Source organism: Pseudomonas sp. GV047 (assembly GCF_003058245.1).
Lineage (GTDB): Bacteria > Pseudomonadota > Gammaproteobacteria > Pseudomonadales > Pseudomonadaceae > Aquipseudomonas > Aquipseudomonas marginalis.
Window position 1 is genome coordinate 1,022,549 of sequence record NZ_QCWA01000001.1, and the last position, 115,343, is coordinate 1,137,891.

The window sequence follows — 115,343 nt, forward strand, 5'->3', positions numbered from 1 at the left end:
AGGCTTGGGCTCGCGCTCAGGCTTGAAGTCTGGACTGTAGTCGTTTTCCTTGGCCTTGGGGTCGGCGGCGGGTTTCGGGTCTTTCGGTGCATCGGCCGCCGTGCCTGGGGCCGGTTCGCCGCCGTCGATTGCCGGGTCGTTACGGTTGCTGGTCTGGGGGTCTTTGTCTGTGCTCATGGCTCACCTCGTTTGAAAAACGCAAACTGCGTAAAGGTAAGGTCCCGTGCCGGCCGCTGAAGTTCCAACTGCTTAAGAGCCCGGGTTATCCACCTGGATATAAAACGCGTACGCCCCCAGCAACACCCAGAACACCATGAACAGCCACGGCGCACGCATGGAGAACAGCAGCGACTTGCGATAGCCCTTATGGGAGGACTCCATTTCGGAAAACAGCGGCGACTCATCGTAGGCCATGCCCATCACCGGCTCGCTGCGCAGCAGTTCGCTCTGCTTGTAGTGCCAGTGATCGATGATTTCGTACGCGGCGCGGATCCCCGGCCAGGCATTCAGGGAACTGAGTATGCCGAGCAGCGTCAGGAACACCGGCACCACCAGGGTGAACAACTTGCCCCACTCGGGGTTGAGGTTGCCCATGCCGGAGACAAAGGCAATCACCAGGAACGACTGCGCCGTCAGGTAGGCATCGGTGCGGTTGGCGAGGATGGTGGTTTCGTATTGGATTTCGCGACGGTAGAAGTCCAGGCGGTCCTTGGGCGAGCCGAAGATCTTGGCGTTGTGCTCGCTGTGGTCGGCCAGGTTCGCTTCCGGGGTGTCGGGTGAAATGATTCTGGGCACATCCGTGCTCCCTGCTGGGCTCAAACCCCTTAGAAGAATCGGGCCGTGGCGAAGTTCAAGTTTGTTGTTGCACCATCACGGTGCGAAAGCCGCTCCCTTATGGTGAGCAGCCTTGTCATGGCCGGCCTTTTTTTTGTGGCGAGCGAGCTTGTTGTGGTGAGCGGGCTCACCACAAAGGGAAATCAGCGCGGGATGCCCATTCCGGCACACGCATTGCTTTATCCATTCATCTGCCCGAATACAGGAACATTCGTTACCCCCCGACCCAGAGCCGACCCCATAAGAAAGTAAGGACCAGGCCCGGTGGCACCATCAGCCACGGGCTCATAAAAAATGCGTTTTTTAAAGCGGCAGTGCCAACCCCATGCGTCCCTCGGCACTGACAAGGTACTGGAATGGCTCGATCTTTCTTCGATGAAATGAATGACGCAAACGGCGTGTGCCGTGCGCACTATCAGGACTTCTCCCGCTGGCTGGCCAACACGCCGCCGGAATTGCTGGCCCAGCGTCGCCGCGAAGCCGATTTGCTGTTCCATCGCGCGGGAATCACCTTCACCCTCTATGGCGACGAGCAGGACACCGAGCGCCTGATTCCCTTCGACATCATCCCCCGCAGCATCCCCGCCAGTGAGTGGAGCGTGATCGAGCGCGGCTGTATCCAGCGGGTCAATGCGCTGAACATGTTCCTCGCCGACATCTACCACGACCAGCGCATCATCAAGGCCGGGATCATTCCGGCCGACCAGGTGCTGGGCAACGAGGGTTACCAGAAGGCCATGGTCGGCCTGGACCTGCACCGCGATATTTATTCCCACATCTCGGGGGTGGACCTGGTACGCGACGGCGACGGTACCTACTATGTGCTCGAAGACAACCTGCGCACCCCCAGCGGCGTGAGCTATATGCTCGAAGACCGCAAGATGATGATGCGCCTGTTCCCCGAAGTGTTCGCCAAGCAGCGCATCGCGCCGGTGGACCACTACCCCAACCTGCTGCTCAAGACCCTGAAAAGCGCCAGCCGCCTGGACAACCCCAACGTGGTGGTGCTGACGCCCGGGCGCTTCAACAGCGCGTTCTTCGAACATGCGTTCCTGGCCCGGGAAATGGGCGTGGAACTGGTGGAAGGCGCCGACCTGTTCGTGCACGACCTCAAGGTGTTCATGCGCACCACCGACGGGCCCAAGGCGGTGGACGTGATCTACCGGCGTATCGACGACGCGTTCCTCGACCCGCAGGCGTTCAATCCCGAATCGATGCTCGGCGTGCCAGGGCTGGTCGCGGCCTACTGCGCCGGCAATGTGGTGCTGGCCAATGCCATCGGCACCGGCGTGGCGGACGATAAATCGATCTATCCCTATGTGCCGGCGATGATCAAGTTTTACCTGGATGAGGAGCCGATCCTGCAAAACGTGCCGACCTTCCAGTGCCGCAAGCCCGATGAACTGTCCCACGTGCTGGCCAACCTGGCCGAACTGGTGGTCAAGGAAACCCAGGGCTCCGGCGGCTACGGCATGCTGGTCGGCCCAGCGGCCACGGCGGCCGAGATCGAAGATTTCCGCCAACGCATCAAGGCCCGCCCCCATGCGTATATCGCCCAACCGACCCTGAGCCTGTCCACCTGCCCGACCTTTGTCGAAAACGGCATCGCGCCCCGGCATATCGACCTGCGGCCCTTTGTGCTCTCGGGCAAGGAAACCCGCCTGGTGCCGGGAGGCCTGACGCGGGTGGCATTGCGTGAGGGCTCGTTGATCGTCAACTCGTCGCAAGGCGGTGGAACCAAGGACACCTGGGTGGTGGAGGGCTGAGTATGTTGAGTAGAACCGCCGCAGATCTGTATTGGATGTCCCGTTACCTGGAACGCGCCGAGAACCTGGCGCGCATGCTCGAAGTCAGTTATTCGCTGTCGCTGATGCCCCAGGCCGGGCGTAGCGATGGCCTGGACGAACTGGCGATGTCGTTGCTCAGCAGCGGCACCCTGGACAGTTACCTGGAGCGCCATCAAACCCTGGATGCCGAGCGCATGCTGCACTTCTTCGCCCTCGACGAAGAAAACCCCGCCAGCATCTACAATTGCCTGCGCGCCGCGCGGGGCAATGCCCATGCGGTACGCGGGCGCATCACCGCCGACATGTGGGAAAACCTCAACGCCACCTGGCTGGAAATGCGCAGCATCGCCGCCGGCGGCCTGGCACGCCATGGCATCAGCCACTTCTGTGACTGGGTCAAGCAGCGTTCGCACCTGTTCCGCGGCGCCACCTCGGGCACCATCATGCGCAACGACGCCTATCGGTTCATTCGCCTGGGCACTTTTGTCGAACGCGCGGACAATACCCTGCGCCTGCTGGACGCGCGCTACGAGATGTTCGGCGAAGAGTCGGAAGAAGTCAGCGACCTGTCGGCACGCGGCTATTACCAGTGGAGCGCCCTGCTCCGCGCGTTATCGTCGTTCGAGGCGTATACGGAGTTGTATCCGAATGCGCTGAATGCGCGGTCGGTGTCCGAGTTGCTGTTGCTACGCAGCGATGTGCCGCGTTCGTTGCATGCCTGTATCGAAGAGTTGAGTCATATCCTCGCCGACCTGCCCGGCAGTTACGGGCGCACGGCGCAGCGGTTGGCGGCGGAGTTCGAGGCGCGGCTGCGGTATACGGGGATTGATGAAATTCTGGAGGATGGGTTGCATAGCCGTCTCACGGAATTCATCGAAACGGTGCGGGGGGTGGCGCGGGCGATCCACAGTTCTTACCTGGAGGTTGTTTGAGTGCGCTTGCTGACTGTATGTCGTGCTTAGGATTCAGATAAGGTGAAGCAGATTGATTCAACGTAACCTGCTTCGCCTTTCAACTGTATTACCTCGTAGACGTTATACCTTTATTCCAACGGCAGACCCTCTGAAGCGACCGTCTACAGCGCTTTGGCTGCCATCGGAAAATTTCAAACAATAATAGCTGTTATCGCCAGGCGCTCTATCACTAGACCAGTGAGCATCACTGTCCAATGGCCATCTTGCCCCATAAGTATTATAAATTTCGCGTAACTGAGCCATGCTCGGCATACTTGCGCCTTCCCTTGCAAGCGCATTACGAACATCCTCAAGAAAATCTCGAGCAAGTGGAATAACCGCAATAGCGTTGGTCACGGTCAATGTATAGCTTGCAGTTTGTTGCTTTTGATCTCGGACCGTTATCGTCGTAACACCTCTTCCGCTCACCTGGACAACACCTGTGGTGGGATTCACAAACGCGGCGGCTGGATTGGAAGATGAATAATAGTAATCCGGCTGTCCTCCTGTTGCCTGCCGTTGCATGGTCGTTCCGGCAGGCCAGGATGGAAGCGCATGTGAGTACCCTCGAATCACATACACCTTACCAGCCAGCGTTGCTGGAGAAGTATCAAATACCAACGGGGGCGGAGCACTTTTGACGGTGTAGGTCACCTGCGGGAAGACAATGGCATTGGCCTCCGTCACGCCAGGAACTAAAGCTGCCTTGAAATGCAGTGTCAGTTGCGTGTTGTCCCCTAACTCTTTCAAGTAGGCCGCATAACTGATTGGACTTTCCCACCACCCTTGGTTGAACCAGGTCGTATTCACATAGGCCCCCCCACCGTTCCAATGTTTGAGGTTGTGCGCCGCCCCTCCGCTTTTGAAACCCTTGAACTCAATCCAGACCGGGGAATTGGTCGTAATGAACGGCCAGGTGCCGACCCGCAGTCTCCTGTTCCCCGTTCCGGTCGATAGATCCAGCACCTTCGTCGCTGGGTTGGCCTCATTGATTTGGATTACGGTTCCCGCCAGTTCGCTCGCAGGTATCGGGGTCACTGTTACCGTCAACACCGACGACGGCCGAACGACATTTCCACGGGTGAGCTCGTACTTGAGGGTAAACATCGTGTGGGTATTGCCGATATTCGCCGCAATCGCCGTCTTGGGAATATCAAACGTCACCACACCACTGGTCAAACCGTTCTTCGCCGCAATAACCGGTGACCCCGCACCGGCAGTCCCTTCCATCGTGACCTTGATGCTGTCAGTGGTGTACATCGGCAAAAAACTGACTTTCAGCGTTGCACCATTTTGCGCATTCATCGGCGCAAGGGTCACCGAAACACCTGAGCCTGTGGCTTGGATCAATTCGGGAACAGGCATCTCATTCGGCAGGTGCACCTGATATAGCTGGCGCAGGGATTCCTGAGGCTGTTCATTGCCCCGTGTCACGCTGTAGAACACGTCGATAAAACGCCCGTCAAAACGCTTGAGCTCAGTGCCCGGCACATCGAACGTCATATCATCGCCGGGGGCAACCTGGCCCACGAGCCGTCCTGCCGTGTAATCGACGGTGCCGCCGGCGTCGCTGGCCAGGATGGTCACTTGTACCCTGTCTGTGCTGACCCAACTCGCCTGCACAGGGAAGCGGATCGTAATCAACGGCAAGCCTGGGTCCAGATCCTCTCCCAGGGCTTGGTCTACGGTCGGTGCCGGCCATCTGACAATCTCGCCGATCACCGTGAGATAACGGTTATGCGAGCGTTTGTCAGGCAAGCCAGCGCCTTTCAACTCGTAGTACACCACCGCACTGCCTTGGGCGATCGCACTGACCAAAGCGTTGCCGATATTGAAAAAGTAACCCTTGGCGCCTGACAGTGGCCGATCCTCAAAGTAATGAACCGAACTGCCCTGGGCACTTACCCCGTTCCAGTACAGAAAAACATGACTGTAGACACGAGCATCAGCCCCGCCGACGGTCAGGCCGATTTGTGCGTCCCGAGTGCCGAGTATTTCCAGATCGATTTCTCGGTCGGTCTCGGGTACTTGCACCCAGGGTGCGTCCAGGCGGTCAGTTGCCAGGTACACCGAAACCAATACCGTGGTCGACCAGGGCGCCCAGGGATCGGGGTAGTTGCCGGTCGGTCCGCGAACCTGGAAGGCCACTGGCAGCAAGTCGCTGTCCCCGGCTTCCTTGATTGCATCCTCGTCGAGCATGCAGGTGATATCCCGCCCGACTTCGGCGGGCAGGATCAACCGCTCGATTCGCACCGAGCCCCAGACGAGGATAAGCAGGTCATAGGCGGCCATGTTCAGCCAATGCCTGACGATCACCTCCACACCCTGCCTGGCCCGATCGGCACTCACCCCACCAAGCCTTACATCATCCGGCAACTCAAATACCAGGCCTTGATTTCCGGGGGTGGGATTGGGGTCTTGTCCACCCGGATGTTGCAGGTTGACCCTCAAACGCAAAGGCTGGGTTCGGGATTCGTTTCCGCTGCTGCGAATAACCCGGACGTACACCGGATCTGCCCACGGCTCGCGAATACTGTCATAGGGCACGGTGAAGGGAATGCGCGTCAGGTTCTGGTCGCCCTCGCGGATCAGGTTGTACGCGACCGGATCACAGCCGCCCCAGAACAATTCGAAGAACGTTCCTTCAGGCGTACTGCTTGGTCTGTCGATATGCACGACCAGGGGTCTCAGGGTATGCGACACACCAATCCCCCCGTCGGCCTCCTCCAAATCTCCTGCAATCGGCGGTTGCATCAGCGGAATATCCACCGGGGGCAGCTCGGAGATCAGACTGGGAGGTTGAGCGCGATACTTGGCCATGCTGGTTTCCTCGGCATTCCCCTGCGCACTGGGCATGGGTTTGAGAGAAATCAGACATCCAGTAGCAGGGTGTTGGCAACTGTCAGAATTAACAGGTGGCGACCGATGGCGTGGCACCTTAGATACCCACGACCGTCTGTCAGCACCTGTGAATTCTGACAGTTGTCAGCGCGAAAACGTGGGTATTTGATATCGCCAGAGGCAGGTAAATCGTTAACAGCGTCAGCCCCCCCATTCAGGGACTTGTTCAGGAGAATAAAGAGCATGAGCACTGAAAGCGCCAAGACCTCCCCTGGGCAGCCCAAGCAGCTTCCTCGCCTGTCGATCCCGGGCATGACTCCCAATGTGGACGGTTACGACGGAGGGATTCCCGACTGGCTGATGGTCTCCGGGCTGACGGTCCGAGTGGATAACAGTTGGGTTGCCAGTCCCGGCGACATCATCAATATCGTCATGATGCCAAGTATGACGTCCTTGGCGATGAAGCCGGTCCGGGCGGGAGAGGAACAACACCACAGTTACTTTTTTTCCATTCCACGGGAAAAGCTGCCCGACGGAGAACTACGCCTGGGTTACGTGGTGAATTACAGAGGCAGCGACGACTACGAGGCATCCTATCCCCTGAGTATCTTGGTAAAAACCGACCTGCCGGCGGGCGAAGACCTGGATCAGCTTGAGCCGGGTCACTCGCAACTCAAATACACACTCTCGGCCCTGGAAGTCTATCCGCCCGAGGCAGCCAAAGGCGTCAGCGTAATCGTTCAGCCTTACCCGAATATGCATCCAAGCGATCGCATCCACTTCCAATGGGGCAGCCTGAACGTCGTGCAGAAAGTTGCAGGCGTCGGCCAGGCAACCCTTATCGTGATTAATCACGCCCAGATGATTAAAGCCGGTGACAGTGATGGCCTGCTGGTGGGGTTTTACATCGTCGACCTCGTCGGCAACGCCTCAACACCACGATCCAAGTACACCCGCGTAGTGGTGGCGCTCGACAATGCGCAACGGGAAGGCCCATTCATCCAGTCCGACGATCAGCCGGGCTATATCGATATCGAAAGACTCAATGGCGCCAACTTGAAGGTTGGCATGTACACCCCTGGGCACATCGGCAGGACGGGAGACTGGTATGTGATCACCTTCAAGGCCTACCCTCCGCTTGGAGGTGAGGTGGTGCACCGACGCATCGAAGTGATCACCAGGGCTGGCACCGCGACCTATCATGAAGTGCCCTACAGCAAAGTCCGTGCTGCGGCCGGAGGATGGGTGGCGATCAGTTATGAACTGATCCGGGCAGACGACTTGACCCCTTACGTTTCCAAGCAGACCTGCGCTGAAGTCGTGGGGTCGGTCATTCGATTGGAGGCGCCCTATTTCGAAAAATACCCTGAAGATACGGTGTTCATAGAAAACTCCCTCGTTGTGAATATCCCCTGGTACGCCTGGCGCAAACCGACAGATACCCTCACGTTGATCCTGCGTTACGTGAAATCACTCAACGAAATCATCCTCTTCAGCGTGACGAAGCCGGTGGGATCGTTCTGGTCGGATGGGCAGCCGGTTCAGTGGGCGCTCACCGGTACGGATCTTCAACCGTTCGTGGGCTACGCCCCTGATCTGTATTTCGTGTACGAATCCGAGTCCGCCTCTGTTGTCAGGGCCCGCTCCGTGGATTTGAACGAATCGCTGCGCCGTCAAGTGCAAATCCTGCAGGGTTCCTGACCGGGCGTGTTGCGCGCCGTCCGCCCGTCGCCACCTGTTAATTATGACAGTAGCCAAATCCTTCTTTAACGGCGTTTGATAGGTCCAAGCGCAGGAGCATTTCCTGTCACGCGTGACAACTTTCTATTGGAGAAAGCCATGCCTACCAAGAACAGCAAGCCCGCCACGACCAAACCCAAGAAGCCCTCGCCGGTCAAACCCAAGTTTCTTGACACGCTACGCGTCCCTGGGATGTCCCCTGCATTTGCGGGCTATGACGGTGGTATTCCGCTCTGGTTGCTGGCCAGAGGACTGACCGTGTCGGTGGACAAGAATTGGCCCGCGAAACCCGGAGACAAGATTGAGGTGCTTTCTATAGTGGGGATGAAGGTACTTGCAGAGAAAACCCTGGAACCTGGGGAAGAAGCCCGCAGCAGCTTCTCCTTTGCCATTTCGGACAGCGACCTCTCCAATGGGGATCTGATACTGGGGTACAGGGTGTGGTACACCGGCGGCCCGTCCAATGACCTCTCTTATCCGCTGACCCTGATGGTCAAGCGAACCCTCCCGGCCGGGGAGGATCAGGACCACATCACTCCCGGCCATTCCGAACTCAATTTCAAAATATCCGATACGGAGATCAGGGAAATTCAGGCCGGGCGAGGCGTGACCCTGACCTTCGAGCCTTATCCGAATATGCATGCACTGGATCGCATTGAATGCCAGGTTGGTAGTTTTCTAGCGCCCCCTCAGCAGGTAACCGGTGTCGGCCAACAGACCGAGATAAAACTCAACCGCGATCAAATCATCTCGATCGGTAATGGCACCAGTCGGTTGGTGAGTTTCCAGGTTGTCGACGCCGTCCGCAATGTATCCACGCCCCGCTCGCGCAACATTCCGGTGCTCGTGGACGTGGGCAGCGCCAACTATGCCGCGCCTATCTTCGCAACCCAGAACTATCCAGGCTTGATCGACCTTGAGTCACTTAACGGCGAGCCCTTGCATATGCAGTTGTTCACTTATCCGGATCAGGGCCCTGTTGGCTACACGTTTTTTGCGTCTTACCAGGGCTACCCAAAACTGGGGGGTAGGGTACTGCACGATCAATACATCCCTATCGTAGCGGCCGGTCGGCCTCATGATTTTTTCGTACCTCATGACAAAGTGCGTGCCGTGGCCGGTGGCAAAGTGGAGATCAGCTTTATCCTGTTCCAAGGGCTCAATATCGTGGGTTACTCAAAAATCGCCTCTGCCGCCGTGCAGGACGCGATCATCCGATTGCAGGCGCCTATTTTTTTGCGATACCCCTCCCATGTCGTCAACCCCATCCCCACCGGTGGCGCCGCCGTCGAAATTCCTTGGTACGCATGGCGCAGGCCCACTGACAAGATCATGTTGCTTATGCGTTACGTGATACCGGGCAGCCATGACCTGATCCTCTACGACGACCTATTTACCGTGGGGCAGGTGCCTGAAGGCGTGCCCATAAGACGCCTGATTCCCTATGAAGATCTCTTGAGGTTCGACGGCACCACCCCTGAACTCTATTACGTGTATGAGCCCGAAAATATTCTGGCGCGCAGCACATCGCTAAACGAATCGTTACGCCAGGAAGTACGGATTGGTGCGCCGGGCCGTGGGAGATGAAGCGGCTGCGGTTTCTATCAGCCACACCGCCCCTCTTGGAGGCCTGACCATGTCCCGTAAAACCAGAACCCCGGCCCGCCGTCCCCGCAATGACTATGACCTGGGCCCAGTGCTGATCAGCGGTATCGAGCCCCCTCCCGAAGGGGATACCCAGTCTGACGGCGCACTGGGCGCACGACATGTGGAACATAATCTGGAGGTGCTGCTCCTGGCGTTCCCGGGGGTAGTGCTGGACACGGAGATCTACCTGATTTGGAACAACCCTGAAGCCCCGGTGGATTACCTCATCATCCAACCGGACAACGTGAATAACGGGTTTTTCAGCCTGAGGGTGAATAAAGAACAAATCCTGCCGGAGTGGGCCGAAGTCTATTGCCTGATCAAACGCCCCAGCGGCAACCGGTCTAAAACCAAACCGTTGAAGCTCAGGGTGAAACGCAGTCGCCCGGGGTACCCTGATCCGAACCCGGACGCCGACGGTAACCAGGGCCTGGTGTTTTTTCTGCCTGCCGACCTGGAAGCCGGCAGCCACGTGGATATGGCCAGGGCAAATCGCGGTGTAGTGCTCGAGATCCACCCCTGGGAAAATATGGCCGAGTGGGACACCTGCCGTATCGCCTGGGGTTCCACTCTCATCGAACACGTGGTGACGGCCAGTGAGGTGCAACGGCCATTTGAAATGTTCATTTCCCCCGAGCAGATCAAAGAGAACCCTCATTACGTAAACATGCCGGTGGCCATGCAAATCAAGGATGTGGGCGGTAACTACCCCGCTGATCCCGACTCCAAATCAAACTGGTCGGAGACACAACGAGTAGACGTCAACCTCGGGCTCTTGCGGCCACGGCCACCATTCCTTATGCAAGCCGGAGAAACCGTTGAACTTGATGAGCTGGGTGAGGCCGCACAAGTCGTCCAGATATTCATCGATAACGACTTTTTCGAGCGCAACGACAAAATTGCATTTGAATGGGAGGGCCGAGACACTTATAACTTGCCTTTTTTCCACGGCGAGGAGAGAGACGTCAACCTTGTCAACTTCATCGAAGACTTCGACGTGCCCAACGAAATCGTCAGTGCAATCGCCGGCGGCACTGCAATTATGTACTACAACCTCTATAAGGCCAGAGATGATGTATGGTTGCCGTCAAGAAAAGTACGGGTAACGGTTAAGGGCGAGTTCATCGCCTGGCCCGCGCCGAGCATCGTAGAAGCGCCAGACGGAGAATTGAATCCAAACTCAAATGCCACGGTTAAATACCGTGCCCAACTTGGCTGGACCGCCACCACCCGCATCCGAATAGTATGGGCCGCGCACTCGGTTAATTTTACTGAAGAGTTTGTCCTGGGACCTATTCCGGACGACCGGGAACTTTCATTTACCGTTCCGAATGCACAAGTCAGGCGCTTTAATACATTGCCTGTCGAGGTGTATTACGAACGCATCGACCAGTCACCCCATCGGCAATCCCAACGTCTTCAACTGCAAGTGGGCGAGCCTACAAGGACACTGCCAGCGGTAAGGGTTGACAGCGCTTCGGGTAACTATCTGGACCCGGATAATTTTGGCACCCATTTGATGGTTACGCTCCCGCTTACCGACAGTCTGGGCGACGATGTGATTAAGTTGGATTTGGATGGAGATGTCATCAGCACCTCCGTTCAGATGACGTTAAATAATGACCAGGCAGGGGAAACACTGGAAATCCCTATCGAACGTAACTTCATCACTGGAAACCTCGATAGATCCATAAGGCTGAAATACAGTTTGGCCCGGGCCAATGTTCCCAGGCGATTTTCCCCGATTCTCGCGTTGCGCGTAATCGCAGGCTTCGACCACCTCACCACCTTCGACAACAGCAACTTAAACGGATGGGTGCCAGGCCCTGCGGTCAATGGAGGGCGTGATATTGAGTTTAGAAAATACGCCACCAACACCGTTTTCCATAACTTTACAAACACCCCCGGGGATAAAAGTGGGGTAATCCTCAGCCAAGGATTTGCCAACTTGCTACCAGGTCATCGATACGAATTCAGTATAAAAGCCAGAAGATTCCGCGGCCTATATGTAGTCCCTTCCCTCTCCCTGAGTACCACTCAAGGCGCTGTCACAGCCCCCACCCAGCTCACCGACTTAGTAAACTGGCGAACACTTTCGGGAAGTTTCCTCGCTAACAGTTCTTATGTCGTGCTTTACATCAATAGTCATGTAGTGACTACCAGTGGTAACGACTACGAAATTGACGATATTCGCTTCAGACGCCTCTAGCCCGAACTTTGCCTTTCGATGTCTTACCCGTTGATTTATAGAAAGGAGCCACTCCATGTCCAACGTCGTCCCCCCTCCCCCTGCGCCCACCGCCGAACTAGGCGATCTTTACATCCCAAGGCTCCACCCGGCCGCGGCCGGTGATGTGGGGGTCGACGGCAACCTGGGCCTCAGGAATATCGAAACCCCGCAGGTTGTCTACGTGAAAACCAGTTCGCGCACATCACCCGGTCAATTACTCGAACTGTTCAGCAACGACCCTATCCTTCCCGTCGCTCACACCTTTGTCATGCCCGGGGATACCCAGCGTGAATGGCTGCCAATTCTCCTGCCGACAGCCAGTATCCGGCCTCAATGGATAGACCCGTTGGTGTGCCGGATCAACGCCTCGGGCGCGTCTACCCTGCCCCTGCGCTTGCGGGTTGACCTTGCACGTCCGGGCGGCCACGACCCCGACCCTTCCAGGCCAGGACACCAGGGACTGGTCATGTATCTGCCTGACGATGTGCTGGTTAACGGCGTCAGTGAGGCCAGGGCTTTCGAGAATATTGAAATCACGCTGATGCCTTACGCCCACGCGGCTGCGGGAGACCAGGTCCTGCTGTGCTGGGGAGATCAACAGGTCACCTATTTACTCACCGAGTCAGATCTGAACCATGCGGTCAACCTGATAGTGCCTTACAGGACAGTCATGGCCGCCCGCGACGGCAGAGAACTGAACGTGAGGCTTCAGGTGTGCGGGCATACCGGTAACTTCACTGACCCGGCTGAACGCTGGTCTGCCGTCAGCAAGGTATGGGTATATGCACAACGCGATATTTTGAGAGAGCCTTACAGCGCCGAGGTTGACCCGCAAACCGGGGTCATTGACCTGGAGAAGCTGGCAGGCAAATCCGTCACGGCTTCGGTGTTTGCTTCAGCGGATTACTTCGAGACGAGAGATACCCTGGAATTTGTCTTCAGGGCTACCGATGCTCAAGGAAACACTGTCACACATCGCGAGGAACGCCCAGTGGAGCGGATCAACGCGATCTATGACTTTCCGATCCCTCCTGCGTTCATGGGCGGTCTGGCCCAGGGGCATGCCAAGCTGTATTACACCCTGCGCAAATATGTCGGTTCAACGACGATGTATTCGCAAGCTGCCTACGTGAGTGTCAAAGGTGCAACGGTTCTGTGGCCAGCGCCCTATGTGATCGACACCATGCCCTTCGCTGAAATACGTCCTGTACCGAAAGATGGGCAAGCCTACGTGCCTTACCAGGCCAGCTGGAAACCGTGGGACCTGATCACACTGGTCTGGCTCTTGCCTGACCGAGACGGCAGCGTGGAATACCGCTTCACCCGCAGTGCAGGTGAGCGCCCGGAGCACGACATCATTGAGTTCGTACTGCCCGTGGCCCAAATCAAGCGATTCGAGGGGCGCCCTTCCGAAATGCACTACGAGGTCAATGGTACTGATGGGCGGCTGCTGGGTGAGTCTGCGCGCAAAAGCCTGCTGGTGGGGAAACCGTTGGAGCCCATGGCCGCTCCGGTAGTCGACAAGGTTGCCGGCCATTACCTTGATCCGGACCTGGTACCGGAGGGCGTCTGGGTCACCATCCCTGACCCGCCTGTCGGCCAGCATGTTCGACTGCACTGGTTTGGCCCGGTGAACCGCATTGTCATGCTGATGCATATTTCCACACCCGGTGAAGCTCGAATCAAAGTCCCGGCGAAGTATGTATCGGACAACCTCAATCGCATCGTAAAAGTCTATTGGGAGGTCAACCGTCACGGTGTTCCACAGCGCTATTCCGGTGTGGTGACGCTGCGTATTGCTCGCCGAGGCATTTTCGGATTCGAAGACATACCGTAAGGATGATCATCACGCGGCTGCCTGATCGATTTTCAACCCCTTTCATGTGGAGGTTTCACGATGTCTCGTGCTCCTGAAAGAAAGCTTGGAAGTACAGTCGACGATAGACAATCCGAGCTGTACATCTCGAACCTGGGCATGCCTATCAAGGAGGACACCGAACCTGACAGGTGCATTGGACTGCGGCATGTCGAACATGATCTCAAGCCGTTACTTTTCCCCAAGCACAAGTTGGCGCTGCACACAGAGATATTCTTGTACTGGAACGGCCCGACGCCAGAGGACTACCTGATTATCGACGAGAGCAATGCGAATAACCCGATGCATACCTTGACCGTGTCCAAGGAAAACATTCTGCCGGAGTGGGCTACTGCCTACTGCACCATTGAGGAGCCCGGAAACGGCCTCGTCGACACCAACCGGCTCAGGCTTCGGATCAAGCTCAACCGTCCCGGCAAAGAAGACCCGGACGCTGACAAACCGGGCCATCAAGGACTGGTGTTCTTCCTCCCCGAAGATCTCGAGGCGGGCGCAGTGATAGACCCCGAACGGGCCAGGCTTGGGGTCGTTCTTGAAGTCCAGCCCTACGAATACATGGCCGAATTCGATACCTGCACAATTGCCTGGGGTTCGAAGCTTATCAGTCATGTGGTAACCCCCAGGGAGGTCGGCAGACGGTTCCAGGTAACGGTTAATGAGAGCGTCATCCGTGCCGCCGGCAGCAACCCTTTCCTGCCCATCGCCATGCAGGTCGTTGATGCCGTGGGCAACAATCCGGTCTTCGACCCCGAATCGGACGCAAATTGGTCACCACCAACCTGGGCAAATGTGGACCTCGGTACTCGGCCACTTGAAGCACCTTTTCTTGAGCAGCCAGGAGACGTTGTCGACTTGAAACGGCTCGGGGACGCGGCGCAGAAGATCAAACTGTTCCTTGATCCAACAGTGTTCAAAAAAGGCGATCGAGTACGCCTGGATTGGGAGGGTCGAGACGCAGAGAACTTTCCTGTGCCCTACAGCGAGGAAAAGACCGTCGAGCGCACCAATAGCTTTATGGAGTTCTATGTCCCGAATGAAAGAGTCAAGGCCCTGGGCGGCGGCGTCTCAATGCTGTCTTGCAGCCTTCATTCGCTGAACACCGACGATGTGCGTGTTTCGATGAAGACGCGTGTGAGCGTACGCGGGGCCGCCAGTCCCTGGCAGGCGCCCCGTGTCCAGGAATCCGCGGCTGGCTATCTCGATCCGAGTGTTCCTGAGGCGACGGTGGTCATAGTCGCTCCCGACGGATGGGCGGCGTCGACCCGGATTCGTCTGGTGTGGGTGGGTGGCTCGGTGATCTACACCCAGGAATACACGCTGGGGGCGATCCCCGCGGATCGCGTCCTGGTGTTCAAGGTCGACGGCGAGCATATCGAACGTTTCAATACCCTGCTCACCGAGCTGTATTACGAACGCGCGGACCGGCCATCAAGCCGTGAGTCGCTGCGCTTGCAATTACAGATAGGCAAGCCTGCCAGCGCGCTGCCCCAGGCACGGGTTGAAAGTACCCGTACCGAGCAGCAAGTGCTGGTGATACTGCCTTTTACCGAAACCGAACCCGGAGACGCCGTGACATTACAGTGGATTGGTGACCAATCGAGAACCACGGTACCGAACACACTGGATTCAGAAACGGCTGGCCGGGAACTGCACATTCCGATCCCAGTGAATGACCTTGAGGAGGGGGAAATCGTACGGGTGTATTACAGCCTTATACGACGAGGCCAACCCGTCCGTTATTCGAAGCTGCTTGTGTGGGTAATGACCAATAACGGCAGCGTCGATGCGGAGCGTGGTAACAAAAGTACGCCGCTGCCAGCTGCAACCCATCGCCGGTGAATGAAATGAGCGAATAATTCTTCGAAATACGGCTAATCATCTGACGCTTGCGTGCATCGATACCTATTAACTTCGAGTCTCGCTCCGGAGGTCTGACCATGTCCCGTAAAACCAACACCTCGGCCCGCCGTCCCCGCAATGACTATGACCTGGGCCCTGTCCTGATCAGCGGTATCGAGCCCCCTCCCGAAGGGGATACCCAGTCTGACGGCGCACTGGGCGCACGACATGTGGAACATAATCTGGAGGTGCTGCTCCTGGCGTTCCCGGGGGTAGTGCTGGACACGGAGATCTACCTGATTTGGAACAACCCTGAAGCCCCGGTGGATTACCTCATCATCCAACCGGACAACCTGGGGAACCGGTTTTTCAGCCTCATGGTGAATAAAGAACAAATCCTGCCGGAGTGGGCCGAAGTCTATTGCCTGATCAAACGCCCCAGCGGCAACCGCTCTAAAACCAAACCGTTGAAGCTCAGGGTGAAACGCAGTCGCCCGGGGTACCCTGATCCGAACCCGGACGCCGACGGTAACCAGGGCCTGGTGTTTTTTCTGCCTGCCGACCTGGAAGCCGGCAGCCACGTGGATATGGCCAGGGCAAATCGCGGTGTAGTGCTCGAGATCCACCCCTGGGAAAATATGGCCGAGTGGGACACCTGCCGTATCGCCTGGGGTTCCACTCTCATCGAACACGTGGTGACGGCCAGTGAGGTGCAACGGCCATTTGAAATGTTCATTTCCCCCGAGCAGATCAAAGAGAACCCTCATTACGTAAACATGCCGGTGGCCATGCAAATCAAGGATGTGGGCGGTAACTACCCCGCTGATCCCGACTCCAAATCAAACTGGTCGGAGACACAACGAGTAGACGTCAACCTCGGGCTCTTGCGGCCACGGCCACCATTCCTTATGCAAGCCGGAGAAACCGTTGAACTTGATGAGCTGGGTGAGGCCGCACAAGTCGTCCAGATATTCATCGATAACGACTTTTTCGAGCGCAACGACAAAATTGCATTTGAATGGGAGGGCCGAGACACTTATAACTTGCCTTTTTTCCACGGCGAGGAGAGAGACGTCAACCTTGTCAACTTCATCGAAGACTTCGACGTGCCCAACGAAATCGTCAGTGCAATCGCCGGCGGCACTGCAATTATGTACTACAACCTCTATAAGGCCAGAGATGATGTATGGTTGCCGTCAAGAAAAGTACGGGTAACGGTTAAGGGCGAGTTCATCGCCTGGCCCGCGCCGAGCATCGTAGAAGCGCCAGACGGAGAATTGAATCCAAACTCAAATGCCACGGTTAAATACCGTGCCCAACTTGGCTGGACCGCCACCACCCGCATCCGAATAGTATGGGCCGCGCACTCGGTTAATTTTACTGAAGAGTTTGTGCTGGGACCTATTCCGGACGACCGGGAACTTTCATTTACCGTTCCGAATGCACAAGTCAGGCGCTTTAATACATTGCCTGTCGAGGTGTATTACGAACGCATCGACCAGTCACCCCATCGGCAATCCCAACGTCTTCAACTGCAAGTAGGCGAGCCTACAAGGACACTGCCAGCGGTAAGGGTTGACAGCGCTTCGGGTAACTATCTGGACCCGGATAATTTTGGCACCCATTTGATGGTTACGCTACCGCTTACCGACAGTCTGGGCGACGATGTGATCAAGTTGGATTTGGATGGAGATGTCATCAGCACCTCCGTTCAGATGACGTTAAATAATGACCAGGCAGGGGAAACACTGGAAATCCCTATCGAACGTAACTTCATCACTGGAAACCTGGATAGACCCATAAGGCTGAAATACAGTTTGGCCCGGGCTAATGTTCCCAGACGATTTTCACCGATTCTCGCGTTGCGTATTCGTACGGGACTCGACCATATCACCGACTTCCACAACAGTAATTTAAACGGATGGTTGCCGGGAATAGCACTCAGTAACAAGCAGGATATCGAGTTCAGAACATACGCAGAAAATACGGTTTTTCATAACTACACCCATCCCCCCGGCGATAAAAGCGGTGTTATTTTCAGTCAGACTTTTAACAACTTAAGGCGGAATGACCTGTACGAATTCAGTATAAAAGCCAGGAGATTCGACGGGCGATTTGAACCCCCGTCACTCTCTCTAAGTACCTCTCAAGGATCACTTACAACTCCAGCAAAGCTTTTAGACCTGGTTAATTGGCTGACCTTATCAGGAACACTGACGGCCAACAGCGAAACACTGACGCTTTATATTAATAGCCATGTAATTACCAGCTATGGTAACGACTATGAAATTGACGATATTCGCTTCAGACGGGTCTAACAGACTTTATCTAATGTTGTTTGCTCTACTGGTGTGGAGACAAGACTAATGTCGTCGGCACCAGGGCTGAGAATGGCGAAAGCGATATGCGACAGCTGACCATCAGTCAAGTGACCGGACCCGCCCTAAAAACTCGAGCACCAGCGCATTGACCCGTTGCGCCTGCTCGTTCTGGATCCAGTGACCGCAGTTGGCCAGGCTATGCAGTTCAAGGTCAGGCACCCACTCAGGCATGCGCTTGAGCGTGTGGGCCTCAAACACCCCGACCGGATCGCGGTCGCCAATCAGGAACAGGGTCGGCTGCAACACCTGGCGGCCGGCGAGGAATTCGGTGCGCTGCCAGTTGCGCTCGAAATTACGGTACCAGTTCAACGGGCCGCGAAAGCCGTGTTCAGCGAAGGTTTGCACGTACACGTCGAGGTCTTCCTGAGTACACCAGGGCGGCAATGCATCGGGCGTTGAAGTGCCCTCAAGCAACGTGGCGGTGGCCGGTTTCTGCTGTAGAAACACATCCTGGTCCTGCATGAACAGGCGCAAGGTGCGTTCGATATCGGCATCCAATTCCTGCTCGGCTACACCCGGTTCCTGGAAATACAGGATGTAATTGAAGCGGTCGGCATACAGCTCGCGCATGATCTCGATCACCGGCCGCCGAGCACGCCCGGCGAAAGGCACGGACATCGTGATCAACCGAGTGACGCGCTCCGGCTCGAGCAACGCCAGGTGCCAGGCCACCACGGCGCCCCAGTCATGGCCGACCATCACGACCTGTTCGTGCCCGAAATGGTCCATGGCCTGCTGGATATCGCCGCACAAGGTCATCACGTCGTAGTCGGCTATCTCGGCGGGTGCGCTGGATTGGCCGTAGCCGCGCATTTCAGGGGCAAATACCCGGTAGCCTGCGGCGGCCAGCGCGGGTATCTGTTCACGCCAGGAGTGCCAGCACTCGGGAAACCCATGGAGCAGCCAGATGGGGCGGCCCTGTTCCGGCCCCGCGACATGCACCCATAGCTCAATACCGTTTACAGGGATCTTTTGCGCGGGCAGTTGGCTCATGGGCGGGGCCTTTCCTGGAGGTTTTTGCCTAGCCTGGGGGATCCGTCGTGCAAGAACCAGCATTATTGATGGCAGGAATAGCTCAATAAACCGTCCACCATCCCGGCAACAACTGGCGGACCCGCGCCTCCCCGAACCGATCATCCATCAACATCACCACACCCCGGTCGTGCTGGCTGCGGATCACCCTCCCCGCCGCCTGCACAACCTTTTGGATGCCGGGGTACAGGTAGGTGTAGTCGTACCCTGCGCCAAAAATCGCCGCCATGCGCAGTTTTATCTGCTCGTTGACCGGGTTGAGTTGCGGCAATCCCAGGGTGGCGATAAATGCGCCGATCAGGCGTGTGCCCGGCAAGTCGATGCCTTCACCGAACGCGCCGCCCAGCACGGCAAAGCCGACGCCTTGGCTGTGCTCGGTGAATTGATCGAGAAAGCCTTGGCGTTCGGCCTCGGCCATGCCCCGCGACTGTTGCCACAGCGGGATCTGCGGGTGTGTTTCGGCGAGCAGTTGCGCCACCTGTTGGAGGTAATCAAAGCTTGAAAAAAACGCCAGGTAGTTGCCCGGTTGCCGGGCGAACTGGCGGGCGATCAGCTCGACAATCGGCGCCAGGGAGGCTTGGCGATGCACGAAGCGGGTGGAGATGTCGTCGACGATGCGCACGTGCAGTTGTTCGGCCTTGAACGGCGATTCCACGTCGACCCAGGCGGTGTCCGCTGGCAATCCCAGCAGGTCGGCGTAATAGTGGCGAGGGCTCAAGGTGGCGGAAAACAACACGCTGCTGCGGGCCGCCGTCAAGCGCGGCCGGATGAATTCGGCAGGCACCACGTTGCGCAGGCACAGGGTCGAGCTGCTGCGTTTGCCGCCGAGCTGGCGCTTGCTGATGTCGAAGATAAAGTGCTCGTTGAACAGCTCGGCGACCTTGGTAAATTGCAGGGCTTCGAAGTAGAAGGCTTGCAGGTCACCGCTGAGGGCTTCGGGGTGGTCGTTGAAGTAATCGCCCAGGGCGCTGGTGCACAGGCTCAGGGCCTGAAGCAGTTTGTCCGGGCGCACGGTGTAGGCCTGGTACGGCGCGAGCTGGTCCTTGTGCAAGGCGTTCCATTCACGGTTGAGGCGCTGCAGGGGTTTCTTCAGCGGCTCGGGCGCGGTGTCGCGCAGGATCTTCAGGCTGTACTGGTCGAGGCTCGCGCTGTACATCGAACGGGCGCGTTCGACCAGATTGTGGGCTTCGTCCACCAGCACCGCAGCGCGCCATTGGTTGAGTTGGGCCAGGCCAAAGAGCATGGCGCCGAAGTCGAAATAGTAGTTGTAGTCGGCGACCACCAGGTCGGCCCAGCGCGCCATTTCCTGGCTCAGGTAATAAGGGCATACCCCGTGAGCGAGGGCGACATCGCGCAGGTTGCGCTGGTCGAGCAGGCGCACCTTGGACGCGGCGATGCGTGCGGCGGGCAGGCGGTCGTAGAAGCCTTTGGCCAACGAGCAGGAGTCGCCGTGGCAGGCTTTGTCCAGGTGTTCGCAGGCCTTGTCCCGCGCCACCAGTTCGAGAACGCGCAGGGGCAGGTCGCTGCTGGCATGCAGCACCGTGGCGGCATCGAGGGCGAGTTTGCGACCGGGGGTCTTGGCGGTAAGGAAAAACACCTTGTCCAGTTGCTGGGGCGCCAGGGCCTTGAGCAGCGGGAAGATCGTGCCGATGGTCTTGCCGATGCCCGTGGGCGCCTGGGCCATCAGGCAACGGCCGGTGCTGACAGCCTTGTACACCGACTCGGCCAGAGTGCGTTGGCCGGGGCGAAAATCGGCATGGGGAAAACGCAAGGTCTGCGCCGCAGCGTCGCGCGCTTCGCGGTGCTGCATTTCCTGGCGGGCCCAGCCGAGAAACAGTGCACATTGCTGATTGAAGAACGCTTGCAGCTCGTCCGCCTGGAAACGTTGATCGAGCAGGGTCTCGCCTTCGCCGGCGATATCGAAGTACACCAGCGCCAGGTTGATTTCCGTAAGGCCCAGCTTCTGGCACATCAACCAGCCGTACACCTTGGCCTGGGCCCAATGCAGTTGCCGGTGGTTGGCGGGCTGGGCAGCCAGGTCGCCGCGATAGGTCTTCACTTCTTCCAGGCGGTTGGCGTCCGGGTCATAGCCGTCTGCCCTGCCCCGCACCTTGAGCTGCTGGTAGTCACCTTCAAGGGCCACTTCGTTCTGGTAGTGCGCGCTGCGCCGCGACGCGACGGTGCGATGGCCCGCTATGCCTTCCTGGGCGCTGGGCGACGGGGTAAAGCGCAGGTCCAGGTCGCCCACCTTGGCGGTGAACTCGCACAGCGCCCGCACGGCTACGCTGTAGCTCAAGCGGGTTGCTCCGCCCAGCGTACGTAGCAGACGGTGACGGGCATCTGGTATTCGCCGCAGAACTCCAGCCAACGCAACTGGTTGTCCTGCAGGCGGTCGCCAGGGCCCTTGACCTCGATCATGCGGTAGGTCTTCTGCGCCGGCCAGAACTGGATCAGGTCCGGCATGCCGGCACGGTTGGCGCGGATGTCCAGCAGCAATCGTTCGAACCAGTAGCGCAGGTGTTCAGCCGGCAGGCAGGCCAAGGCTTGTTCCAGCAGGTCTTCACTGAGCAGGTTCCAGAACACAAAGGGCGACTGGATCCCCCATTTATCGAGGTAGCGTTGGCGGATGGTGGTCGTGTAGCGCCCGTCCTGCAGCTGCGCAAAACACGCGTCAAACAGGGGGACGCGGCGCGCGTGGAAGTCTTCGCTGTGCAGGTCCGCCGGCCCACGCTGGAACGGGTGGAAAAACGCCCCCGGCAGCGGCGCGAAGATCGCATCCCAGCACAGCAGGCCGAACAGCGAATTGATCAGGCCGTTCTCGACGTAGTGCACCGGTGCATCAGGTGCGCTCAGGTGGGCCTGGACACAGGACTCCACCGACATCAACGGTTCCGGTAGCGCAAGTTCCAGGTCCAGGCGCGTGACTTCGCGGGATTTGAGCGTCGGCAGCCGGGGTTCGCCCAGCTTGCGGCGCAGGCGGGGCATCACGCGCAACAGGTGTTGCTGTTCGGCGGCACTTTCCGGTGCCTGTTGCGCGACGCTTGCCAGGGCCATGGCCTGGGCGTAATCCTCCTGGCGCTCCAGCACGCGAATCAGCCGCGCGCGGGCGCCGGGGTAGGCGCAGGTGCGGTAGATCTGCTGCGCCAGGTCCAACTCGGCACTGCGCTCGCAATACTGGCCGAGCTGGAACAACAGCTTGGCCCGGCGCTTTTCCAGCCAGGGGTTGTCGGTGTTCAGCGTGGCCACTTCAGCCAGCACCTGCGCCAGCGCCTCACCGCGTTCAAACGCCTGCTGGCATTGGTGCAGGAACAGAAAACCGTGCACGTCGGCGCGACTGCGCAACCCCCGCGATTCGGCGCAGAACTCGACTTTTTCATAGGTGTAGATGCCCAGGTCGGCGAGCACGAACTCGGACCAGTCCTGGTGCAGGTTGCCGAAAAACATCAGCCGCAGGCGGTCGCATAACTCCATCACGGTGAGGCTGTACAGCGTGTCGGCGAGGTCCGGGCACCAGTCGGCGAAACGGCGCGTGTCGGTGAACTGCGCCGCCAACCCTTCCAGCCAATCGACCTTCTTGCCCTTGGGCTGGCCGATCCAGGGGGCGAAGGTGCTGAGGATCTCGCCTTTTTGCAGCAAGGCGAATAATGCTTCAAATGCCAGAAGATGGTTGTCGTCCACCCATCCCAATTCCCGCAAAGGCGCGGCAGCGGCATGGGGGCAACCGATCTCCACGTAGTGCAGCTTGCCCGCGCGAAAATGCACGCCCTTGCGCATCACCATGCGCACCAACAGCGCCTGGGACGCTTGCGGCAACCTGTCGAATTGCTGAATGAAATGCTGTTCGTCAGGGTCGAGCAGATCGGCATAGCGTTGCCCCAGCCAATGCAGGACCTGGCGGAAGTTATGCAGGTAATAGAGCGGGTTTTCGAGGGGATTGGCCATGGTACGCATTGGTCGAATACTGGTTATGCATACAGAGTGCCGTCGTAAATGCGGTGTTGCAATCGGTAATAGATAAATGGCACACGCAACTTTTTGCATAAAAATGATCAGATGGGGAGTCGATGGCGTAACATTTGTCGCCCGCGTCCCTGGCGTGGGATTTTTCAGGGTTAAAGGTAAGGGTTATGAACATGAAGAATTTGGGGCTGCCACTGGTTGCACTCACTTTTCTGGTATTGGCCGGTTGCGCGACGCAAACCGTAGTGACGCTGCAAAATGGCACGCAGTATTTGACCAAGGACTCTCCAAAAACCAAGACGGCCGACGGGTTTTATGAGTTCACCGATATCGCCGGCAAGCGCATCCGCGTCAAAGCCGACGATGTGGCCACGGTGCGCAAGGAAGACTGATTTCCAGCGGCCCGCACTGATCAAATGTGGGAGAGGGCTTGGCCCCCTCCCACCGTTTTAACCGATCACAATCCCCTCCCCCGACAAGCCAACCACCCCCACCAACGTCACCGAATCCGCGCCAAAACTGATCACCGTATCCCCGCCCACGACCTTGGCGTGATCACGGTAATCCGCACTCCCGTCAACGTCCCTGAACACCAGCTTGTCCGTTGCTTGATAGCCGATAATCCGGTCCTGGCCAAACGGCCCGCTGAACAAAAAGGTGTTATGCCCGCTGCTGTCGCGGATCGTGTCATTGCCCTTGCCGCCCTCGATAAAGTCCGCGCCCTTGCCGCCCTGGATCAGGTCATTGCCGTCGCTGCCAATGATGTAGGTATCGCCCTTGTGCGGTTCGGCATTGCGGTTGAGGTCCTGCACCCAGGTGGTGGCGCGTGCCGGGTCGGACAGGTTGGCGACGATAATCGTCGAGTCGCGGCTCATCTGCCCATAGAACCCGGACTCGAGGATGCGCGTCATCCCGTCGCCATACCCCGTAGGCAAATGGGAGATCCAGGTCGGCAGGTTGGTGATGGAAAACGGCAGCACATTCCACAGCGTCGAAGCGTAGTGGTCGTTGAAGCTGACGATATTGTCGGTGGTCGATTCATGGGGTTTGTCATGCACGCCCAACGACGACCAATTGAAGGATGAGCCGTCCAGCGCCCGGAATACCGGGTCGTTTTCGTAGCCGATATTCAGCACCTTGTCGCCGGCGCTCTGGGTCGGCGAGGCGTAGGCCAGGTAGTTGGCGTCCTGGTAGAAACCTGCCCATTTGCTGCTGCTCAAGTCGGCCATGCTGTTGACCGCCAGGCCGCCCAGGCTGTGGCCGCTGACCACCACGTCGTGGCCGCTGAGGCCGTGGGCACTGGCGTAGTCGGCGACGTTCTTGAGCAGGCCGCCAAAGGCTTCGCCGGCGTAGTTCTTGGCGTAATCCTTGGGCCCCAAGGCCGCGAGCAGATCGCTGACCAGATCGCCAATGGAGTCGCTGACCAGCGTTTCCCGAGGGCCCGACGTACCGCGAAAACCGATACCGATTTCCAGCAGCTTGCCGGCGTCATCGTACTTGCCCAGCACCTCGACCTGGGCAGTGGTGTATCCGGCTTTTTCGCCGAAGAACGTGCCGCGGGCGTCGACCTTGCCGGTATAGCCCAGGGTGCTGGCGCTGATGGGGGTCCAACCGGCTTGTTGCACGGCCTCCAAGGCGGCTTTCTCCGAATCCGGGTTCCAGGGAATGCCGGGAATCACGCCCTGGGAATCGGTGCTGCCCAGCAGTGCACCCACCAGCGTGGCGGGCAAACCGAGCCCCAGGCCGTTGTGCTGGTAGCCCACGGCAAAGCCGTTATCCAGGTTGTGGTAGGTATACAGCGTGATCGCCATGGCATCGGCGAACAACGCTTTGGAGCCCTCGGTCCCGAGGTTTTTATAGTCGAACACACCCATGGTATTGCCTCTCTGTTGTTGGAATTGTCGAGAAAGTCAATTAATGCGGTGCCGGCCCGAACGCCTCATCCACCTTGGCCAGGTCGGTGTCGCGCAGGTTGCCGGCGTAGTAATGCAGTTTGGTCCAGGCCATCAGGTAGTCGTAACGCGCCTGGGCCAGGTCGCGCCGCGTGCTGTAGAGCTGTTGCTCGGCGTTCAGCGCATCGAGGTTGACCCGCTCGCCACCGAGGATGCTCTGCTGGGTCGACACCACCAGCGCTTCTGCGGAGGCCAGGGCCTTTTGATAGGCGCGCAGTTTGCTCACGCCCGACAGGCACGCGCTGAACTGCCGACGCAGTTCGATCAGGGTCTCGCGGGTCTTGCCTTCCAGTTCGTACTCGGCCTGTTCCATGGCGCGGCTGGCCTGGCGGGTGGACGCAGAGATGCCGCCACCGGCATACAACGGCAGGCTCACTTCGACGCCGATCGTGTTGGTGTCGTAGCGCTGGTTGTAGGTGTTGCCGCTGTCGGACTCCTGCTGGCGCGAACTGGCATACGCAGTGACCTTGGGCAGGTGCCCGGCGCGGTTACGCTCCACTTCATAACGGGCGACTTCCAGGGCCTGGCGCTGGGACGCCAGCGTGGGGTTGTTGCTGATCGCCAGTTCATGCCAGGTGTCGTAGTTCGCTGGGGTCAAGGTGAACGCGGCGAAGCCTTCGTTCAACGGGGCGAGGTCGTCGATGTTGACGCTTTGCACACCGATCAGCGCGCCCAGTTCTCTAAGCGAGGCATCCTGTTCGTCCAGCGCCTGGATCTCTTCGGCGGTGGCCAGTTCATAGCGCGACTCGGCTTCGAGGATATCGGTGCGGGTGCCCTCGCCCTGCTGGAACAGGTGCCGGTTCTGCTGGAACTGCTGCTCGAAGGCCTTCTTCTTGGCCCGTGCGATGTCGATCTGGTCCTGGGCAAACAGCGCCTGGGTGTAATAGCTCAGCACCCGCACCAGCAGCGCCTGGCTCTTGTCGCGAAAGCTTTCATCGGCGAACAGCGCCTGGGCCACGCCCTTGCGGTAGTTGGCGTAGGCCTCATAGTCGAACAGCGGCTGTTGCAGGCTGAAGGTCGAGCCGTAGCTGTTGTAGTTGCGGTCGTCGTGGTAATTGCCGCCGCGCCCGTCGGGCAAGGTGGCCTGGGAGTTGTTGCGGCCCTTGTTGTAGTTATACGACAGCTTGGGCAGCAGGCCTGCGCGGCCGATGGTGCGGTTTTCCAGGCCGGCGTCGCGCTCCTTGATCGCGCCGAGAAACACCGGATCGTTACGCAGGGCCTGCTCGTACACATCGAACGGGCCCATGGCGGCCTGGGCATTGACGCAGGTGAACAGCAAGGCGATGAACACAGCTTTCATGTTCATTCCTCGGTCAACGCGGAGCCGGCGCGGTCGAGCAGCGGCTTGAACAGGTAATTGAGCAACGAACGCTCGCCGGTGCGCACAAACATCTCGGCGGGCATGCCCGGCTTGATCACCAGGCCGTGGAGGGTCTCCAGTGCCGCCTCGCTGACGGTGGTGCGCAGCACGTAATACGGCGCGCCGGTTTTTTCGTCGAGCATCTGGTCGGCGGAAATCAGACTGACCTCCCCCGGCACGCGTGGGGTGCGGCTCTGGTTAAAGGCGGTGAACAGAATATCCACCGGCAGGTGCGTGCCGACCTTGTCCACCAGATGCACCGGCAAATGCCCTTCCACTTCCAGGCGCGTGCCCTGGGGCACGATTTCCAGCAGGGTTTCACCGGCACGCACCACGGCGCCTTCGGTATGCACGCTGAGGTTGACCGCAATGCCGTCGGCCGGTGCGTTGATCTCGCTGTGTTGCAGATCGAAGCCGGCCGAGGTGAGCTGCTGCTCGAGGGTCAGGCTGCGCAATTGCGCGTCGGCCAACTGGCTGCGCACGTCCTTCTGGTATTCCTCACTGTGCTGCTGCAATTTCAGGCGCGATTCAAGGATGCCCTGCTCCACCCGGCCGCTTTCGCCGGTGTTCTGCGCCAGGTCCTGTTGCACCTGGGACAGCTGGCGTTGGTACTCCATCAGCCGGTTGCGCGGGATATAGCCGTTGTCGGCCAGGGGTTGCAGGTTGCTCAGTTGGTCGCGCAGGGACTGGGCCTGGGCGGTCAGGTCGCTGCGGGCGCGGCGCATGCCGTTGAGCTGCGCGGTGGCGCCCTCGATATTCGCACGGATGCCCGCCTGTTCACGGGCAAAGGCTTCGCGACGGCTGCTGAACAATTGGCGCTGGCCTTCCAGGACCAACGCCAGTGCCGGGTCGGGGTTGCTGCTCAGCTCGGCGGGAAAGGTGATAGCGGATTGATTGTCGCGCTCGCTCTGCCACCGCGCGACGCTGGCCCAGGCCATGCGGTACTGGGCCTGCAGGGACTGCACGTCAGCCTGGTGCTGGGTCTGGTCGAGACGGAACAGCGGCTGGCCTTGCTTCACAAGCTCACCCTCCTTGACCAGGATCCGACTGACCACGCCGGGGCTGAAGGTTTGCACCGCCTTGCGTTTGCCCGACACCACCACCGTGCCCTGCACCGGGATGCCCTGGTCCAGGGGCGCCAGGCTGGCCCAGAGGAAAAAGCCACCGGCACCGACCACGGTCAGCAGCCAGCCCATGCGCGCAAAGAACCGGGCGTCGCGCTCTTTGAAACGTGGTTCAACAGTGATACGGCTCATGCGCCTGGATTCCTTCCGGCTTGATACTGACGGCTGAAACTCACACCGGGTTTTTCCTTCGGTGCTTCCTGCTGGCCCGATAACGCTCGCAGCACGTCCTGGCTCGGCCCGAATGCCTGCAAACGCCCTTCGTTGAGCACCAGCAATTTATCGGCCTGGGCCAAGGCCGAAGAACGATGGGTCACCAGTACCACACTGCTGCCCTGGGCCTTCATCTGCACAATGGCGCTGGCCAGCGCGGCTTCGCCGACGGTGTCGAGGTTGGAATTGGGCTCATCCAGGACGATCAAGCGCGGCCCGCCGTACAGCGCACGTGCCAGGGCTACGCGTTGTTTCTGGCCGCCGGACAGACCACCGCCGTTATCGCCGAGGACCGTGTCATAACCGTGGGGCAGGCGCAGGATCAATTCATGCACGCCGGCTTGCTGCGCAGCTTTCACTACCAACTCGGGGTCGGCCTCGCGAAAACGTGCGATGTTGTCGGCGATGCTGCCGCTGAACAGTTCGATGTCCTGGGGCAGGTAGCCGATGTGCGGGCCGAGGTCGTCGCGGTCCCAGCGGTGAATGTCCGCACCGTCCAGGCGCACGGTGCCGGCCAGGGTCGGCCACACGCCCACCAGCACGCGGGCCAGGGTGGATTTGCCGGAGCCGGAGGCACCAAGCACGCCGAGCACTTCGCCGGCGCCAAGGGTGAAGCTGACCTGATGCAAGGTGGGCATCCGCCGCCCGGGCGGCCCCGCGCTGACCTGTTCGAAGCTGACCTGGCCCTTGGGTGCGGGCAATTTCATCTGCTCCACTTCCGGCGGGAACTCGCGCAGCAGTTCGTCCAGCCGCTGATAGGCCAGCTTGGCCGAACTCCATTGTTTCCATACCGCAATCAACTGGTCGATGGGGCTGAGTACACGGCCCATCAGGATCGAGCCCGCGATCATCATCCCGGCGGTCATGTCGCCCTTGATCACCAGCAGCGCGCCCAGGCCCAGCACCAGGGATTGCAGGCACAGGCGCAGGGATTTGCTCAACGAGGTGATCACCGAGCCGGTATCACTGGCTCTGTTCTGCAAACCCAGGAACTGCGAATGCACAGCAAACCAGCGGTGGCGCAACGCGCCGAGCATGCCCATGGCCTGGATGGTTTCGGCGTTGTGCAAATGGCTGGTGGCCAGCTGCGTCGACTGCTGGGAGAAGCCACTGGCCTCGCCCAATGGCTTCTTCGTCAGGTATTCGTTGAGGCACGCAAGGCCGATCAACAGCACTGCGCCGGCGGTGGCCAACACCCCGAGCCAGACGTTGAAGAGGAAAATCACCAACAGGTAGATGGGAAACCACGGCGCATCGAAGAACGCGAACAGCGCCGGCCCGGTGATGAATTGGCGGATATGGGTCAAGTCACCCAGGGATTGCCCGGCATGCCCCTGGCCGCGTTGCAGGTTGCGCTCGAACGCGGCCTTGTACACGCGCAAGTTGAAACGCCGCTCCAACTGGCTGCCGATGCGGATCACGATAAAACTGCGGATGACCTCGAGCAGGCCAATAAAGGCAAAGAAGCCCACCACCATCAGGGTCAACATCACCAGGGTGGTTTCATTCTGCGAGGAGAGCACACGGTCATACACTTGCAGCATGTAGATCGACGGCACAAGCATCAACAGGTTAATCAACGCGGTAAAACAACCGACGCTGATCAAGATGCTCTTGTATTCACCCAGCGCCTTGAATAAAGGCGCAACCGCATGGGGCCTGGCCATAGGTTCTGATCTTCCTTGAATCAAATTACGCGCATAAGTTTGCCGTCCTCCGCGATAGAGGCCGCTCAACTAATGAAATCGAGTTATAGGCTTATAACAACAACTAAGGCACTCGTTTTAATTCAACCACGGTGCCGGACTTCGTCCGCGCCTGATACTCACCGTCTTTCTGACGATTCAAATGGGTGATCCCGCTGCCTTCGGCATTGAACAGCCAGATACCGTCGGGTGTGGGCGACCAGGTCAGGGGCTTGTCCCCCAGCCACTGCGCCACACAGGCCACATCGCCGCCCAAAGCATTGGCCTGCTCGAGCAGGTCCAGTGCACACACCTGATCCTGCTGGTGCAACTGCCAATGCCCGGCCAGTTGGGCGCTGGTGGGTAAAACAAGACTGCTCGCCATTGCGTGGGCTCCTGCCGACACGAACATCACCTGCAACACGCAGGCGATCACATTGTAAAAACGCTGCATCTGTACGCTCCAGCCTGGAGGCGCGGCGCTTGCGCGCCGCGCCCGTGCATCATGCCACGATGTCGCTGACCGCTGCCTGGCCGACGGTGGTGACGAGGAAATCCGCCACGCCGTGCCCGGAGAAGTCGACGGCCAGGGTGCCCAGGTTGGTGCCTGCCGCGTAGGTCAATACCGCATCGCCGGCATGCCCGGTGAAGGCATTGACGAAGGTCAGGCCGGCCCCTTTGGTGATGCCGCTGAGGTCGATCTTGTCGGAGCCCGAGGTGAAGTCAAAGATCTTGTCCGCCGCCCCTGGCTTGGAATCGGAACTGGCGCCGAACACAAACGTGTCGTTGCCCGCGCCGCCCCACAGTTGATCCGCGCCGCCGCCACCGTAGATGAGGTCGTTGCCGGCCCCACCCTTGATCACGTTGGCCGCGTTGTTGCCGATGATCAGGTCATTGCCCGCGCCGCCGAACGCGTTCTCGACCGTCACGCCCTTGGCGATGGAGACGTTGCCGACCAGGCCGCCAACATCGGAGAACGAGGCCTCATTGAGGTTGATCTTCTGGTTCTGGGTGAAGCCGGAGAAGTCCAGGGTGTCATTGCCGCCACCGTCCCAGACCGAGAACACCAGCTTGTCGGCGTTGGAAGTGGCGCTGAGGAAATCACGCCCGGTGTTGGAGTTGAACCCGTAGGTGGTGTCGCCGGCGCGGGTGTTGTAGTTGGCACCGTAGAGCTTCTGGATCGCGGCGATGTCGTCGATCAGCGGGCCGGAGGCATAGGCTTCTACCCCGCCTTTACTGAAGTTCTGGTTGGTGTTGCTCTCGCTCCAGTAACTCATGAGGCTGTAGCCGCGCGTGTCCTGTCCATAGGTCGCGTCGTTGTAGGTCGGGGCGCCTTCGCCGGCGTTGTAGTCGCCAGGGTGAGCCAGGCCCAGGGTGTGCCCGATTTCGTGGGTCAGGGTCTGCCGGCCGTAGTTGTTCAGGTCCGGGGTCTTGTTCGGCGTGTAGCTGTTGTTGGTCAGGTACCACGAGGTGCCGTCGTAGCCTGCACCGGTGCCGGGCAGGTAGGCGAAGGCTGCCGCGCCGTCCTGGCCGCTGCTGTAGTTGCCGAATGTCATGTGGCCGTCACCGCCGCTGGCTTTCTCGGTGAAGGTGACGTTGGCCACGTCCGACCAGGATTGCATGGCCAGGGCGGCCTGTGCTTTCTGCTGGGCGTTGAACTGGCTGAAGCCCGAGATGCCATGTTTGTTCATGGTGCTCGAGGACGCCGAGGTCAGGAAGGTGTAGGTCAGGTCGATCTTGCCGTTGCCGTCAAAGTCCCGGTACGCGGCGCCGTCGCGCAGCAGCTGGGTGGCCGCCTGGTCAACGGTGTAGGAGGGTTTGCCATTGATCGTGAGGTTGCCGCCACGGTCATACAGATGGCTGAAGCTATCGATTTGCGAGTAAGCGGTGCTGGCTTGCGCCGCTGACACGATAGCCTTGTCTTTTGCTTTTGACATAAACGTACTTCCTTGTTTGCAAATGCATCAGTCTTGGGTCGATAGGAATCCCGTGGGCGAGATCGTCCTATCACTCGCCTCTTTTGAAGGCGTCACGAAACTGACACAACTTGAAATCTTTCGTCTACATCTTTTCCAGCATGAAAATCGGGCAACAAACATGCATTCCAAGTTAGGCGCCGTATCTGTTGGGCAACGTTGCTGTTGTCCGACAAAAGACAGCGGAGGATTATTTAAATATTAAATAGCGCTAAAGCCGCTCAAGTTGAACGGCGTACTTGATAATTGGATCCATTGTATTGTCACGGTGTCATTAGCGACATTAAACGGCCACTGTTTATATTTATATATCGGCGCCAGCCCTCCATTATCGGGACCCGCGCCAGCCCGTGTCGTGCAATGCCCGTAACAACGTTTCGCCTTTCAAGCCCGGCACCTGTATACCGTCGTCGGTCACCATGTCTTCGCCCGCCAGGATCGCGTTGATGATCGCCTCCTCCACCGCCTCCGCCGCAGCGCTGAACAGCGGGGAAATATGATCGTTATTCACCATCTGCAAGGTGCTGCTCAACGGCAGGCCTTTGCGCGCGTAGTCTGCTGGCGGCAGATCCTGGTTGCCGGTGGCGAAGGCCAGGAACAGATCACCGCTGGAGTCCTCGGTGCCGCCGCCGGTGCGTGCGATGCCGATAGACGCGCGTTGTGCCAGGCGCTGGCATTGGTGCGGCAGCAGGGGCGCATCCGTGGCGATGATCACCACGATCGAGCCCATGCCCGGCGTGCCTCGTTCGGCGAAGGGTGACGGGATGTCCATCAAGCAGCGGCCCACCGGATAACCGTCGACCCGCAGTTCCTGGCGCTTGCCATGGTTGGCCTGGACCAGCACGCCGACGGTCCAGCCGCCCTGCTCTGCCGGCAAGCGCCGCGAAGCGCTGCCGATACCACCCTTGAATTCATGGCAGATCATCCCCGTCCCACCGCCCACGGCGCCTTCTTGCACGGGGCCGCGTTCGGCGCTCTCCAGCGCCTGGCGCACATGCTCGGGGGTGACGTGCTGGCCCCAGATGTCGTTGAGCAGGCCGTCGTAGGTTTCCATTACCACCGGCATGCACCAGTACACCGCCGGGTCCGCCAGGCGCTCGCGCTCCAGGGCAATCAAGGTGTCGCGCACGATGCCGATGCTGTGGGTGTTGGTGATGGCCAGCGGCGTGGTCAACAGGCCCGCCTCGCTGATCCATTCCAGGCCGGTGGCGTCGCCATTGCCGTTCAGCACGTGATACCCGGCAAAGCATGGCTGCAACCGCGCTTCCCCGGCGCGGGGCTGGACCACGCTGACGCCAGTGCGCACCTGTTTACCGTCGACGCGGGTCTTGAGCGTACAGTGACCGACCCGAACCCCGGGAACGTCGGTGATGGCATTCAACTCACCGGGTGTGCCCAGCCCCAACGTGATGCCCAATTGACGTGCACGCATAACCACTCCTTACAATTTTTGAAAGGCCAGACTCGACCGGCCGCTGATGCAATACAGAATCACCGACAGGGCCAGCAAGCCGATGATGATCATGATGTCGCGTACTGACGCCGCGTAGATCAAGGTCACCAGCAAGTAACCCGCGCCCAGTGCAGCCAGCAACGCCGGCAGCGGCCACAGCGGCATGCGATAGGGATGCTCGCGGTCGCGCAGCAGCACGCGGCTCATCAGCGCGCTCAACGCCACCACCAGGTACACCAATATGATCAGCAATACGCTGAACGAGGTGAGGTCGGCCAGGTTGGAGCTGAAGCTCAGCAACGCCGACGGGATCGCCAGGAACAGCGTGGCCAGCCAGGGTGAATCCCAGCGCGGATGAATGCGGGTGAACAGCTTGTTGATGGTAGGCGTCCACAATGCATCGCGCCCGCTGCTGAACACCACGCGGCCGATCTGGATAACGATGGCGACGATGGCGTTGAACACCGACAGGAAGATCCCCGCACTGACCAGGCGCGACAGGGTTTCATTGCCATGACTGGTGAGCAGGTAGCCGATGGGGTCCGGACTGCTGATCATCGCACTCAGCGACGGCGCGCCGATCAGCAGCGCCGTGATCGGCACCAGCTCGATCACCACCACCAGGCCCAGGGACCACAGCACCGCCTTGTGTACGCCCTTGCCCCCGCATTTCATGTCTTCGGCCAGCAACACGGCGGGGCCGTAACCGTTGTAGGAAAACAGGCCAATGCCTACCGCGCCGATCACCAGGGCCCAGGGCGCCAGGTGCAATACACCGTTTTCGACGATCTGGGGTTGAAACAGCACGCTGGCGGGCTGCACCGGGTTACCGAAGCCGATGCACACGATCACCAGCAACGCCGCGACTTCCAGCAGCAGGCAGGTCCCGGTGATCCAGGCGTTGAGCTTGATATTGAGGATGCCCAGGGCGTAGCTGCACACCACGATCACCAGGGCCACGGTTTGCGCGTCGAATGTCGTACCCAACGCGTTGTTGAGGTAGGTGGCGGCACCGGTGGCCAATACCGGCGGGATAAACAACAGCATCACCAGCACGGTCAGGAACGTCGCGTAGCCGGCCATGCCGCCGAACACGCGCTTGGCATACACATACTCGCCACCGGCGCTGTTATGGGCGCGGCCCAGTTCGGCGTAGCAAAACGCGAACATCAGCGCGAGCAGCCCTGCCATCACGAACGCCAGGAACACGCCGCTGCCGGCCTGCTGGATGGCAAAGGGCGCGATCACGAAGACGGAACTGGCGGGGGTCACAGCCGAAACGGTAATGGCCACCACATCGAAGACGCTCAGGGTGGGTTTCAGCACGCCGTCGGGCGTGGGGGAAGTGCTCATATCGTTATCCTCTGTCGTTGTTCTTGGTGTGAGGCAGAAACGAAAGGTCTGAAAGTGACGGGATATGTTTCCCGCTGAATGATGCCAAAGGTAACCGTGGGGTTTATGCCAGCCAATTCCCCTATTGGCGTACTCCCCTTGACGGCTCCCGGCAAAAGCCGAACCCTTGGCCGACCTTTTGCTGGCGGGAGCCTGCTACATGAGCCTGTTTCGTGAAGTCGGCATGCACGCCGGCCTGGGCCGCACCGTTGCGCACATCGGCACCGAGCGTTTCTGGAAACAGCTGGTGCTGTTGCTGCACCAGTGCGTGCCCTTCGATAACGCGCTGGCGATCTTCTACCCCGTGGATGGTGCGCCCCAGGCACTGGAAGAGTACGACGCCCAGCCGAGCAGCAAGCCGGCGTCGATGCTGGTGTACCTCAATGGCCTGTATTTGCTCGATCCGTTTTTCCAGGCCTGTCGCGAGGGGTATGCCAGCGGTGTGTATCGCCTTGAGGAAGTGGCGCCGGACCATTTTCGCCAGAGCGAGTATTTCCTCAGCTACTTCCACGACAACGTGCTGGAAGACGAGGTGCAGTTGATCCTGCAATTGCCGGGCGCGGGGACGTTGTCGCTGTCACTGGGCATGCAGCGGCGATTCAGCGTTGAGGAGACCGGGTTGCTGACGACGCTGGCCGCCTGGGTGCTGCCGTTGATGCAGCAGCATTGGCAACAAAGCACCCGGCGCGTGCCGGCCATGGACAGCCAGATCAGGGATGCACTGAGCCAATTCGGTTGCGGCGTGCTTTCGGACCGCGAACTGGAAATCGCCCGCCTGGTACTGCGCGGGTTCTCGTCCAAGGCCATGGCCGAACGCCTGCATATCTCGCCGGACACGGTGAAGGTGCACCGCCGGCATCTGTACGCGAAGCTGGACATTTCGTCACAGCCGGAATTGTTTTCATTGTTTATCCAGTCGTTGGGGCATGACCTGGAAAACCCGTGAAGCCCAGGGTGTACTCAAACCCAGTGTGGGAGGTCCCACACTCTCTTCGACCTGGCGCTGTCGCGCAGAAAACTGGGACCCCTGTGGTGAGCGGGCTTGTCCCGCGTCGAGCTGCGCAGCAGCCCCAAAACCAGGCGCAGAGGAATACCTGATACACCGCATTCGTCTTCATCAAGGGCGCTTCGCACCCCAGCGCGGAACAAGCCCGCTCACCACAAGAATGCGGTCGCCTGAAATTGTTTATGCAAGACTCCGATTAATGGGGGGCTCGCCCTCCCCCCACATCAGACTTCTTCAGCGGCCCATACGAATGGTGTTCCACACCCGCGTGCGAATCCGGTCGATATTCAGCGGCATCGCTTCCAGCGCGAATAACTTGCCCATCATTTCGTCGCTGGGGTAGATCTTGGTGTCCGCCTTGATCTCAGGGTCTACCAGGCTATCCGCTGCACGGTTGCCGTTGGCGTAGTGCACGGAGTTGGTGATATCCGCCATCACCTGGGGCTCCAGCAGGTAGTTCATGAACGCGTAGCCGGCCTTTTCATCGGGGGCATCGGCGGGCATGGCGACCATGTCGAACCAGATTGCGGCGCCTTCCTTGGGAATCTCATAGCCGATCTTCACCCCATTCTTGGCCTCCTTGGCGCGGCTTTCGGCTTGCAGTACGTCGCCGGAGAAACCGACCGCCACGCAGATGTCGCCATTGGCCAGGTCGCCGGTGTATTTCGAGGAGTGGAAGTACGCCACATAGGGGCGCACTTTCATCAGCAGCGCCTCGGCCTTTTTGTAGTCCTCGGGGTTTTTACTGTGGGGCGGCAGCCCCAGGTAGTTGAGGGCGATGGGCAGCAATTCCGGGCCGTTGTCGAGGATCGCTACCCCGCACTTGCTGAGCTTTTCCATGTACTCGGGCTTGAAGATCAGGTCCCAGGAGTCGACCGGTGCGTTATCCCCCAGCACCGCCTTGACCTTGTCGATGTTGTAACCGATGCCGGTACTGCCCCACAGGTACGGGAAGCCATGGGCATTACCCGGATCGTTGTTTTCCAGGGCCTTGAGCAGGACGGGGTTGAGGTTTTTCCAGTTGGGCAACTGACTCTTGTCGAGCTTCTTCAGGGCGCCGCCCTGGATCTGCCGTGCCATGAAGTGGTTGGACGGAAACACCACGTCGTAGCCGGAGTTACCCGTCATCAGCTTGCCGTCGAGGGTTTCGTTGCTGTCATACACGTCGTAGCTGAAACCGATGCCGGTTTGTTTCTGGAAATTCTTCGTGGTGTCCGGCGCGATATAGCTGGACCAGTTATAGATCTTCACCGTCTCGGCGGCCTGGCTGATAGCGGCCACCAACATCATGGGCAACAGGGCAATGGCTTTCATGGTTCGATTTCCTGGCGATTTTAGGGCTGTTTTTATGGCAGGCGATCAAGGATCAAAGCGTTACAAAATCAGTACGTAGGTTTTGCGCACGGTTGCCTGGATGTCCCAGATACCGGTGCTGTTGGCCGGCAACATCAGTGCGTCACCGGCTTGTATGTGAACGATTTCACCGTTGTCAGGGGTGAAGGTGCAGCGACCCTGGATAAAGTGGCAGAACTCCTGGGATGTGATCTGCCGACGCCAGCGGCCCGGGGTGCATTCCCAGATACCGGTCTCGACGCCGTCGCTGCGTTCAACGCTCAAGGTCGAGGCCACGGCGATCGGCTCGCCCAGGGGCACGGCCACCGGTGATGAGTCCGGCAGGTGGGCATGCAGCGTGTCTTTGAATTGAGTGATGCTCATGGGGGTTTTCTCGTGTAGGTGAAACGGCTCAATGCATGAAACCTTCCATGAACCCGGCTATGCCGATCGCCAGCTTGCGGCGCCAAGGCGCTGTGTTGGGGTTGGCCAGCACCTGGTCTTCATGGACGAAACTGCGAATGATCGCGTTGTAGCCAAGCCAGCGGCATGGCTCCGGCTCCCAGGCCTTGAGCGCGTGCAGGCCACGCTCGCGGATCACCCAGGGTTGGTGGATCAGCGGTGTGTCGCGACCGAGGATCAGGTCGGCCAGGGTGCGGCCACCCAGGTTGGTGGCGCCGACGCCCTCCCCGCCGTAACCACCGGCCAGGGCGATGCCGATCTTGTGATCGCAGAGCATGTGCGGGCGGAAACGGCGCGACATGCCAAGGTTGCCGCCCCAGGAATGGGTAATCCGCACCTTTTTCAGCTGTGGGAAGAGTTCGCCGAACAGGTAGCGGCGCAGTGCCAGTTCGCTGTCAGTCAAATCAAAGTTGTGGCGCAATTTGCCGGCGAACTGGTAACCGCCGCGGGCGCCGAACACCAGGCGGTTATCCGCCGTACGCTGGCCATAGGTGACCTGGCGGCTACTTTCGCCAAAGGCCTGGCCATGGCTCAGGCCGATTTCATCCCAGGTACCGGCGGGCAGCGGTTCGGTGGCAACGATCAGGCTTTGCACCGGCAACTGGTATCGGCCCAGGGGCGGCAAGGTATTCGCATAACCTTCGACAGCCGGCACCACCCAGGCAGCGCGCACACGGGCCTTGGCGGTGCGCACAGTGCCGGACTGCCAGTGGGTGACCGGACTGTTTTCATAAATCGTCACGCCCATGTTCTCCACCACCCGCGCAAGGCCGCGCACCAGCTTGGCCGGGTTGATCGTGGCGACATGGGGGGCATGGATACCGCCATAGGGCTTGGCGATGCGGATCTGTTCAGCCAACTGTCGAGGGCTCAGCCAGCGGTAGTCGGCTTCGGTCAGGCCTTGGGCGTAGAGTTTGTCCAGGTAAGCGCGCAGGCTGCCTTCCTGTTCGGGATAGCGCGCGGCGCAGTACAGCACGCCGCCCTTGCGGTAGTCGCAGTCGATGCCTTCACGGGCCAGGACCTGGGCCACTTCGTCGGGAATGCCATGCAGCAGGTCGAAGGAGGCGCGGCGCTGTTCAGGCGCAAGGCCGGCCAGCAGGCGGTCTTCGCCCAGCAGATTGCCCATCAGCCAGCCGCCGTTACGGCCCGAGGCGCCGAAGCCGGCGGTTTGCGCCTCGATAATCGCGATCTTCAGCTCAGGCGCCTGGCGTTTGAGGTAGTAGGCCGTCCACAGGCCGGTGTAGCCGGCGCCGATAATGGCGACATTGACGTCCAGGTCATGCTCAAGGGACGGCCGCGCTATCAGCGGGTCATCCAACTGGTCCATCCATAAACTGATGTTGCGCCATGCCGGCATGCCAAGCTCCCCAACCACGTTTCGATGGGGGGATCCTAGAACTGCGGGTTATTCGCTGTCTTGCGCGCGTGCACGCAGGGAAATTTGTTTGACGTAGGCCTTGGGCGACTGGCCGGTGTGCTGGCGGAAGGCGCTGTAGAACGCCGACAACGAATTGAAACCGGCGGCGAAGGCCAGGTCGTCGATCTTGATCGGCGGTTGTGCTGTATCCAGTGCGGCCAGCAGGTGCTGGAGCCGAGCCTGGTTGACGTAGCGGTAGAAACTTTGCCCCAGCACCTGGTTGAGCAGGTAGGAAATCTGATTGCGGCTGTAGCCGCATTCCTTGGCGACGCGCTGCAGGTCCAGTTCCGGGTCCAGATACGGCTGCCTGCGCTCGAAGTACTGCTGCAAGTCATTGGCCATATGCCCCAATTGCTGGGGTGACAGGCCCAGGCGGCTGACGCTGGGGCGCTGGGCCTGAGAGGGTTGTTCATGCACCAATGACGCGTACTCATTGACGCGCCAGATCAACCCATCGCGGACGGTGATGGCCTCGCTGGTGCGGAATGACACCAGCCCCTGACCGCCGCGCAAGGTGATGCGGTACTGGATGAACGCCGTGTCGCCATCGGCGCGGATGCGGTCGGTGTGTTCAATGGCCTCGTCGGCTTCCCGGGGCATGCTGGCTTGCAGGTACTCACGCAGTTCGGCGTAACCGACCACACGGTTCTGGAAAAAGTCGTGGTACTGGATGTCCGGGTGGTAGTAGGACATCACGCCGTCAAGATCGCGATGACGCCAGCACAGGTGGTGGCGCAACACCAGCTCACGCGTGGCATGGGTGTTATGGCAATCATCGTCTGGCGCGATGTCGGGCATGGAAGGCTCTGAGGCGGGTAAACCTCGGAGATTGCCGAATTTTGCCAGTGCCGACAATGGCCAATTGGAACTTCGCATTAGTGGCATTGTGCCCAGTCGTGAGTAAGAGATGACCCACATCAAGTGAATGGCTGACAACCGCCGAACGGGGCAGAAAAAGTCACCTTGTACTTGCGAACGAATGCTATTTTTAGCTCCTACGACGCCACGACCAGTGACGGTCCTGGCCCCCTGCCGCGAGCTAAAGGAAGCGCTCAATGAACAAGGTGGGCAACATGAACAAAGTGACATTCCCCAACGCCTGCCAGCTGATGCGCTGGCATTTTCATCCGATGGGCTTCGAGGGCAGCATGGATGCGCCCGGCAGTATGGTCGCCCGCCTGTTCGACCGGGCCAGCGGCGAGACGCTGATTGCCATCGCCGGCATCCCCTGCGCCACTGTGATGAATGCTGCCGATGTGGAGCGGATTATCGAGGCGGTGGAGGATGAGTTGGAGTCGTTTGTGCCGCCGTTGTCGCTGAGGGCCTGATTCCGGCCCAGCCAACAGAAAGAAGCTCAACTGTGGGAGGGAGCAAGCCCCCTCCCACATTGGAATCGCATTTATCCCCTGCTAATGGCGCTGATCGTCGAAAAACGCTTTCTTGCCGTCGACCCGCTCCGAGGCCTTGGGCACATTCACCGCCTGGCCTTCGGGTTTTTCCACATACCAGTAGCAATGGCTCACGGCCCGGGTAATCCCGACGTAGGCCAGGCGCAGCACTTCGTCCTTTTGCGCAGTGTCATAGGGTTCGCTGTCCCCCTCCTTACCCAGGCCCGCCATGCGGTAGACCTGGTTCTTGTAGGGCGAGCTGGTCACATGCTGGCAATCCCCGAGCAGGAACACCGTATCCGCCTGCAGGCCCTTGGCGCTGTGGTACGTCAGCTGCTTCAACCTGCGCGTCGCTGCAGGCAAGCTGGAATCAACATTAACAATCGACTGAATATGCTCTTGAATCAGTAGCTTATCGCTACTTTTTCGATACAGCATTAATATCGAATCGCCCCTTTGATAATGCTCCAGCAGTTGCCGCCCCAACGCCGCATCGTCCCGCTCCAGTACCGTGACCGGCACCAAGGCTTTTGGCGTGCCGCTGGCCTTGGCCTTTTTTCCCGGGATTGCCGGCGCAGCGCGCACGATATGTTCGGCGGCGTCGATGATGTGCTGATGGCTGCGGTAGTTCTCGCCGAGCATGACGCGGGTAGTGCTCGGCGCCGGGAATTGCTGGTTGAATTCCATGAAGTACTTGGGCGAACTGCCGCGCCAGCCGTAGATCGACTGCCAGTCATCACCCACGCACAGCAAGGACGAACGTTGCGCGCCACGGCCCACATGCATCGCCGGCCCACGACTGCGGATTTCCCGCAGGCTGGCGCGTATCCACGAGACGATCTGGGGCGATACGTCCTGGAATTCGTCGATCATCAGGTGCGACATCGGCCGCAGCAGCGGATCGCTGAGGAGCTTGAGGTTTTCCGGGGTGTTCTCGCCGAACAGCGAGAACATGCGGTTATAGGTCATGATCGGCGGCGACTGATCCAGCAGGTGATCTTCCAGGGCTTTCCAGAAGATGCTCAGGGCCTCGAAGAAGAAGCGGTCCGGGTCGTCCTTGGCGAAGCTCATCTGGCCGACGGCAGTCGGCACGTCCAACCCCAGGTTCTCGATAAAGCCGGCGGCCATCACGAAACTGTCCAGCAGCGGCGCCGACACCAGCTCGCCCTTGACCTTGTAATCAAAACCGGGACCCGCGCTGGCATCCCCGGCGAGGCTGCTTAACAGACGCTTTGATGCGTCATAGCTATCAAACCATATCAATGGCTTACGACAGAAAGCTTGAAACAAGGTGCGCTTTACCGCCCACTCTGCACGGACCGACAGCTTCGAATTCGGCCGGCTGATCTGGGCATTTTCCCTGGGATCAAAGCCCAGCATTACCCACGCATCCAGCGCCGGGATATAGCCGTGGCAATGGAACTGCGCGCCATTGATTTCGAAGCGCTGGCGACTGGGCTCAATCCCCTTGATCGGCCAGGCGCCGGCACGAAACCACAGGTCCTCGATCACATCGCAGAGTTCTTCATCGCGCTTGGCCGCCAGTTCGGTCACGGCTATGCGCTTTTGTACATCCGGATGATCGCGCTCCAGTTCGCGCAGTTGCAGGCCCTGGCGTGCCAGTGGCGCAATCAGTTCACGAAACCGTGCATGTCGCCCCTGCAACTGGTGGTAGCACGCATTCATCTGCTGGCGCTGGGCGTCGCTGATGCGCAGGTCGAACGGGTTGCTGTCAGCGTCTTCGAAACCGGCACTGAGGTTTTCAAACGCCTGCAGGCGTTCAAAACCCGGCAGGCTGCGGACCATCGGCAGGATGCGCGAGTGAAAGGTCCGTACCACCGCCTGGGCTTCTTTCATATCAATGGGTTGGCCCCACAGGGTGAGAATGTCCATGAGCTTGTTGATGAAGTCTTTGCGCGACTCGCGGGTGAAGGTCACCACGGTCATCGAGCTCAATTCGAAGCCCAGGTAATGGGTGAGCAGCAAAATACGCAGCACCAGCGAGGTGGATTTACCCGCGCCGGCACCGGCGATCACCGAGGTTGACGGCGTATCGCTGAAGATCATCTTCCATTGCGCCGCGCTCGGCTGGGCATGGGCCGGCAGCAAGCGGGCCACGTCAGCCTTGATGCGTTTCTTCACGTCGGCGGTCAAGGGTAGCCGCCAATCGTCGAACAGGCTGTCATCGACGCCGGGCGCGCTGTGCTCATCGGGACGGAAGTCGCGGATCAACAGGACTTGTCGGCCTTCCTCGATGCCATCGGCCTTGCCCTCGCGATAGCCATACTCCACGCCGGCCTCGTGACCACTGCGAAAACCATCGGCCTGCCCGTGCAACCAGGAAAACCGATGCTGTGCGCGCAAACGCGTCAGGCCATGGCCAAACAGGCGTGCGGCAAGGCGTTTGAGCAGCGGCATTTCCGCCAATGGACGCAGTTCGGGGGGCAGATCAGGCTTGTGTTGCGGCACGCGGACTCCTGCGATGAGCTGGGTTTTGACAAGGGCACCATGGTCGCCGGAATCGGCGCTCAGTTCCAGCCAATTGCTTTACCGTCATGCAGTTAGGCGATGAAGTGAAAGTCAAAACGCCAGCAATCAATCTAATTCACCGATAGGAATCAGGCATTTTTTACGCTTTTTATCGATCATGGGCTCACGGATCATGGGCGCCATCAACAGGAGACGATCATGCTTGAACTTCGACCTTTCAACACCCTGGGCGGCGCCCACCACGGCTGGCTTGACGCCCATCACCACTTTTCATTTGCCGAATACCACGACCCCAAGCGCATGCACTGGGGCAACCTGCGGGTCTGGAACGACGACATCATTGCCCCCGGCACCGGCTTCCCGCAGCACGCCCATCGCGACATGGAGATCATTACCTATGTCCGTGAAGGCGCGATCAGCCACGCCGACAACCTGGGCAACAAGGGCCGCACCGAGGCCGGTGACGTGCAGGTAATGAGCGCAGGCACGGGGATCGCCCACAGCGAGTACAACCTGGAAGCGACGCCGACCAAGATCTTCCAGATCTGGATCATCCCGAACGAGGCCGGCCTGCCACCCTCCTGGGGCGCCAAGCCGTTTCCGAAAGGTGATCGCGAAGGGTTTGTGACCCTGGCCAGTGGCAAGGCCGGTGACAGCGAGAGCCTGCGCATCCGCGCGGATGCCCGCCTGGTAGCGGCGAACCTGAAAGCCGGGGAAAGCGCGGAATACCGCTTGGACAGCGGCCGTCGAGCTTACCTGGTGCCGGCGACCGGCGTGATTGAAGTCAACGGCTTGCGTGCGCACGCTCGAGACGGTGTAGCGGTTGAGAATGAGCAGGTGTTGCGGGTGACGGCGGTTGAAGACAGCGAGATCGTGTTGGTCGACCTGGCCTGATCAACCCTGTGGGAGGAAGGCAATCCTCCTCCCACAGGGGTTTTGCGTTGTTACTGGGAGATGGCGCCGTCTACCAGTACCTGCGCCTCTTGCACCAGCTGCTTGAGGTGATCTTCACCAATAAAGCTCTCAGCGTAGATCTTGTAGATGTCCTCGGTGCCCGATGGTCGTGCGGCAAACCAGCCGTTTTCGGTCATCACTTTCAGGCCGCCAATCGCCTGGTCGTTGCCCGGCGCGTGGCTGAGGATCTGCTGGATGCTTTCCCCGGCCAGTTGCGTGGAGGTCACCTGCTCTGGCGACAGCTTGCCCAGCAAGGCTTTTTGCGCCGGGGTGGCCTTGGCGTCGACACGAATGGCGAACGGCTCGCCCAAGGCATCGGTGAGGCCACGGTAGATCTGGCTCGGGTCCTGGCCTTTGCGCGAGGTCATTTCCGCCGCCAGCAATGCCGGGATCAGGCCGTCCTTGTCGGTGCTCCACACCGTGCCATCCTTGCGCAGGAACGACGCCCCGGCGCTTTCTTCGCCGCCAAAGCCCAATGAACCCTCGAACAGGCCATCGGCAAACCACTTGAAGCCTACCGGCACTTCATACAGGCGACGACCGATGCGTGCGGCCACGCGATCGATCAGACCGCTGCTGACCACGGTCTTGCCCACGGCCGCATCGGCGCGCCAGTCGGGACGGTTCTGGAACAGGTAGTCGATGGACACCGCCAGGTAGTTGTTCGGCGCCAAAAGGCCGCCGGACGGGGTCACGATGCCATGGCGATCATGGTCCGGGTCGCAGGCGAAGGCCACGTCGAAGCGTTCCTTGAGACCGATCAGGCCTTGCATGGCGTAGCTGGAGGACGGGTCCATGCGGATCTGGCCGTCCCAGTCGACGCTCATGAAGCGGAACGTGGCGTCGACTTCAGTGTTCACCACCTCCAGGTTCAGTCGATAGTGCTCGGCAATCGCCGACCAGTAGCGCACCCCTGCTCCGCCCAGCGGATCCACGCCCAGGCGCAGGCCGGCACTGCGGATGGCGTCCATGTCGATCACGTTGATCAGGTCGGCCACGTAGCTGTTGAGGTAGTCATGGCGATGGGTGGTGTCGGCCTTGAGCGCCTGCGCATGGGGGATGCGCTTGACCCCGGCCAGTTTATTGGCCAGCAGTTCGTTGGCCTTGGCTTCGATCCACTTGGTGACGTGGGTATCGGCCGGGCCGCCGTTGGGCGGGTTGTACTTGTAGCCGCCACTTTGCGGCGGGTTGTGGGACGGCGTGATAACGATGCCGTCGGCCAGGCCGCTGGTACGGCCACGGTTGTAGCAGATGATGGCGTGGGAAATTGCCGGGGTTGGCGTGTATTCATCGCCTTCGGCGAGCATCACGTGCACACCGTTGGCAGCCAGCACTTCGAGTGCGCTGGCACCGGCCGGGGTCGACAGCGCATGGGTGTCCAGGCCAACGAACAGCGGGCCGTCGATGCCCTGGGCCTCGCGATACAGGCAGATGGCCTGGCTGATGGCAAGCACATGCCATTCGTTGAAGCTCAGTTCGAACGAGCTGCCACGGTGCCCGGACGTACCAAAGGCTACGCGCTGGGTGGAGATCGCTGCATCAGGCTGGCCGGTGTAATAGGCCGTGACCAGTCGCGGGATATCCACCAGCAACTGGGCCGGCGCCGGCTTGCCCGCAAAAGGACTGATTGTCATGCATAAACCTCGGATAGAAGGATTCGGAAAAAATGGCAGTTTACTGAGAGTTGGACTGCTGCGCGACGGTATCGATCCTACATCGTTAAGAGAAATTTCACCCAGTCTGCGCCTGGCGCAATGCGTCGCTCAATGCTTCCAGGGCAATGTCCAGATTGGGTTGCCCGTGGAAGGTGTGACTCACGCGCAGGTGCTGCTGGTGCAAGCCACTGACACTGAACAGCTCCCCGGGGGCGATCACCACTTGCCGTGCCAGCAGGCGCTGAAATGCCTGGCGCATGTCTACGGCCCGGGTGGAGGCCAGCCAGAACGCGGCACCGGCGGCCGGCATCCGATAAGTCACCTGGTCGCCCAAGTGCTGTTCCAGGCGCTGGCTCATGTGCGCCGCCTGCTCGCTCAGGCGTTGGCGCAGTGCGCGCAGGTGCTGGTCAATCCGCCCGCTTTGGTACAAACGGGCAATCGCGCGCTGACGGATCGACGATAAACGGAATGAGCGCAGCAGGAACTGACGCTGCAACTCATTGCTCATGCGCCGGCACAGCAGGTAGCCGTAGGGGGCTTCCGAGCCGAGCGCTTTCTCGAACGAAGAAAACACGATCAGCCGCTCAGGGTTCACCCGTTCACGCAATGCGGTGTGGGGGGCTTCAAAACCCAGCTCGCCAAAGGTGTCGTTTTCAAGCAACCAGCAACCGGACTGCTCCAGCAGGTGTGCCACGTCGAGACGCTCGTCGATTGACATGGCCACCCCGCTGGGCAGGCTGACGGAAGACGAGAGCAACACCAGATGCACCGGCTCATCACGCAACAGCTTCCCCAGCACAGTTCGATCCAGGCGCCCCTCCGGCGTCCAGGGCAACTCGATGATGCGCACCCCGGCGTCCTGCAACAGGCGCAGGATCAGCCAGTCGCAGGGCGACTCGACAATCACGGTGGTGCCCCGCAGGCCCAGCACTTCGATCAGGATATCCAGCACGCCGCGCAGGTCGGCGCCGATGTACACGTCGTCGGCATGCCAGCAGCGCATGGGCGACGAGGTATAGCGCGCGGCCAGGGCTGCGCGTAATTCCCATACACCGCAGGGCTGGGACCAGGGCTGCAAATGCGACGGGTACTGGCGCACCAGTTCCCGCTCGAGCCGCAGCAGTGTTTCATCCAGGGAGCCCAGCAATGCCGGCTCGTCACCACTGAGTACCAGCATGCCGGGGCGCCGGGCCGCCGCGTAGAGGCGATCAAGCAAATCCCCGCCGGCCCAGGCCAGCGGGTTTGCCGACATCGGCCAGGCGTAATAGCCGGATTTGGCCACCGAATACACCCTGCCCTCCTTCTCCAGCAGCGCATAGGCGTACTGGATCGTTGAAATGGACACGTTCAGGCGTCCGGCCAACTGCCGTAACGACGGCAGTTTTACCCGGGTGTCGGTACTGACCTCGTTGATCAGGCTGATCATGTAGCGATAGACCGCCTGATACGCGAAATCCGCCTGACGCTCGCCGCGCAGGGTCATCGCCCGAACAATGGCACGGCCTGCGCGGCGCCCTGGGCCGCAGCGGCGCGACACATGCCGTTTTCTCTGGCCAGCGGCCGTTTGCGGTACAGGTGCTGCAACAAGGGCATCGGCAAACCGCTGGTGTCCGTTACCCACTGCTGCAGCATTTCGGCGGAACCGTTGCCCTGGAGGACTTTGTGCAACTCAGGCAACGCCACCAGCATGCCCGGGTGACATTGGCGCAAATAACCTTCCAGTCGCTCTCCGTGATGAACAAAGGGTGAAAACAGCAGGCAGGTCAGCTGGGTCTCATCCAAGCCGAAGAACTCCTGGGCGTAGGTACTCCAGAGCATGCGCCCTTCGCGGGTCCCGGCCTGAATGAGAAAGTCGTCGGGCATGCGCAAATGGCGCATGTACGCGGCGGCCTGCTGCACAAAACCTTCGACGCCGTCCTCATAATCCAGCGCACGCAGGCATTCGGCCTGCAACCCACGTAGGTGAGCCATCAGCAACGGATTGGAATAGGCCGGATGGCTGAAGTGAAAGCCCAGTGGATCGGGAGCGTAGGCCATGAACTCGGTCAGCAGGGAGGTCGACGCGATGTCGACATCTTCCAGCAGGTCGGCGATGCCGATGTAGGCCAAGTGACGATGCCCCGCCGTGCTGGGGTTATCGCTGGCCACGTAATGCTCACCGAACACATCCTGGTAATAAGCGGTGCTCCACTCGTCCATGTGGGCGAACAACGCGTTGAGCGACAGCGGATGGCCCTTGGGAACTCGGACGCCTGCGCCCTGGGCGGTTTTCTTGAGCCAGGCAAGAAACTGACTTTGCCTGCGCGGGGAGTCACCACTGACCAGCGCGTGGACGCCGCCATTGCACGTGGTGACACGCTGGTAAAAATCACCGACGGCCAGGTAAGTGTCGTTGCACAGGGTGGCGCGGCAGTCCCCGGCACTCACATGGCCCACCATCAACATATTGCGCTGGCTGATCTTTCGCCCGATCGCTGAGGCCGGACGCTGGTGATTGAAGGGTTGTACCTCCTGGTTTTCCACCATCAACAACTCGACACGCGGGTCGTCGTGGAGAAACAGCCGGCCGTAGCCGCGATTCAGGGTATCGAGCTGCCCCTCGGTCATGCCCGCGTGCCGTAACGTCGCGACCCTCAGTTGAAAGGTACGTGGCGCACGACCGGCAATGGTCAGTTGAGCAGCTCGCAGCAGCGCCAGGGTATAGCTGCTGACTTCACCGCCACCATGGGCCACCAGTACCTTGAAGTCCCCCACCTGTTCCATCCCGCCTGCCGCGACAATGATTCGCTGGACCAGTAACTGGAGAGCGGTACGTCCCGCGCGACTGAAGTGCCCGATCAGACGTTGCAGAACTTGCTGGTAAACATGATTCATAGCCTGTTCGTGAATAGTGCTCATAGTTCTACTACCCGAGTTGAAATATCAGTTTCAAGCAACTGCTGACAGTGTTTGCTTGACCTATTTTGCGTGTAGGAAAATCGCGCCTCGCATTGTGCGCCGATGATTAAACACTAGCACCACGCAACAAAACGACAGGGATTTCCGGGAAGCATCTTTTACCCGCACAGGCGCATAACCTAATGAAAGTACTGGTAAAAATTTATAAAAGGTTAGCCTTAGGAGTCTTCCGACAAGGTCCTACGCGTTTTTAACCAGCCTTTTAAAGAAGTGTCCGACAATAGGCTCAAACAACTTTTCCATTTGCATGGCCGGTACGCTTTATGAAAGTACCTGTCTTGCTGAGTACACCTGTGGGCCGCGTCGATAGTTCGAGCAACTATCAGCAGCCGAGTCATGGATTCAATCATTGCTCAGTCCTTGAGATGAAAGTGAAGGCGCAATTATCAGTGTTGGAATAATGATTAATAGATACAGAAGCGGGCCGAAAACCAGTTCAGATGAACAACCGATGTCGCGTAAAAGGTGCACATGCAACGACGCCGCACTGGGATTCAGGGCGGCGTCAGGGAGAGAGGGCCGGATTTGTGGGCTAAAGTGCCAGGTCGGCAGCTTCTGGGGCGGGCGGGTTAAGCCCTGTCAAATGGCGCATTTGCCCCATTCACTCAGGCGTCGGAGCGCTCATTTACGAATACTCCTACAGCTCAAACAGCCGCAACCTGCAACGCAACCCGCTCGCGGCACGGGCATTCATCCATGTAACGGTGGGCTTCGACAAACTGATTGAACGGAAACACCGTGGTTTTCAGGGGCACGAGCACACGATCGGCGGTCAGTTGGTTGATGTCACGCAACGCACGCTGCAACGCCACCTGATCCTGGATGATGCCCAGCTCCGGCTTGCCGGTGAAGTTGCCGATACAGTGCACGAAGAACTGAATGTTCTTCTGGAACGCCGCGCACGCCGGGAACGGTGTCTGGTTACCACCCTGCAAGCCATACAGCACCAGGCTGCCACGGGGCGCCAGCACATCACCGAGCAGCGACATCTGCGGGCCCCCCAAGCCATCGAACACCACATCGACACCGCGGTTGTCGGTGAACTTGTTGATTTGCATCAGCAGGTCCTGTTCCTCGGTGACAATGACTTTTTCTGCGCCAAGAGAAAGCAGGTACTCGCGCTCAGCGCTGTCCTTGGTGGCGGCAATCACCCGCACACCCAGGGCCTTGCCCAGTTGCACAAACGAAGGGCCGGCGCAATGGCTGGCGTCGGTCACCAGGGCAAACTGCCCGGGCTTGACCCGTGCCAGGTCCACATACGCAAAGTAGGCAATCAGCAGCGGCGTGTAGTGCACGCTGGCTTCGATGGGGCTCAGGACGTCCGGATAGCGGGTCAGGGCCGAACGGGGCAGGACGATCTGTTCGCCATACACCGGGTAATCATTGGGGCTCTCGGCCGGAAAACTGGCCACTTTATCGCCCACTGCCAAGTCATCCACGCCCTCGCCCAAGGCAACGACCACCCCGGCCATCTCATGGCCAAGGCCGGATGGAAGGCGTGCGTGAGAAGACGCCAGGTTCTGGCGCCACAAAATGTCATACCAGCTGATGCCAATCGCCTCGACACGGACCTGCACTTCGCCCGGTGCGGGCTGCGCGGCTGCATGCTCTTCGCACTTGAGCACCTCGGCCGGACCAAACTTGTGAAAACGGATCGTGCGGGACATCGCAAACCTCGTCAAAGTAACCTCTATTGCCATGAACTCTATCTGGGCTTTCCGGCTAAGGCCACCGGTCGCCGTTAATAGTCGACATGTCTGTCATTGATTCCGCATCTGAGGAATAGACCTCAAGTATCGTAGGAAAACTCAATTAGCCGGTGCAGAGTACCAGCCTTTCCCCGTAAGATTCATACCGGTCACGCGTCTGAATGGACCTTCAGGGCTCTTATATCGCCGTTCTCGTCAAATAAAGCTGACTCTTCCAGGACACAAGATGAACCGTAACGACCTGCGTCGTGTCGACCTTAACCTCTTGATCGTATTCGAAACCTTGATGCATGAGCGCAGTGTGACCCGCGCCGCCGAGAAATTGTTCCTCGGCCAACCAGCCATCAGCGCCGCGTTGTCGCGCCTGCGTGGGCTGTTCGACGACCCCCTGTTCGTGCGCACCGGCCGCAGCATGGAACCCTCGGCCCGGGCCGTGGAAATCTTCGCCCTGCTCTCCCCGGCCCTGGACTCGATTTCCACCGCCGTCAGCCGCGCCGCCGAGTTCGACCCGGCCACCAGCACCGCGGTGTTCCGCATCGGCCTGTCCGACGACGTCGAATTCGCCCTGCTGCCCCAACTGCTAAAACGCCTGCGCGCGGAAGCGCCCGGCATCGTACTGGTAGTGCGCCGCGTCAACTACATCCTGATGCCCGGCCTGCTCGCCTCCGGCGAAATTTCCATCGGCGTCAGCTACACCGCCGACCTGCCGGCCAACGCCAAGCGCAAAGTACTGCGCCGCAGCCTGCCGAAGCTGCTGCGCGCCGACAGCGTCCCGGGCTCCCTGAGCCTGGACGACTTCTGCGCCCGTCCCCACGCCCTGGTGTCGTTCGCCGGCGACTTGAGCGGGTTCATCGATGAAGAACTGGAGAAACTCGACCGCAAACGCCATGTGGTGCTGGCGGTGCCGCAGTTCAACGGGCTGGGGACATTGCTGGCAGGCACGGACATTGTCGCCATTGTGCCGGACTATGCCGCCGAGGCACTGACCGCCGCAGGGGGGTTGCGCGCGGAAGAACCGCCGTTGCCGGTGCGTTCGTTCGAGCTGCATATGGCTTGGCGTGGGTCGCAGGACAATGATCCGGGGGAGCGGTGGTTGCGGTCGCGGATACAGATGTTTTTTGGGGACCCCGATAGCCTGTAACGGAATCCCACTAAATTCCATAAAACCGTTTTATAACAACAAGTTATTGGTTGCTTAAGTCCATAGCCGTCTGTCTAAATCCAATGGATTCTACGACCCATGGGGGCATAATTGGGGGCAAATTTCGGTTCCTTAAAAAGGATGCCCCCACCGATGCCCCCAGATAATGCGGTTGTTTTCAAACGAAAACTCAGCGATGCCTTGATCCGCTCACTGACCGAACCTGGCAAACACGCCGATGGCGAAGTTCCTGGCCTCTACTTGGAGGTCAGGGCGTCGAGTAAGGTCGGCAAATCCCCTTCCAAGGTTTGGCGATTGAAGTATCGGCTGCATGGCAAGGAAAACCGCTTCTCCATCGGCGCTTACCCCGACATTAGCCTCAAGGAGGCGCGCGACATTGCCCGCGGCGCACGCCGCGACGTGGCTAACCACACCGCTCCGCTCAAGGCCAAGACCGCCAAGATCGAGGCACAGTTGCTCAATGAAGAGCGCACCTTCGCTTACGTGGCTGAGCAATGGTTGGTATTCAAGTCTGCCGAACTGGTCACAAAATCCATCTCGGGCTTTACCGGAGCGCTGAACAACCACATCTTGCCTGCCATTGGCAAAAAACCGATCAGCGAGATCAAGTTGGAGCACATTACTACGATCATCACTGAGTTGCGCCGCCAGCGCACCATGGCCATGGCCCGGCGCGTGCGCACCATCATACGCGCCGTTCTGGGTTTTGCCGAAGGTCGCGGCTGGGTGGAGCGCAACGTGGCGCTCAGCAACATTGAGGAGTTGAAGATTCGCCACATCGTGACCAGCAACCCGGCAATCGAAAGGCCATCCGACCTGGGCAGGTTTCTTCTACGCCTTGATGACTGCAACGACGGCAGCGTTGCCACCGCAATGCGCCTGCTAGTGATGTTGCCGGTCCGCCCAGGCGAACTGGTGCAGATGCGCTGGGAAGATGTCGACTTGGTGGGCGCCGATTGGCGTTATGTCGTGAGCAAGACCAAGCATCTGGACAAGAGCAAACACATCGTGCCGTTGCCTGAACAAGCCTTGGTTCTGTTACGCGAGCTACATAAAACCCGCGTGGTGGATGAAGAAGGCAAAGGCTGGGTGTTCGTCTCGCCGGTCTATCCGGGACGCCCCATAAACCCGACCTCCATGCTCAAGTCCTTTCAGCGTATTTGGCCGGAGTACAACATCACTGCTCACGGCTTTCGCGCCACCTACCGGACCATAGCCCACGAGCATTTGGGTATAGATCCTATCGTGCTTGAACTATCTTTATCTCACCGAATGCCGGGTGCGCTCGGGGCAGTGTATGCAAGGGCTCAATTGCTGGCGCAACGCCGAGAGGCTGCCCAACAATGGGCAAACTACCTAGATCAGTTGCGTCAAAACGCGGCGCAAATAACCACAGATTGACGATACAGCGAATACAAATCAGGAGATTGGAGCAGGAAACGAGACTCGCACCTGGCGTCCGACCGATTGAAATCTAAGGGGTTTATTTTTTTCAGGCCCAGCAAAAGACTTAATCCTGAACTTATTCTCGGGGTATTTCAAGAGCGAAAAGATTAGAAGTTCGAAGGCAAGCGTTTGGGCTCCGCTCAAACCCAAGCGGCGGCCAACGAAAGCGTTTTGTTCATGTCTAGCTCGAAAGTTTGCCCTGTACGGGATTGGGTTTATGCGTAGATGCGAATAGGGCTGTTAGCCAGTCCCGCTAGATTTGCTGACGGTGCGTTGATGCTGGGCTTGCGATCCAGTTAGCAATGCGTAATGCCTTGAAAGCCCGTACCATCAAACACGTCTGCACGAACTTCATTAGAAGGTTACAACGGTGATGCAGGGCTCTGTTCGGTAACTCTGCCGCCAGTCTGCCCCCCCCTCCAATATCTGCCCCTGATTCGTATGCCCTGGCGAACACAGCTAAAATTAGCGCCAGCGAAGCCTGTGTACCCACGCGAGCCAGAGGGGGGGCGATATGAATAATCGAAGCACATCACGCAGACAGGAGTGCATAACATGCCGCTTCATTCTCCACAGGCCAAAGTGTTTGCGTCTCAGGTTTTGAAGTGAGAAGTCATTTTTTGCAAATCGTGGCCAAGGGAGGCCAACTCAATCGTCGCCGTTGCGCTTTCCTCGCTCGCTACCGCGGACTGATCGGCTACGTCACGAACACTCAGAATACTGCGGTTGATTTCGTCCGCCACTGCACTTTGCTGCTCAGCGGCAGCTGATATCTGCAGACTCATTTCCTGAATCGTGCCGATGGATTGGTTGATTTGGGTGATTGCCTGTTCGGCCTTATGTGCCAACTCGACCGTGTCCAATGTGCGCTCGCGGCTGGATACCATCAGGGTAGCGGCGGCCTGCGTGCCTTGCTGCAAGGCGAGTATCAGCGTTTCAATTTCCTTGGTTGAGTCCTGCGTACGTTGTGCAAGTGAACGCACTTCGTCAGCAACCACCGCAAACCCGCGCCCCTGCTCACCTGCCCGCGCGGCTTCGATGGCCGCGTTTAGTGCCAGCAAGTTGGTTTGTTCGGCGACCGCTTTGATCACATCAATGACTTTGCCGATTTGCTCGCTGTCCTGAGTGAGTACCGTCATGGCGTCCCCCAGCTCTTCGATTGCCTGGGAGAGCTCGTTGATTTGCATCGTAGCCTGCTTGACTACCGCGCCTCCTTGACGTGCCTGCTCTTCGGCAAGGGTTGCCGCAGCTGAAGCGTCAGTGGTGTTGCGCGCCACTTCCTGAACGGTAGAGGCCATCTCATGCATCGCAGTGGCGACCTGATCCACTTCAATTTTTTGCTGGCGAACACCTGCGCTTGTCTGCTCACTCATGGCTGACAGTTTTTCAGCAGACATCGAGATTTGAGTAACGCCGCCGCCGATACCCTGCACCAACGTGTTCAACTTTTGCGCCATGTCCTGCATAGCGTTTTGAAGGTCGCCCAGCTCATCTCGGCGCATCGACTTAGCCTGCACTGTGAGGTCGCCTCTGGCGATACGGCGAGCCAGTTCGACGGTGAGCGCGAGCGGCGAGGTGATCTGACGAGAGATAACGACGGAAGCAAACAACCCCACCAACAACGCCATCAAGGTCAAGATCGCCACCTGAATAAAAGCGCTCTGCTGGTCGGCACGCGCCAGGCGCTGCTGGGTATCCATCAGGCCGGTCATGATTTTATCCATGACGTCGCTCTCTTGATCCACTTGCTGTCGCAGGCTCTGCTTTTGCTCGAAAAGAGCAGAGACCTGAATCAGCACGTCGCGGTATTGACGCATGCCGGAATACGCCTCTTCCAATTGACTGGCAAGTGCCACAGGCAGGCTGGCACGGGCCTTGTTGATGTTACTGAGGAACCCATCGGTGGTATCCAGCAGCAGCTTTTTGTTGGTGGCGTCTGGAACGGCGATGTAGCGGCGCAACACGAGACGAAACATCGTCATGCCATTCCGCAAGTCAGCCACCGTACGCAGCTCAGCAATACGCTCGCCCCCAGGTTGCTCCAGGGCGCTATTGGTGGTGGTTTCAAGCAGTCGAGAGAAGGTGTCAACGAACTTATCGGACAAAGCGCCCAAAGGTTTCAGCGCACCACTGGTGGACATGTCGGTTTCGACGAGGCGATTGACCTTTTGATCGTAAGAGGCTGCACTGGCTTGCAGTTGCGTCAGAGCCTGCTGATTCTCCGCACGTGTCAGTGAAACCAACGCCTTGGAGATGTGCCCTTGCAAGGCGCTGAACTGAGCACGATAAGCCTGTAGCGCGGTTTGGTCAGCGGTGGCCTCATACTGTTTTTCTGAAAGACGCATGTCTTGTGCCGCATCGTTAAGCGTACCGATCAAGCGCGTGGTGTCCAAACGATCAACGAGGATGTTGTTGCTGGTGTAGCCGACGAGTGCAACAGCCAGCACTGCCAGCAAAAGAGTGCCAAAGCCGATCCCCAGCTTTCGGGAAACCTTAGTATTGTCTAAAAATCTTGCCGCTACTGCCATTTTTTGGCCTCAAATGCCATCACGTCATTAATACGCAAGGCACAATTAGTTCTGGCAACCACGGTTGCCTTCAGGGGTTGGGTGTCGTCATCCAAGGCGAGTTTTTAGGGTCAGTTCCACTGTCCCATCTGAACGAAGCGTGTGCGTGCACACTGATGCGCTAAAACGAGACACGTTCAATCCACATGAACTTACAGGCGGGCTCAGGTTGAACAGCGATTTAACGTTTCAGCTAAGCCATCGGCGGGGGACTGTATGAACTTTAGAATAAATTGTACATTTTTAAATTTTTGTACAGCTTTTGAACTTTTTTACAATCCGATGAAGCGCTTTGCCATCATCTAGCCGCTGACGCCTCGCTAGCAGTTCCCTCCATGTCTTGACAGCAACGTAGAGGTATGCAAACAGAGCGTGATGGATCGTCCAATTCGATCTCTACGCGATCAGCGCTACAACAATTAATGGGAAATACTTCACGGGATTGAGCGTGATGGCGAAGATCACGGCAAAAGACCAGAATCTATTGCCAGCACCCTTTAGTTCGGCATATCTCGAAAAAACCTATACATAGCCGCAAGGCATGCACAAGAAAATACGTTGATCACTGACGCTTTACTATGATGGCGAGTGCCCCTTCTGCGCGCGCGAAGTCCGGGTCCTGCAACGGCGTGCTTTGGAGACTGCCTGCTGTTGGTTCAAACCACATACGTTGATTTCGATGCCAAGGCATCGAGCTTCACGCTGGTACAGATGCAAGCATTGCTGCATGCCAGGTTCGGCAATGGAAGCTGGGTGACAGAGCTGGACGTCTCGCTGTGGAGCCGGCGCGCAGTCGGTTTGGAAGCGTGGGCCGACCATTGAGCTGGCGATAAATCAGACCGTTCATCCCCTGATTTATCGCCCGTTCTGCCGACTACGCCTCCAGTTAGAATGGTTGCCTCATCCCGATGGCAGTCGTCGGTGCAGTGACAACTTGGATCGACGGGGCTCGCAAGCAGGCTGATCTCTTGGGCCCATTTCAGGGGAATCTGGGATTAATTACCACTTTAATTACTGCCGCACTCGACGGTTGAGGGCATCCTCAAACCGCCTTCATCTTTTGAAAACAGGCAGCAGTCGGCCAAAAGCTTCCCTGCGCGAAAGGCAGTTATCAGCCAAAAGCAGATGACCAAACACAGGTTGACTGTTGTTAGCAGGCAACCGCCGACATTGAGTCAGGTGGAGGAAAGGCCTGCCTACTCAACCGCACCCATTAATCGTTTGCATCTACATTTAGATGACGCATTTACGCCTGCTGACGCGTCGCTGCCATTACGATCTCGCGGATGCAGACGCTTTGCGGCTGTTCATAGGCATAACGAATTGCGCTGGCGACATCGTCGGCAGAGAGCACCACGCCGCCCATGCCGGCTTTCCAGTCCTGGTACCCAGCCTTAATCGCCTCGTCAGTCGTGTGGCTCAGTAGTTCGGTTTCCACAGCACCAGGGGCGATAGTGATGACGCGTACATTGTGGGCGGCCACTTCTTCGCGCAGATTTTCCGATATGGCGTGTACCGCGAATTTGGTGCCCACATAAGCAACGTGGTTCGGGAACGTCTTTCGCCCAGCCACAGACCCAACGTTAATGATCGTGCCATGATTGCGCTCAATTAGACCACCGAGCACGGCGTGGATGCCATTGAGCATGCCCTTAACGTTAACGTCGAACATACGATCCCACTCCTCTGGGTCCTGGTCGCTCATATTGCCTAGCAGCATGACACCCGCATTGTTGATGATGGCATCAACCGGCCCGTATTGCGCTTCGGCTTCCTGAACAGCGGCCAGCAGCGCCTCGCGATCAATCACATCGACGTCTCGGCAAAGTGTCTCAGGCAAGCCAAGTTGAACTAGGCGCTCGACTCGGCGGGCCAGCAGCAACAAGGGGTGGCCCTGGGCAGAGAACAGCCGCGCTGAGGCCTCGCCTATACCCGAACTAGCACCGGTGATGATGATCAATGGCTTTGTCATGAATATGTCCTGTTATTGAGTTTTCAGATAACCATCAGTGTAAAGACGTCTATAAGCGCGATAAAATGATTAATTACTCTCGCAGGCATCGTTAATACCTATGGATATCCGACATCTCAAGGCCTTCATCGCGGTGTTCGAAGAACGCAATATCACCGCAGCCGCGCAACGCTTGTGCATCAGCCAGCCCACCTTGTCGGTGACCATCAAACAATTGGAAGAAGCACTGGGTGTCAGCTTGTTCAAGCGCGGATCCCGTGGCGTAGAGGTAAGTGAGGCGGCGCGCTCACTGTACCCCCAGGCCTGTTCGCTGGTGGGCGAATCCGACGCCTTGCGCCAGCGCTTTCGCACTCGTGAAACACGCCTGCAATTAACGCTGGGCATCGAACACGACATAAGTCCCCGGAATGTAAGTGCGTTGCTACGCTTCGCCGTTCAGGCCGTACCTGAGCTCTATATTACCCTCCAGAATGGTTGCATAGGCGATGCCCGCTTAGCGGTCGAAGAGCAGCGTTGCGAGGATGAACTGTTCTTGCCGATCTGGGAGGATCCGTTTGTATTCGTGACCGCCACGGACGCACACCTGGGTACGACTAAGGGCCTTTATCCCTGGATCATCTGTCCCGATCACCCCTCCCACCAGCGTGTGATGCCGCTATATGGCAACTCCACAGCTGCTGCGGTAGCCAGCAGCAGTTCATTGCAACAGTCGCTGCTGCTTGTAGCGGCCGGGATAGGAGTCGCAGTCCTGCCTCGCTCTTTGGTAGAGACGATGCAAGGCGTTACGACCCAACTCATCAATAGCCCCCTACCAAGCCGTAGGGTGGGGTTGTGTTATAGCAGCAAGGCACTGGATAACCCATCCTTCCGCCTGGTACATGATGCCGTGCGAGATGCTCCGGCTAATGCTTGGACATAGCAGCGCGACGCTCCCTTGGCATCAGCGTTGCCATTGTCTACGGCAGGGATACAGGTTTGAATCGCCCCTACTTCAGTAAAGAATTAACGGCCGCGTTAAGCAATCTGTAGTTATTCCCGTAGCCGTTATGGATCGATAGGAATCGTTCATGAATGACCACTTCTGGCCGATTTCTGCCGGTCCCGACCGGCAGCTTTGAGTCGATTTCTGCCTGTGGCCACCGACGCAATTCGACCCAAAACCGCCCTTCGTGAAGGGCGGAGATCGGCCAATAGCACACACTCAAGTATCGACTATGCTTGGGCGATTCAGCCCTATACCTGAAGGACCTAAACAATGGGGTACCTTGTCGTTGCTCATGCGATGAATGTGATGCCGGACTTAGAACCACTTTCTACCTTACCGACGAGCAATGGGTGGTCATTGCACCAGGATGAAAGCGCCACTTCGTTCTACTTAGACACGTTCAAGGCTGGCGAAGAACGGAAACGTCTATGCCACCCATCAAGCATGTACCGCTTGAGCTCCTTCAAGAATTGGCAGCGCTATCGCGGATATACAAAGTGCTTAAGGATGCTCAGCTAGCCGACTAATTCAAGAGAGCTTTCCTGAATGTGAATTTAGCGCTAAGTAAAAGCCTTCAATTACACGTTTGCAGCTTTTGCACGGATGACGACGGGCTGGATTTTGTGTGTGTATCGTCGAATGGTGAACTGCAAAGGCTGCGTTGCGTTTGCGGTGATCTGGATATCACCTACTAGCTTGGGACGGTCACGATTCAGCCGGTTCTGATAGATGGCGTTGAAGGCACCGGCGCAAGTGGTCTGCATGACCCAGAGAGCGGCATTCACGTCTTGGGTCGGAACATAACGCCCTCGTCGTTACTGCATGCGGTGACTTCAGAAGAAACCACTCGCTTTCTACAAGCAGAAAGCCCCCCTCTGGGTCTAGGTAGCTTCGATGGTCTGGACGTCGCACCGGTAAAGATTGCAGGCTCTAAGATTGCCTCGCTGAAGTCTGAGGTGATTGCTCAGAAAGCGTGGTGGAGGCGGTGGTAGTTGTTTCGACAACTTCGACCCAAGCCAGGAGGTTTTTCGGGGAAAAGTAGCCAATTATCAGCATCGAAAAATTGGGGCCGATAATGGGGACCAATTTTCAAAAAGCTACCCGTCACGATGGGCTGCAATCGGCCAAAAGTGAACATTCGCAGTCAATAGGCAGCAATAGCGAATGATGTTGTTCATTGCCAAGTAGGGCAACGACAGTTCTGTCTTTGCCTGCTGGATGAAACTGAAAATAGACCTACCGCATCCCTGCGAGAACGTGATAAATCAAGCCCCTTTTCAACGCAAAACATCTCAAGGACGCCCATCAAATACGATGATGCAAGCTGGCACCATGCCGGAGACTTTCCAGCAGGCCAAACACAGGAGCATGGCGGCACACACATAGCGCTTTTCATGAGATGGTGTTTTGTTAGAGGCTGGGCTGGCGACATTCATGTCGAGGAAGAGCCTGAAGCAGTCGCCCGCGTGATCAGCGGCGAACTCTCTGCCACCGATTTTCTCTACAGGTATTGCGATGGAAAATTTAGTGAGGAGGACTTAAACGACGCTGGGAATGCGATCGCACAGCACTATTACGGGAGCCGTGGCCTATACCTTAACGAATACGCCGACCACTTTGGCAACTTGATGTACGTTGCACCGGATTCCGCGCACGATGGCGCCGGCGCCGAAATGATCCAGTTGCCGAGATATCACTGACCCGGGCAGACTCCTTGCGAACCACTACTTTTACTGGATTTGTGTTGACTTGAGAGTGGGTTAATCCCACGTCAGCACGTGGGGCAATTCAGCGTTGGCGTTAACAGTCAATCACCTGGTGCTTGGCGCTAGCCTTGATTCGATTGGTAGAGCGTGGATTAACCCCGGTTATCACGTGAATATCGCTCGCCTACAGGGCGTTGACACGTGACGACTCATCACTGATGGCAATGCACTCGATCTCGTCCAGGAGGGCAGTCCCGGCTTCCAGTATTGAATGTTGCGCACCATGAGCGAACGAATACCGGGCTTGAACTCCTGGACCTTAAAAGGCCCAGTGCCGATGCCAAGCGCGAAATCTGTGGTGCCGGCCGGTACGATCAGCAGGTGCGAAACCGCCAGAATAGAGGGTAGCTCGACGTTGGGGGCGCTCAGACGAATCTGTAACTCAGAGGGGCCGGTGGCTTTGATCTCTTCAAATTGATTCATCAACGCCATCAATTTTGAGCCGGTAGCAGGATCCTTGTGTCGTGACAGGGAGAACACCACATCGGCAGGATCAAGCGACTTGCCATTATGGAAAGTGACGCCCTTGCGCAAGGTGATGGTCCAGAGCGTCGAATCGCTGGTTTCGATACGTTCAGCCAACTCCATCTGCGGGACAAGCTTGTTGTCGAACCGCGTCAAGCCGTTGTAACACATGTACTGACGTACATAATCGGTGGACAGTGAACCCTTTGCCGGGTCCAGGGTATCGGCGGTGGAACAGGATACCGCCGCAACACGAATACGACCGCAGGGTTTGCCAACCCCTTCCCCGCCTGCTGTTTCTGCGGCCAGCACGCTTCCTGCTGCACCAAACAGGCCGCCCGCGCCAGCAGCGGCCACCCCGACAATGCCAAGCATGCGTAACGCTTCTCGCCTTGAAACACCGCGTTTCAAACACTCGAAAATGCGGAGGCTATCGTCACCTGTGGTCAGCGTGGCGTCGGTTTTTTTGTCGGTCATACCTGTCCCCAATGGTTGGATTAAGCGCCCTGCCACCAAACAACCAAGTCACCCGTGCAGCAAAGCAATCAGCAGCGGCTGATCAGACGCTCTTTATCGGAAGGTAAAAGAAGGGGATTACGCCCCATTGATCTATAAACGCGACACCTGTATTGAGCAGAAAACCAGGTTGATATAAAACACATCAGCCGTTTCCACACCGGCTCAATTCGCAAATAAGGGCTAAAAAGTGAACATAAATAAAACGCTGGCCGCACCTTTATTCGTTTCGATGCTCATGCTTCATGGAAGCCCAACTTTTGCCGAGCAGACCGCCAGCCCGCCTTCAAATCTTTTGACGTCCGCAGTCGCCTGGAAACAAACAGCCGCTGAGTTTGAGGCGCTTTATTACCAGGGCTTCAACGTGGCGAGGAGTCAACTGGACCGCGCGCTCCAAGCCCACAAAAAAGGCGACCGCCCACTGGCAATCATCAGCGATGTCGATGACACCGTCCTCAGCAGCAATAGCTATTGGGGCTACATGGTGAACGCCGACAAAGAGTTTTTCGACGACAATGCCTGGGACAAATGGGTTGCCGAGAATGGGCCGGTCGCCACTCCCGGCGCTGTGGATTTCTTGAACTATGCCAAGTCAAAGGGTGTAGAAGTTTTTTATGTGACCAGTCGCGATCAGGGTGAAAAAACTTTTGAATATGCGTTGGCAAATTTACGCAAAAACAACCTGCCTTTTGCGGATGAGAAGCACCTGACGGTATATCGCGACAGCTCCAACAAAGAACCACGACAAACAGAGATCGCCCAAGCGTTTAACGTTGTGGTGATGCTCGGTGACAACCTCAACGACTTCAAGCGCAAGTATTACGTGGCTGATGTTCAGCAACGCAAGCACCTGATGGCCGAAGACCAGCAACAGTTCGGGCGCAAATTTATCCTGTTCCCTAACCCTACCGATGGGCATTGGCTCAAGGCTGTTTTTGGCGACTCCGAACCACCTGCAACGCCTGAAAATCGCGCTAAGTTCAAGGCTGCAGCGGTCTCTAATGCATGGCAAGCGAAGTAACCCTTTAAGCCGCCAAGTCAACATGAGACGGTCTCACCTTGACTTGGCCACAGGTTGATCCGATGCAGCACAATCCATTGTCGTTCAACGCTGCCGAACGACGGGATTACACCTCAAAAATCGCTACAGCGCGTACAAACCCAGCCGATGCATGTTTGATCTTGTACGGAAAGCACGAAACCTCAAAACCGTGTGCTGGCAAACACTCAAGGTTGGACAGTTTCTCCATCTGACCGTAGCCAATATCCCGACCGGCCTTGTGCCCTTCCCAAATAATCGAGGCATCCCCTGTCGCTGCAAAACGCGCACGTGTATGACTAAACGGCGCATCCCAGCTCCATGCATCGGTGCCGACGACCCGCACACCGCGTTCGAGCAAATACATCGTGGCTTCCCGGCCTATGCCGACACCTGCGTCCAGGTAACCCGGCTCACCGAACAGTGCGCCGGCACGGGTGTTGACCAACACAATGTCCAACGGCTGCAAGACGTGCTCGATGCGTTCGAGCTCAGCCTCGATTTCAGCCGCGCTGACCACATGCCCATCCGGCAGATGACGAAAGTCCAGCTTCACGCCAGGGCACAGGCACCATTCCAGGGGCAACTCATCGATACCATAAGCCGGTTTGCCGCCATCGGTGGTTGATGCGTAGTGCCAGGGTGCATCCATGTGTGTACCGCTGTGGGTGGTGATCTGCAAGCGCTCGGCGGCCCAGCCTTCGCTGCCGGGAAGGTCCTCGATACGCAACCCCGGAAACATGGCCAACAACTCAGGCGCGCCGGCCTGGTGATTGACATAGTCGATTTTCGGCAGCAAGGGCGGCGGATCGGTGTACGGATTATTGTCCAGGGTGACCGACAGATCGACCAGGCGACGTGTACGCGGTTTCATAACGAGGACTCTTGAATAAGGGAAGGTTGGGCCACGATGCATTGATCGATAGCACCGAAGACGGTCTCGCCTTCGGCATTGAGCGACTCAATCCGGATTCGATCGCCAAAGCGCATGAACGGCGTGCTCGCCTGGCCATGATCAATCATTTCGATCGCACGACGTTCAGAGATGCAGGCAGAGCCCGCCTCACGATCAACGCTGGAAACGGTCCCCGAGCCAATGATGGTACCGGCACGTAAACGACGCGTGCTGGCGGCATGCGCGATCAGATCGGCAAAGCTGAAACTCATCTCTGCGCCGTTGGGTTGGCCGAACCACTCGTGGTTCCAGCTCACCAATAGCGACAGACACACACGACCGTCTCGCCACGCAGCCCCAAGCTCTTGGGGCGTCACTGCAACCGGCGAAAAACTCGATGAGGGCTTGGCCTGGAGAAAGCCGAAGCCAGCCTTCATTTCACGTTGAATGAAGCCACGCAAACTGACGTCATTGACCAACATGACCAACCGGACATATTGCAAGGCTTGCGAAGCCGGACAGCCCATCGGCACCTCATCGACGATCACCGCAAACTCGCCTTCGAAGTCGATCCCCTGCTCTTCGCTGGGCAGCACAATATCGTCGCAAGGTCCCAGGAAGTCGTCGCTGGCGCCCTGGTACATCAATGGAATATGTGCTTCGGCCTGTGGTGGCAGATTGAAAGCGCGCTGTACCAAGTGCCCGTGATTGAGAAATGCCGAGCCATCACACCATTGGTAGGCCCGGGGCAAGGGGGCTTCAGCTTGTGTCGCATCGAACGCGAAGCGCCCCAGCGCCTCGCCGCGGTTCAGGGCTTGATAACGCAGGCTCAAGGCCGTTTCGGCTGTTGACCAGTTTTCCAGTGCCTGCTGCAACGTCTTAAACGGCCTGGCCTCCACGGCGTAACGTAAATCCCAGGAGACGACCACAAGCCGGCCATCACGGCTACCGTCCTTCAAGGTAGCGAGCTTCATAGTGCAATCCTCGTATGCTGTGAAAATACCTTTAGCTGAAACCCTGGCGTATCAGTGCAACGCCATATCACCCTTAACCGAAATCGGGTCCAGCAGACGCAAGCCCGCCAGCCGCGGCGCGATCAACGAAAAGACCGCAGCCAGCAACAACCCCCAGCCGACCAGGGCAACCGCTTCGACCCGCCCACCGCCCGCGCCGCTGAGGGCCATGACCAACAAGGGGCTGGCGAACTGGCCGCCAAAAAAACTCGCGGTAAACATGCCGGTACCACGACCTCGATGCTCAAAACTGAGGCTCGACAGCGCCCAGTTGACGACCGTCGGCAGCATCAAGCCGCAGCCCAGGCCGTTGATCAGCACCGCAATCACCAACGCGCGGTAATCGATGGCCGTGGCAAGCAGCACCAGGCCTATACCCGAGATCAGAAACGCCGCAGAGAGCAGCAGACCAGGACCGAAACGGCTCAGCCAGCGAAAACTCAGAGCCCCGACGAACACCGCGGCGTGGCTGATGCCAATGGCCATCCCGGTACTTTTCGGTGAATCAATGCCAAGGTGCCCGAGCAAAAAACCGGTTTGCACCGGCACGATGAAAAAGCCGAGTGTGGCCACCATGGTCAACAAGCAAATCACCGACAGCGAGCGCCAGGGAAACCTCGTACCCATTGCGGAGGGGAGGACTGACTGGGAGGCTTTAGCCCGAAACGGCTCCCAGAGCGCCAGTTGCATCAGCGGGACAAACAGCAGGCCAATGAAGTAAACGGAAAATGGCGTGCGCCAGCCATGCTCTCCGAGCATGCCGCCCACCATGAAAAAGGTCGCTGCCGACAGCGAGGTAGCGATGGTCTGCCACGCCAACAAGCGCGCCCTCGCCTGCCCTTCGTAGTAGTCACCGATCAACGTGGTGCAACACGTCATGATCGCCGCCTCGGCTAAACCCAATCCGGCACGGCTGAGCAAAATCGCGGTCAGGTCATCCAGTAACAGTGGCAACGGCCCACAGATTCCGTAGACGAGCATCGCCAGAATCAGCAGGCGTTTGCGCCCCAGCCGGTCGGCGACCCACCCTGCAGAGGGGGAGAATAGAGCGATCATCAAGGCCGGCAGTGTGAGTACGATGGGAACCAGCAACGCGGTGTTGGCACCGCCCGCAAAATGCCCGGCGATACGCGGCAAGACAGGGGCGATCAGCACGCCGCCGAGAATCGGCAGGCAGCTTCCGAGTAACAACAGAAGCCCGGCACCTGATCGCCAAGAGCGCGAAGCATCGCCAGTCAAGGACACGGTCATAAGGTGTATTCCTTTTTATTATGAGAAGGTGAGTACAGGTCGCCGGCCCCTGTCTGAACACGATGCCACGCCCAGCGCCAAGTGCGCGCGTGGGGCAGCAGAAAGTGCGCCAGAGCGGGGAGTAGCACGAGGGCACCAACCATGTTCAAGAGGAACATGAACGCCAGTAGAATCCCCATGTCGGCCTGAAACTTGATCGGTGAAAACGCCCAGGTGGCTACCCCGACTGCCAACGTGACACCGGTCAGCATCACGACTTTGCCGGTGAACAACAGGGCATGATAGTAAGCCTCGGACAGGCTCTCACCCGCCTTGAGTCGCGCCAGCAGGATGCTCATGACATACAGCGCGTAATCGACCCCGATCCCGACTCCCAGGGCGATCACCGGCAAGGTCGCGACTTTCACACCGATCCCCAGCCAGACCATCAGCGCTTCACATAGAATCGAGGTGAGGGCCAGCGGAAGGATCACGCAGACGACAGCCAACATCGAACGGAAAGTCACCAGGCACAACACAATCACCGCCCCATACACCCAATACAGCATGTCGTGATTCGCCTGCTTGACCACGATATTGGTTGCAGCCTCGATCCCGGCGTTGCCCGCCGCCAGCAGAAACTTCAGATCAGGACCGTTGTTGGCCTGGGCGAAGGTTTCCACCTCGTCCACCAGGCGGGTCAGCGAGGTGGCTTTGTGATCACGCAGATAGGCGTAAAGGGTGATGGTGTCGCAGCGTTGGTTGAACAGTTCTCTTGGCGCGCGCCCTGTGATTGAGTTGAGCAACGACTGGTTCTGAGTCAGGTCGTACCATTTGGGATTGCCTTCACTCATACCCACCAGCAGGCCTCGATTGAGGCTGGCCAGCGACGCTGTCGTTTCTACACCCGGCAACTGACGCAGACGCCACTCCAGCGCATCCAGGCGCATCAGCGCGGTATAATTGGCACAACCGCCCTCAGGGGTTCGCACGATGACCGCAAATACGTCGCTGCTAGCACCGTAGTGCGCCGCCAGGTACGCATTGTCCTGGTTGTAACGCGAGTCGGGCCGCAGTTCAGGCGCACCAGGGTCCAGATCGCCGACTTGCAGGTGCTGGCTGACGACAAACCCCATACCCCCCAGCAATAGACTCGCGACAATCGTCACCGCGGCCCAATGCCGGCGCGTGAACAGATCGAGAAATGCCCACAACGGATGTTTGGCGCCCTGCTGTGCCGCTTCTTCACTGCGCAAACTGCGCGCCGCAGCATGGGCACCGACGCCGCAGTAACTGAGCAGGATCGGCAACAGAATAAGGTTGGTGAACACCAGCACCGCCACGCCGATACTCGCGATCAGCGCCAGGTCTTGAATGACCTTGATGTCGATCAGCATCAGCACACCAAACCCCACAGCGTCACAGAGCAACGCGGTAAAACCGGCGAGGAACAAACGGCGAAAAGTGTAGCGGGCCGCCACTTGGCGGTGCATGCCACGCCCGATGTCCTGCATGATGCCGTTCATTTTCTGCGCGCCGTGGCTCATGCCAATGGCCAACACCAAAAACGGCACCAGTACTGAGTAAGGGTCGAGCTCAAATCCCAGCAAAGTGACAATTCCCAGCTGCCAGGCCACGGCCACCAGAGAGCAGGCCATCACCAGCAGCATGCTGCGAATACAGCGGGTGAACCAGTACAGCATCGCACTGGCTATCACGATGGCGACCGCGAAGAACATCAGGATCTGTTTGAGTCCGTCGATCAGATCGCCGACCACTTTGGCGAAGCCGGTGATGTGGATTTTCAGACCCTGCGCCTGAAAGTCCGTGCGCAATTGTTCCAACTGATGGGAAAACGCGGCGTAATCCAACGCCTTGCCCGTCTGCGGATCGGTATCGAGCAGTGGCACAAACAGCAGGCTTGAGCGCCCATCAAGCGCGATAGTCTGACCGATCTCCCCAGAGCGAGCGGCGTTCTGCCGCACGGCATCGAGGCCGGCAGCCGAGCCGTCGTAATCATCCGGAATGACCCGTCCGCCTTCAACACCCTCCTCGGTCACCGCCATCCAGCGCATGTTGGGCGTCCACAGAGACTTCATGAACGGACGATCAACCCCGGGTAACAGAAAGACCTTGTCGTTGAGCTTGCCCAGCAATTGGAGGTAGTGGGCGTCATAGATCGACTCGCCAGGGGCCTCGACGGCAATACGCACGGAGTTACCCAACCCTGTGAGTTCCCCCTGATTGGCCAGGTAGTTGGCGATGTAGGGATGCCCGGTGGGAATCATTTTCTCGAAACTGGCATTGAGCCCCAGACGCGTGCTGGCGGCACCTAACCCCAGTGTCAGCAGCAGGCACAACCACAACACCAGGCCACGATGGTTGAACAGACTGCGCTCGATCAACGAGCCCGAACGGCTGTCGAAATCTCTCAGGCTCTGCTCGGGGCTAATCGGCCGTTCTGTGTTGGACGGGACACTCATCATTGCTTGTCTCCTTGGACATCCAAGCGTTTGACCCCACGCGCTCCCACCACCACCCAATGGCCATCGGCTGCCTGAGCCAACGCCGCCACCGGGCTTGAGGTGGACTGTCCCTGCACCCGCAATTGACTGTCGTCGCGGCTACTGAGAAGCAAGCGACCCGCTTGATCGGCAAGCATGACCCGGCCGGTGTTCGTCGCGCGGGCAGCCATCAGACTGGCTTGCATGGGGTTGTGCAGCGATTGCCAGTGCAGGCCCTGATCCTGGGTTCGCCAGGCATTGCCGCGCAGGCCGACCAACAGCAGATCACCATTGCCCGCCAGGTTCATCGCAAAAAAACTACCCTCATATGGCGTTGTCAGGCGTTTGAAATGTGCGCCCTTATCCAGCGATGCAAACAACACGCCCTGCTCACCCGTCACGTAGATTCGCTCACCTTGGGAAACGACCGCATATAAGTGATTCCCCGCCGGGTTATCCAAACGATCAACCCAGGATTGCCAGGTCTGGCCACCGTCATCGGTGTGCACAATCAAGCCGAAAGCGCCGACCGCGGTGCCCTGCCGATCGTTGCTGAAATGCACGGAAAGGAAAGGTTTATCCGCGCCATCGGCGACGAACCGCTGAGCCACCTTCAGTTGCCGCTCGCTTGCCAGGGCATCGCCGAGGACGGCGTCGAGCACGCGTTGTGCGGCGACTTTTCCGTCCAACTGCAGCGTCCAATTTTCACCCCCATCAACGGTGTGCAAAATGCTGCCTGCATGCCCCACCGCCCAGCCTTGATGAGCGGACGGAAAACTCACTGCGGTAAGGCTCACACTGACCGGCACCGATGCCTGACGCCAGTGTTTGCCATAGTCGTCCGAGAGCACGATCACGCCCTGCTCGCCCACCGCCACAAGGCGCTCGCCAGCGCGGGCAATGTCAATCAGTACGGCGTGGGTCGGCTGGCTGACCAGTAACGCCGGACGCTGCAATACCGGTTTGACGGGCGCCTCGCTGGCATGGGCAGCGAAGCCGGTCAATAGCGCCACGAACGCCGCACACAAGCGCTGCGGTTTCATCACCGGACACCGTCGGCAGCGAGGCCATCAGGGCTGAAGTCACTGTCAGGAAACGGCTTGACCACCTGGTTTTGAACGCGCTTCTCGGTCACAACGTTATTGGCCATCCAGGCGCCGGTCTGCAGGTCATACTGAGTGAACATGCCGCGCACCAAACCTGGTAGCTCGGGCGTTGCATAAGGCAGTTGCAGGTAGGTCCGCCACAGTTGCTGGTTGGCATCCCAACTGTCGCCAAGCATTGCCATCCAGGTGTCTTCGTCTACGTACAGGCGCCGTTTAGGCATGCTGTGGCGCTTGCCCGCAACCAGGTTGCCTTCCACGACCCAGACTCGATGCAGCTCCCAGCGCATGTGGTCCGGATTGAGAAAACGTTCACCGAGGATATCGGCATCCTTGCTCGGTTGCAGGATCATGTTGCTGTTATAGGGAATCAGCATTTCCCGCTTGCCGACGATCTTCCAGTCGTAGCGATCCAATGGCCCGGTGAATACCGACACTTCATCAAAATTGGCCACCCCCGAACTGGTAGGCGTTGGCGTGTCGTAGGACGATACCGGCAACTTGCGCACGCGACGTTGCCCTGTCAGGTACACCCAGGATTGCGGCCCGCCATTGGCATAGTCCAAAGGCTCACGCCCCAGCAAGGCCTCGCCGGCCCTTAGCGGCGGCCCGAGGTTGACCAGCTTGGTCATCCAGTAGATGCCTTTGTATTCGGACTTGGCATTCTGAAAGTAATACGGCATTTCCCGTTGCGACTGGATGGTGCTGGACAGAATGCGCTGACCGTTGGCGGTGATGATGTAGACATTGAAATCATTCTTCCAAGCCTCTCCACGCCAACTCAATTGGTGGTTCCAAACCACCTCGGCTCCGTATTTCGGGATTGGAAACGGAATCCCGCCACTGGCGCCTTCCAATGTGTTGTTTTGATTGGTCAGGTGCGCGCTCGTGGCATTTTTGAGGGTGTTGTCGTAGACCCATTTCGGAGCAGCGGCGGTACGGCGCGTGGGGTAAACGTCGATGCGGTAATCAGGGTACTTGGCGAACAGGGCCTTCTGACCATCGCTGAGCTTGTCGTTGTACTGAGCCAGGTTCTGCGCCGTCACCGAGTACAGACGTTTGTCACTGGCAAAATAGTCGGGAATTCGGGGCCCGGCACTGACGCCCGCCGGAACCTGAGTGAACCCTTGATCCCACGCGGGAATACTGCCATCGGCGTTGCCCGCACGCTCACCTCCCAAGGGGGTCAGGCTGGATTTTAGTTGCTGCGCCTCGCTGTCACTGACCGCCCAAGTGTGTGGCGATAGAGTGATCAGTAAGCCGGCCAACAGAACGTGATTCAAGGGGTTGAGCTTCATGGAACGCACCTCTGATTATTCTTGTTTTGGATCTGCCGCGTCAGAACGAACGCTGCGCGGTGAACGCGATGAAATCGCGGTCTTTGAGTGGCTGACCGTAGGTATTGGCATTGCCAGCATCCAGGAAGTTGTCGCTGCCTCCGATGTAACGGGTGTAGTTGAGGCCGACTTTCCAGGTTTGCAGGTAATCGGCCTGGACGCCGATGCTCAGGTCCCCTCCCTTGTCGCCCACACCGTTGTTGAACTTGTTGATAACCGACGACTTGCCCTTGGGGTTGTAACCCACACCCACCGGTACACTCAGGTCGACACCCGGGTAGACCTGGAAGAAATTCTGCGTGAAGCTCATACGCAGGCCCCACGCGTCGCGTTCGCTGTTAGGGTCCAGGGCCGCAGCATTCTTGGTGATGCTGGTGCGTCGGTGCCAAGCCACCTCGCCGGCCAGGCTGGCCGAGTCCCAGGCCCCGTTGCCTGCAAACGAATAAAGCGAGGAAAGCTGTGCGTGCAATGAGTTGCCCACGGCATACAAGGCATTGCTGTCGTTGTCCCCAAGGCCGCTGGCATTGTTTTGCGAAACACTCACCAGGGGCGTGTTACGCCGTACCGACACTTCACCCGCGACGTTCGCATCACCTATGGAGGTGCTGAAACTGGCGCCATAGGCACGGATGCCTTCGGCATACACCAACTGATACTCACCCAACTGACCGGTCAGGACATTCGGTCCGGTGGCATTGGCTCGGGTGTAGATCATCGGATCTTTGGCGTGATATCGGATCGCGTACAGACCAAAATCAGTGTTCCAGTCCTCTGGCGAGAAACGCAGCGACAAGCCGTACTGGCCGCGGTCACTGGCCTTGATGTCCTTGCCGCGAAAGAACGCCAGCGGCTGCTGGTTGGGGCCGATGGGCCCACCGACGATCAAGCGCTCACCGCCATCGCCCACCGCATCGGAGGTAGAAAAGTAGCTGCCAACGGCAGGGATTCGATTCTCTTCCCACTCGAACTGGTAGTACGCCGCCACTGACAGATTGGAACGCAGCTGTATCTGCCCGGAGAACTGGTTGACCGGTCGGATCAGCTCCTTGAACGGAGTGTTGGGCACCGAAGTGGCCTTGATCACATCAATCGGCGCCTGGCCGGCGGCAATGCCGTTGGCGCCGAAGAACAGGCTCTCCCCCCATAGCACCGAATGGCGACCGAGACGAAAGTTGCTCGGCAGCTCACCCAGAGAGCCCTTGCCGAAAACAAATGCGTCGAGAATCTCCGCCTGGCCACCGTGAAGGCTGCGAGTGTCATCGGTAAAGGTGTCGTAGCTCACCGAGCGCTGGTTGGCTGTGGTCGGCGAATCGTTGTCGTTGTGGCCCTGATAGACACTGTCGTACCAACCCGCAGCACTGACCCGCGCGCCGAAATCCTGGTAGCGCGCATCGAGTTCGGAAAGGATGTTCAAGCGATTGGAGATCAGGCCTTTGTCAAAATTGCGATCACTGTCGTCCTGGTTCACCGAACTGACCAACTTGCTGTCGCGATCCTTCACTCGCCAAGCGGCGTTGTACTTGATGGTGTTGTCCCAGCGAAGACGCAGATCGGAATCACCGGTGTCGATTTCAAACGCGCCAGCCTGCGGCAGCGAACTGATGGCGGCAATCGCCGCGGCCAGTACCGCCAACTGGCGACAGGGCCTTTGGGTATTGGGGGGTATCCGTTTCATCGATGCCAACCTCTGACTTGTTATTTTTGTCGTTAAAGGTCTTTTGAGCACTGCGGTCCTGCAGCGTCATGGCACGATCATAGGCAGCTTGTTTCCATCCGAATAATCGATTGTTCGGATGCCACTCATCTAAAAAAAATGATACAAAGGCGCTTCCTCACTGGAGCCTCGACGATGCGTTTTCATCACTTGGACTTAAATTTACTGGTGGTGCTCGACACCCTGCTCACCGAACAGAACATTACCCGGGCGGCGAAGCGGCTGAATGTCAGCCAGTCTGCTGCCAGTGGCCTGTTGGCGCGGCTACGTGACTACTTCGGGGATGAATTGCTGGTGCAGATAGGGCGCAAGATGCTGCCCACCCCTTTGGCGCAGAGCCTGGCCGAGCCGGTGCGTCGCGTGTTGCTGGATATTCAATCGACCATCGTCAATAAACCGGAATTCGACCCGCTGACCTGCAAACGACATTTCAAGATTGTCGCCTCGGATTTTGTGACCACGGTTTTTCTCAGTCCGCTGGCGCAACGCCTGCAGCAGCAGGCACCGCACATATCCATCGATATCCAGCCGACCGCTAACCACTACAACGACATGTTGACCCAAGGAGAAGTGGATTTTGTCATCATGCCGGATCACTACTTGTCAGACATGCACCCCAAGGCTTTGCTGTTCGAGGACAGCTATCAATGCGTGGTCTGGCGTGAAAATCCCGAGGTGGGCGAACAACTGAGCCTGGCCCAGTACCTGGAACTGGGGCATGTGGCCGTGAACTTTGGCAGCGCCCGGGCGCCCAGCTTCGATGAGGAGTTCTTGCAGCGTTATGGCAAATCCCGTCGAGTCGAACTGACCACCAGCAGCTTCAATACGTTGCCACATTTGCTGGTGGGCACCCATCGCATCGCAGTGATGCAAACCCGCTTGGCGGCGCTGTACTCAACTTACCTGCCATTGAAAGTCCTGCCCCCGCCCTTGGCCCTGCCAATGCTGCGCGAGTTCACCCAATGGAACAAATTCCTCGACGGCGACCCGGCCCATCGCTGGATGCGCAACCTGTTTCATGAAGTGGCGAGCGAACACACTCAACCTGCGGCTCCCTGAGTGCTTTCACCGGTATCGCCGCGTTGAAAAATACTTATAATGCTTAACCATTTTTAATCGGTTGCTCCCCAATGGCCAAACACGGCGAAGCCCCCATGGAATCTGCCCATCAACAGGCGGCTGACTCCGATATCGTCCTAGACGAACTGATTGGCTATGCGCTGCGTCGAGCACAGATTCAAGTGTTCCAGCATCTGGTCGATAAATTGAATGAGTTCGATCTACGTCCAGCACAATTCTCGGCGCTGGCGATCATCGACCAGAACCCGGGGCCAACCCAGACCGATCTGGCCCGAAGCCTGGCGATCGATCCGCCGCAGGTGGTGCCTATGCTCAATAAGCTGGAAGCATTGGGATTGGCGTTGCGGGTGCGCAGCAAGTTGGACAAACGTTCTTATGGGTTGTATTTGAGCAAGGCAGGTGAAGCCTTGCTCAAGCGCCTGAAGGACGTGGCAGCGTAGAGCGATATTGCTGCCACTGCCAATCTCACCCCTCAGGAGAGAGCACAATTGCTCGGCCTGCTGCAAAAGATCTACCAGCCGGCACCTGAGGTTGAGGACCAATCAACGCAAGACTAGAGGCGCTGCCCTGGGTTAAACCCAGCTTGGATTTCAGTGCTCAGACTTGATCAGACTTGAGTCGCGCCCTGCGTAAAGCGCGTCGATTTTCTCCGCGCGACATTGCAATACAGCGCGCTGATTGATCGAGCCCTTATCGGTGATTTCACCGCTATCGATTGATGGAATCTCAACCAACAGGCAAGCCCAGTCCAGACGGCTGGCACTGCCCGTGGCCTGCTCGTTCAACGTCGCCAGCAACTGCCCCAGCCAGTCACGCACAGAACCACAAGCCAGGACTTCGTCGACACTGGCCGAGGCATTCAGCCCCGCCAATTCACGACACTCCGCCAGCCGGGGAAAGATCAACAACCCAAGCTTCTCTCGGTCCGGCCCCACCACCACGACGTCATGAATATAGGGAGCGCCCTGCAGTATCACTCGGGTTCGCATGGGCCCAACGCTGACAAATACCCCTGACGATAATTTGAAGTCCTCGGCGATGCGCCCATCGAACATCAGACCCAATTGTGGATCTTCCGGGTCCGCCAACCTCAGCGCGTCCCCGGAGCAGTAGAAACCTTCTTCGTCGAACGCCGTTTCGGTCTGTTGCACCGAACGCCAATAGCCGGGCATAACATGCGGGCCGCGAAAGCGCGCTTCAAGCTTGCCGTCGACAGGCACCAACTTGACCTCGCAGCCCGGGGCCGGCAAGCCGACATAACCAGCCACCGAGAGTGGCCCGGTGGTAAAGGTGCAGCAGGGAGAAGTCTCCGTCATGCCCAACCCTGCCATGATCCGGATACGCTCGCCACAATGGGCAATCGACACCCGCTCCAGTCGATCCCAGACCGCCTGAGATAGGCCGGCTCCAGCGAAGAAGAACAGTTTCACTCGGGCAAAAAAACGCTCTCGTAAATCACCGTCCAATTCCAGCGCCGTTACCAGCTCTTCCCAGCCCTTGGGCACGGTCAAGTACGCCGTTGGCGAAATTTCTTTCAGGTTGCGCAAGGTTTCGGCGAATAACTGGGGCGTCGGTTTGCCGTCATCAATGTAAAGGCCGCCGCCGTTGTAGAGCACGATGCCGACGTTGTGACTGCCACCGAAGGTGTGATTCCAGGGCAGCCAATCCACCAGCACTGGCGGAACTTCTGCGAACACCGGAAAAGTTTGCAAGAGCATCTGCTGATTGGCACAGAGCATACGTTGAGTGGTAATGACTGCCTTGGGCAGTCTGGTTGAACCCGAGGTAAAAAGGAATTTGGCAATGCTGTCGGGACCGGTCGCGGCAAAGGCCGCATCAGCCTCTGTAACGTCAGGTAACCGGAGCAAGCTGTTGAATGTTAGGCAGCATCGATCAACGAGGCTTCCTTGAGTCAGAATCAACGGAACGTCACTGGCCACTACCGCTCGTATCGCATCCGGAAAGCGCTCATCGGCGGCGAACACCATCCCTGGCTGCAATGTCTCGACAACATGCCGTAGCTTGCCGAAGCCCTTAGACACCAGTGAGTACGCTGGCGACACCGGACAGTAGGGAATCCCGGCATAGAGCGCCCCACAAGCCAGTTGCAAGTGCTCCAGATCATTCCCGGAAATCAGCACCAGCGGCCTCTCGGCGGACAAACCGAAACTCAACAGTGCCTGGGCGATACTGCGCGTACCTTGAAGCATTTGCACGTAGGTGATGTGCTGCCATTTGCCCATGGCATCACGCTGGGCCACAAATGTCTGTTGCGGTCGAACCTCGGCCCAGTGAATCAGGCGATCTAGCAACCGATCTGGATAAGACTGCAAAGGTTCGACCGCTTGCAGGTACATCACATTGCCGTCGATACGAATCTTCACTTCGGGCCGGCCGACAGCTACTTCACGCAAGTTATCGCTCTGGCCCGAGGGTGTCGTGATGCTGGATTCATTGCTCATGCACTGTACCTCAGCATGGTGCGTCCCCTATTCCGAATTAACGTACGTAAAGGAGCCGCGACATGGGCTGACGCCCTATTGTTATTGTTGGTCAGGCATACGCCCATCAGATAGGGCAATGACGCGGGCCACTTTGCAAAGTCACCCAGCGCAACTGGGTGAAATGCTCGATAGAAGCACTGCCGCCAAAACTGCCATAACCGCTGGCCTTCACCCCTCCAAAGGGCATCTGTGCCTCGTCATGTACCGTCGGACCGTTGATATGGCAAATCCCCGACTCAAGCCGCTGCGCCAGAGCCAGGGCACGGCTGGTATCACGGCTAAAAATAGCGGCCGACAGCCCGAACGCGGAGTCATTGGCTAACGCCAGCAGAGCTTCATCGTCCTCCCCGCGCAACACCACCGCCACTGGACCGAACGACTCGTCTCGGTGCAAACGCATGTGTTCGGTCACACCGTCTAGCAAGGTCGGCTGCATGATGCTGCCGTCAACTTGCCCTCCAATCAGTAGCCGCGCACCGTTGCTCAGTGCATCGTCCACTAACGCCTTGATGCGCAGCCCTGCCGCCACGTCGATCAAGGAGCCCAGCACCGAACCGGAGTCTGCAGGATCACCGGCGCGCAAGGTCGCAACCTTGCGCACCAGTTTTTCGATAAAGACGTCCGCAACCCGTTGATCAACGATCAACCGTTCGGTAGACATGCATATTTGCTCCTGATTGAAGTAGGCGCCAAACGCGGCAGCGTCAACCGCCGCGTCCAGGTCTGCATCATCTAGCACCAACATCGGTGCCTTACCGCCCAACTCCAGCAACGCGGGTTTCAAGTGGCGTGCCGACAACTCACCAACAATCCTGCCAACGTGGGTGGAGCCAGTGAAGTTGACACGCCGCACCGCCGGATTGGCGATCAACCGCTCGACGATAGCCGCCGCATCCTGTGGCGCATTGCTGATGATATTGACCACCCCATCACCTAACCCGGCCTCATGCAGCACCTGACCGATCAAGCGATGCACTGCTGGGCTCGACTCGGAAGACTTGAGAACGACGGTATTGCCGCAGGCCAAAGGCATAGCGATTGCCCGGGTCGCGAGGATGACAGGCGCATTCCAGGGCGCGATTCCGAGCACCACGCCGCAGGGTTGACGCAAGGCCATAGCGAAGTTGCCCGGAACATCGGAAGGGATGACCTGACCATTGATTTGGGTCGTCATCGAAGCCGCTTCGCGCAAGATATTGGCTGCAAGCTTCACATTAAAGCCGTACCAATTGCTCATAGCGGCGGTTTCAACGGCCATGTACATGAACATTTGACCGCGCGCTTGCATCAGATCAGCGCGCGTAACAACCTGCTGCGGCGCTCGCCGGGGCCAAGCGTTGCCCAGGCAGGGAATGCGGCTTGCGCTGCGCTGACCGCAGCATCTGCAACCTCCACCGTCGCTGCGGCCACCCTAGAAACAACCTCTCCACGCAAGGGATGGCGACGCTCGAAGGTCTTTGCGTCGCTGGCAGGGCGCGCCTGGCCACCTATCAATAACGGCACGTCAAACATGGGGGGCATTCCTTTCATTATTCTGATTACCAGGAAGTGCGATGCGCGTTGCCGGCAACTGACAAGCGCTGCCGGCTGAGACTCAGCGCTTATAAGCTTGTAGCCCCGGCTTGATGCTTTTATCGTCCAGAAACTGTTTCAGACCTTGCTCACGACCGTGCTCTGGATCTCGCAGTTGTGCCTGATCGAGCTTGGCATACAAGTAATCTTCACTCTGTTCCCAGGTCAGTTCACGGCATCGCTTGAAGCCATGCTTGGCGGCACGCAATATCACCGGATTCTTGTCTAGCAGGTCCTGAGCCAGCAAGATCACTTCTTCACGCAACTGCGGTAGCGGTACGCTCTTGTTGACCAACCCCATCTCGGCAGCCTTTTGACCATCAAAGGTCTTGCCCGTCATGATGTAGTACAGCGACTGACGGTGCCCTACAGTGTCCGCCATCGCCTTACTCACCAAATTACCTGGCGGAATGCCCCAGTTGATTTCAGAAAGACCAAACGTTGCCTCATCTTCGCAGATCGCCAGATCGCATGCGACCAATGGGCTGAAACCTCCACCGAAACACCAGCCATTGACCATCGCGATAGTCGGTTTGCTATACATACGGAGTAGCTTCCACTGCCATTCGGAGGCATCACGACGGATCTTTTCCTGAAGAATTTCAGGGCCACCGTCCACTTCCCGGAAGTATTCCTTAAGGTCCATACCGGCAGTCCACGCAGTACCGGCACCTGTCAGAACCAATACCTTGGCGTCGGCATCCTGCTCGACAGTTTCCAATACGTCGCGCATTTCCCGGTTCAACGTTGGGCTCATAGCGTTGCGCTTTTCCGGGCGGTTCAACGTTACCCAGGCGATACCGCCCTCCACGTTCACCATTACTGTCTGCCAGCGGTTGTCGTATTTACTCATCTCACACCTCTGTTGTTGATCGCAGTGTTTTGCCGATGAGCTCAAGCTAGCCTGCACAATTAGTTATGCCAATTAATCATTAATAAAATTAACTACCTTGAATCTGCCAAAGACCGCCAAAAACGTGCGATGCAGCCCACTGCCACGCTCGCCACTCGTCGCCTTGAGTTCAAAAACATTAGGATGACAACGAAAAATTAACGACCAGTTGAGCGGTAGACAATCCGCCGGGCCGCCTTCCTGAAGGGCTGATCAGAACGCAAAACTCCTTATCTGAAACAGCGCAGGGATGCATAAAGGCAAGCTAGCGCCATCGCTCTCGTTGAGTGCCGGGTGAGCACAAGTCCCTCGAGGACGTCTGATTTAATCGTGAATTTTTTTAAATACCTTTGACGCAGCCAACACGCAGGCCGCCTTGAACAACGAATGAGTGTCATTCGTCAGGAAAATTGGACAAAATTAGATACAATAATTAATCATTAATGAAAATAACGAATTGAACTGAGAGATAGCTCGGGATTTCGACGAAATTTCGCCCTATGTAGAGATGCAACACGACTCTAAGCCATCGATTCTTGGAAATGGTGCTCGCTTGACTGTACAGATGTAGACATCTTAAAGGATGCAGGATGGCTTTATGGATGAAGACTGCTGGCCCCATCCCCACGCAAAATTGTTCTACCGTCCAGTCGAGGTAGCAATTCGCTGGTGCGGACTAATGGATTTCGAATCTTTAATCACTCAGCAGGATCTGAGTCCGAGTGTACCGAGCAATAGATTCAAGCAATGGCCATGCTTGGCCCAGAAGCTTGATGTCTTATGGGACGCCATACGCCATAAAGAACTGCCGCACGGCTGCATGGGTATAACAAACAGCTCTAGCGAACAGGTCGACCCCAATTTACTAACAATCAGACACAACCACCTCAAAAGCTGGATATCTCAATACCATCCTGCAGAAAAACCATCTTTCCTTTTCAATGAGTTAGAACGGAGTACTCTTCTGCCCGCTAACTTTGATCTCTGCAAGGAGCTATTAATTCAAATAGAATTCAGTAACCTTCGGCACGCACATGACCAGAATAAACTCAAGCAATTAGATACTCAGAGGAATGAACTGCTTCAGGAAAACGCTCTTCTTAAGGCGCGCTCACGGGATACTCAGCCCCCAACCCAGAGGAGTCAAAAAGCCTATCTGTGCCTAATAGGCGCACTCATCAATTTGCTTTTAGGTCACACACCCAGCGGCAAATCTTACTCAAGCTTTACTAGCCAAGCATCGATTATCAGTGCACTCATGGCACACAATCGCAACAAGTCAGGTTTCACCCAGCGCACCCTTGAAGAAAAATTCGCTGCAGCCAAACGCAGCATTGACAACCCGGACTAGACACCGAAAACCGCGGTCACCGCTATCGCAATTTGCGGTGCTTTTTCTCCCGTCATGAACTTGAATGCCACACACATCCTCGCCAAACCACTATGTGCTATGGAGTGTTCGTCATGAGAGATCAGTTATTAGCTACCGAGCCCGAAAACCCCATTAACGTTGAACGCCACATCATGCGGCGCGACGAAGTGGAACGTAAAACCGGTTTCAAGCGTGCACACATTTACAACCTGATGAAAGAAGGTAAATTCCCTCAAACCAAACGGATTGGACTGCGAGCGGTTGGCTGGGACTCGCTGGAGATCGAGCGTTGGATTGTTGAACGCTTGGATCAGCAGGCCTGATGCCATGCGTGTGGTTTCGGTGGTTTCCACCAAAGGTGGGGTAGGCAAAACCACAGTAGCCGCCAACCTCGGTGGTCTGCTGGCAGATGCTGGCTTACGCGTTCTGCTGCTCGATCTGGATAGCCAACCCACCCTCTCCAGCTATTACGCCTTGAACCAGAAGGCTGATGCAGGTGCGTACGAACTCATCGCACTCAACCTAGCAACTCCTGCACGGATTGTTTCCAGGACAGTGATCACAGGGCTCGATTTGATCCTCTCCAACGACGATCAAGGCCGACTGAGTACCTTGCTGCTGCATGCCCCCGACGGGCGATTACGGCTGCGCAATTTGCTCGACGATTTTCGCCCCAATTATGACCTGCTTTTGATTGATACTCAGGGAGCACGCAATGTACTGCTGGAAATGGCCATCCTGGCCTCCGATCTCGCCCTCTCTCCCATCACGCCAGAAATGCTCGCTGCCCGCGAAATGCGCCGTGGCACCTTGAAGCTACTGAGTGAGCTCGAACCATTTCGCTACGTAGGCATCGACCCGCCGCCATTACGGCTCTTACTGAACCAGGTGAACGTCAATCGAGTGGACACCCGGATGATCATCCGAAGCCTGCGCGAGACTTTCGCAGAGGCTACCAATATCTCGGTACTAGACACCGTGATCCCCGACAGGGTGGCATATCTCAATGCCGCATCCCTCGGCTTACCGGCGCACCGAATAGATACACGCCCGTCGAGTAAACGCCGACGCTCGCAGTGTGCGTTAGAAATCATGCAGGCGCTGGCCATCGAATTATTCCCTGAATGGCGTGAAGCGATCTCTTCGGTAATGAGGTGTGCGGAGCCTCGATAAAACAAATCGCCTAATCAGCATTTCACCGTTTTTTTTGTTTGATCGACCTTGAAGCCAACAGGGCATGGTAAGGAGTTATCTAATGTTGGATCAGTTTCCTATCGTTGTTCAGCCTTCCATTCAACCACGCGATGCGGCTTGCGAGGAGTACTGCACCGTGGTTTTTCGTTTGCAAGGGGGGCGCTCGGCCATGGTGTGGTTCCTCGCAGATCTCTCCCAACATTTCGAAGGTTCAGGGACGGCCGAAATCGTGGAATTCGAAGTCGGTGACCATTTACGTAGCCGACCTTAACCGAGGCGGTTGCGATGAAGAAGCTCAGTCAGGAGGAAATCACCGACAAGCTGCACCAGGACCACTTCACTCAAGGTCCTGGACTTGAGCGACTGTCCGATCCAGTCATCGACACTCCCATGCTGGTCACTCTGGAACAGTTACGCCCCTACGAACACAACCCACGCTTCATCCGTAATCCGCTTTATGACGATATCAAGGCATCGATCCGTGAACGCGGGCTGGATCAACCGCCACCGATTACCCGCCGCCCGGGTGAAAGCTCTTTCATCATCCGCAACGGCGGTAATACGCGCTTAGCAATTCTCGGCGAGCTGTGGCAGGAAACTCACGATGAGCGTTTCTTTCGGATTCACTGCCTGTTCCGACCTTGGAGCAATGAAACCAACGCCCTACTCGGCCATCTGGCGGAAAGCGACCTGCACGGCCAACTCACGTTCATCGAAAGGGCCCTGGCAGTAGCCAAACTCAAGACCATGCTTGAGTCGGATGGCCCAGAGCTCTCACAACGGGAGCTGGCTCGACGTCTTGCCGCTGGAGGCTATCCGGTTTCGCAGTCGCATATCAGCCGGATGCTGGACACCCTCGAACACTTATTACCCGCCATTCCACAAACTCTGTATGCCGGCTTGGGTAAGCCTCAGATAGAACGTCTGATCGGTCTACGTAGTCAGGCTGAGCGAACCTGGAACCGCTATCCAACCAGCACAGTCGCGTTTGCAGAGTTCTGGCTGGAGACCATGGGCTACTTCGATGGCGATCCTGAATCTTTTGATCTTGAGCAGATCCAGGACGAATTGCTCGAACGCATGAGCCACTTGCTCGGACAGTCCTACCGTATGCTGGCCCTGGAGATGAGCGATACCCAACGGGTCGTCTCCACGCCCGGGGCTGTAACGACCAAGCCCTCCAAGAGCATCTATCCGCAAAGCGTACATGAAGCCACGGCAGCCCGCCCCTCCTCCGGCACCAGCCCCGAATCAACTGATGCCAAGAGCAAGGTAGAGCCAAATCCAGAAGAACTGCTCAGAGCACCCGAAACAAATGCTTCACCTGCGGTCAGCCCTCTACCACGCGTTCAAAAGATTCGTGAGCAAATCAATCGCGAGATATCCAGCGAGGCGACGTCTCCAGTCGAAACCTGCCCAATCGACGACCTCTGGATCATCACAGCACCGCTGGATACCCCAGAACAACTGCGTTTAGCCATTGCTGGACTGGCTCGGGAAATGGCGGCCTATGCCGGAGATGCCGAGAGCATCATTGATCAAAAGCTTGGCTTGGGCTTCACCCTAGACATTGAGCGACTTGATCTTTCAGCGCCTCGCTCGACCGGCGTTCACCTAATGCTCCTGGCCCTGTTAAGGGCTCAAGACGAGGTGAACTGGGAGGACCGCAAGCAAATACCTTCCGCACTGTTCGGGCAACTGTTGTTAGGGGTCTATCAACTCTATCTGCCAGATCGACCAGTCACGGACGTGGGGCTGGAGCGACTGCCTGACAGTCTGTTAATTAAGCTGTTTCGCCTGATACGCCTGGCCCGGCGTCTAATCGACTTAACACTCATCTCCGAAGACAAAAACTCACCGGAGGAGCTGAGATGAACTTGTCCTTCAATATGCTCAATCAAGCCATGCTAACCCAGGTACTGCACGAACTACGCCTGGGCAACCTGCAACGCTGCAAGGCACTTGGACTGAGTGAGGATGACATCTTCGTGCTGCAATCCTTACCACCGACCACGTTATCGCGCCTGGCCCATGCCACAGTCCCTTGGCTTGAGGTCAAGATTGACTCGCCAGTGCTACATCGTTTGATTGAACAAGCTGAACGCGACGAGCAGAACGAAAGGTTGATCAACCGAGCGCTCAAACTTGGCGCCAGCAGCACCATTATGTACCAGTGTTTTGGCTTGGCGCATTCGGAAACAGCCATGCGTCGGCGTCTACTCAAGATAGAAACTCGTAAAGGCCGCCCCCAACATTTAAGCGAAGCGCAGGAGCATGCGTTGTGGCAACGTTGGTGCCAAATACGAACAGAGGACGGCACCGAGGATAAACTCGACGCCATGATGATGCTTGCCGAAGAACAGCAGATCAGCTTGACCATCGTTTGGCAGCAAATCGACCAGTACAGCAACAAAACATGAACGCTGTTCCTGCCAGTCGCTGGCAACGTGTCCTGCAGCAATGCACACAGCAGCTGCATGAGCGCTGGCCAGCACGCCCTACCACTGAACAGCCCTCCAACCAGGCTCTACAGGCTGGCTTTCTGTTTAGTGGCCAATCACACGAAATCGTGCCACGTCGGCTGCTGTTGGATAATCGGCTGACGCCATTGGAGCGGAATGCCTGGCAGGTATTTCGTCTCATGTTGCACGACCAGGGCGTGGTCACGCCGCGCTATGAGGATTTGCAGCCTTACCTCTCGAGCGTGCCTTACGGTGCGTCAGCCTCGCGTGAAACCATTGCTCGCGTGTTGACGATGCTCAGGCTCACTCGTTGGCTCAGTTTGGTTAGCCGCGGTCGCGATCAAGTCAGCGGGCGGCTACAAGGTTCTTTGTACGTTCTGCACGATGAGCCGTTAACCCCCGCCGAAGCCATGGAGCTGGATCAGGATTATCTAGAGCTGGTCGGACATGCCCTCGGTCATGCGACGAAGGCGGTGCGGATTGTCGCTCAACACATTGTGGAGGAGGTCCGACAGGACACGAATATCGATCAGGGTCGGTTACCGACGCGGCTCGATAGCTGGGGCGAACAGTGGACGCAGCAAGGCTTGGATCAGCCATCCGGTGATGCATTCCGCGATTCCGAACGAGGGGAAGATCACCATGTTCGGAATTGTGCTGGCCCTCGTTTTGATTCCGAATCAGGCTCGAACCCTAACGTTTCCAGCACCGGTCGGAATCCGAACGCTGCCTGTACTGTATTAAAAGAAAGTAAATGTACAGTACCGCGCGCGACCTCTACTGTGGATAACCTGCACTGGCCCACTTCGCTGCGCCTGAACCCAAGCGAACGTCAGGCCATCGCCGTGGCGCTGAACAAGCTCAACCCAGCGGATAAGCAGGCGGTGCTTAACGAAGCGGGGGCACGCTGTGCGGCCGGTGGTATACGCAAGCCAGCTGCCTATCTGATGGGCTTGGCCCAACGTGCGCTGAAGGGCGACTTTCGTCCTTGGGCAAGTCAGGCCGAGCCATCACCCATCGCAGAACCGCCCCCAACCGCCCCCTCGCGGCCATCTCGAAAAAAGGGCGAACCTGCATCAGCCCTCGCCCAAGCGTGCCTAAATGAGCTGCGCCAACTGCGTGGAGGCAGTGGACGTCAGTAGATTTGATGCCAGTGGCATCAAATCCATAGAGTTCCAATCTACGAAAATATCGGACCGAACCATGGAGCGCTTAGGGAAACGCCTGGGCGTAGTGCCAATAAAGGTAGACGTCAGGCATTTGCCCTCTCTCACCAAACCGAATAGACCGCATTCAGCTTTTTGGCTGTCCTTGACCCTCATCTGTCGCAACGTCCCGTCCAAGCCAATGCGAGGACAACACCATGGCCGATCACTATCAACTCAATCTGGGTTCATTGCGCAGCAGCATCACCCTGACCCTGCATACCCACCATGCAGCCCGTATATGGCAAGGTCGAGCCGCACGCGAAGGCGTCCACTCGATCATGGGTATGGCCGGTTACATCAGTGTCACCAACCTGATCAAACAAACTGCGGCCCAGGACGATCCCTATGCAGATTGGGCCATCGTGCAGCTCGAGGAAAAATTGATGCAAGCAAAGACTGGGATGCTGGAACTGACTCAACAGTTAGACCGAATAAGACAGGACCTGCCGACACAGATCGACATGGGGGACAACCTCAACATCCATCCTGTCACACTGCCGTTGTATATCGGCAGCCAATTGGGTTTTCTGGCGGTTTACCTGCTAACCGACTACGACACTCTGGTACGCCATACCCTGCTGGCCCATCACACCGCCTTGATCGGTCGAAGAGACATGGAAGCCTGGATCGACGACGGCGCCCATCTGTTACGCAGCCTGTTCGGTCAGGCGCAACGTTATCGACATGCCGGCGTTACACGCGATGATATGGCCGCAAATAATGCTCGCGCCCTGGCGGCCGTGGAGAAGTATGGATTTCCCCCGATGGACATCCTCGAGGGGCATCGCCGTTCTCAGTTTGCGCCGCCGATCATTTGCCGTGGTGCTGTAGCAGTGGATGACGCTGACGCTTTGGCAGAGGGAGTGGACGGTTCGTCTGCGAACATAGATGAGCCGGAGACTGATGTATGAATCCCATGATCCCGATTCAACCAATGCCCTTCGAAGCATTGACACCGGATGCCTATCGGCAGCTCGAACACGCTGCCTCCCTAAAAGGCCTTTTAAAACCCTTTAAGAGTAAGGGGGAGTTGAAGCACCTGGCGCAGGTGGCGAGGGACATCGAGGCGCAGTTATGTCGCCTAATGGAGGCTGTGGTGCAGCAGGCCGGACAGCCCCCCTACTCACTGCTGGATATTCGATTGGTGCTGCAGAACACCGGTGCTGGCAGCACATTTTTGCGTTGGCGCACCCGTGATTTTGCTCGCATGGGTGTGGCGGTCTGGGAACGTCAGATCTCCAACAGAGCATTGCCGCAGATCGTACGAGAGGAATTGCACCGTTTCGAATGCGCGCGTATCGCACTAAACCTTCAGATGAGTGTGGTGCATTCGCTCTACCGCCAGGCTACAAACTGCGCGATCAAAATGGCCAGTGCCGAACAGTTGCTGCGCCAGTTCACACCCGCAGTGGAGAAAACACGATGAGTACTTTCTTCGTCGGCGAAGGCAATATCGGCAGTGCGCCAGAGTTCCAGGAGTTCGCCTCAGGCAATGACGAGCCACGGCGTTTGCTACGGCTGAATGTGTACTTCGACAACCCCATCCCACGCGAGGGCAGCTATGAAGATCGGGGCGGCTATTGGGCGCCGGTTGAGCTCTGGCACCGTGAGGCTGAACACTGGAGCACGCTGTACCAGAAAGGCATGCGCGTGCTGGTCGCAGGTCGTACGGTGCGCGATGAGTGGGAGGACAGCGAAGACAATGCGCGGGTGACCTTCAAGATCGAGGCCCGTCGAGTCGGCATCCTGCCTCACCGAGTGCACAGTGTGGTCATGCGGGAACACTCCAGTGAAACGGCGGCCTCTCAAAATACAGAACAGGGCAGTTCACCGACGTCGAAACTCAAGAAACACAGAGGTCAATCACCTAAGACCTAAACGACTTCAGGCATAAAAACTGCGCCTTTGCGCGAAGTTCCTGGCCTGTCATTGCTCGCTGCTCGTGAAGCCCCCCACCCATCTACAAATGCTCCAAAGGTAGCAGCTTCAGCCCACTCAAAGCCGCCCTCATCGACTAATATGAGGAACCTGCGATTCGGGTTTCTCATATCTCGCCCCTGCTACTTCGAACAACGCTGCTCCGAACTCAATCCGGAGTAGTTATATGCACCTCTTCCTCTGCGAGAAACCTTCCCAGGGTCGTGACATCGCCAAGGTTCTCGGAGCCACTCGGCGTGGCGATGGTTGCCTGATCGGCCCCGAGACAACTGTCACATGGTGTATCGGCCACTTACTGGAGACGGCCCCGCCTGAAGCCTACGGCACTCAGTACAAGAACTGGTCGTTGGATCATCTACCGATCATTCCGGCGCAGTGGCAAGTGGAGGTCAAACCCAAGACTGCCGCGCAGTTCAAAATCGTCAAACGCCTGCTCAGCGAAGCCACCACCGTTGTCATCGCAACCGACGCCGACCGCGAAGGTGAGATGATTGCCCGCGAATTATTGGAGCTCTGCCAGTACCAAGGCTCTGTTCAGCGCCTCTGGCTGTCCGCACTCAACGAAGCATCGATTCGCAGGGCACTGACCTCACTAAAGTCTGGTCAGGAGACCTTCCCGCTCTATCACTCGGCCCTCGCCCGCAGCCGTGCCGACTGGCTGATCGGCATGAACCTCAGTCGTTTGTTTACCCTTCTTGGTCGGCGGGCAGGCTACGACGGCGTTTTGTCAGTGGGGCGCGTCCAGACACCCACCTTACGTCTGGTGGTCGATCGGGATCGTGCGATTGCCGGCTTCGTCCCGGTGCCTTACTGGAACATTGAGGTACACCTATCGTCGATGGGCCAGCGATTCATCGCGTCGTGGTTACCGCCATGCTCAGGACGGGCCGAGTCGGGGCGTTGCCTACAACAAGTGCTTGCCCATCACGCGGTCCAAACAATCACCGACGAGAAGTCCGCCACGGTACTCTCGTTACATACTGAGCATTTCCGAGAACCGCCGCCCCTGCCCTTCGACCTAAGCACGTTGCAGGAGGTCTGCTCGCGTAAGCTGGGGCTCGGCGTCCAGGAAACCCTGAACATCGCCCAAGCCCTGTATGAAACCCACAAAGCCACCACCTACCCGCGCAGCGATTGCCGCTATTTGCCAGAGATTATGTTCAACGAGACTCCCGCGGTACTCGACGCCCTGCTCAAAACGGATCCTGCACTCAGACCTGCATTGGGGGGCCTCGATCAATCACTGCGCTCCCGCGCATGGAACAATGCCAAGGTCACCGCGCACCACGGCATCATCCCCACCACCGAACCGGCAAACCTGGTGCGGATGTCCGAACAAGAACGCCATGTCTACGAACTGATCCGTAGCCACTACCTAGCGCAGTTTCTTCCGCATCATGAGTTTGATCGGACCCTGGTCGAACTGGAGTGTGACGAAGAACGATTGACCGCTGTGGGCAAACTGATCCTGATCCAGGGCTGGAAAGGCTTGCTCTGCGAAGATACCGAAGAGGATGAGCCCAGCCACAAGTCCCAAGTCTTACCCGCCTTGCAACAGGGCACGCAGTGCGAAGTGGACCATGTAGAACTAAAATCCATGCGTACTGCCGCGCCCAAACCTCTCACCGAGGGCGATCTGATCAAGGCGATGAAAAACGTCGCCAAGCTGGTCAACGACCCACGCCTGAAACAGACACTTCGGGACACCACCGGTATCGGAACCGAAGCCACACGAGCCGGCATTATCAAAGGGTTAATTGATCGCGGTTATTTGCTGAAGAAAAAACGCGCCTTAATGGCCACGGCGGCGGCCCATACCCTGATTGAGGCGGTACCCGCTGCAGTTGCGGATCCTGGCATGACCGCGATTTGGGAGCAGGCTCTTGACGAAATCGAAGCGGGACGCCTGACCTTGGATGCGTTCGTCGCAAAGCAGGCGAAATGGATTGCGCAGCTAGTCGAACATTGTGGTGCGCTCACCTTGTCGATAGCGGTCAAAGCCTGACCGGCCTGCCCCATTTGCAATGCCTCAATGATCAAGCGAAAGGGCAAAACTGGGCCGTTCTGGTCATGCTCGCAGTATCCGAACTGCAAGGGCACTACGCCGATTAGATAAGAGACGTGACGCCCATGACAGTTCGGTTGAGATCAGCGTGTTGGAGTGTTCCACAACTCAGTGCATCATCAGCGGCGCCTGATCACGCTCCAAATCGATCAAAGGTTGTCCGACTTCACGGGCCAAGGCGATGCCTGTCGAAATCCATATCTGCCCCAGTTCGTTGAATGCTTTTAGGTGGGCAGGATCTTCGTTGAGCCAGTGAACAAGGCTTTCGAAGTGTTCGGGGTTTTCCGGGCAATCATGAATCTTGATGAACAGCTCTATTGTTCGATCCCAAATCAGATCCATGAGGTCCTTACTCTCATCTTTCATGTTCAACCATCCCTCAACCTGGTCCTGTCAGACCGTCACTCTTACTAACCACTCTGGACTCTGATCCCTGGAGGTACAGAAACCACGTCGCGATACACAGCTGTTTCAGTCACTATAACAACCCATTGAGTCGATACTCAACCCTTAAGGATGTTCATGTCAACGGGTCTTTGCTCAACCATTCGGGTTGAACTGGAGAACTCATCACTTGGCACATAAACATCCAACTCAAGCCCAAATCGGGCGCATGATCGCGAAGCACCGCAGCGAGCGTAATTTGACTCAGGAGGAGGTGGCTGAACGTTTAGGGATAGGTAGCGAAGCCATCTCGCGCTTGGAACGGGGTGTCGTGGAGCTTTCCGTGGTCAAACTGATGCAACTGGCGGACATTTTCGATTGCCGGATGGATGAACTGCTGACGGCATCGAGTAATCGCCCCAATGACCAGGGCCAGATGATCGCGGGTCTGCTGAGTGGATTGAAAGAAAGCGACCGTGCTTTTATCTTGGCAACTGTCGAACAATTGGCCGCACATCTCGGCAGTAAGTGACCTCTTTCATCGTGCTCAACGTAGCGTCTTATGAAGGGTGCCTGAAGGCTTGACGTCGTGTTGACCTCTCTGCTGTAGTAGCTTCGGATAACCGCCCACGGCGACCCAAGACCGATTAGCTCCGGGCAGTTCGGTCAAACTCTTCGAGTTCGGAGCCTCCTCTTCTGCGGGATCTCGTTCCCGTTTTGTGCTCGACCTGATTGTGGTGGCGGATGACCACTATTGCCTCTACCCGGCAATAGTGGTCATCCGCTTCGGCTATCGTATTCAGTCCCGGAGCCCAGCGGGGAAACACAGGGCACCCTTTGTGCGCGGATGCGTGCCAGCATGTTCCGACCCAGGCCACGACAAGGGTCGGTTGGCGAATCATGGCGCAGTTAAACCAAGTTTTGCGAGGAGCTTGTTGACTGCGTAAGACCGCCAAATGTGGCTTTTCTCTTCCTCGCCTGGCGCCCCGCCAGGCCCGCTCTTCACTTTCTTCAGTCCAGTGACTACTACTGTATTCCAGCCATAAAAAATTGGGTTGCAGCGTCTTGACGCTCCTCTGTGACAGGCTTATACAAAGGGCGTGGTTCGCTGTCGTTGACAGCCAAACCCAGGTAGCTTGAACCTTCAAGGCTACGCCACGTTCGTGGTGGTTTACCCAAGTGCGATCAGCGTTCGGAAGCTCGCGCGGTTACCGCTTCAGCGGTGATGAATGCCCACTACCCCATGCCTGCAGATCATCACCGCAGACGTTGCTCTGCCACACCCATATTTTCCACGCCCATTGTTCTGCTCGTCATCGGCTTGCCGGTGTCTAGTCGTTCATCGTTCGACTCCACCTTACCCACCCTGACGGGGCTCACTCTCCCGTCAGGGATTGTGCGTCACCGTTTTCCCTTGAAACAGGAGAACCACCATGGCCCACGCCAACCAATCCCAAGAAGCGACTACTTACTTCAATCTGCACACCGTCGGTATCGGCTATCTCAACCGTGTGCGTGAAGTGCAAGTCCGCCGTGGACAACCATTCATGGCCTGCGATATCGCAGCGCTGCACGGAGCCAGCGATGCGGTGGAATACACCCGCTTCGACTGCAAAGTCGCTGGGGGTGAAGCTGAACGTTTGATTCGACTCTATATGGACGCCGTCAACGCCGAGAACAAGGTCTTGCTGTCGTTCCGTATCGGCGACCTCTGGATTGATCCGTTTCTCCACGAGAAAGGCGATAAACAAGGTCAACCGGGCGCCAGCCTCAAAGGTCGTTTGCTGTTCATTGACTGGATCAAGGTCAACGGCACGTACGAGTACAAAGCGCCCGCCAGGCAGGAAGCAACAGCACCTGCTGAGCAAGCGCCAAATAATGAACCCTCCCCACCATCGGCTGATGCTGAAGCTGAGGGGATCGAAAACCCAACAGAGGCTCGGGTCGAACCTGAATCTCCACCCGCTCCCCGCACGGCCCGCCGTGATGCTACCCATACCGTTCAGTCCGCCTGAACAGTCCACGATGTTCCACATCAAGGCGCTCCCTCGAGCGCCTTTTCTTCAATTAGCACAGGAGAACCAACATGGAATCCTTCTGGCTTTGCGACGACTGCCTGTTCGCTGCGGCTTACGAGGACTACAGCACGTTATCGCTCTATTACACCACCGATGAAATCGAGAAACGCACCGCCGACATCCATCGTGGGCTGGTTCGCTTAATGCCCATCAGTGCCGACTTCGATCCCGAAGCCGGCTGGGGAATAAAAGCCTTTTCCTCGTTGCCCTGCGACGGCTGCGATTCACACCTACACGGTCAACGCCACCGATTCACTCGGCTGTAAAAAGCGCGTCATCGGCTATCGCCTACGACTCGATATCCACCTCGGGGGACACCACTCCCCTAGGGCGTGTACCCCCGATTGTTCCCTTCGGAGGTACCGCCATGAGCACCCAACTCACACTGATTGAAACCTCGGATTTCGAGGCTGATCGTATCGTCCAAGAAAACCAGGTGATCGACGAAGCGTTGCATATTCTGGATCGTCGGCTGTTCGCCCGCGGCCCGAACCTAACATCGTCTGACGCCGTGGCCTCATACCTAAAACTGCACCTTGCGCAACAAGAGCATGAAGTCTTCGGTGTGATTTTTCTCGATGCCAAGCACCGCGTGTTGGCGTTTGAAGTCCTCTTTCACGGCAGCATCGATGGCGCCAGCGTTTACCCCCGCCAAGTCGTTAAGCGCTCCCTCGCGCACAACGCTGCGGCCGCCATTTTTGTTCACAACCACCCCTCCGGTTGTACGGAACCCAGCCAGGCGGATCGCGTCTTGACCGCACGGTTGAAGGAGACCTTGGCCTTGATCGAAGTGCGCGTACTGGATCACTTCATCATCGGTGAAGGTCGTCCTCTCTCCCTTGCCGAACATGGCTGGCTTTAACCCTCACAGGCGCCTTCGGGCGCCTGGTTCATTTTCATCCTGGAGAATACTCATGAAACCCACTACCCAAGCCCAGACTCTGCAGGAGGCCCCGAACCCATTCGTTCGCGGTTACGACAACCTTCGTATCGAACGGCTGCTGCTGATCACCTACGCAAACGACTGCCCTCCCTGCTTTCGCCCCGTACACGACTCACAAGCTCATCTTCCCGACGATGCGCTGCAACTGTTCCCCTGCGTGTTCAGTGATGATTTCGCCTTGATCAGCGAAGGCCAATCCATTCCGGAGAAGTTGGATGAACGCTGCCCGCCTACCGGATTGGTGCGCCAAGTGACTTACGCCGTGACGGGTGAGATGCTCAACGAGCGACATCATCTCGGCGATCTGTACTCCCTGGAAGAAGCCCAAGCCATGGTCCATTGCTTGAGCTTCGAAACGGGACATTTCAGTCGAGCCTGGGAAATTAGTACCGTGCATCTTCCAGACGCTACGATGCGTTATCTGGAAGAGTGGGTCAGTCACTTCGCTCTGCGGCAAACCGGCGTCTTGTTCGAGCTTTTTACGCTGCCAGATTGCTGCGGTATCGGTTGCAAACTGATCGGCACGCCGTGGACGGACGAGAACTTGCTGAACATTGAGGGCAATCGTTATTCGAGCTTGAGACAAGAATAACTCGACGCAGGCACACCGGAAGCCTTGGTCAACGTACTGTATTTGGCGGCATTGGCGGATGTGCGATTGTTGATCTTCGACCCCGACGCTGCCGTCTTGGATGGGCTCGCCATTTTCGATGAACAGCAACGTGTTCAGCGTTAACACGACCCACCTTGAATCAACTATCTCAATGAATCGCTCCTTCACCTCATGTCAAGTTCTGCACTGAATCTGACATGAGGTTTCTTCCATGGAGCGTTTTTCCACCCCTGTCTGCCTGCTGGGTTTGTTGAGCGCCTGCACCGCGCAAATCCCCAACCCTTTGCCGACCAATTCAGAGATCGACAGTGGCTCCGATCGGGCCCAGCACTCGAGGGGCATAGCCGAAGAAAGCCATCCGGCAGAGCTTCGTTATGGCCGCTACACGCTGGTCAGCACCGAGCCCACCACGGAACAGCGCGATCTTCTTGCCCAAATCATTGACGCGAACATACCGTCCAGGCTAACGCCCTCAGTGCAGGATGCGTTGCAGTACGTATTGCAGCGCTCGGGCTATTCGCTCTGCCCCGTTACCGCGTCCGTGAGGGTGCTGTTTACTCGGCCCCTGCCCGCGGCCCATTACCGGCTCGGCCCGATCTCTTTGCGCCGCGCGCTGCAAGTGCTCGCTGGCCCCGCCTGGCAACTCACGACCGACGAAGTCAGCCGTTCGGTCTGCTTCGAACAGCAGAAAACGGCGACCGGCGTCGCGCTGATCACACCCGTCTCGCCCCATCTGTTGGAGGTACGCCCATGAGAGCCGCGACGTTTCAAACCCTCATCATTGGGCTGCTTTGCTTGGCGGTCGCCGGCCTGAGTGGTGGTTTGTATAACCAGTATCAACGCGTGGCCGAGCTACAGAGCACGAACACGCAATACCGACAAACATTGGACACCCTGCAACGTGATTCAGACACCCTCAAGGATACGCAGGAGGAGCAGCAGTACGCGCTGAAGGACCTGAAGCAGATGGTCGATTCCGGTGAGCAACAGGCCAATACCCTCGATCCCATGCTGGATCAACGGGCACAAGAGATACAGGAACTGCGCGATGGTCTGGCAGCCCGCGCCACCGCGGCAGACATGACAGCGCTACGCGCACGCCTTGAGCACGTCGAGCAACAGCTCCTTGGCCTCAAGACCCAGCCATCCCCTCCACCGCCGACGTCTTCCGCAACCAAACCGAAAAAAGCCGCACGCCCCAAGCCCGCCCCGCTCTCGCCACCGTTCACAGTGTTGGGGGTCGAGTCCCGCGGGGGTGAGCGCTTTCTGGCGGTCATACCTCATGACAGTCGCGCTCTCATGGATGTTCGGTTGCTGCATCGCGGCGAGGAATTCGGAGCCTGGCAGCTGAAAGTGCTGGAGCCGAACTCAGCCATCTTCGCGGTGGCCGCTCAGCCAGACCAGACCGTGCACCTCCCTTGAGAAGCGATCATGAACAGAGCGCCACTACTCCCCGTCGTCTGTGTGGTTTCGCTACTGATCACGAGTGCTGCGACGGGTAACCCCATCACGGCACAATCACAGATCCAGGACACACAGTCCGCTCCGCTGGGACGATCTCACTCTGAACAGGCGGCGAGCTGGGGGTTGACGGAGCAGGAGTGGACGCGCTTCGAACAGAGCCAAGCCGGCCCACGAGGCTTCTGGAGCCCAAACCTCGATCCGTTGACCGCACTTGGGGTCGAGGCCCAGACGGACCAAGAGCGCCAGCGCTATGCCGAATTGCAGGTAGCGCTGGAAGCCAAACGCGCTGAGCGTGAGTTGGCCTACCAAAACGCTTACACGGCGGCCTGGGCCAAGCTGTTTCCCGGGCTGCTGCCCATCCAGGGCATGGCATCCCCGTCCCCTGCCAGCTCAGCGGTCGTGCCACGCCAGGCCCTGTTTGTGGAGGACGACTGCCCAGCGTGCACCGCCGAAGCACAGCGTCTGCAAGGCAGCAACACGGCGTTCGATATCTACCTGGTGGGCAGCCAAGGCGAGGATAAACGCGTCCGTAGCTGGGCTCGGCAAGCAGACATCGATCCGGGCAAGGTTCAACGCCAGCAGATCACCCTGAACCATGACCGTGGTCGCTGGTTCAGCCTGGGAGCCCCGGGACCATTGCCCGCCAAATTTCAACAGGTGAATGGACAATGGCAACGCCTCGACTGAGTGGTATAGCGATCCTGCTGACGGTGCTAGCAGTCCAGGCTGAAGAACTTCCACCTCCGGCCTACCAACTGGCGGCGCATGACGCCGACATTCCTTCTACCGTGCTGTTCGCGATTGCCCTGCAAGAAAGTGGTACCCGCGTCCGTGGTCAACTGCTGCCCTGGCCTTGGACACTGAGCATCGCTGGAACACCCTACCGCTTCGCCACTCGCCAGGCCGCATGTCACGCGTTGCTTCAGGCGCTCGCCCGACATGACGCCAAGCGGGTCGATGCCGGACTCGGCCAAATCAACCTGGGTTACCACGGACAACGTTATTCCACCCCCTGCGAAGCCCTTGATCCCTACCGAAATCTCGCTGTGACCGCCGCGCTGTTGCAGGAGCATCACGCTGCCACCGGTGATTGGGTGTTGGCTGCCGGACGTTATCACCGCCCGGCAGGAGGAACGCCAGCCGCGCTTTACCGCGCCGGCTTTTCCCGGCAACTCGAACGACTGCAGGTTTCCTTCAAACAGGGCACACCACCATGAAGCGAATATCCCTTATCTGCTATGTCATCCTGCTCTTGGCTCCTTTCGCCCAGCCGCAGCTGACCGTTGCTGGGGATCAGCCTAGCGACTTCACACAATCCAATTTTCCAGCCATGGGCGTGCCGATAAATAACAGAGTTCAGTCTGATCGGCCCGTGCATGCGGACCTGTCCACCTTTGCCGATGTGGCCTGGATACTGCCGATTAGTAGTTCGCGGCTGAGCCCCGGCCCGGTCACGCCTCGTTCCCTGAAAATGCCCGGCCTGCAACCCTTTTTTCTGGTAGGCGGCGATCCCCAGTCGCTGACTTGGCTGCGTCAACGCGCGGCTGAACTGCAGGAACTGGGTGCGGCTGGCCTCGCCGTCGAAGTGACCGATAATGAAGCCCTGGCCCGGATTCGAGCAGCCGCTCCGGGCATCTCCATCCTGCCGGTCAACGGCAACGACATCGCCACCCGCCTGCAGATTGAGCACTACCCCGTCTTGATCACCGCCACCTCACTGGAGCAGTGAGCCCAGGTCATGGCCGAGCATGCGATGGAGTCCAAGCTCCGGCCGGCGGTGGAGCTGTACACCGTAGCGATCTGCATCGCTGCCGCGGTGTTGTGCGTGTACTCGCCCTGGGCTGTGGCCCTGTCACCCGAGATCGGTCTGGTTGCAGCACTGGCCTATGCCCTGTTCGGCCTAATCCGGCTGCGACAAGCCCGGGAGGTGCTGCGTTATCGGCGCAATATCCGTCGGCTGCCCCGCTACGGGCTGACCAGTCGGCAGATTCCGGTCAGCCGCAAGCGTCTGTTCATGGGCCGAGGCTTTCGCTGGACCCGCCTGCACACCCAACGTTTGGTTGAGGCCCAGGATCCGGCGGTCGCCCACTATGTCGAACAACCGACCCGTTACCGTCTGGCCCGAGGGCTCGAACGCCGCCTGGAACATGCACCGTTTCCGTTCTCGACACTGGCCCGTGCCACCGCCTGGGACAGTGCCTTCAATCCGTTGCGCCCTTTGCCCCCAGTAGGTGGCTCGCCGCTGTTGCATGGGGTCGAGCCTGACGAAACAGAAGTCAGTCTGCCGCTGGGCGAACGGGTCGGACACACTCTGGTGCTGGGCACTACCCGCGTCGGCAAGACGCGACTCGCCGAGGTGTACATCACCCAGGACATTCATCGCATCGAACATGAGGTGGTCATTGTATTCGATCCGAAGGGCGATGCCGACCTGCTCAAGCGCATGTACGTCGAAGCCAAACGCGCCGGTCGGGAGAAGGAGTTTTATGTTTTCCATCTGGGCTGGCCAGAAATCTCGGCCCGCTACAACGCCGTGGGACGTTTCGGTCGTATCTCGGAAGTGGCGTCCCGCATCGCCGGGCAGCTCAGTGGCGAAGGTAACTCTGCGGCCTTTCGTGAGTTCGCCTGGCGTTTCGTCAACATCATCGCCCGCGCACTGATCGAGCTGGGCCGACGTCCGGACTACCTGCAGATCCAGCGACATGTGGTCAACATCGACGCACTGTTCATCGAATACGCCCAGCAGTTTTTCGCCAAGACCGACTCGAAAGCGTGGGAAGTCATTGTCCAGCTTGAAGGCAAGCTCACCGAGAAAAACATTCCCCGGCATATGGTGGGACGCGAAAAGCGTGTGGTGGCCATCGAACAGTACCTGGCGGCCAAACGGGTATTTGATCCGGTAATGGACGGACTGCGTTCAGCGGTACGCTATGACCGCACCTACTTCGACAAAATTGTCGCCTCGCTGCTGCCGCTGCTGGAGAAACTCACCACCGGCAAGACCGCCCAGTTACTAGCTCCCAACTACACCGACTTAGATGACCCGCGGCCAATCTTCGACTGGATGCAGATCATCCGAAAACGTGGCATCGTCTATGTCGGCTTGGATGCACTGACCGACGCCGAGGTGGCCGCCGCTGTGGGGAACTCCATGTTCGCCGACTTGGTCTCGGTCGCCGGACACATCTACAAACACGGCATCGACCATGGCCTGCCCCAATCGGGTAACAACAGTGACAATTTGCCGATCAACCTCCACGCCGATGAGTTCAACGAGTTGATGGGTGATGAATTCATCCCGCTGATCAATAAGGGTGGCGGTGCCGGTATCCAGGTAACCGCTTACACCCAGACCCTCAGCGATATCGAAGCACGTATCGGCAACCGCGCCAAAGCTGGCCAGGTCATTGGTAACTTCAACACTCTGCAGATGCTGCGGGTGCGCGAAACTGCCACCGCTGAACTACTCACCCAGCAGTTGCCCAAGGTTAACGTGCTGACCAAGACCCTGGTGTCGGGTGCGACCGACACCTCCGACCCTGAAGCCAACACCGACTTCACCTCCTCCTCGCAGGACCGTGTCAGCAGCGCCAGTGTGCCGCTGATCGAGCCAGCTCATATCGTCAGTCTACCCAAGGGTCAGATGTTCTCCTTCCAGGCTGGAGGCCAGCTCTGGAAAGTCCGCATGCCGTTGCCAAAACCCTCCAAAGACGATGCCATCCCCAAGGCCTTGCAGGAGCTTACCCAGCGAATGCGGGCCACCTATAACGAGCAGGCAGGGCAATGGTGGAGCGCAAGCGGTGGCGGTCCAACAACAAACTTCGATCTGGATCAGGTGGGGTAGCCCGGCCCCGACACAGGTTTCGATTCAGAAAACACGTATTCGGCAGGTGTCGTGCCCACATCAACTCTGCAGCGTGCAATGGAGTGAACGATGGCGACTTCCGCCCAGAATACGCCACCACAACCGATCCAGCGCCCGGGATTAATCGTCTCGGCGATTGGCTTGGTTTTACGCATCATCGGTTTGCTGATCGCCTCTTTGCTGTTCTCGATCCTGATCGAATTCGCGGGCCTGCTACTGTTCTGGGGTGATCAGGGTTGGCGACATAGTCAGGCCATGCTAACCAGTGAGTTAGGCTGGCTCAGCGAGCACTTCAAATCTTCTCTTCTCATCCAACAGCCTGAGCCAACGATTGTCCAGTGGCTGGATTTACTCAATCAGTGGCTACTGGTCAAAACTGGATTTGCAGATTTTGCCCAGCAGGCGCGGGTATCGAGCATGGGCAACAGCTTCTGGGGGTGGATCAACCAGTTTTACGTGAGCATTGAAGATTTTGTGCTGGCGGCGGTGTATGTGACCTTTACCTTCGTGGTGCGCCTGACCATTCTGGCCCTGGCCACACCCTTGTTTTTGATGGCCTCTCTCACCGGTTTTATCGATGGTTTGATGCGTCGCGACCTGCGCAAATTTGGTGCTGGACGAGAGAGTAGCTTCGTCTATCACCGCGCTAAACGGGCAGTGATACCGCTATTGCTTGTGCCCTGGATCATTTACCTGTCCCTGCCCTTTTCGCTCAATCCTATGGTCGTATTTTTGCCTTGTGCGGTAATGCTTGGTATCACAGTAGCAATCACGGCAACTACATTTAAGAAATATCTCTGACTCGGAAAAATTATATTTTCAGTCGTATATCCCCGTGGTATCAGGATAGTTATCCAGCGTCTGCAGAACTGATACACCGCACGAGTTCACCCGCCAGAATTCGACCGAGATTCCCCACTTCAAGCGGAGTGTTGAGTGCAAGGCAGGCTCCAAAAGTTTGGGAGTGTGCCTCAAGATTGGTGCAGGAGAGGGACCAAGATTCGCATTCAGGACTCATCACCCTCACCAACAAACAAGGGCGCGTGCAGAGCCCTTGCAATCAAACCGTTCTTACTGAGTACGCCACGACTCGACAACGTCTGCGCCAAACTCGATTTTCCATTCTTTCAACTGCCGATGGTTACCTCCCTTGGTTTCGATCAGCTCACCAGAATTCGGATTTTTGTAAATTTTCACATCGCGAGCTTTACGGGCCACCTCCACAGGAGCTGCTATTAGTGTCGAGGTACGACGGCCAGCCTCTGGATCTAGGATGCTAATGATGTTCTTCAAGCTGAAGCCGTACTCGCCAAGCAACGCCCGCAATTTGCTCTCAAATTCCATTTCTTTTTTCAGGCCGGAATCACTTTTCATCGACTCAAGCTCTGCGAGCTGTTCGGCCAGTTGTTGCTCAAGCTTACGAAATTCAACCAACCGAGACATGTGAAACTTCCTTCAGTTTAGGAAAATGAAAAATGAACATTCCAATATTAAGCGATGATTAGCTCTTCGTCACCCATGCTGCCTTCAAGCACGAGCAAACCCACTCATTGCTGCATGAACAACACATTATTAATGGGTAAGAGTGCTGTCTGAGCTTTCTTTATGGTCCAATCGATTGCTGATGTATTGTGAGTGTCTTCTTCCGCCCCCCTAAAAAAGCGATACATCCCACCTCGCGTTTAATACTGAATAATTCAAACGCTAACTTGATTCTGGCTCCATCTCCACATGGGCCAGCATCATGTCGATTACCATCTATCGCAACTTTTTGCTCCTTTCACTGACCATTGTTCAAGGCAGCAGCTATGCCGCATCTGCTCATGAGCAGGAACAGCTCAGCCTGGTCCAGCAACAACTCGACATTATCGAACGCCTTGCGACGCAAGCTGAGGTGGTCGGTACCTCTGAACCAAACGAACGCTATCGCTTCGACTATCCCCGCTTGTCCAGGGACATCCAACACATACGGGACGGCATACGGGGTTATCTATCCCCTTCCCGTGCGCAACCTCGCGACCCTGGTGAGCTGGTGGGTGATTACCGCCTCGACACTCCGCCTGCGGAGCCCTCGCCATGAGCATGACTGAAACTCAGAGCGCTGCATTTCAAAACGCCTCCGGTTTTTCATCGCAGAGCAGTTCGACGCTCTGGATATCCCTGGTTCTGGTTCTGACCTTGCTGTGGTGCGCCTGGGTGATGTGGACGGCTTACCGCGGTTGGGCGACCGGCAGTGTGCGCTTTGGAGCCTTCGGCGGCAGTGCCGCGCGCGTCTTGCTCGTCCTACTCGTCCTGATGTTCTTCACCCTGTCCTAGCCCCGGAGATCGCCGTCATGCTCAAGTGCCTTATCCCCCTGAAAAACAACCTGTGCTATCGGGCCAGCCAGCGCTTGATCGGTCTGCTGCTAGTACTCGGTCCAAGCCTAGCTTTTGCCGAGCTTCCCACCATGGAAGCCCCTTCACGTGGTGAAGGTTCCGGGTTGATCGAGACGATCAAAAACTACGCCTACGACGGCGGGATCCTCCTCGGCCTGCTGATCGCCCTGCTCGCTTTCTTGGGTGTGGCTTGGCATTCCCTGACTGTATATGCCGACGTGCAGAACCAGCGTAAGACCTGGAAGGACTTGGGTGCCGTCGTCGGTATTGGCGCCCTGTTGGTGGTAATCATCATCTGGTTCCTGACAAAGGCTGCCGCGATTCTGTGAGGTAGAGATGAACGACACTATTGAACGCCTTGCCGACGGCACCTTGGTCTTTCTGCCGGAACGGCTCAATCGCGATCCCGCCGTACTGCGCGGTTTGACCAATGATGAGATGTGGGTGGCACTCGGCACCGGCGCCGTCATTGGTCTGCTGCTGGGCGTTCCTCTGTCAATCGCCACCGCCTCCATTGCCGTGGCACCGACCAGCATGATCGCAGGCATGGCCGTGGTGCTATTGGCCGGTGGCACGCTACTGCGTAGGGCCAAACGGGCCCGCCCCGAGAGCTGGTTATACCGCAAACTCGAATGGGTACTGGCCAGCCGTTGGCGCCTGAGTCGCGGAAGTTTGATTCTCCACTCCGGCGCCTGGACGGTTCGCCGTTCACGTCGACTGCGCCCTGCCCTGTCCCGGTGGCAGCCATGAGCCGATTTCGGAACAAGGTGGATGCCCAACAGGCCCATATCTTCAGCCTGCGTCTGGCGGTAGTGATTCTGGCCTTGGTCTGTTTCGGACTTTGGTATGGCTGGCGCTCGACACCGACCGATCTGACGGTGCATGTCCCCCCGGATCTGCGCTCGGGCAGCACTCGTAAGTGGTGGGATGTCCCCCCAGAGAATGTCTATGCCTTTGCCCTGTACATCTTCGGTCAGCTCAACCGCTGGCCCACGGATGGCGAGCAGGATTATCGACGCGCTATCTATGGTTTGCAGTCCTACCTGACACCCGCCTGCAAGGCGTTCCTCGATGGCGACTACGAATACCGCAAGGCCGCCGGCGAACTGCGCCAGCGGGTGCGTGGCGTCTACGAAATTCTGGGTCGAGGCTACAGCGAGGATCCGGAACTCAGGGTCAAGCAACTCGATCGCGACAGCTGGCTGGTCAAGCTCGACCTCAACGCCGATGAGTATTACGCCGCCGAACCGGTGAAACGGGTGGTGGTGCGTTATCCATTACGCGTGGTGCGTTTTGATCTGGACCCCGAACGCAATAAGTGGGGGCTGGCACTGGATTGTTATCAAGGCACGCCGCAAAAAATCTCCCTGCCTGGAGGTGAGCCATGAAGCGGATGTCTACCCTGGGACTCACCGTCGCACTGATGCTATGGGGAAGTGCAGCGCAGGCCGTCGAGCTGATGCACTGGGAACGCCTCCCCCTCGCGGTCCCACTGGTGATCAATCAGGAGCGGGTGGTCTTTGTCGATGAGGATGTTCGAGTTGGCGTGCCCTCAACCCTGATGAGCAAGCTACGAGTGCAATCAACCGGCGGCACGCTGTACCTGCGAGCGTCGGAAGCCATTGCAACGACCCGACTGCAACTGCAATCAGTGGGAACGGGCGAGATCATCCTCCTGGATATCGCGGCTACGCCTGGCGATCAACCGCTGGAGCCCGTGCGAATTCTCAAGCATGCTCAGGTGCAGGCTACCGAGGCGGAATCCAGCACCGTCCCTGTTCCAGAACGTACGCCGATCCCGGTCGCTTTGACACGCTATGCCGCGCAAAGCCTGTACGCGCCGCTGCGCACCGTAGAATCCCTACCCGGTGTACGCCGCGTACCGCTCAAGTTGCGCACCGAACTGCCGACCCTGCTACCGACCGAAAACGTGTCCAGCACACCCATCGCCACCTGGCGACTCGGTGATTACTGGGTGACGGCGGTGAAGTTACGCAATCGTGGTTCAGAGACGGTGCAACTCGATCCTCGTCGGCTTCAGGCCAAGCTGTTCGCCGCGGCCTTCCAGCATGCGTTCCTCGGGCCTATCGGCAGCGCTGAAGACACCACGGTTGCCTACCTCGTCACCCGCGGTGCCGGCCTCGAAAATGCCGTACCGCCGCCGCCCGTAGCGCGGGGTGCTGACGATGAAAGCTAACGCCTTGCTCAAATGGCTGGTACCAGCTGCGCTGCTGGCCGTAGTGATGATCATCCTGAAAGCCTGGGTCGCGGGTAGCAGCGCGCCCGCTCCAGAGAGCTCGGTTGATCATGGCAACCTTCAGTTATCCGCCGAGCAAGCCAAGTCGCTCGGCATTGCTGGCGATACTCCACGCGACACGGTAGCCACGCTGGTCGGCCAGGTGAAGGCCATGCGCAGCGACATGCTCGGTTTGAAGAAACACAACGATTCACTACAGACGGAGAACAACCGCCTGCGCGAGCGGGAAAACAGTGTCGATTCGCGTATCCAGACGGCGCTCGGCAGTGTGACCCAGCAGGTTGATGAAGGCCGTCGCCAAGCCAACGAAGCACGACTCAAAGCGGAACAAGACAGTCGTCAGGCTCGCGGTCTACTGACGCAATTGCAGGAACAGTTGTCGGGGCTGGCTGGCAAAAGCAAGGACATGCCGATCGGGTTGGGGCTTGAGCCCGGCGACGGCGCTCAGTTAGAAGGGCGACACTCTACCAATGATGCACTGCAGTGGATTGAACCCTCGGATGCTCCGTCCACCGACGCCAGAGGCAAAACCACGACTTCCTCCACACTGAGCCTGCCTACCGCTTTCAACTCTCTGGAAGGTTTGAAAGACAACGCGATTGATCGCAGCCAGAAACAGCTACGAGCAGTCAGCAAGGGCGAGCGTGACCTGACGCGATCCGCTGATGGTACCGACGGCGCAAACCCGGTCTACACAATTCCCGAAAACGCCACCCTGATGGGCTCGGTTGCGATGACCGCGCTGATCGGCCGAGTCCCGGTGGACGGCACCGTGAATGATCCCTACCCCTTCAAGGTGCTGGTTGGACCGGAGAATCTGACGGCCAACGGTATTGACCTGCCAGACGTCGCGGGTGCCGTGATGAGCGGTACGGCGTCCGGTGACTGGACCCTGTCTTGTGTACGCGGACAGGTCGAGTCGATCACTTTCGTATTCACAGACGGCACCATCCGCACAGTGCCTCAGCCGAAGGCTGTAGCCAGCCGCAACGCCTCCACCACCCAGAGTTCGAACACCGACAAGATTCGTGGCGGACTCGGTTACTTGTCCGATCCGTATGGCATTCCTTGCATTGCCGGCGAGCGCCGCTCGAACGCTCAGCAGTACCTCGGCAGCCAGAGCCTGATCACTGCGGCCGGCGCCGGTGTCGCCGCCTTGCTCGGGGATGAGCAGAACAACAGCAGCGTGATCAGTTCGGGCGGCAGTACGCTCGGGGTCACCAGCAGCACGGGCAACAGCGCGCTGAACTCAATCCTCAGCGGTGGGGTCAGCAACATCCGGGAGTGGATCAACAAACTGTATGGCGAGGCCTTTGCTGCCGTGTACGTGCCACCGGCCGCCCAAGTCGCACTGCACCTCGACCAAGAGATCACCATCGACTACGAGCCCAAGGGCCGGAGCGTTCGCTATGAAAAAGACCATGCCTCCCTGCCTGATCTGGACTAGCTTGCTTTGCTTAGTCCTGGCGGGGTGTTCCACCGACAAGGAGACGCTGCTGCCACATGGCGAGCAAACCATGCTGGATATCTGGAACAGCGCCGGCTCACAGGGTACTCAGCAGCAGCTGTTGGATGCTCGGCAACAGTTGCGCCGCCCTTTGGCTCAAACAGATCTCTCCGCTGCGCTCCAGGAACCGTACACGCGTACAGCAGCGAATGAAATTCGCAACCTATTCCCTCGCCTGCCCAATCCTGATTTGGTGATGTACGTGTATCCGCACCTGGGCGGTACCGAGCAAGCACCGGTCCCGGGTTACTCAACCGTCTTTCCTTTTTACCAACGCGTGCATTACGCATTGCCGGGTGAACGTCAGGAAGACTTGTAGTGCGTACCGACGATTCGAGGAACCGTACTCCTGCGTGGAAAGCCTGGCGCCACCCATTGCGCCATCGCGCCACCTTGGCCGATGAAGCTGCAGTCTATGCGCATAACCCCAGCTTCACCGATCACCTGCCATGGGTCGAATACCTCGACACCGAGCAGTGTTTTCTACTGGATGACAACCGCTCGGTGGGTGCCGTGCTCGAGTTGCTGCCCATTGGCACTGAGGGGCGCGAACCCGATTGGTTGATGGCCGCCCGCGATGCCCTCGAGGATGCCCTGCAGGATAGCTTTGACGAGCTGGACCAAGCTCCGTGGGTGGCGCAGTTTTTCTGTCAGGACGACAACGACTTCACCCCCTACCTGACCCGGCTCACCGATTATATCCAGGACAGCGCGCGAGCCACGGTCTTCACCCAAGCGTATTTGGAACTCAGCCGCCGTCATCTGAAGGCCATCGCCAAGCCTGGTGGTTTGTTTGAGGATAAGGTGGTGACGCGCCTGCCCTGGCGCGGCAATAACCGTCGGTTGCGCCTGGTGGTCTATCGCTGGCTTGAGTCTGACGCTGAGGAGACAGGACTCAACCCGGTGCAATCCCTGCATCAGGCTTGCGAACGTATTGCTGCTTCGTTGCAGGCATGCGGGGTGCAAACAACGCAAGTCGATGGCCGAGGTCTGTATGCCTGGTTAATGCCCTGGTTCAATCCGGCACCCAGGCTCACCGATGAAGCGCCCGAGGAGTTCTACCGCCGTGTGGCCTATCCGGAATCGGGCGATGGTGAGTCGCTGGAACTGCCCTTCGATCATGACTTCGCCGAGCGGCTGTTCTTCAATGAGCCGCGTTCGGATGTGCATCGCGGACTTTGGTATTTCGATGAGCAGCCCCACCGCGTGATGGTAGTGGACAAGCTGCGCCGTGCGCCCTTGATTGGTCAACTCACTGGCGAAACCCGCAAAGGCGACGCGGTGAATGCCCTGTTCGATCAGTTACCCGAAGGTACAGTCATGAGTCTGACTTTAGTGGTCAAACCACAGGACGTACTCGAGGAGCAGTTGAACCGCCTGGCGCGTAAAGCCATCGGTGAAAACCTGGCCTCGACCCAGACTCGTCAGGATGTTGAAGAGGCTCGTGCGATCATCGGTCGCCAGCACAAGCTATACCGCGGCACCCTGGCGTTCTACCTGCGCGGTAACGATGAACAGCAACTGCACCAGCGCTCCGTCAGCCTGGCCAACGCGCTGCTGGGTGCGGGACTGCAACCGGTACGCGAAGGCGATGAAGTCGCCGCCTGCAACAGTTACCTGCGTTGGTTACCAATGGCTTACAACCCGGCCCGCGACACGCGCAACTGGTACACCCGCCTGATGTTCGCCCAGCACCTAGCGAACCTCGTTCCAGTCTGGGGCCGCAGCACTGGCACCGGCCACACGGGTATCACCCTATTCAATCGGGGCGGCTCGCCGTTAAGTTTCGATCCGTTATCACGGCTGGACCGGGCCATGAACGGTCATCTGCTGTTGTTCGGCCCCACCGGTGCAGGCAAGTCGGCCACCCTAGTCACCTTACTGATGCAGGTCATGGCGGTGTACCGCCCTCGCCTGTTTATCGTCGAGGCCGGAAACTCCTTCGGCTTGCAGGGCGACTACTTCGCGACACAGGGCCTGTCGGTCAACAAGGTCCAATTGAAACCTGGCGCCTCGGTCAGCCTCGCACCGTTCGCCGACGCTTGGCGCCTGGTCGAGCAGCCGGACCAGGTAGCCACTCTGTCTATCGATGAGCTGGACGATGAGGGGGTAACCAGTCGCGAAGACCAGCGTGATGTTCTCGGCGAACTGGAAATCGCCGCCCGGTTGATGATCACAGGCGGCGAGGCCAAGGAAGAGGCGCGACTGAGTCGAGCCGATCGCAGCTTGATTCGCGAGTGCATTCTCGATGCGGCGCAGACATGTGTCGCAGCGAACCGCCAGGTGCTGACCCGCGACGTGCGCAACGCTTTGCTGCGCGTCGCCGCCGACCCTCACTTACCGGAAAAACGTCGCGAACGTGCCCAGGAGATGGGTGAGTCCATCGACCTGTTTTGCCAGGGTTTCGAAGGTGAACTGTTCGATCGCGAGGGCACGCCTTGGCCCGAGAGCGATGTGACCATTGTCGACCTGGCCACTTACGCTCGGGAAGGTTACGAGGCGCAGATGTCCATTAGCTACATCAGCCTGATGAACACCGTGAACAACCTTGCCGAGCGCGACCAGTACCTGGGCCGACCGATCATCATGGTCACCGACGAAGGCCATATCATCACCAAAAACCCGTTGCTGGCGCCGTTTGTGGTCAAGGGCACGAAGATGTGGCGCAAGCTCGGTGCCTGGTACTGGCTAGCCACCCAGAACCTGGCTGATTTTCCCACGGCTGCACAGACCATGCTCAACATGATCGAATGGTGGATTTGTTTGAACATGCCGCCCGCGGAGATTGAAGAAATCGCACGGTTCAAGAGGCTCACACCGGCGCAGAAAGCCTTATTGCTCTCCGCCAGTAAGGAACCGGGTAAATACACCGAGGGGGTCGTGCTGTCGAAGAAGCTCGAAACGCTGTTTCGAGCCGTGCCGCCCAGCCTTTACCTCGCCCTAGCCATGACGGAGCCCGAGGAAAAAGCCGAGCGCTGGAAACTGATGCAGGAGAACGGCTGCTCTGAACTGGAAGCGGCGTATCGGGTAGCTGAACGGATAGATAGAGCGCGAGGAATAGAGCCCGAAATCTATTCGAGTATCGCGCTATAGAGCGAAAGATAGATTATTGCGATGCGCCTCGCAGCCGCTGCTGAATCCTCAACAAGAATCCGGCTTCAAAGGCATCCTGACAGTCACCGACAGGAAAGGTCTTGCGTGTTTGCGCCAGCTCCCACCACAGGGGAATCGCGCCGGGCGTATCAAGCCAAGCCTGAGCACATTGCACGCCCCGCTCGATCATCGAGGCAAACTCAGTACCCCAAGGTGTCAGAAGACTTGGGCAACCATCTGCCGCAGGAATTGAGATGTAGTTTTCGTCCATACCCACCCTAGATTTCTAATTTATCGTTAGACGCTGGGGCCAACTTTGAAAAGCTTAACGACGCCAAGTGAACGCTCGATAACAGGCATGAGCATCAAATGGGTTAGATCAATGCCAATGTAGACTATATCCCGTGGATTGAGAGTCCCTCAAGGCGCAATTTGCGCGCATGACTCAAGACTACGAACAGCTTCGTGTGCAGCTGGCGGAAAACATCCGCTTGATGCGACGCGTAAAGAACCTCACCCAAGAGCAGCTCGCGCTCATGGCCGAGGTGGACCGCACGTACGTCAGTCAAATCGAGCGATGCACGGGTAATCCGTCGCTGTTGGTCCTGTGCAAGCTCGCCAATATTCTCGAAATCCCTACAGATCAGTTACTTGTGGAGCCCGATATCCTGCGTAGCTCCCTTCACGTCAAATAATAGTCTCACGTCTCATAAAGCCGATAGATCCGCCTTCATAATTTCCACTGACAGTTTTCAGTCCGTAACCGAACCTGCCCAGGCCATACACCGAGAGCCTGGATCATGCCTGTTGCCTGCTCGTCAATCCCACCCACAAAGCTACGGCCCTTAGCGCTGAGCATCCTGCTGGTGTGCGGCCCAAGCATGGCGCTAGATACCGGCAGCATCAGCTCCTCCGTGCTTTCGCCAAACTGTCTCGACTACAGGGTCGTCGGCATTTGTTTTTGGCTCCTCTGCACACCCTTCGGCTGCACGGTCAAAACCTCGACCAAGGTTCGTCATTTCATTCCTGAACTAGTGGTCTCGAGCTACGCCACCGCCGGCAATAACCCCTGGACCGAGATGGCTACCCTCTCCTCTCCCATCAGCGGTGCGGAAGGTGGCGGCAACCTGATCACGCCGAACACACAGCGCGACAACCTGCCCCGCTTCAAGAACGTTGATGGCATCGGCCACCCCGGAGGTTGGGCCGCCACGCAATTGGCCTTTCAATCCGGCTATGCCTGTGCCAGCGGTGCCATTGCGTTCATGCCCTACTACCTGAGTACCCTGGACTCACTGGCCTGGCGCCATGGCATCCCGGAAAGTTTCTACCCCGAGTCGCTCATGCCGGGGCTCCGTGAAATCGGTAGTCAGGCCTTGGGAAACATGTGGGGAAACGTTTATCCCCGGCAGGGATTTCTGGTACATCCCGACGACTTCAAGGCGGCCGCAGTCATGGCGCAACGGGCCGGCGATGTGATTACCCGCAATTGGCAGCCGCATGTGTACGTACCACTGACGCCCGCCAAACGCGACGGCTACTGGCCGCCTGGCCCGATCGTTGAAAACGACGCGTCGACCCACAAATGGCAATTGCTCTTCCCTCAGATTCAGCCCACGTGTGCCATCTTCCCCAGCGATCCCGTACAGAGCGCGGATGGCGGCTACGCCTGGTCGCTGTGGCGTCCCTATAGCTGCTGCAAACGTGAGGGGCAGACCTTTCTGTTCAGTATCGACTTCGAAGGCGGTGCATCATGATTTGGCTTTGCGCGCGATTATGGTTGGGCGTGATGAGCCTGCTGCTCTGTGGACTGCTCGCCATGGCCACACATGCCCACGCCGCCGAGGGCGATTACCGCCTGGGTACTCAAGGCGAAGTACTCGACGACCGAGTCATGTACACCATTGGTGGCGGCTCGGCAGTCGGCTCACCGAGTTCGCTCTACCGACCCAGTGGTCTCGGTGTCGGCGGGTCTTGGCGAGCGAATATGATGTGCGGAAACATGAGTCTCACCAACACCCTGCAAAACCAGCTGAACGGCGCCACCGAAGGTTTCCAGCAGATCATGGGCAGCATCGTGCAGAACGCGACCCAAGCGGTAATGTCGCTGCCAGCGTTGATCATCCAGCGCGCCAATCCCGGTCTCTATGAGTTGCTGAGTAACGGCGTTATGCAGGGTCGCATCGACTTCGACCGATCCAAGCTGACCTGCCAGGCCATGGCCGAGAAGATGGCGGACAAGGTTGGTCAAGCCGGCTGGGGCGCGCTGGCCAAGAACCAGGAGATGCAGGGCAACCTTGAGCAAACCGGTGGCGATGCGGTGGCTGCGGTGAAAAACACCGAGGCCCGCAACGGCAACAATGGCGTGTCCTGGGTCGGCGGCTCGAAGGCTGGAGGCAATGGGCAGACGCCCATTCGGGTGACCGCCGACGTGGTGCGCGCGGGTTATAACCTGCTGCATAACCGTTCGGTGGATGACAGCGCCTCGATCAGTAGCAGTGATTGTCTGGGTGGGGCTATTTGCCAGACATGGACCTCGCCCCAAGAGGAATCCGAATGGGCCGTTCGGGTGTTGGGCGAGAGCGAAGTTACGACCTGCGACGCCTGCGAAACCCTGCGTGCTACCGCTGGCAGTGGGTTAACGCCGCTGATCCAGGAGGCCTACAGCGAACGTCTCAAGGCCCTGCAAGGGCTGTTGTCCGGCTCACTGCGGCCTACCCCTGACAACCTGGCGAAAGCCTCCAGCCCGATGCTGCCGGTGACCCGTGGCGTGATTGAAGCCCTGCGCGACGATCCCGACCAAGATCTGTTGGCACGCCGCCTGGCCAGTGAGACAGCCTTGTCCAGCGTGCTCGACAAAGCGTTGCTGCTACTGCGCACCCTCCTGGCAGGCAGTCACGAACCGAACATCGCCTCCGCCGAGCCGGCACAGGTCGCCTTGACGAAAAACATCAACGCTCTGGAGCGCGAAATACGCCTGCTACAAACCGAGCTGCAGGTCCGGCAGATGCTCGCCACCAATACCGCGAGCCTAGTGCTCGATCGACATGCGGGTGGTGCCGATGCTTCGCGTACCGTCGAGCAAGGCGACCCTGAGCCGGGCCGACTCAATGATGCTGACGCTAGGCGCAAGTGAGCCATGAAACGCTCACCGCTATTCACTCTGCGTTCAGGTCTGGGGATTGCCACGGTGATGATCCTGACCGCCACACTCGTTGCATGGATCGGCCACACTGCACTGGGCAGTTTAGAGGCCTGGCAGCAGGCATTCGAATCCGTACGGCCCTATCTGCGGTGGTGGCGTGCCCTGTTATACACCGCCCTCTTTTCGCTCTGGTGGGATCTGCTTCGGCGCTACCAACATCGACAACAGGATCGACTGCGCGTGAAACGCATCGGGGCATTAGGGCTCGCGCTCTTCATCTGCGTCGAGCTCACCCGACTTTGAGGTCACCCCATGATCATGAGCACCAACAGCTACCTGGAGTTTTACCTCTCCCTGCTGGCCTGGATCATCAACAACGGCCTCTGGAGTGTCCTGTCCGACACCGGGCTGTTCGCCGCGCCCTTTGGTGCAATCATCTTGCAGGAATGGTTGTCGGCCCGTCAGCAAGGCGCGGATGAAGGTAACAAGGGACTGCTCTCGGTACCGCAGACCGAGAACCGGTTGTGGCTGGCCTACATCGTCGTGTTGTTTAGTTGCGCGCCTGTGTTTCCGTTGAGCCTCTCGTCAATCACGTTCGATGATGCGGCGAGTCAGCGCTGCGGCGTGAGTGTGGTCCAACCGACAGAAACCGCCTGGGGGGCGACCTTCAATACGATCGGCGAACGCTCCGCCAACGTACCGATCTGGTGGTTTCTGGTGCATGCCTTGAGCAAAGGAGTAACCGCGGCGGCCACCGCCTCCATCCCCTGCGCACCGGATATCCGGCAGATGCGCATGGAGATCGACAGTTCGCGTATCGATAGTCAGGTCCTGCTGCAGGAAGTCGCCGACTTCACCCGCGACTGCTATGGCTATTCCCGTTCTCGGCTATTCACCAACCGTCCGCAGTTGGACAAGGCACAAAGTCATGACGCAGCGTGGATCGGTTCAAGCTATTTTCTGGACACGCCCGGCTACTACGACACCGATCGCTCACGTACACCGCGAGTCAGTTGGCCGTATGACGAAAGCCGCGATGTCTCCTTGCCGCAGCTAGAGAACGGCGCGGGCTACCCCACCTGCAAGCAGTGGTGGAGTGATAACGGTGTTGGGTTGCGCGACCGCTTGATCCAGCAGGTCGATCCCTCGCTGGTGACACAACTGAAAGGTTGGTTGACTGGTCGTTCGAACAACGAGATCGAGGATGCTACCCTGCGTGAGTTGGTCAGACCGCGCCAGCAATCGATGTCCATGTCGCCCGGACAGGTGTACCAGGACTATGGCTCCAGCGCCCGAGGCGGCTCGATCAATCAGGGGCTCAATAACCTGGCCACCAATACCGGGTTGGCCCTCGGCTCCTTCAGCAACTTCCCGGCGATGAATGCGCTACGCGCTGCCCTGCCCATGGTGCAGGCCTTCCTGATCATGGGCGTCATCATCAGCTTGCCGCTGATTCTGTTGGTCAGTACCTATCAGCTGAAGACCGTCATGACCGTGACGTTCGCGCTGTTCACGCTGCATATGTTGAGCTTCTGGTGGGAATTGGCGCGCTGGGTCGACTCCAGCATGCTCGATACGCTGTACAACCAGGTTTCGGCTTCCAATCAAGTGCTGTTATCGCTGCCCACGTCCGGCTTCATGGATGGAACCGTCACGGCACAGGTGATCGAGTATGTGATGGGGGCGATGTTCATCGTGCTACCAATGCTGTTTCTAGGGGCCATGAGTTGGGCCGGATATAGCGTAGGCTCAGGCGTAGAAGGAATGCTCAGCAGGGGAGCCCACGCAGCACAGACAGCGAGTTCTAACGGAACCTCTCAGTTGATGAGTGGTGCAAGAATTGTTTCGGGTAAATCGAGCTTAAAATAACCAAGAGGTTACTTCAGAGAACCCCATTTATCGTACCGCTCAGGCCAAGACGTTCTATGCATTGGATCATCGAGATCGTCAATACCTGGAGTGTCTGAATCTTGAATTGGGATAGCTGCTAATACTAATACGACGATTGTGCACATCAGCACAAACAACCAGAAGCTAATAAAAAGAAATGCTCCGAGCAGAGCCAACTTGGCAGTCAGAAAGCTCCCGCGAACAAGAAATTTAACTGCGGGCATACCTGCCGTTTCCGCACGCTCAACCACGCGGGATTCAAACGTTTTCAACCTACGGTAACCACGCTTCACCGACCTACCACAGGCGTACGCCCAGCGGTGGGCACGTGAACTCTGAACAGGTTGCTGAGTCGGCATGGCCTCGCCCTCTTCTGAGCGTTTTCATTGTTGAGACAAAAGTAACAGCCTACTACTGAAAACTGTCCGTGCCTGACCGTCTATCAGTTTGCCGAGCCGAAAATTCTTCACTGGAAGACAGACGACAAGCCGCGTGAAACAGCGTCTCTACAGTGATTGACCCATATAAATCGTCCGGCTAAATACAAGGTACGGATCGCTGTTATCGACAGCACCTTCCCAGGTAGCCAGAGCCTTCAAGACTACGTCACTTCGGTGATGGTTCTCCCCAAGTGCGATTAGCGCTCGGTGGCTCGCACGGTGACCGTTTCTACGGTGATGAACGCCTACTACTCTCCTGAGCGCCTTTCGAGCGCCGCTCGCCAGGCAAACCTTCTTGTTTTTCTTCAACCCACCGCGGGGAAATCTTTCCCGCGTGGGGACAGGTTTCTCAGCACTGTCAACGGAGATATCAATCATGCTGCAATTTGCAGGCGTTGAACTACGGGCCGTCTTGTCCGAAGCCCTAGCAAACGATTGTCGAATCATTCTGGTCAAGGATCATGGGGTGTACCTCATGTCCGAGGTCGGTGAGACAAATACCGACGGCGGTCGCAAGGTCCTTGTTTATGCGATTGGCTGCAACCCGGACCTCGATGAGTTCGAGCAATGGTGGAACGTCGCCATCAGCGAGTTAGGAGGAGACGACTTTAGCGAGTACTTGGACGTCAATGATGGACTGCTTACCGAGCTATTGGAGACAGGTGATGACTTGATTATTCGCGCGACCGACACTCACCTTTACCTGGAATTATTGAAAACAAAAACGGGAATGCGATAAAGATCAGCAATCTTGCCAAAACATACTGAATGCCTGATTAAGGCAGTTACCTGTGTCATATCCTGATCGATGTCCTGACGGAAAATCCGTTCATAGCCCCTCTATCGAGGGGCTTTTTCTAGCAGATATACGCGTCATTTTCGCATTCAGGTTGACCAGCACATATCGGTAAAACACGGTCAGGAGCGATCGCTGGACAGCGTCTTCAGGGGCGCGGTGGTGTCAGCTCAACGCAAGCATGCACTTCACCGCTTATCAGGTAATCGGGCCAAAACTATCGCTCTGGAAGTCAGCAGACAAGACCATTGGAATGGTATCGCCGATGTGATTGACCCGCGCAAATTGCTCGGTTAAATACAAGGTACGGATCGCTGTTATCGACAGCACTTTCCCAGGTAGCCAGAACCTTCAAGGCTACGTCACTTCGATGATGGTTCTCCCCAAGTGCGATTAGCGTTCGGTGGCTCGCACGGTGACCGTTGCTACGGTGATGAACGCCTACTGCTCTCCTGAGCGACTTTCGAGCGCTGCTCGTTCGATAAGCCCTCTTGATTTTCTTCAACCCACTGCGGGGAAATCTTTCCCCGCACAGGACAGGTTTCTTCGCGTTTTCAACGGAGACATACCATGCCCGACTCACTTACACCGGAAACACTGAACACCCTTCGGTTGCCCATCGTGTTCACCCCTGGCGCGTGGCAACGCGCAGTACTGCTCGAGCAATCCGATCACGCTGAGAAGCTGCAGGTTGATCGGTTGAGCCACGTATTGCGCGCAGCCTTCGAAGCCCACCTGGCCTATCCACACAAGCCCTACGTGCTGTTCCAGGTAATCCACATTGAACCAATCGATCACTTAGACCACGACCCGTTGCTGCAATTGAGTCTGAGCCTACTCCAGGAACCGGGTCAGCCTGGCGCCTTGCTGATAGCGCTTGCAGGAGAACACCAGCGCTAAGCGCAATTGGCGGCGCCCACCCCCACATTCGGACGGCATGCAAGACCTGCATCAATCCAGTACATCACCCAACCGGGGAACCCTCCCCGACGGGCACGGCGTTCCTCCGTTTTTCTCTCGAGGACATTGCCATGCGCGATATCTACCAAGACGTAACTGACAAGATCGTTACCGCGTTAGACCAAGGCGTTGCTCCCTGGATCAAACCCTGGTCCTCAAGTGGCTCCGCTGACATCGGTCATCAACCCTACCCCGTCAACGCCATCACGCGACGTCCGTATTCGGGCATCAATTTACCGCTGCTCTGGGCCGAGGCCAGATTGCAGGGGTTCACTCAAGATCGTTGGCTGACGTTCAACCAAGCCAAAAAGACCGGTGGGCACGTTCGTAAGGGTGAGCACAGCACTCTGGCGGTGCTCTACAAGCCGATGGAGCGCGAGGAACAGACCGAGTCAGGCCAACCCGTACTCGATGAAAACGGTCAACCCAAGGTCGCTCACTTCGGCATTCTCAGGACACATTTTCTGTTCAACATCGAGCAAACGGAGGGGCTCGAAATGCTCAATGACACCCAGCTCGAGACGGAACAGAGTGATCCCTTCCAGCCCAACAGCGCTGCGGAAAATCTGCTGTTACGTTCGGGGGCACACATCGTTCATCGATATGCCAACGAAGCCTTTTACCACCCGATCAGGGATCTCATCCAGCTGCCGACAAAAGCGCAGTTTCAAGACGAAGGTGATTACTACGCCACTGCACTTCACGAGCTGACGCACTGGACTGGGCATCACTCTCGGTTGCAACGCGAGGGTGTGACGTCATCCTGTCCTTTCGGCTCGCCAGGCTATGCGTTTGAGGAGTTGATCGCCGAGATGGGCGCTGCTTTTTTATGTGCCTACGCCGGTATACAGGGGGAGCTGCGGCACGAGGGCTACATCGACTCCTGGCTCGGCCTGCTCAAGGCTGACAAACGCGCGATCTTTCGCGCCAGTGGTCAGGCCCGAAGCGCCTCGGAGTATGTACTCAACCTGGAGCAGCAACTGAAGCAGATGGTAATGGATGACTCACGATGCATGAACGATGGAGTTTGATCGTTACCTGACCGCTGCAATCGCATCACAGGGCCCAACGCGAGTTGGGCCCTTTTTTCTGCGCCCAGAAAACCCATTCCGCGGGGCTCTGATGCAAAAGGTCAGGGATGGGCACACACCCGCAGCCTGTCATTCCGCATCAAGGTTCTGCGCCAGAAAGTCCACCAGCTCGAGCGGACTTCGGCTATCGATTACCTTGTAGATCAGATCACGCTTACTGCGCGGCAACTTCTTGACCACGCTCTTCGCCGAGGCCCGGACGGCTTCGTCGGTCCCATGGATACGTGCCGCGAGCAGCAGCACGAGCGTGGCGTCAGTGAGGTTCATGGCATGACCCAAAAAATAGGCACCGCAGTGTACCGACTCTTGTCTTTACCGTACTAGCCCCAACAAAACGATGCCTAGCAGTATCCATATTCCGATTGCCGCGCAAAGGGACACGCGCCAAAAGGACGGTAAGGGTTGGAAAGGAATGGGGGGTCAAGGGTAAGAGCCCTATCCGAAAAGGCTAAAAGGCCACTGACCCGCCACTTCCCGGAGGTCACGATGCTCAGTCTGTTTCGCCGCAAAAGGCAGAAGCCCCCTCCGCCATCGACCGTCAACGTCGACGAAGGTTACCTGCCCATCGAGTCGGCTCACAGCTTGTTAGCCGCGCAGCACCGCCGCCAGCTGCTCGATCGCATCTGGCAGTACACCGCCCTCTCCCACGCGCAGTTCAGCCAGCTCTATTTAAATCCGATACATCGTTACGCCGAACAGGTCCAGCAACTCCCGGCCAGCGAAACACACCACCATGCGTATCTCGGCGGCATGCTCGACCATGGCCTGGAGCTGGTCGCTTGCAGTTTGAAACT

The 115,343-nt window shown here is 58.0% G+C and carries 94 protein-coding genes and 7 pseudogenes (2 of these 101 running past the window's edge); 59 read left to right on the forward strand and 42 right to left on the reverse strand.

The window, feature by feature from the left end; translation table 11 throughout:
• Window positions 1–177, reverse strand: partial view of a hypothetical protein gene (locus tag C8K58_RS04680; RefSeq protein WP_092358066.1) — the 5' portion only. 36 nt of this gene lie to the left of the window's left edge; the window shows 177 of its 213 coding nt (coding positions 1–177); it begins with the start codon at window positions 175–177; the stop codon falls past the left edge of the window.
• A gap of 72 nt (window positions 178–249) precedes the next feature.
• Window positions 250–795 (reverse strand): hypothetical protein, encoded by a 546-nt coding sequence (locus tag C8K58_RS04685; protein ID WP_027605795.1) that lies wholly within the window; start codon window positions 793–795, stop codon window positions 250–252.
• Window positions 796–1,190: 395 nt separating this feature from the next.
• Between C8K58_RS04685 and C8K58_RS04690 the strand changes: the two genes are divergently transcribed.
• Both C8K58_RS04690 and C8K58_RS04695 read left to right on the forward strand, forming a co-directional pair.
• Window positions 1,191–2,600 carry a circularly permuted type 2 ATP-grasp protein gene (locus C8K58_RS04690; protein ID WP_027605794.1) on the forward strand — a complete coding sequence of 470 codons (1,410 nt, stop codon included), beginning with the start codon at window positions 1,191–1,193 and terminating at the stop codon, window positions 2,598–2,600.
• 2 nt (window positions 2,601–2,602) lie between these two features.
• The gene (locus C8K58_RS04695) at window positions 2,603–3,553 is read left to right on the forward strand and encodes an alpha-E domain-containing protein (RefSeq protein ID WP_027605793.1); all 951 of its coding nucleotides are present in this window, start codon (window positions 2,603–2,605) and stop codon (window positions 3,551–3,553) included.
• Between the two features lie 102 nt (window positions 3,554–3,655).
• On the opposite strand, the gene C8K58_RS04700 is transcribed toward C8K58_RS04695, so the two are convergent.
• Entirely contained in the window at window positions 3,656–6,394 is a 2,739-nt protein-coding gene (locus C8K58_RS04700) for a hypothetical protein (RefSeq protein ID WP_133822105.1), read from the reverse strand.
• A gap of 264 nt (window positions 6,395–6,658) precedes the next feature.
• Here C8K58_RS04700 and C8K58_RS04705 point away from each other — a divergent pair, with 264 nt between their 5' ends.
• From C8K58_RS04705 to C8K58_RS04730, 6 genes are all read left to right on the forward strand, one after another.
• Window positions 6,659–8,116 carry a hypothetical protein gene (locus C8K58_RS04705; RefSeq protein ID WP_108573159.1) on the forward strand — a complete coding sequence of 486 codons (1,458 nt, stop codon included), beginning with the start codon at window positions 6,659–6,661 and terminating at the stop codon, window positions 8,114–8,116.
• A 138-nt stretch (window positions 8,117–8,254) separates the two neighbouring features.
• Window positions 8,255–9,742 (forward strand): hypothetical protein, encoded by a 1,488-nt coding sequence (locus tag C8K58_RS04710; RefSeq protein WP_108573161.1) that lies wholly within the window; start codon window positions 8,255–8,257, stop codon window positions 9,740–9,742.
• A 49-nt stretch (window positions 9,743–9,791) separates the two neighbouring features.
• Complete coding sequence (locus tag C8K58_RS04715; protein WP_133822106.1) at window positions 9,792–12,011, forward strand: hypothetical protein; 2,220 nt, start codon at window positions 9,792–9,794, stop codon at window positions 12,009–12,011.
• Window positions 12,012–12,066: 55 nt separating this feature from the next.
• Window positions 12,067–13,869 carry a hypothetical protein gene (locus C8K58_RS04720; protein ID WP_108573165.1) on the forward strand — a complete coding sequence of 601 codons (1,803 nt, stop codon included), beginning with the start codon at window positions 12,067–12,069 and terminating at the stop codon, window positions 13,867–13,869.
• Between the two features lie 60 nt (window positions 13,870–13,929).
• Complete coding sequence (locus C8K58_RS04725) at window positions 13,930–15,747, forward strand: hypothetical protein (RefSeq protein WP_108573167.1); 1,818 nt, start codon at window positions 13,930–13,932, stop codon at window positions 15,745–15,747.
• A 98-nt stretch (window positions 15,748–15,845) separates the two neighbouring features.
• Window positions 15,846–18,065 (forward strand): hypothetical protein, encoded by a 2,220-nt coding sequence (locus tag C8K58_RS04730; protein WP_108573169.1) that lies wholly within the window; start codon window positions 15,846–15,848, stop codon window positions 18,063–18,065.
• A 102-nt stretch (window positions 18,066–18,167) separates the two neighbouring features.
• Here C8K58_RS04730 and C8K58_RS04735 read toward each other — a convergent pair whose 3' ends face one another.
• The 3 genes from C8K58_RS04735 to C8K58_RS04745 all read right to left on the reverse strand — a co-directional run bounded on the left by C8K58_RS04735 (window position 18,168) and on the right by C8K58_RS04745 (window position 23,102).
• Entirely contained in the window at window positions 18,168–19,121 is a 954-nt protein-coding gene (locus C8K58_RS04735; protein WP_108573172.1) for an alpha/beta fold hydrolase, read from the reverse strand.
• An 82-nt stretch (window positions 19,122–19,203) separates the two neighbouring features.
• Window positions 19,204–21,456 carry an ATP-dependent DNA helicase gene (locus C8K58_RS04740; protein ID WP_108573174.1) on the reverse strand — a complete coding sequence of 751 codons (2,253 nt, stop codon included), beginning with the start codon at window positions 21,454–21,456 and terminating at the stop codon, window positions 19,204–19,206.
• The gene (locus C8K58_RS04745; protein ID WP_108573176.1) at window positions 21,453–23,102 is read right to left on the reverse strand and encodes a VRR-NUC domain-containing protein; all 1,650 of its coding nucleotides are present in this window, start codon (window positions 23,100–23,102) and stop codon (window positions 21,453–21,455) included. The genes C8K58_RS04740 and C8K58_RS04745 overlap by 4 nt, the downstream gene beginning before the upstream one ends.
• 185 nt (window positions 23,103–23,287) lie before the next feature.
• On the opposite strand from C8K58_RS04745, the gene C8K58_RS04750 reads away from it, so the two are divergent.
• The gene (locus C8K58_RS04750; protein ID WP_027605784.1) at window positions 23,288–23,512 is read left to right on the forward strand and encodes a YgdI/YgdR family lipoprotein; all 225 of its coding nucleotides are present in this window, start codon (window positions 23,288–23,290) and stop codon (window positions 23,510–23,512) included.
• Between the two features lie 57 nt (window positions 23,513–23,569).
• On the opposite strand, the gene C8K58_RS04755 is transcribed toward C8K58_RS04750, so the two are convergent.
• The 8 genes from C8K58_RS04755 to C8K58_RS04790 all read right to left on the reverse strand — a co-directional run bounded on the left by C8K58_RS04755 (window position 23,570) and on the right by C8K58_RS04790 (window position 34,236).
• Window positions 23,570–24,994: a lipase gene (locus tag C8K58_RS04755; RefSeq protein WP_108573178.1), complete on the reverse strand. Its 1,425-nt coding sequence runs from the start codon at window positions 24,992–24,994 to the stop codon at window positions 23,570–23,572.
• A 40-nt stretch (window positions 24,995–25,034) separates the two neighbouring features.
• Window positions 25,035–26,372, reverse strand: a complete 1,338-nt coding sequence (locus C8K58_RS04760; protein WP_108573181.1) for a TolC family outer membrane protein — start codon at window positions 26,370–26,372, stop codon at window positions 25,035–25,037.
• A 2-nt stretch (window positions 26,373–26,374) separates the two neighbouring features.
• On the reverse strand, window positions 26,375–27,688 hold the full coding sequence (locus C8K58_RS04765; RefSeq protein ID WP_027605781.1) for an HlyD family type I secretion periplasmic adaptor subunit: 1,314 nt from the start codon (window positions 27,686–27,688) through the stop codon (window positions 26,375–26,377).
• Window positions 27,685–29,436: a type I secretion system permease/ATPase gene (locus C8K58_RS04770; RefSeq protein ID WP_027605780.1), complete on the reverse strand. Its 1,752-nt coding sequence runs from the start codon at window positions 29,434–29,436 to the stop codon at window positions 27,685–27,687. Before C8K58_RS04770 ends, C8K58_RS04765 begins: the two co-directional genes overlap by 4 nt.
• Before the next feature lie 103 nt (window positions 29,437–29,539).
• Window positions 29,540–29,908 (reverse strand): AprI/Inh family metalloprotease inhibitor, encoded by a 369-nt coding sequence (locus tag C8K58_RS04775; protein WP_027605779.1) that lies wholly within the window; start codon window positions 29,906–29,908, stop codon window positions 29,540–29,542.
• A 49-nt stretch (window positions 29,909–29,957) separates the two neighbouring features.
• On the reverse strand, window positions 29,958–31,391 hold the full coding sequence (locus C8K58_RS04780; protein WP_027605778.1) for a serralysin family metalloprotease: 1,434 nt from the start codon (window positions 31,389–31,391) through the stop codon (window positions 29,958–29,960).
• Between the two features lie 367 nt (window positions 31,392–31,758).
• Window positions 31,759–32,862: a P1 family peptidase gene (locus tag C8K58_RS04785; protein WP_092358080.1), complete on the reverse strand. Its 1,104-nt coding sequence runs from the start codon at window positions 32,860–32,862 to the stop codon at window positions 31,759–31,761.
• A gap of 9 nt (window positions 32,863–32,871) precedes the next feature.
• Entirely contained in the window at window positions 32,872–34,236 is a 1,365-nt protein-coding gene (locus C8K58_RS04790; RefSeq protein ID WP_027605776.1) for an APC family permease, read from the reverse strand.
• Window positions 34,237–34,435: 199 nt separating this feature from the next.
• Here C8K58_RS04790 and C8K58_RS04795 point away from each other — a divergent pair, with 199 nt between their 5' ends.
• Complete coding sequence (locus C8K58_RS04795) at window positions 34,436–35,221, forward strand: LuxR C-terminal-related transcriptional regulator (RefSeq protein WP_027605775.1); 786 nt, start codon at window positions 34,436–34,438, stop codon at window positions 35,219–35,221.
• 294 nt (window positions 35,222–35,515) lie between these two features.
• Here C8K58_RS04795 and C8K58_RS04800 read toward each other — a convergent pair whose 3' ends face one another.
• From C8K58_RS04800 to C8K58_RS04815, 4 genes are read right to left on the reverse strand one after another with little or no spacing between them, the layout of a single operon-like run.
• Entirely contained in the window at window positions 35,516–36,595 is a 1,080-nt protein-coding gene (locus C8K58_RS04800; RefSeq protein ID WP_027605774.1) for a polyamine ABC transporter substrate-binding protein, read from the reverse strand.
• A 60-nt stretch (window positions 36,596–36,655) separates the two neighbouring features.
• Complete coding sequence (locus C8K58_RS04805; RefSeq protein ID WP_027605773.1) at window positions 36,656–36,997, reverse strand: cupin domain-containing protein; 342 nt, start codon at window positions 36,995–36,997, stop codon at window positions 36,656–36,658.
• 28 nt (window positions 36,998–37,025) lie between these two features.
• Window positions 37,026–38,432 carry an FAD-binding oxidoreductase gene (locus C8K58_RS04810; protein ID WP_027605772.1) on the reverse strand — a complete coding sequence of 469 codons (1,407 nt, stop codon included), beginning with the start codon at window positions 38,430–38,432 and terminating at the stop codon, window positions 37,026–37,028.
• A 48-nt stretch (window positions 38,433–38,480) separates the two neighbouring features.
• Window positions 38,481–39,290, reverse strand: a complete 810-nt coding sequence (locus C8K58_RS04815; RefSeq protein WP_027605771.1) for an AraC family transcriptional regulator — start codon at window positions 39,288–39,290, stop codon at window positions 38,481–38,483.
• A gap of 257 nt (window positions 39,291–39,547) precedes the next feature.
• Between C8K58_RS04815 and C8K58_RS04820 the strand changes: the two genes are divergently transcribed.
• Entirely contained in the window at window positions 39,548–39,820 is a 273-nt protein-coding gene (locus tag C8K58_RS04820) for a DUF1652 domain-containing protein (RefSeq protein ID WP_027605770.1), read from the forward strand.
• 81 nt (window positions 39,821–39,901) lie between these two features.
• Here the strand turns inward: C8K58_RS04820 and C8K58_RS04825 are convergent, their stop codons facing one another.
• The gene (locus tag C8K58_RS04825) at window positions 39,902–42,349 is read right to left on the reverse strand and encodes a UvrD-helicase domain-containing protein (protein ID WP_027605769.1); all 2,448 of its coding nucleotides are present in this window, start codon (window positions 42,347–42,349) and stop codon (window positions 39,902–39,904) included.
• Between the two features lie 219 nt (window positions 42,350–42,568).
• Between C8K58_RS04825 and C8K58_RS04830 the strand changes: the two genes are divergently transcribed.
• Window positions 42,569–43,264 (forward strand): pirin family protein, encoded by a 696-nt coding sequence (locus tag C8K58_RS04830; RefSeq protein WP_027605768.1) that lies wholly within the window; start codon window positions 42,569–42,571, stop codon window positions 43,262–43,264.
• A 50-nt stretch (window positions 43,265–43,314) separates the two neighbouring features.
• Here C8K58_RS04830 and pgm read toward each other — a convergent pair whose 3' ends face one another.
• The 4 genes from pgm to C8K58_RS04850 form a co-directional block, all read right to left on the reverse strand.
• Window positions 43,315–44,958, reverse strand: a complete 1,644-nt coding sequence (gene pgm / locus C8K58_RS04835) for a phosphoglucomutase (alpha-D-glucose-1,6-bisphosphate-dependent) (protein WP_108573183.1) — start codon at window positions 44,956–44,958, stop codon at window positions 43,315–43,317.
• Between the two features lie 97 nt (window positions 44,959–45,055).
• On the reverse strand, window positions 45,056–46,462 hold the full coding sequence (locus C8K58_RS04840; protein ID WP_108573185.1) for a PLP-dependent aminotransferase family protein: 1,407 nt from the start codon (window positions 46,460–46,462) through the stop codon (window positions 45,056–45,058).
• Complete coding sequence (locus tag C8K58_RS04845) at window positions 46,459–47,877, reverse strand: hypothetical protein (RefSeq protein ID WP_108573187.1); 1,419 nt, start codon at window positions 47,875–47,877, stop codon at window positions 46,459–46,461. Before C8K58_RS04845 ends, C8K58_RS04840 begins: the two co-directional genes overlap by 4 nt.
• Window positions 47,878–48,581: 704 nt before the next feature.
• A complete protein-coding gene (locus tag C8K58_RS04850; RefSeq protein ID WP_027605764.1) occupies window positions 48,582–49,604 on the reverse strand; it encodes a zinc-dependent alcohol dehydrogenase family protein in 1,023 nt (340 codons plus the stop codon).
• A gap of 268 nt (window positions 49,605–49,872) precedes the next feature.
• Between C8K58_RS04850 and C8K58_RS04855 the strand changes: the two genes are divergently transcribed.
• Window positions 49,873–50,787: a LysR substrate-binding domain-containing protein gene (locus C8K58_RS04855; protein WP_108573189.1), complete on the forward strand. Its 915-nt coding sequence runs from the start codon at window positions 49,873–49,875 to the stop codon at window positions 50,785–50,787.
• A gap of 153 nt (window positions 50,788–50,940) precedes the next feature.
• Window positions 50,941–52,209 carry an integrase arm-type DNA-binding domain-containing protein gene (locus C8K58_RS04860; RefSeq protein WP_108573191.1) on the forward strand — a complete coding sequence of 423 codons (1,269 nt, stop codon included), beginning with the start codon at window positions 50,941–50,943 and terminating at the stop codon, window positions 52,207–52,209.
• Between the two features lie 638 nt (window positions 52,210–52,847).
• Here C8K58_RS04860 and C8K58_RS33025 read toward each other — a convergent pair.
• From C8K58_RS33025 to C8K58_RS04875, 3 genes and pseudogenes are all read right to left on the reverse strand, one after another.
• Window positions 52,848–53,720, reverse strand: coding sequence for a methyl-accepting chemotaxis protein (locus tag C8K58_RS33025; protein WP_371921647.1), 873 nt, complete (start codon window positions 53,718–53,720; stop codon window positions 52,848–52,850).
• Window positions 53,706–54,782, reverse strand: a pseudogene (locus C8K58_RS33030) (methyl-accepting chemotaxis protein); the annotation flags it as partial. The pseudogene C8K58_RS33030 and the gene C8K58_RS33025, both read right to left, overlap by 15 nt.
• Window positions 54,783–56,067: 1,285 nt before the next feature.
• Entirely contained in the window at window positions 56,068–56,793 is a 726-nt protein-coding gene (locus tag C8K58_RS04875) for an SDR family oxidoreductase (RefSeq protein ID WP_108573195.1), read from the reverse strand.
• Between the two features lie 100 nt (window positions 56,794–56,893).
• On the opposite strand from C8K58_RS04875, the gene C8K58_RS04880 reads away from it, so the two are divergent.
• Window positions 56,894–57,712 carry a LysR family transcriptional regulator gene (locus C8K58_RS04880; RefSeq protein WP_108573197.1) on the forward strand — a complete coding sequence of 273 codons (819 nt, stop codon included), beginning with the start codon at window positions 56,894–56,896 and terminating at the stop codon, window positions 57,710–57,712.
• A gap of 1,872 nt (window positions 57,713–59,584) precedes the next feature.
• On the opposite strand, the pseudogene C8K58_RS04895 reads toward C8K58_RS04880, so the two are convergent.
• Window positions 59,585–60,486 (reverse strand): annotated as a pseudogene (locus C8K58_RS04895) (ABC transporter substrate-binding protein); the annotation flags it as partial.
• 277 nt (window positions 60,487–60,763) lie between these two features.
• Here C8K58_RS04895 and C8K58_RS04900 point away from each other — a divergent pair.
• Window positions 60,764–61,546 carry a 5'-nucleotidase, lipoprotein e(P4) family gene (locus C8K58_RS04900; protein WP_108573322.1) on the forward strand — a complete coding sequence of 261 codons (783 nt, stop codon included), beginning with the start codon at window positions 60,764–60,766 and terminating at the stop codon, window positions 61,544–61,546.
• Between the two features lie 106 nt (window positions 61,547–61,652).
• Here the strand turns inward: C8K58_RS04900 and C8K58_RS04905 are convergent, their stop codons facing one another.
• From C8K58_RS04905 to C8K58_RS04935, 7 genes are read right to left on the reverse strand one after another with little or no spacing between them, the layout of a single operon-like run.
• Window positions 61,653–62,438: a cyclase family protein gene (locus C8K58_RS04905; RefSeq protein WP_108573201.1), complete on the reverse strand. Its 786-nt coding sequence runs from the start codon at window positions 62,436–62,438 to the stop codon at window positions 61,653–61,655.
• Window positions 62,435–63,433 carry a fumarylacetoacetate hydrolase family protein gene (locus C8K58_RS04910; protein ID WP_108573203.1) on the reverse strand — a complete coding sequence of 333 codons (999 nt, stop codon included), beginning with the start codon at window positions 63,431–63,433 and terminating at the stop codon, window positions 62,435–62,437. Before C8K58_RS04910 ends, C8K58_RS04905 begins: the two co-directional genes overlap by 4 nt.
• Window positions 63,434–63,484: 51 nt before the next feature.
• Window positions 63,485–64,723: an MFS transporter gene (locus C8K58_RS04915; RefSeq protein WP_108573205.1), complete on the reverse strand. Its 1,239-nt coding sequence runs from the start codon at window positions 64,721–64,723 to the stop codon at window positions 63,485–63,487.
• A complete protein-coding gene (locus C8K58_RS04920) occupies window positions 64,720–67,188 on the reverse strand; it encodes an RND family transporter (protein WP_108573208.1) in 2,469 nt (822 codons plus the stop codon). The genes C8K58_RS04915 and C8K58_RS04920 overlap by 4 nt, the downstream gene beginning before the upstream one ends.
• Entirely contained in the window at window positions 67,185–68,249 is a 1,065-nt protein-coding gene (locus C8K58_RS04925) for a YCF48-related protein (RefSeq protein WP_108573210.1), read from the reverse strand. The genes C8K58_RS04920 and C8K58_RS04925 overlap by 4 nt, the downstream gene beginning before the upstream one ends.
• Entirely contained in the window at window positions 68,249–69,607 is a 1,359-nt protein-coding gene (locus C8K58_RS04930) for a DUF1329 domain-containing protein (protein WP_108573212.1), read from the reverse strand. Before C8K58_RS04930 ends, C8K58_RS04925 begins: the two co-directional genes overlap by 1 nt.
• A 40-nt stretch (window positions 69,608–69,647) precedes the next feature.
• Window positions 69,648–71,321: a DUF1302 domain-containing protein gene (locus tag C8K58_RS04935; RefSeq protein WP_108573214.1), complete on the reverse strand. Its 1,674-nt coding sequence runs from the start codon at window positions 71,319–71,321 to the stop codon at window positions 69,648–69,650.
• 174 nt (window positions 71,322–71,495) lie between these two features.
• Between C8K58_RS04935 and C8K58_RS04940 the strand changes: the two genes are divergently transcribed.
• Window positions 71,496–72,419, forward strand: coding sequence for a LysR family transcriptional regulator (locus C8K58_RS04940; RefSeq protein ID WP_108573217.1), 924 nt, complete (start codon window positions 71,496–71,498; stop codon window positions 72,417–72,419).
• A 95-nt stretch (window positions 72,420–72,514) separates the two neighbouring features.
• Window positions 72,515–72,997: pseudogene (locus tag C8K58_RS04945) on the forward strand (MarR family winged helix-turn-helix transcriptional regulator).
• A 33-nt stretch (window positions 72,998–73,030) separates the two neighbouring features.
• Here C8K58_RS04945 and C8K58_RS04950 read toward each other — a convergent pair.
• The 3 genes and pseudogenes from C8K58_RS04950 to C8K58_RS04960 all read right to left on the reverse strand — a co-directional run bounded on the left by C8K58_RS04950 (window position 73,031) and on the right by C8K58_RS04960 (window position 77,369).
• Entirely contained in the window at window positions 73,031–74,902 is a 1,872-nt protein-coding gene (locus C8K58_RS04950; RefSeq protein WP_108573219.1) for a feruloyl-CoA synthase, read from the reverse strand.
• 106 nt (window positions 74,903–75,008) lie between these two features.
• A pseudogene (locus tag C8K58_RS04955) lies at window positions 75,009–76,456 on the reverse strand (aldehyde dehydrogenase).
• Window positions 76,457–76,538: 82 nt separating this feature from the next.
• The gene (locus C8K58_RS04960; protein WP_108573221.1) at window positions 76,539–77,369 is read right to left on the reverse strand and encodes a p-hydroxycinnamoyl CoA hydratase/lyase; all 831 of its coding nucleotides are present in this window, start codon (window positions 77,367–77,369) and stop codon (window positions 76,539–76,541) included.
• Between the two features lie 637 nt (window positions 77,370–78,006).
• On the opposite strand from C8K58_RS04960, the gene C8K58_RS04965 reads away from it, so the two are divergent.
• The 11 genes and pseudogenes from C8K58_RS04965 (at window position 78,007) to C8K58_RS05015 (ending at window position 87,698) form a co-directional block, all read left to right on the forward strand.
• The gene (locus C8K58_RS04965; RefSeq protein ID WP_108573223.1) at window positions 78,007–78,759 is read left to right on the forward strand and encodes a hypothetical protein; all 753 of its coding nucleotides are present in this window, start codon (window positions 78,007–78,009) and stop codon (window positions 78,757–78,759) included.
• Between the two features lie 113 nt (window positions 78,760–78,872).
• Window positions 78,873–79,103, forward strand: a complete 231-nt coding sequence (locus tag C8K58_RS04970; protein WP_108573225.1) for an AlpA family phage regulatory protein — start codon at window positions 78,873–78,875, stop codon at window positions 79,101–79,103.
• 4 nt (window positions 79,104–79,107) lie between these two features.
• Window positions 79,108–79,953, forward strand: coding sequence for a ParA family protein (locus C8K58_RS04975; RefSeq protein ID WP_108573228.1), 846 nt, complete (start codon window positions 79,108–79,110; stop codon window positions 79,951–79,953).
• Window positions 79,954–80,035: 82 nt separating this feature from the next.
• The gene (locus C8K58_RS04980) at window positions 80,036–80,245 is read left to right on the forward strand and encodes a hypothetical protein (RefSeq protein WP_108573230.1); all 210 of its coding nucleotides are present in this window, start codon (window positions 80,036–80,038) and stop codon (window positions 80,243–80,245) included.
• A 14-nt stretch (window positions 80,246–80,259) separates the two neighbouring features.
• Window positions 80,260–81,849 carry a ParB family protein gene (locus tag C8K58_RS04985; RefSeq protein ID WP_108573232.1) on the forward strand — a complete coding sequence of 530 codons (1,590 nt, stop codon included), beginning with the start codon at window positions 80,260–80,262 and terminating at the stop codon, window positions 81,847–81,849.
• Entirely contained in the window at window positions 81,846–82,394 is a 549-nt protein-coding gene (locus C8K58_RS04990; RefSeq protein ID WP_017530160.1) for a DUF2857 domain-containing protein, read from the forward strand. Before C8K58_RS04985 ends, C8K58_RS04990 begins: the two co-directional genes overlap by 4 nt.
• Complete coding sequence (locus C8K58_RS04995) at window positions 82,391–83,578, forward strand: STY4528 family pathogenicity island replication protein (RefSeq protein ID WP_108573234.1); 1,188 nt, start codon at window positions 82,391–82,393, stop codon at window positions 83,576–83,578. Before C8K58_RS04990 ends, C8K58_RS04995 begins: the two co-directional genes overlap by 4 nt.
• Before the next feature lie 221 nt (window positions 83,579–83,799).
• Window positions 83,800–84,555, forward strand: a complete 756-nt coding sequence (locus tag C8K58_RS05000; RefSeq protein WP_108573236.1) for a PFL_4669 family integrating conjugative element protein — start codon at window positions 83,800–83,802, stop codon at window positions 84,553–84,555.
• A complete protein-coding gene (locus C8K58_RS05005) occupies window positions 84,552–85,070 on the forward strand; it encodes a DUF3158 family protein (RefSeq protein WP_108573237.1) in 519 nt (172 codons plus the stop codon). Before C8K58_RS05000 ends, C8K58_RS05005 begins: the two co-directional genes overlap by 4 nt.
• Window positions 85,067–85,522, forward strand: coding sequence for a single-stranded DNA-binding protein (locus C8K58_RS05010; RefSeq protein ID WP_108573239.1), 456 nt, complete (start codon window positions 85,067–85,069; stop codon window positions 85,520–85,522). Before C8K58_RS05005 ends, C8K58_RS05010 begins: the two co-directional genes overlap by 4 nt.
• A 226-nt stretch (window positions 85,523–85,748) precedes the next feature.
• Window positions 85,749–87,698 (forward strand): annotated as a pseudogene (locus tag C8K58_RS05015) (DNA topoisomerase III).
• A gap of 57 nt (window positions 87,699–87,755) precedes the next feature.
• On the opposite strand, the gene C8K58_RS05020 reads toward C8K58_RS05015, so the two are convergent.
• On the reverse strand, window positions 87,756–88,013 hold the full coding sequence (locus C8K58_RS05020) for a hypothetical protein (protein WP_108573241.1): 258 nt from the start codon (window positions 88,011–88,013) through the stop codon (window positions 87,756–87,758).
• A gap of 208 nt (window positions 88,014–88,221) precedes the next feature.
• Here C8K58_RS05020 and C8K58_RS05025 point away from each other — a divergent pair, with 208 nt between their 5' ends.
• From C8K58_RS05025 to C8K58_RS05080, 12 genes and pseudogenes are all read left to right on the forward strand, one after another.
• A complete protein-coding gene (locus tag C8K58_RS05025; protein WP_003235829.1) occupies window positions 88,222–88,563 on the forward strand; it encodes a helix-turn-helix domain-containing protein in 342 nt (113 codons plus the stop codon).
• Between the two features lie 901 nt (window positions 88,564–89,464).
• Window positions 89,465–90,046: an STY4534 family ICE replication protein gene (locus tag C8K58_RS05030; RefSeq protein ID WP_108573243.1), complete on the forward strand. Its 582-nt coding sequence runs from the start codon at window positions 89,465–89,467 to the stop codon at window positions 90,044–90,046.
• 71 nt (window positions 90,047–90,117) lie between these two features.
• Window positions 90,118–90,375, forward strand: coding sequence for a hypothetical protein (locus C8K58_RS05035; protein WP_108573245.1), 258 nt, complete (start codon window positions 90,118–90,120; stop codon window positions 90,373–90,375).
• Between the two features lie 101 nt (window positions 90,376–90,476).
• Complete coding sequence (gene radC, locus C8K58_RS05040) at window positions 90,477–90,971, forward strand: DNA repair protein RadC (protein ID WP_108573247.1); 495 nt, start codon at window positions 90,477–90,479, stop codon at window positions 90,969–90,971.
• A gap of 52 nt (window positions 90,972–91,023) precedes the next feature.
• Window positions 91,024–91,788, forward strand: a pseudogene (locus C8K58_RS05045) (ABC transporter substrate-binding protein).
• 88 nt (window positions 91,789–91,876) lie between these two features.
• Window positions 91,877–92,419: a PilL N-terminal domain-containing protein gene (locus tag C8K58_RS05050; RefSeq protein WP_108573249.1), complete on the forward strand. Its 543-nt coding sequence runs from the start codon at window positions 91,877–91,879 to the stop codon at window positions 92,417–92,419.
• Complete coding sequence (locus C8K58_RS05055) at window positions 92,416–93,087, forward strand: chemotaxis protein (protein WP_108573251.1); 672 nt, start codon at window positions 92,416–92,418, stop codon at window positions 93,085–93,087. Before C8K58_RS05050 ends, C8K58_RS05055 begins: the two co-directional genes overlap by 4 nt.
• Before the next feature lie 9 nt (window positions 93,088–93,096).
• A complete protein-coding gene (locus C8K58_RS05060) occupies window positions 93,097–93,816 on the forward strand; it encodes a TIGR03759 family integrating conjugative element protein (RefSeq protein WP_108573253.1) in 720 nt (239 codons plus the stop codon).
• Window positions 93,798–94,346 (forward strand): lytic transglycosylase, encoded by a 549-nt coding sequence (locus C8K58_RS05065; RefSeq protein WP_108573255.1) that lies wholly within the window; start codon window positions 93,798–93,800, stop codon window positions 94,344–94,346. Before C8K58_RS05060 ends, C8K58_RS05065 begins: the two co-directional genes overlap by 19 nt.
• The gene (locus tag C8K58_RS05070; protein ID WP_108573257.1) at window positions 94,343–94,858 is read left to right on the forward strand and encodes an integrating conjugative element protein; all 516 of its coding nucleotides are present in this window, start codon (window positions 94,343–94,345) and stop codon (window positions 94,856–94,858) included. Before C8K58_RS05065 ends, C8K58_RS05070 begins: the two co-directional genes overlap by 4 nt.
• A 9-nt stretch (window positions 94,859–94,867) precedes the next feature.
• Window positions 94,868–96,973, forward strand: a complete 2,106-nt coding sequence (gene traD / locus C8K58_RS05075) for a type IV conjugative transfer system coupling protein TraD (RefSeq protein ID WP_108573259.1) — start codon at window positions 94,868–94,870, stop codon at window positions 96,971–96,973.
• 90 nt (window positions 96,974–97,063) lie between these two features.
• Window positions 97,064–97,795: a TIGR03747 family integrating conjugative element membrane protein gene (locus tag C8K58_RS05080; protein ID WP_108573261.1), complete on the forward strand. Its 732-nt coding sequence runs from the start codon at window positions 97,064–97,066 to the stop codon at window positions 97,793–97,795.
• Between the two features lie 270 nt (window positions 97,796–98,065).
• On the opposite strand, the gene C8K58_RS05085 is transcribed toward C8K58_RS05080, so the two are convergent.
• Complete coding sequence (locus C8K58_RS05085; protein ID WP_108573263.1) at window positions 98,066–98,437, reverse strand: histone-like nucleoid-structuring protein, MvaT/MvaU family; 372 nt, start codon at window positions 98,435–98,437, stop codon at window positions 98,066–98,068.
• Window positions 98,438–98,738: 301 nt separating this feature from the next.
• Here C8K58_RS05085 and C8K58_RS05090 point away from each other — a divergent pair, with 301 nt between their 5' ends.
• Genes C8K58_RS05090 through C8K58_RS05130 form a run of 9 tightly spaced genes read left to right on the forward strand, consistent with a single transcriptional unit; the run spans window position 98,739 to window position 106,227 of the window.
• Window positions 98,739–99,074: an RAQPRD family integrative conjugative element protein gene (locus tag C8K58_RS05090; RefSeq protein ID WP_108573265.1), complete on the forward strand. Its 336-nt coding sequence runs from the start codon at window positions 98,739–98,741 to the stop codon at window positions 99,072–99,074.
• Entirely contained in the window at window positions 99,071–99,310 is a 240-nt protein-coding gene (locus C8K58_RS05095) for a TIGR03758 family integrating conjugative element protein (protein ID WP_108573267.1), read from the forward strand. Before C8K58_RS05090 ends, C8K58_RS05095 begins: the two co-directional genes overlap by 4 nt.
• 17 nt (window positions 99,311–99,327) lie before the next feature.
• Window positions 99,328–99,699, forward strand: coding sequence for a TIGR03745 family integrating conjugative element membrane protein (locus C8K58_RS05100; protein ID WP_108573269.1), 372 nt, complete (start codon window positions 99,328–99,330; stop codon window positions 99,697–99,699).
• Window positions 99,700–99,706: 7 nt separating this feature from the next.
• The gene (locus C8K58_RS05105; protein WP_108573271.1) at window positions 99,707–100,120 is read left to right on the forward strand and encodes a TIGR03750 family conjugal transfer protein; all 414 of its coding nucleotides are present in this window, start codon (window positions 99,707–99,709) and stop codon (window positions 100,118–100,120) included.
• Complete coding sequence (locus tag C8K58_RS05110) at window positions 100,117–100,758, forward strand: PFL_4703 family integrating conjugative element protein (protein WP_108573273.1); 642 nt, start codon at window positions 100,117–100,119, stop codon at window positions 100,756–100,758. The genes C8K58_RS05105 and C8K58_RS05110 overlap by 4 nt, the downstream gene beginning before the upstream one ends.
• Complete coding sequence (locus C8K58_RS05115) at window positions 100,755–101,567, forward strand: TIGR03749 family integrating conjugative element protein (RefSeq protein ID WP_108573275.1); 813 nt, start codon at window positions 100,755–100,757, stop codon at window positions 101,565–101,567. The genes C8K58_RS05110 and C8K58_RS05115 overlap by 4 nt, the downstream gene beginning before the upstream one ends.
• Window positions 101,557–103,074, forward strand: a complete 1,518-nt coding sequence (locus tag C8K58_RS05120) for a TIGR03752 family integrating conjugative element protein (RefSeq protein ID WP_108573276.1) — start codon at window positions 101,557–101,559, stop codon at window positions 103,072–103,074. The genes C8K58_RS05115 and C8K58_RS05120 overlap by 11 nt, the downstream gene beginning before the upstream one ends.
• Complete coding sequence (locus tag C8K58_RS05125; RefSeq protein WP_108573278.1) at window positions 103,037–103,453, forward strand: TIGR03751 family conjugal transfer lipoprotein; 417 nt, start codon at window positions 103,037–103,039, stop codon at window positions 103,451–103,453. Before C8K58_RS05120 ends, C8K58_RS05125 begins: the two co-directional genes overlap by 38 nt.
• Window positions 103,453–106,227, forward strand: coding sequence for a conjugative transfer ATPase (locus C8K58_RS05130; RefSeq protein WP_108573280.1), 2,775 nt, complete (start codon window positions 103,453–103,455; stop codon window positions 106,225–106,227). Before C8K58_RS05125 ends, C8K58_RS05130 begins: the two co-directional genes overlap by 1 nt.
• Before the next feature lie 13 nt (window positions 106,228–106,240).
• Here C8K58_RS05130 and C8K58_RS05135 read toward each other — a convergent pair whose 3' ends face one another.
• Entirely contained in the window at window positions 106,241–106,498 is a 258-nt protein-coding gene (locus C8K58_RS05135; protein ID WP_108573282.1) for a LasR-specific antiactivator QslA, read from the reverse strand.
• 169 nt (window positions 106,499–106,667) lie between these two features.
• Here C8K58_RS05135 and C8K58_RS05140 point away from each other — a divergent pair, with 169 nt between their 5' ends.
• The 5 genes from C8K58_RS05140 to C8K58_RS05160 all read left to right on the forward strand — a co-directional run bounded on the left by C8K58_RS05140 (window position 106,668) and on the right by C8K58_RS05160 (window position 111,241).
• Window positions 106,668–106,922, forward strand: a complete 255-nt coding sequence (locus C8K58_RS05140) for a helix-turn-helix domain-containing protein (RefSeq protein ID WP_108573284.1) — start codon at window positions 106,668–106,670, stop codon at window positions 106,920–106,922.
• Between the two features lie 105 nt (window positions 106,923–107,027).
• A complete protein-coding gene (locus C8K58_RS05145; protein WP_108573286.1) occupies window positions 107,028–107,984 on the forward strand; it encodes a TIGR03756 family integrating conjugative element protein in 957 nt (318 codons plus the stop codon).
• A 32-nt stretch (window positions 107,985–108,016) separates the two neighbouring features.
• Complete coding sequence (locus tag C8K58_RS05150) at window positions 108,017–109,363, forward strand: integrating conjugative element protein (protein WP_108573288.1); 1,347 nt, start codon at window positions 108,017–108,019, stop codon at window positions 109,361–109,363.
• A 3-nt stretch (window positions 109,364–109,366) separates the two neighbouring features.
• A complete protein-coding gene (locus C8K58_RS05155; RefSeq protein ID WP_108573290.1) occupies window positions 109,367–109,675 on the forward strand; it encodes a hypothetical protein in 309 nt (102 codons plus the stop codon).
• 9 nt (window positions 109,676–109,684) lie between these two features.
• A complete protein-coding gene (locus C8K58_RS05160; RefSeq protein WP_108573293.1) occupies window positions 109,685–111,241 on the forward strand; it encodes a conjugal transfer protein TraG N-terminal domain-containing protein in 1,557 nt (518 codons plus the stop codon).
• 8 nt (window positions 111,242–111,249) lie between these two features.
• Here the strand turns inward: C8K58_RS05160 and C8K58_RS05165 are convergent, their stop codons facing one another.
• Window positions 111,250–111,621 (reverse strand): DUF3742 family protein, encoded by a 372-nt coding sequence (locus C8K58_RS05165; protein ID WP_108573295.1) that lies wholly within the window; start codon window positions 111,619–111,621, stop codon window positions 111,250–111,252.
• 457 nt (window positions 111,622–112,078) lie between these two features.
• On the opposite strand from C8K58_RS05165, the gene C8K58_RS05170 reads away from it, so the two are divergent.
• The 3 genes from C8K58_RS05170 (at window position 112,079) to C8K58_RS05180 (ending at window position 114,489) form a co-directional block, all read left to right on the forward strand.
• Window positions 112,079–112,441, forward strand: a complete 363-nt coding sequence (locus C8K58_RS05170; protein WP_178087827.1) for a DUF3085 domain-containing protein — start codon at window positions 112,079–112,081, stop codon at window positions 112,439–112,441.
• 627 nt (window positions 112,442–113,068) lie between these two features.
• Window positions 113,069–113,398, forward strand: coding sequence for a hypothetical protein (locus C8K58_RS05175; RefSeq protein ID WP_108573297.1), 330 nt, complete (start codon window positions 113,069–113,071; stop codon window positions 113,396–113,398).
• Between the two features lie 131 nt (window positions 113,399–113,529).
• Window positions 113,530–114,489 carry an ArdC family protein gene (locus C8K58_RS05180; protein WP_108573299.1) on the forward strand — a complete coding sequence of 320 codons (960 nt, stop codon included), beginning with the start codon at window positions 113,530–113,532 and terminating at the stop codon, window positions 114,487–114,489.
• A 129-nt stretch (window positions 114,490–114,618) separates the two neighbouring features.
• Here C8K58_RS05180 and C8K58_RS05185 read toward each other — a convergent pair whose 3' ends face one another.
• A complete protein-coding gene (locus C8K58_RS05185; RefSeq protein WP_007901093.1) occupies window positions 114,619–114,816 on the reverse strand; it encodes a hypothetical protein in 198 nt (65 codons plus the stop codon).
• A gap of 219 nt (window positions 114,817–115,035) precedes the next feature.
• Between C8K58_RS05185 and mobH the strand changes: the two are divergent.
• Window positions 115,036–115,343, forward strand: a pseudogene (gene mobH / locus C8K58_RS05190) (MobH family relaxase) (its annotated part continues 934 nt past the right edge of the window); the annotation flags it as partial.

What these genes read in the sequence shown, in the direction of transcription:
- C8K58_RS04925 (WP_108573210.1), bottom strand. Translation starts at nt 68,249, where the DNA reads ATGAAACCGCAGCGCTTGTGTGCGGCGTTCGTGGCGCTATTGACCGGC.
- C8K58_RS05160 (WP_108573293.1), top strand. Translation starts at nt 109,685, where the DNA reads ATGATCATGAGCACCAACAGCTACCTGGAGTTTTACCTCTCCCTGCTG.
- C8K58_RS04815 (WP_027605771.1), bottom strand. Translation starts at nt 39,290, where the DNA reads ATGCCCGACATCGCGCCAGACGATGATTGCCATAACACCCATGCCACG.
- C8K58_RS05020 (WP_108573241.1), bottom strand. Translation starts at nt 88,013, where the DNA reads ATGAAAGATGAGAGTAAGGACCTCATGGATCTGATTTGGGATCGAACA.
- C8K58_RS04970 (WP_108573225.1), top strand. Translation starts at nt 78,873, where the DNA reads ATGAGAGATCAGTTATTAGCTACCGAGCCCGAAAACCCCATTAACGTT.
- C8K58_RS05110 (WP_108573273.1), top strand. Translation starts at nt 100,117, where the DNA reads ATGAGCCGATTTCGGAACAAGGTGGATGCCCAACAGGCCCATATCTTC.
- C8K58_RS04755 (WP_108573178.1), bottom strand. Translation starts at nt 24,994, where the DNA reads ATGGGTGTGTTCGACTATAAAAACCTCGGGACCGAGGGCTCCAAAGCG.
- C8K58_RS05065 (WP_108573255.1), top strand. Translation starts at nt 93,798, where the DNA reads ATGGCAACGCCTCGACTGAGTGGTATAGCGATCCTGCTGACGGTGCTA.
- C8K58_RS04875 (WP_108573195.1), bottom strand. Translation starts at nt 56,793, where the DNA reads ATGACAAAGCCATTGATCATCATCACCGGTGCTAGTTCGGGTATAGGC.
- C8K58_RS05090 (WP_108573265.1), top strand. Translation starts at nt 98,739, where the DNA reads ATGTCGATTACCATCTATCGCAACTTTTTGCTCCTTTCACTGACCATT.
- C8K58_RS04710 (WP_108573161.1), top strand. Translation starts at nt 8,255, where the DNA reads ATGCCTACCAAGAACAGCAAGCCCGCCACGACCAAACCCAAGAAGCCC.
- C8K58_RS04845 (WP_108573187.1), bottom strand. Translation starts at nt 47,877, where the DNA reads ATGAGCACTATTCACGAACAGGCTATGAATCATGTTTACCAGCAAGTT.
- C8K58_RS04690 (WP_027605794.1), top strand. Translation starts at nt 1,191, where the DNA reads ATGGCTCGATCTTTCTTCGATGAAATGAATGACGCAAACGGCGTGTGC.
- C8K58_RS04940 (WP_108573217.1), top strand. Translation starts at nt 71,496, where the DNA reads ATGCGTTTTCATCACTTGGACTTAAATTTACTGGTGGTGCTCGACACC.
- C8K58_RS05150 (WP_108573288.1), top strand. Translation starts at nt 108,017, where the DNA reads ATGAGCCTGCTGCTCTGTGGACTGCTCGCCATGGCCACACATGCCCAC.
- C8K58_RS05095 (WP_108573267.1), top strand. Translation starts at nt 99,071, where the DNA reads ATGAGCATGACTGAAACTCAGAGCGCTGCATTTCAAAACGCCTCCGGT.
- C8K58_RS05085 (WP_108573263.1), bottom strand. Translation starts at nt 98,437, where the DNA reads ATGTCTCGGTTGGTTGAATTTCGTAAGCTTGAGCAACAACTGGCCGAA.
- C8K58_RS04880 (WP_108573197.1), top strand. Translation starts at nt 56,894, where the DNA reads ATGGATATCCGACATCTCAAGGCCTTCATCGCGGTGTTCGAAGAACGC.
- C8K58_RS05000 (WP_108573236.1), top strand. Translation starts at nt 83,800, where the DNA reads ATGGCCGATCACTATCAACTCAATCTGGGTTCATTGCGCAGCAGCATC.
- C8K58_RS05140 (WP_108573284.1), top strand. Translation starts at nt 106,668, where the DNA reads ATGACTCAAGACTACGAACAGCTTCGTGTGCAGCTGGCGGAAAACATC.
- C8K58_RS05165 (WP_108573295.1), bottom strand. Translation starts at nt 111,621, where the DNA reads ATGCCGACTCAGCAACCTGTTCAGAGTTCACGTGCCCACCGCTGGGCG.
- C8K58_RS04780 (WP_027605778.1), bottom strand. Translation starts at nt 31,391, where the DNA reads ATGTCAAAAGCAAAAGACAAGGCTATCGTGTCAGCGGCGCAAGCCAGC.
- C8K58_RS05035 (WP_108573245.1), top strand. Translation starts at nt 90,118, where the DNA reads ATGGAATCCTTCTGGCTTTGCGACGACTGCCTGTTCGCTGCGGCTTAC.
- C8K58_RS04960 (WP_108573221.1), bottom strand. Translation starts at nt 77,369, where the DNA reads ATGAGTAAATACGACAACCGCTGGCAGACAGTAATGGTGAACGTGGAG.
- C8K58_RS05135 (WP_108573282.1), bottom strand. Translation starts at nt 106,498, where the DNA reads ATGGACGAAAACTACATCTCAATTCCTGCGGCAGATGGTTGCCCAAGT.
- C8K58_RS05170 (WP_178087827.1), top strand. Translation starts at nt 112,079, where the DNA reads ATGCTGCAATTTGCAGGCGTTGAACTACGGGCCGTCTTGTCCGAAGCC.
- C8K58_RS04810 (WP_027605772.1), bottom strand. Translation starts at nt 38,432, where the DNA reads ATGCCGGCATGGCGCAACATCAGTTTATGGATGGACCAGTTGGATGAC.
- C8K58_RS05145 (WP_108573286.1), top strand. Translation starts at nt 107,028, where the DNA reads ATGCCTGTTGCCTGCTCGTCAATCCCACCCACAAAGCTACGGCCCTTA.
- C8K58_RS05155 (WP_108573290.1), top strand. Translation starts at nt 109,367, where the DNA reads ATGAAACGCTCACCGCTATTCACTCTGCGTTCAGGTCTGGGGATTGCC.
- C8K58_RS04935 (WP_108573214.1), bottom strand. Translation starts at nt 71,321, where the DNA reads ATGAAACGGATACCCCCCAATACCCAAAGGCCCTGTCGCCAGTTGGCG.
- C8K58_RS04805 (WP_027605773.1), bottom strand. Translation starts at nt 36,997, where the DNA reads ATGAGCATCACTCAATTCAAAGACACGCTGCATGCCCACCTGCCGGAC.
- C8K58_RS04790 (WP_027605776.1), bottom strand. Translation starts at nt 34,236, where the DNA reads ATGAGCACTTCCCCCACGCCCGACGGCGTGCTGAAACCCACCCTGAGC.
- C8K58_RS04980 (WP_108573230.1), top strand. Translation starts at nt 80,036, where the DNA reads ATGTTGGATCAGTTTCCTATCGTTGTTCAGCCTTCCATTCAACCACGC.
- C8K58_RS05120 (WP_108573276.1), top strand. Translation starts at nt 101,557, where the DNA reads ATGAAAGCTAACGCCTTGCTCAAATGGCTGGTACCAGCTGCGCTGCTG.
- C8K58_RS04700 (WP_133822105.1), bottom strand. Translation starts at nt 6,394, where the DNA reads ATGGCCAAGTATCGCGCTCAACCTCCCAGTCTGATCTCCGAGCTGCCC.
- C8K58_RS04820 (WP_027605770.1), top strand. Translation starts at nt 39,548, where the DNA reads ATGAACAAGGTGGGCAACATGAACAAAGTGACATTCCCCAACGCCTGC.
- C8K58_RS04830 (WP_027605768.1), top strand. Translation starts at nt 42,569, where the DNA reads ATGCTTGAACTTCGACCTTTCAACACCCTGGGCGGCGCCCACCACGGC.
- C8K58_RS04785 (WP_092358080.1), bottom strand. Translation starts at nt 32,862, where the DNA reads ATGCGTGCACGTCAATTGGGCATCACGTTGGGGCTGGGCACACCCGGT.
- C8K58_RS05080 (WP_108573261.1), top strand. Translation starts at nt 97,064, where the DNA reads ATGGCGACTTCCGCCCAGAATACGCCACCACAACCGATCCAGCGCCCG.
- C8K58_RS05125 (WP_108573278.1), top strand. Translation starts at nt 103,037, where the DNA reads ATGAAAAAGACCATGCCTCCCTGCCTGATCTGGACTAGCTTGCTTTGC.
- C8K58_RS05115 (WP_108573275.1), top strand. Translation starts at nt 100,755, where the DNA reads ATGAAGCGGATGTCTACCCTGGGACTCACCGTCGCACTGATGCTATGG.
- C8K58_RS04715 (WP_133822106.1), top strand. Translation starts at nt 9,792, where the DNA reads ATGTCCCGTAAAACCAGAACCCCGGCCCGCCGTCCCCGCAATGACTAT.
- C8K58_RS04735 (WP_108573172.1), bottom strand. Translation starts at nt 19,121, where the DNA reads ATGAGCCAACTGCCCGCGCAAAAGATCCCTGTAAACGGTATTGAGCTA.
- C8K58_RS04800 (WP_027605774.1), bottom strand. Translation starts at nt 36,595, where the DNA reads ATGAAAGCCATTGCCCTGTTGCCCATGATGTTGGTGGCCGCTATCAGC.
- C8K58_RS04910 (WP_108573203.1), bottom strand. Translation starts at nt 63,433, where the DNA reads ATGAAGCTCGCTACCTTGAAGGACGGTAGCCGTGATGGCCGGCTTGTG.
- C8K58_RS04760 (WP_108573181.1), bottom strand. Translation starts at nt 26,372, where the DNA reads ATGAAAGCTGTGTTCATCGCCTTGCTGTTCACCTGCGTCAATGCCCAG.
- C8K58_RS04795 (WP_027605775.1), top strand. Translation starts at nt 34,436, where the DNA reads ATGAGCCTGTTTCGTGAAGTCGGCATGCACGCCGGCCTGGGCCGCACC.
- C8K58_RS05100 (WP_108573269.1), top strand. Translation starts at nt 99,328, where the DNA reads ATGCTCAAGTGCCTTATCCCCCTGAAAAACAACCTGTGCTATCGGGCC.
- traD (WP_108573259.1), top strand. Translation starts at nt 94,868, where the DNA reads ATGGCCGAGCATGCGATGGAGTCCAAGCTCCGGCCGGCGGTGGAGCTG.
- C8K58_RS04775 (WP_027605779.1), bottom strand. Translation starts at nt 29,908, where the DNA reads ATGCAGCGTTTTTACAATGTGATCGCCTGCGTGTTGCAGGTGATGTTC.
- C8K58_RS04855 (WP_108573189.1), top strand. Translation starts at nt 49,873, where the DNA reads ATGAACCGTAACGACCTGCGTCGTGTCGACCTTAACCTCTTGATCGTA.
- C8K58_RS33025 (WP_371921647.1), bottom strand. Translation starts at nt 53,720, where the DNA reads ATGCAGGACATGGCGCAAAAGTTGAACACGTTGGTGCAGGGTATCGGC.
- C8K58_RS04750 (WP_027605784.1), top strand. Translation starts at nt 23,288, where the DNA reads ATGAACATGAAGAATTTGGGGCTGCCACTGGTTGCACTCACTTTTCTG.
- C8K58_RS04730 (WP_108573169.1), top strand. Translation starts at nt 15,846, where the DNA reads ATGTCCCGTAAAACCAACACCTCGGCCCGCCGTCCCCGCAATGACTAT.
- C8K58_RS05050 (WP_108573249.1), top strand. Translation starts at nt 91,877, where the DNA reads ATGGAGCGTTTTTCCACCCCTGTCTGCCTGCTGGGTTTGTTGAGCGCC.
- C8K58_RS04765 (WP_027605781.1), bottom strand. Translation starts at nt 27,688, where the DNA reads ATGAGCCGTATCACTGTTGAACCACGTTTCAAAGAGCGCGACGCCCGG.
- C8K58_RS04720 (WP_108573165.1), top strand. Translation starts at nt 12,067, where the DNA reads ATGTCCAACGTCGTCCCCCCTCCCCCTGCGCCCACCGCCGAACTAGGC.
- C8K58_RS04725 (WP_108573167.1), top strand. Translation starts at nt 13,930, where the DNA reads ATGTCTCGTGCTCCTGAAAGAAAGCTTGGAAGTACAGTCGACGATAGA.
- C8K58_RS05105 (WP_108573271.1), top strand. Translation starts at nt 99,707, where the DNA reads ATGAACGACACTATTGAACGCCTTGCCGACGGCACCTTGGTCTTTCTG.
- C8K58_RS04995 (WP_108573234.1), top strand. Translation starts at nt 82,391, where the DNA reads ATGAACGCTGTTCCTGCCAGTCGCTGGCAACGTGTCCTGCAGCAATGC.
- C8K58_RS04905 (WP_108573201.1), bottom strand. Translation starts at nt 62,438, where the DNA reads ATGAAACCGCGTACACGTCGCCTGGTCGATCTGTCGGTCACCCTGGAC.
- C8K58_RS04930 (WP_108573212.1), bottom strand. Translation starts at nt 69,607, where the DNA reads ATGAAGCTCAACCCCTTGAATCACGTTCTGTTGGCCGGCTTACTGATC.
- C8K58_RS05185 (WP_007901093.1), bottom strand. Translation starts at nt 114,816, where the DNA reads ATGAACCTCACTGACGCCACGCTCGTGCTGCTGCTCGCGGCACGTATC.
- C8K58_RS05055 (WP_108573251.1), top strand. Translation starts at nt 92,416, where the DNA reads ATGAGAGCCGCGACGTTTCAAACCCTCATCATTGGGCTGCTTTGCTTG.
- C8K58_RS04770 (WP_027605780.1), bottom strand. Translation starts at nt 29,436, where the DNA reads ATGGCCAGGCCCCATGCGGTTGCGCCTTTATTCAAGGCGCTGGGTGAA.
- C8K58_RS05175 (WP_108573297.1), top strand. Translation starts at nt 113,069, where the DNA reads ATGCCCGACTCACTTACACCGGAAACACTGAACACCCTTCGGTTGCCC.
- C8K58_RS04950 (WP_108573219.1), bottom strand. Translation starts at nt 74,902, where the DNA reads ATGAGCAATGAATCCAGCATCACGACACCCTCGGGCCAGAGCGATAAC.
- C8K58_RS04900 (WP_108573322.1), top strand. Translation starts at nt 60,764, where the DNA reads ATGCTTCATGGAAGCCCAACTTTTGCCGAGCAGACCGCCAGCCCGCCT.
- C8K58_RS04915 (WP_108573205.1), bottom strand. Translation starts at nt 64,723, where the DNA reads ATGACCGTGTCCTTGACTGGCGATGCTTCGCGCTCTTGGCGATCAGGT.
- C8K58_RS04985 (WP_108573232.1), top strand. Translation starts at nt 80,260, where the DNA reads ATGAAGAAGCTCAGTCAGGAGGAAATCACCGACAAGCTGCACCAGGAC.
- C8K58_RS04965 (WP_108573223.1), top strand. Translation starts at nt 78,007, where the DNA reads ATGGATGAAGACTGCTGGCCCCATCCCCACGCAAAATTGTTCTACCGT.
- radC (WP_108573247.1), top strand. Translation starts at nt 90,477, where the DNA reads ATGAGCACCCAACTCACACTGATTGAAACCTCGGATTTCGAGGCTGAT.
- C8K58_RS05070 (WP_108573257.1), top strand. Translation starts at nt 94,343, where the DNA reads ATGAAGCGAATATCCCTTATCTGCTATGTCATCCTGCTCTTGGCTCCT.
- C8K58_RS04850 (WP_027605764.1), bottom strand. Translation starts at nt 49,604, where the DNA reads ATGTCCCGCACGATCCGTTTTCACAAGTTTGGTCCGGCCGAGGTGCTC.
- C8K58_RS05180 (WP_108573299.1), top strand. Translation starts at nt 113,530, where the DNA reads ATGCGCGATATCTACCAAGACGTAACTGACAAGATCGTTACCGCGTTA.
- C8K58_RS04705 (WP_108573159.1), top strand. Translation starts at nt 6,659, where the DNA reads ATGAGCACTGAAAGCGCCAAGACCTCCCCTGGGCAGCCCAAGCAGCTT.
- C8K58_RS05060 (WP_108573253.1), top strand. Translation starts at nt 93,097, where the DNA reads ATGAACAGAGCGCCACTACTCCCCGTCGTCTGTGTGGTTTCGCTACTG.
- pgm (WP_108573183.1), bottom strand. Translation starts at nt 44,958, where the DNA reads ATGACAATCAGTCCTTTTGCGGGCAAGCCGGCGCCGGCCCAGTTGCTG.
- C8K58_RS04975 (WP_108573228.1), top strand. Translation starts at nt 79,108, where the DNA reads ATGCGTGTGGTTTCGGTGGTTTCCACCAAAGGTGGGGTAGGCAAAACC.
- C8K58_RS04695 (WP_027605793.1), top strand. Translation starts at nt 2,603, where the DNA reads ATGTTGAGTAGAACCGCCGCAGATCTGTATTGGATGTCCCGTTACCTG.
- C8K58_RS05030 (WP_108573243.1), top strand. Translation starts at nt 89,465, where the DNA reads ATGGCCCACGCCAACCAATCCCAAGAAGCGACTACTTACTTCAATCTG.
- C8K58_RS05010 (WP_108573239.1), top strand. Translation starts at nt 85,067, where the DNA reads ATGAGTACTTTCTTCGTCGGCGAAGGCAATATCGGCAGTGCGCCAGAG.
- C8K58_RS04840 (WP_108573185.1), bottom strand. Translation starts at nt 46,462, where the DNA reads ATGACCCTGCGCGGCGAGCGTCAGGCGGATTTCGCGTATCAGGCGGTC.
- C8K58_RS05005 (WP_108573237.1), top strand. Translation starts at nt 84,552, where the DNA reads ATGAATCCCATGATCCCGATTCAACCAATGCCCTTCGAAGCATTGACA.
- C8K58_RS04860 (WP_108573191.1), top strand. Translation starts at nt 50,941, where the DNA reads ATGCCCCCAGATAATGCGGTTGTTTTCAAACGAAAACTCAGCGATGCC.
- C8K58_RS04920 (WP_108573208.1), bottom strand. Translation starts at nt 67,188, where the DNA reads ATGATGAGTGTCCCGTCCAACACAGAACGGCCGATTAGCCCCGAGCAG.
- C8K58_RS04990 (WP_017530160.1), top strand. Translation starts at nt 81,846, where the DNA reads ATGAACTTGTCCTTCAATATGCTCAATCAAGCCATGCTAACCCAGGTA.
- C8K58_RS04745 (WP_108573176.1), bottom strand. Translation starts at nt 23,102, where the DNA reads ATGGCCAATCCCCTCGAAAACCCGCTCTATTACCTGCATAACTTCCGC.